We start from the raw sequence: 114675 nt of genomic DNA on the forward strand, positions 1-114675 counted from the left end.
ACAGATCATTGCGCAAAGTGGAGTAACTTTCACTTTCCCCTTCGCGCAGGCTGCTGCATCATTAGGATCGCGCCTGAGAGCCATCGCGATTGGGCTCCCGGCGTTGAAAGGCTGTAACAATTACAACAATTATCGTCGCGAATACTGGATTCTGTGCGCTACCTCACGCACAATAAGTGCACACTTTGCCCGTATAAGAGTAAAGGTCGCCACACCTGCAGGAGAAGAACATGCCATCACTGAGTAAAGAAGCCGCGCTCGTCCACGAGGCGCTGGTCGCACGCGGTCTGGAAACGCCGCTGCGTCCACCGGTTAATCTTGATAATGAGGCCCGCAAGCGCCTGATTGCCGGACACATGACGGAGATTATGCAGCTGCTTAATCTCGACCTCAGCGATGACAGTCTGATGGAAACGCCGCACCGCATCGCCAAAATGTATGTCGATGAGATCTTTTCCGGTCTCGACTACGCCAATTTCCCCAAAATTACCGTCATTGAAAATAAAATGAAGGTCGATGAGATGGTGACCGTCCGTGATATCACCCTCACCAGCACCTGCGAACACCATTTTGTCACTATCGACGGCAAGGCGACGGTGGCCTACATTCCGAAAGACTCGGTGATCGGGCTGTCGAAAATCAACCGCATCGTGCAGTTCTTCGCCCAGCGGCCGCAGGTGCAGGAGCGCCTTACTCAGCAGGTGCTCACCGCGCTGCAGACGCTGCTCGGCACCAACAACGTGGCGGTCTCCATTGACGCGGTGCACTACTGCGTGAAGGCGCGCGGCATTCGTGACGCCACCAGCGCCACCACCACCACTTCGCTCGGCGGCCTGTTCAAATCCAGCCAGAACACCCGCCAGGAGTTTCTGCGCGCGGTGCGCCACCACGGCTAGCGGTCCTGCAGGATGCGGCATGAAGCGTAACATCACGCTGGATTTTATTCGCGGCGTCGCCATTCTCGGCATCCTGCTCCTCAATATCACCGCCTTCGGTCTGCCGAAGGCGGCCTATCTTAATCCCGCCTGGTACGGCGACGTCACGCTTCGCGATGCCTGGACCTGGGCGCTGCTTGACCTGTTCGCGCAGGTGAAGTTCCTCACTCTCTTCGCGCTGCTGTTCGGCGCGGGGCTGCAGATGCTGCTGCCCCGCGGCAAGCGCTGGATCCAGTCGCGACTGACGCTGCTGGCGCTGCTCGGCATCTGCCATGCCTTACTGCTGTGGGACGGCGATATTCTGCTGGCTTACGCCCTGGTCGGGCTGGTGTGCTGGCGGATGGTGCGCGACGCCCACGGCGTGAAGTCGCTGTTTAATACCGGCGTCGTGCTCTACCTTATCGGCGTGGCGGTGCTGCTGCTGCTGGGGGTTATCTCAGGGGACGTCCACCGCGCCTGGGTGCCGGATGCCGCCAACCTGCAGTATGAACAGTACTGGAAGCTGCGGGGCGGCCTGGAGGCGGTAAGCAACCGCGCGAGCCTGCTGTCGGACAGTCTGCTGGCGCTGGGCGTACAGTATGGCTGGCAGCTGGCGGGCATGATGCTGATGGGCGCCGCGCTGATGCGCAGCGGCTGGCTGAAGGGCCGCTTTAGCCTCGGGCACTACCGGCGTGCCGGCGTGCTGCTGATTGCCGCTGGCCTGGCCATCAATCTGCCGGGGGTGATTGCCCAATGGCGGATGGGCTGGGATCCGCGCTGGTGCGCCTTTCTGCTGCAGGCCCCGCGCGAACTTTCCGCGCCGTTTCAGACTCTGGGCTACGCGGCGCTGGCGTGGGGCTACTGGCCGCAGCTTTGCCGCTTCCGGCTGGCGGGGGCCATCGCCTGCGTCGGGCGCATGGCGCTCAGCAACTACCTGCTGCAGACCGCTATCTGCACCACGCTTTTCTACCGCTTCGACCTGTTCATGAAATTCGACCGCCTGTCGCTGCTGGCCTTCGTACCGGCGGTGTGGCTGGTGAACCTGCTCTTCTCCGTACTCTGGCTGCGCTATTTCCGCCAGGGCCCGGCGGAGTGGCTGTGGCGCCAGCTGACCCTGCGGGCGGCGGGTAGCTCCAATGTAAGAACATCAAGATAACGATCTCGATCACAATCGTTAACATATGTGATGTAACCGTTACCATCTCTGTGACTTTCCTCACGCAGCTCGCCGTCGACCGCTGCCAGAATAGCGCACTTGCCAACCTCAGGGGACGACCGTGCGCCGCAGCAATCTTCAACAGGACGATGAATATGATCACTATTCGTGACGTGGCGCGCCACGCCGGGGTTTCGGTCGCCACCATCTCGCGGGTGCTCAATAACAGCCCGCTGGTGAGCCCGGACACCCGGGAGCGGGTGATGAGGGCGGTAGCCGAGCTGGGCTATCGCCCCAACGCCAACGCCCAGGCGCTGGCCTCGCAGGTGAGCGATACCATCGGCGTGGTGGTCATGGACGTCTCCGATCCCTTCTTCGGCGCGCTGGTCAAGGCGGTGGATACCGTCGCCCAGCAGTACCAAAAACACGTCCTGATCGGCAACAGCTATCACGAAGCCGAAAAGGAGCGCAGCGCCATCGAGGTGCTGATCCGCAAGCGCTGCAACGCGCTTATCGTCCACGCCAAGGCGCTCAGCGACGAGGAGCTCGGCGAATTTTTACGCCAGGTCTCCGGCATGGTGATCATCAACCGCATTGTGCCCGGCTATGAGCACCGCTGCGTCGGGCTGGACAACGTCAGCGGCGCGATAATGGCGACCCGCATGTTGCTCAATCAGGGGCACCGCAGCATCGGCTATCTCGGATCGGCCCACGGCATTGAGGATACCCGGCTGCGGCAGGCGGGCTGGCAGCAGGCGCTGACGGCAGCGGGGATCGCCGCCCCCGACGCCTGGGTCGGCGTCGGTTCGCCGGACATGCAGGGCGGCGAGGCGGCGATGGTCGAGCTGCTCGGGCGCAATCAGGGCATCAGCGCGGTGTTTGCTTACAACGACAGCATGGCCGCCGGGGCCCTGACGGCGCTGAAGGACAACGGTATTCAGGTGCCGCAGCAGCTGTCGCTGATCGGCTTCGACGATATTCCCATTGCCCGCTACACCGATCCGCAGCTGACCACCGTGCGCTATCCGATTATCTCAATGGCGAAGCTGGCGACCGAGCTGGCGCTGGCGGGGGCCGCAGGTCGCCTGGATCCGGCGGCGACCCACTGCTTTATGCCGACGCTGGTGCGCCGCCATTCCGTTGCCGCCAGGTAAACTGTAACCGCGATCACTAACTGAAGGTGTCGTCAGATGTAACCGCTTTCAATTTGTGAGTTGTTTCACAGTATATTAACAATTGCGTGACTATGATGTCATCGCTTGTCATTCTGAAACATAATGTAACGCTACCTGCCTGTTTTTTAAGCGCTAAATGGTTCGCCTGAGCGATTGATTCGCCGCAGCGGGCAGGTGCAGGCGTGATTAAAAATTATAAACATCGCTGGATGTAACAATGATTTAACGTTACCTCTGCCGATACCGCTACCCTGCATAAAAATACCGGAGATACCATGAATAAGAAGGCGTTAGCCCTGTCCGCCGTGATGTCCTGCATGTTATTTGGCGCCGCCGCCCACGCCGCGGACACCCGCATTGGCGTCACTATCTACAAATACGACGACAACTTTATGTCCGTGGTGCGCAAGGCGATTGAGAAAGACGCCAAAGCCGCGCCGGACGTGCAGCTGCTGATGAATGACTCGCAGAACGACCAGTCCAAGCAGAACGATCAGATTGACGTCCTGCTGGCGAAAGGCGTGAAGTCGCTGGCCATCAACCTGGTTGACCCGGCCGCCGCGGGCACGGTAATCGACAAGGCGCGCAGCCAGAACGTGCCGGTGGTGTTCTTTAACAAGGAGCCGTCCCGCAAGGCGCTGGACAGCTATGACAAGGCCTACTACGTCGGCACCGACTCGAAAGAGTCCGGCATTATCCAGGGCGACCTGATTGCCAAACACTGGGCGGCGAACCCGGCCTGGGATCTGAATAAAGACGGCCAGATCCAGTTCGTGCTGCTGAAGGGCGAGCCGGGCCACCCGGATGCCGAAGCGCGCACCACTTACGTTATCAAAGAGCTGAACACCAAGGGCATCAAGACCCAGCAGCTGGCGCTGGATACCGCCATGTGGGACACCGCGCAGGCGAAAGACAAAGTTGACGCCTGGCTCTCGGGCCCGAACGCCAACAAAATTGAGGTGATCATCGCTAACAACGATGCGATGGCGATGGGCGCGGTGGAAGCGCTGAAGGCCCACAATAAGTCCAGCATCCCGGTGTTCGGCGTTGACGCCCTGCCGGAAGCGCTGGCGCTGGTGAAATCCGGCGCGATGGCCGGTACCGTGCTGAACGATGCCAACAATCAGGCGAAAGCCACCTTCGATCTGGCGAAAAACCTCGCCGACGGCAAGGGCGCCACCGACGGCACCAGCTGGAAAATTGAAAACAAAGTCGTGCGTATCCCCTACGTCGGCGTTGATAAAGACAACCTGGCTGAATTTGCCGGTAAATAATCTTCTCTGCGATTTCCCGCGCCGGCGCTTCGGCGCGGGAGTCACCCGCGCAGCCAGGACAGACTATGGTCAGTAATAATCGCGAGTCGTCGGGCGAATTCTTGTTGGAAATGAGCCACATCAACAAGTCTTTTCCCGGCGTTAAAGCACTCGATAACGTTAACTTAAAAGTCCGCCCGCACTCGATTCATGCCCTGATGGGCGAGAACGGGGCCGGTAAATCGACGCTGTTAAAATGCCTGTTCGGTATTTATCAGAAAGACAGCGGCAGCATTCTTTTTCAGGGCCGCGAAATCGACTTTCACTCGGCGAAAGAGGCGCTGGAGAACGGGATTTCGATGGTTCACCAGGAGCTGAACCTGGTGCTGCAGCGCTCGGTGATGGACAACATGTGGCTGGGGCGCTATCCCACCAAAGGCGTGTTTGTCGATCAGGAAAAAATGTACGGCGACACGAAGGCGATCTTCGACGAGCTGGATATCGACATCGATCCCCGGGCCCGCGTCGGCACGCTCTCCGTTTCGCAGATGCAGATGATAGAGATAGCCAAGGCGTTCTCCTATGACGCCAAAATCGTCATCATGGACGAGCCGACCTCGTCGCTGACCGAGAAAGAGGTTAATCACCTGTTCAGCATCATCCGCAAGCTGAAGGATCGCGGCTGCGGCATCGTCTATATCTCCCACAAAATGGAAGAGATCTTCCAGCTGTGCGATGAGATAACCATTCTGCGCGACGGCCAGTGGATCGCCACCCAGCCGCTGGAAGGGCTGGACATGGACAAGATCATCGCCATGATGGTCGGCCGCTCCCTCAACCAGCGCTTCCCGGACAAAGAGAACGCGCCGGGCGAAACCATCCTCGAAGTGCGCAATCTGACCTCGCTGCGCCAGCCGTCGATCCGCGATGTCTCCTTCGACCTGCACAAGGGCGAGATCCTCGGCATTGCCGGCCTGGTCGGCGCCAAGCGTACCGATATTGTGGAAACCCTGTTCGGCATTCGCGAAAAGTCCGGCGGCACCATTACCCTGCACGGCAAAAAAATCAATAACCACAGCGCCAACGAAGCCATCAACAACGGCTTTGCGCTGGTGACCGAGGAGCGCCGCTCCACCGGCATCTACGCCTATCTGGACATCGGCTTTAACTCGCTCATCTCTAATATCAAAAAGTACCGCAGCAAGATTGGGCTGCTGGATAACGCCCGCATGAAGAGCGACACCCAGTGGGTGATTGATGCCATGCGGGTCAAGACGCCGGGCCACCGCACGCAGATTGGTTCGCTCTCCGGCGGCAATCAGCAGAAGGTGATTATCGGCCGCTGGCTGCTGACCCAGCCGGAGATCCTGATGCTCGATGAGCCGACGCGCGGCATTGACGTTGGCGCAAAATTCGAAATTTATCAGCTCATTGCTGAACTGGCGAAAAGGGAAAAGGGGATCATTATCATCTCCTCTGAGATGCCTGAGCTGCTGGGCATAACCGACCGTATTCTGGTGATGAGTAACGGGATGGTGGCCGGCATTGTGGATACTAAAACAACCACGCAGAACGAAATCTTACGTCTTGCGTCTTTGCACCTTTAAGATCAGGGGCTCCCCATGAGTGCGTTAAATAAAAAAAGCTTTTTCACCTACCTGAAAGAGGGCGGCATTTACGTCGTGCTGCTTGTGTTGCTGGCGATCATCATTTTTCAGGATCCGACCTTCCTGAGCTTGCTTAACCTCAGCAACATCCTGACCCAGTCTTCGGTGCGCATTATCATCGCGCTCGGCGTGGCCGGGCTTATCGTCACCCAGGGCACCGACCTGTCCGCCGGGCGCCAGGTCGGGCTGGCGGCGGTGATCGCCGCCACGCTGCTGCAGTCGATGGAAAACGCCAATAAAGTCTTCCCGGAAATGGCGACCATGCCGATTTTTGTGGTGGTGCTGATCGTCTGCGCCATCGGCGCGGTTATCGGCCTGATCAACGGTATCATCATCGCTTATCTCAACGTGACGCCGTTTATTACTACCCTCGGCACGATGATCATCGTCTACGGCATCAACTCCCTGTACTACGACTTCGTCGGCGCATCGCCGATTTCCGGCTTTGACTCCGGCTTCTCGACCTTTACCCAGGGCTTTATTGCCATGGGCAGCTTCCGCCTGTCCTATATTACCTTCTATGCCCTGATCGCCACCGTCTTCGTCTGGATCCTGTGGAACAAAACCCGCTTCGGCAAGAATATCTTCGCCATCGGCGGTAACCCGGAAGCGGCCAAGGTCTCCGGCGTCAACGTCGCCCTTAACCTGCTGATGATTTATGCCCTCTCCGGCGTGTTCTACGCCTTTGGCGGCATGCTGGAGGCGGGGCGCATCGGCTCGGCCACCAACAACCTCGGCTTTATGTACGAGCTGGACGCCATTGCCGCCTGCGTGGTCGGCGGCGTATCGTTCAGCGGCGGCGTGGGGACGGTGATAGGCGTGGTGACCGGGGTGATCATCTTTACGGTCATCAACTACGGTCTGACCTATATCGGCGTCAACCCGTACTGGCAGTACATCATTAAGGGCGGGATCATTATCTTTGCGGTTGCGCTGGATTCCCTGAAGTACGCCCGCAAGAAATAGGCCACCGCGCTTGACCCAACCCGCCGCACGGCGGGTTTTTTACTTCTGCAGCTCCAGCAGCTGCTCGGGGGTTACCGCCGGATAGCCCTGGGCATCGTCGGGCACCTGATGCTGCGAAGGGATAGGGATCAGCGGGCCGAGAAAGCGCGGCTCGCGCTTGAAGATATAGAGGTCGGCCAGGGCGCCGAAGCGGGCGCCGAACTCGCGGAGGCGCACGCTCCACATATCCTTCGGCGACGGCACCGCGTAGCACTGGGCCTGAATGCCCATGTGCAGGGCGATAAACAGCGCCCGCTCGCAGTGAAAGCGCTGGGTAATAATGATGAAGTCGTTGGTGTCGAACACCTTGCGGGTGCGGACGATCGAATCGAGGGTGCGGAAGCCGGCGTAATCCAGCACGATATCCGCTGGATCGACCCCGGCGGCGATCAGATCCCTGCGCATGGTCACCGGCTCGTTATAGCTCTGCAGCGCGTTGTCGCCGCTCAGCAGCAGGTAGTTGACCTTGCCGCTGTTGTAGGCGTTGATGGCGCCCTGAATGCGGTAGCGGTAGTACTGATTGATGACGCCGGTGCGGTAATATTTGGCGGTGCCGAGCACGACGCCCACCTGGCGGTAGGGCAGGTCCTGCAGTTCGTCGTAGATGTAGGGCGCGGTTTTCCAGCTCATCCAGCGGTCAAGCCCCAGCACAATAAACAGCAGTAAGCCGATAAGGACCAGCAGGCTGTATAATATGCGCTTTAACATGGGGTTGGCTCAGTAATCGCGGAATATGCACTCAGGCTACTGTACCCGCCGGGGAAGAGCAAGAAACCGCCGCTCAACTGTAGGGTTTTTCGACAGCGCGGGCGCCCGGCCCGCGCATGAGACTCAGTTCAGCTCGATACATTCGAGGCCTTCACAGCCCAGCGCCCGCAGGGTGGCGGCGGTGGCATCCAGCTGCGTCAGGCGGGCATCGCTGCGCTCGGCCAGCGCCGCGCGCTGAATATCTTCCCAGGCATAGCCGCTAAGGCACAGCAGATTGAGCGCGCCCTGCAGCGGCGGCAGGCTCGGGTTATAGGCGGCGTTTTCTGCGTAGCTGCCGCTGAAAATCGTGCCGTCGCTTACCTGCAGCGCCACGCCAGACGGCGACCGGCTGTAGGGCGCATGGCTTCTGTTGGCCGCCGCGATTGCCGCCTGCGCCAGCGCATCACCGCTCAGCGCGTAGCCGTGGTCTTCCTTATCCATCAGCAGCACCTGAATATCGAGATCGCGCGGACCGAAGGCGTCCGGCAGATAGTCTCCAAGCGTGTGCGGCGCTCTGCCCGGAAGATGCACTTCCAGCGCCAGGCCGCTGTTCAGCTCGTTCATAAACTGGCGGCAGTGGCCGCACGGCGTGTAGTTAACGGTTATGGCCTGCAGTGATTTTTCGCCCCGCAGCCAGGCGTGGCTGATGGCGCTCTGTTCGGCGTGAATGGTCTGCTGCATGGTGGTGCCGGGGAACTCCATATTGGCTCCGAAGTACCAGCTGCCGCTGACGCCGCGGGCAATGGCTCCGACGTTAAAGTGCGACAGTCCGGTTTGCGCGCAGGCCGCCGCCAGCGGCAGCAGGCTGAACGCCAGCGCGTCTTCGTCCAGCCCCGACGCCGCCTTCAGCGCAGAGACCTGCCCGGCGCTCAGTACGGCGGGGAAATGGTTATCGGCAATCATCGGAGCGAGGGCCGACAGCAGTTCCGCGCCGAGTTGCGCCAGGGCAGATTGAAAACGTGGGTGCATGAGATAGCCTCGTAACAGTGTAAGGGAAGACAGTGTAGGGACCGTCCGCGCCTTTATGTGTGATCTGCTTCTCATTAGTAATGCAATATATGTAATTAGCTTCCGTAAGTGTGTGACGTGTCTCAGGTCGGCTGCGCCAGCCCGCGCGCTGCGCTTATTTGAATGCGGCCATGATCAGCGGAAACAGGAGCGGCCCTATCAGCGAAGTAATAATGCCGCACAGCACCAGCGCCAGGGAGCCGAAGGCGCCCTCCTGGTAGTCCAGCTCCGAGCAGCGGGCGGTGCCGAGGGCGTGCGAGGCGGTGCCCATCGCCAGGCCGCGCGCCGACTTGGTGGTGATATGCATCAGGTTGAGCAGCGTATGGCCGAATACCGCCCCGAGGATCCCGACGAAAATCACGCACACCGCGCTGATGGCCGGAATACCGCCGATACTGCTGCTGACCGCCATGGCAATCGGCGTGGTCACCGATTTTGGCAGCACCGAGGCGGCAATCTCCGGCGTTGCCCCCATCAGAAGGGCGACGCCGGTCCCGGTGACCATCGCCACCAGGCTGCCCGCAAAGCAGATACTGATAATGGATTTCCAGCGGGCGCGGATCTGGTGCAGCTGTTCATACAGCGGAAACGCCAGCGCCACCACCGCCGGCTGCAGCAGGTCGTTGAGGATCTTGCTGCCGTGAAAATAGCGGGCGTAGGGAATACCGGTCAGGATCAGAAACGGGATCAGCACTACCATCGACACCAGCAGCGGGTTAAGCAGCGGACTGCGAAAACGCATCGCCAGGCGGCGGGCGGCGAAGAACACCACCAGCGTCAGCGGCAAAGACCACCAGATATCACTCATCATTTTTCGGTTCCTTACGACCAACGACTTTACGCTCGCCGTGGATAATGTGCGTCGTCCAGCCGACCACCAGGAAAGCGATAAAGGTACTGATAATGCAGGACACGACCACCGGACCAAACTGCGCGCGCAGCAGATCGAAATACTGCATTACGCCGACGCCGATGGGCACAAACAGCAGCGCCATGTAGCGGATAAGAATGTTACAGCCGGGATTCACCCAGTCTGCCGGGAGAATTTGCAGCGCCAGCAGTACGAAGAGGATAAGCATGCCGATGATGCTGCCCGGAATCGCGATCGGCAGCAGAGAAGAGAGATAAATCCCCGCGTATAAGCAGGCGTAAATCAGCACAAATGCCCGCAGGTACTGCCAGATAGTAATCAGTGATTTGCTCATGGTTGAGACCCTTGATGGAAGGCATTCATCATACAATTAAAGCCAGTTATGTGCTACAGATCACATCATGAATTGTGAGCATGCCTGACATAGACGAGCGGAACATCAGGTATCTGACTGAAGCGGATGCGATAAATGATAAAGAAATCGACTCAGCGCCTGCGATGGCTGATCGTTTCTTCTCCAAAATACGCCGACGCTTCCTTTTTGCTCAATCTTCGGCAGCTCCAGAATCGTAAGCTGCTCCTGTTGGGCGTAGCGTTCTGCTAGCCGTAAAGAAAGAATAGATATCATATCGCTGCTTTGCAGCAGGCTGACGCTGACGTTCATCGAGGCGGATTCAATGGTGTTTTCCGGCAGCATCACGCCGTTATCGACAAGGGCGTTATCGATACTTTGGCGAATAGGCGTGCCGGTGGGCCAGACTATCCAGCGCCACGGCTCCAGATCCTTCCAGCTCAATCGGTTGTAGACGGCGAGTGGGTGATCTGTTCGGGCGACAAAGCAAACGGGTTCGGTGTACAACACTTGATAATTGAGCGGCAACTCCAGTGCTCGTCCGCCGATACGCCCGATCACCACATCCACCACGCCTGACTGCAAATCCTGCAGCAGCGGAGTCATCACTTTTTCTTCAATGTTCAAATGCAAAGAAGGCATTTCTTTAAGCAGTGGCAAAATCGCCTTCGAGACACAATCGGTCGCTACAGGGGAGCAGCCGATTTTCAGACTGCCGACCAGGCCGCCCTGTTTGAAACGATCCATCTCAAACCGCGAACGTTCAAGATCGTTGATCAAGCGCTGAGCGTGCTGAATAAGTAGTTTCCCTCCTTCAGAGGGGCGTAGACCTTTGCTATGGCGTTCGAAGAGTGTGATCCCGACCTCTTCTTCGAACTGTGTTAACCATTTCGACAGCGCCGGCTGGGTGATATTCATCTTTTTCGCCACCTGAGTCAGATTGCATTGCTCTCCCAGCGCAACCAGTATTTGCAGGTGATGAAGCTTAAGTTTATGCGTCCAGTTTCCCATCAGCAATAACCTCCAGGTTATGACTCTGCATAGAAAGCCATTGTACAACTCATTTCAGTTGCCACAAAATCGCTACATACAAACAACAAATACAACATTTACCCTACACACCTGAGGCATTCCCCTATGACTCAACGACGTGAATTACAGGCTTTAATAGATACAGTTCCTATCGGCGCGCTCCAGTGGCGTGTCATTCTCTGTTGTTTCTTTGTTGTCATGATGGATGGATTTGATACGGCCGCGATTGGGTTTATTGCACCCGATATCCGCGCACACTGGCAACTGACGGCAGCAGGATTAGCCCCATTATTTGGCGCAGGCCTGATAGGGCTCACCGCAGGGGCGCTGCTTTGCGGCCCGCTCTCCGATCGCTTTGGCCGTAAACGCGTCATTGAGTGGTGTGTGGCGTTTTTCGGTATTCTCAGCCTGCTTTCTGCCTTTTCACCTGACCTGGAAACACTGGTGCTCCTGCGCTTCTTAACCGGGCTGGGATTAGGCGGCGCGATGCCGAACACCATCACCATGACCTCCGAATACCTGCCATCGCGTCGCCGCGGTGCGCTGGTCACCCTGATGTTCTGCGGCTTCACGCTCGGCTCCGCCTTTGGCGGGATCGTTAGCGCACAACTGGTGGGCATTATTGGCTGGGCGGGCATTCTGGTGCTCGGCGGCGTACTGCCGATGATCCTGTTCTTCTATTTACTGTTCGCGCTGCCGGAATCGCCGCGCTGGATGGTTCGCCGTCAGCGTCCCCAAGCACACATTGCGCGGCTGGTCAGTGAGATGACACAGCGGCGCCATGACAACACTACTTTTTGGCTCGATGAACCAACGTCGGAGCACAAAGGCAGCATTGGTCAGCTTTTTGCCAGACACCAGCTCGCTATCACGCTAATGCTGTGGGTGGTGTTCTTTATGAGCCTGCTGATTATCTATCTGCTCTCAAGCTGGATGCCGACGCTGCTTAACCATCGTGGCATCGACCTGCAACATGCGTCATGGGTGACGGCAGCGTTCCAGATTGGCGGCACTATGGGCGCTATTCTGCTCGGCGTATTAATGGATAAATTCAATCCCTTCCGGGTGTTAGCGGTGAGCTACGCGCTGGGTGCGGTGTGCATCATGATGATTGGCCTGAGCGAAAACGGGCTCTGGCTGATGGCGCTGGCGATATTCGGTACCGGGATTGGAGTCAGCGGCTCGCAGGTTGGGCTGAACGCCCTAACCGCCATGCTCTACCCGACCCAAAGCCGCGCGACAGGCGTGAGCTGGGCAAACGCCATTGGTCGCTGCGGCGCCATCGTCGGTTCGGTTTCCGGCGGGGTAATGATGGCGCTGAACTTCTCTTTTGACACTCTGTTTTATGTGATTGCCGTTCCGGCAGCCATCTGCGCCATCATGTTGACGCTACTTACCCTGGCTGTGCGCCGGACGACAACTGTACCCAACACGCTGCCTGCTGCGGGCGTGGCGAACAAATAAGGAGAATAACAATGAGCCAGATGAATCCGGACGTCAAAAATGAACGCCAACAATACTACCAACATATTGCCGGGCAGAACCTGACGCCGTTGTGGGAATCGCTACATCACCTGGTGCCGCAAACGCCAAATCCGACCTGTGCGCCTGCACACTGGAGCTACCAGGAAATTCGTCCGCTGTTGCTCGAGAGCGGTTCGCTGATTGGCGCGAAGGAGGCGGTGCGTCGCGTGCTAGTGCTGGAGAATCCGGCGCTGCGTGGGCAATCTTCTATAACGTCGTCACTGTATGCGGGTTTACAGCTGATTATGCCGGGTGAAGTGGCCCCAAGCCATCGCCATAACCAGTCAGCATTACGTTTTATTGTGGAGGGAAAAGGCGCGTTTACTGCCGTTGAGGGCGAGCGCACCCAGATGCATCCGGGGGATTTTATTCTGACGCCGCAGTGGCGCTGGCACGACCACGGCAACCCGGGCGATGAACCGGTGATTTGGATGGACGGCCTGGACCTGCCGCTGGTGAACTACCTGGGCTGTGGCTTTGCGGAAGATTACCCGGAAGATCAGCAGCCAGTCACACGCAAAGAGGGCGATTATCTGCCGCGCTATGCTGCCAATATGCTGCCGCTGCGCCATCAAACCGGCAACTCCTCGCCAATCTTTAACTATCGCTATGACCGTAGCCGCGAAGTGCTGCATGACCTGACTCGGCTGGGAGATGCTGATGAGTGGGATGGTTACAAAATGCGCTACGTGAATCCGATCACGGGCGGTTATCCAATGCCATCAATGGGCACATTTTTGCAGCTATTGCCGAAGGGTTTCCGATCCCGCCAGGCGCGTACCACTGACAGCACCATTTATCATGTGGTGGAAGGCTGCGGGCATGTCTCGGTGGGTAATCAGGTATTTAGCTTTAAAGAGAAAGATATTTTTGTCGTGCCAACCTGGCACAGCGTGTCCTTTGATGCGCAGAACGAAACTGTGTTGTTTAGTTTTTCGGACCGCCCCGTTCAGGAAGCGCTGGGCCTGTTCCGTGAAGCACGCTACTAATCAGGAGAAAATAATGAGCAAATACGTATTTGAACCCCAGGCCCTTATCGCAATTCCGGTTGTCGGCAGCGACGCGCAGTTCCCGGTCCGCCGAGTCTATTGTGTCGGACGTAACTATGCCGCGCATGCACGCGAAATGGGCTTTGACCCGGACCGCGAACCGCCATTTTTCTTCTGCAAACCCGCGGACGCGGTTGTTCCTGTTGCTGCAGGAGAAATATTAAATCTGGCCTATCCGGCGCAGACCGATAACTATCACTATGAAATCGAACTGGTGGTGGCGATTGGGAAAAAAGGTAGCAATATTCCGCAGGAAAATGCGCACGAGTATGTCTGGGGATACGCCACCGGCCTGGACATGACCCGTCGCGATCGCCAGTTGGAAATGCGTAAAATGGGCCGTCCATGGGAAATCGGTAAAGCCTTTGATCATTCCGCACCCATTTCACCACTGCATAAAGCCGCTGAGGTTTCCGGCATCGATAAGGCACCAATTTGGTTACAGGTAAACGGTGAAGATCACCAGCGCAGCGATATTAAACATTTGATCTGGTCAGTGAATGAAACCATCAGTTACCTGTCACGCTTCTTTGAACTGCAGCCGGGTGACCTGATTTTCACCGGTACGCCGGAAGGTGTTGGCGCCGTGGTGAAAGGCGACACCATCACTGGCAACGTCGATGGTTTAACGCCTATCGCAGTGAAGATTGTTTGAGGTGACTGATGAAACTATACAGTTTTTTCAATAGCTCGGCCTCTTATCGGGTGCGCATCGCAATGGCACTCAAGGGGATTGATTATGAGACCGTTGGCGTCAATATTCGCATTGGCCAGCAAAATGAGCTGAAGTACCGCCGGCTTAATCCCGTTGGTCTGGTACCTGCGCTGATAACAGATGATGGTGAATCGCTGGGGCAGTCGCTGGCAATTATTGACTGGCTGGACCGGCATTTTCCCCAAACTCCGCTGCTACCGAATAACGATCCGGCGCGGATGCGTATTCTGGAGATTGTTTACGCCATCAGTTGCGATATCCACCCAATCAATAACATGCGTGTCTTGCGTTACCTTACTGACGAACTGGGAGTGAGCGAAGAAGCTAAACAACGCTGGTACGCGCACTGGGTCCATCAGGGACTGAGTGCTGTTGAGCAACTTCTGCGCCAGAGTCCGGCGGGGCAATTCTGCGTGGGTGATGCGCCAACGCTAGCCGATTGTTGCTTAGTTCCTCAATGGGCTAATGCGTTACGTATGGGTTGCGATCTTAGCGGGTATCCCCGCTGTAAAGCCGTTTATGAATCATGTTCCGCGCTGCCTGCATTCGTCGCTGCCGCACCAGAGAACCAGCTGGATAAAATTCCGGCATAGTAAGGAGAATTATCATGGCAAAAGTGATGAGCGCAATTATTGTCGGTGGCGGGATTGGCGGTGCGGCGACCGCGCTGTCTTTGGCGCGTCAGGGCATCAAGGTGATGCTGCTGGAAAGGGCGCATGAAATAGGCGAAATCGGCGCAGGGATCCAGCTTGGCCCGAACGCATTTTCGGCGCTGGACAGTTTGGGCGTAGGCGATATAGCGCGCCAGCGCGCGGTCTTTACCGATCATATCACCATGATGGACGCGGTTAGCGGTGAGGAAGTCGTGCATATCGAAACCGGGAATACGTTCCGCGACCATTTTGGCGGCCCGTATGCGGTGATCCATCGTGTGGATATTCATGCGACGGTGTGGGAAGCGGCGATGAAGCACCCGGACGTAGAATATCGTACCTCGACGCACGTGGTGGATATCCGTCAGAGCGACCATGACATTACTGTATTCGATGACAAAGGCAACAGCTGGACGGCGGACATTCTTATTGGCTGCGATGGCGTAAAATCAGTGGTGCGTCAGAGCCTGCTTGGCGACGCGCCGCGCGTGACCGGGCACGTGGTCTATCGCGCGGTAATCGATTGTGACGATATGCCAGACGATCTTCGCATCAACGCGCCGGTGCTGTGGGCGGGTCCACATTGTCACCTAGTGCATTACCCGTTGCGCGGCGGCAAACAGTACAACCTGGTGGTCACTTTCCACAGCCGCGAGACGGAAGAATGGGGCGTAAAGGATGGCAGCAAAGAAGAGGTGCTCTCTTACTTTAAAGGCATTCACCCTCGGCCGCGTCAGATGCTTGATAAGCCAACGTCCTGGCGTCGGTGGTCCACCGCCGACCGTGAGCCGGTCGAAAAATGGGGTAACGATCGGGTTACTTTAGTGGGTGATGCGGCGCATCCGGTGGCACAGTATATGGCACAGGGGGCATGTATGGCGCTGGAGGATGCGGTTACCATCGGTAAAGCGCTGGCACAATGCGATGGTGACGCAGCGGAAGCGTTCGCGCTGTATGAGTCCGTGCGTATTCCGCGCACCGCGCGTATTGTCTGGTCGACCCGCGAGATGGGACGTATTTATCACGCCGCAGGCGTGGAACGCCACGTGCGTAATTTACTGTGGAAAGGCAAAACCCAGGCTGAGTTTTATCGCGCGATGGAGTGGCTCTACGGCTGGAAAGAAGAGAACTGCCTGGAACCCCGCTAACCGGCTTTTAACCGATGAAAAGAGGCGCTAACATAGCGCCTCTTTTTTTATCGGGTATCAATATGCGTGTTTTACTGGCGCCGATGGAAGGCGTGCTCGATTCTCTGGTGCGCGAGCTGCTGACTGGAGTGAATGATTACGACCTCTGCATCACCGAATTTCTGCGCGTGGTGGATAAACTCCTGCCGGTAAAATCGTTCCATAAATTGTGCCCGGAACTGAATAACCACAGCCGTACGGCGAGCGGCACGCGGGTGCGCATCCAGCTGCTGGGCCAGCATCCGCAGTGGCTGGCCGAAAACGCCGCCCGCGCGGTGGAGCTAGGCTCGTGGGGCGTTGACCTCAACTGCGGCTGTCCGTCGAAAGTGGTCAACGGCAGCGGCGGCGGCGCCACACTGCTTAAAGATCCGGACCTTATCTACCGCGCCGCGAAGGCGATGCGCGAGGCGGTGCCGGCCGCGCTGCCGGTCACCGTGAAAGTCCGCCTCGGCTGGGACAGCGGCGAGCGCCAGTTTGAAATCGCCGACGCGGTGCAGCAGGCGGGAGCCACGGAAATCACGGTCCACGGGCGCACCAAAGAGGACGGCTACCGGGCCGAGCGCATCAACTGGCAGGCGATCGGCGATATTCGCCGCCGGCTGACCATCCCGGTGATCGCCAACGGCGAGATCCGGGACTGGCAGAGCGCCAGGGAGTGCATGGCGGTGACCGGCTGCGATGCGGTAATGATCGGCCGCTGGGCGCTCAACGTGCCGAATCTCAGCCGGGTAGTGAAGGATAACGCGCCGCGCATGCCGTGGCCGGAGGTGATGCAGCTGCTTCTCAAGTACTGCGGCCTTGAGAAGCAGGGCGATACCGGCCTGTATCACGTGGCGCGCATCAAGCAGTGGCTGGGCTATCTGCGCAAGGAGTACAGCGAAGCGGAGGCGCTTTTCGTCACCATCCGCGCGCTTGCGGACTCGGCGGCCATCGCCCGGGCTATCGAGCAGGCGGCCAGCCGCCTCAGCCGGGCCGGCGGGCGCTGAGTAAAAACAGCATCGGGCGCGCCGTTTCCTCTTCCAGCGCCGGATTGGCGCGGACCTGAGCCTGGTCCGGGCCCCACTCATCGACGTGGACAATCTCAAATCCGGCGGCCAGCAGGGCGTTGATCCAACTGGCCAGTTTGCGGTGCTGCTTCTTCACGCCGTCGGCAAACCAGTTGCTGACGCGCTCGCCCTCCTGCTGATAGTGATTGACCGGCCATGATTTCTCACCGGCCTCATCCTGCACCCAGCCCTGCCTGAGCGGCGCGGTGTAGATGGGGTGCTCGGCGGAAAACACCAGCATACCGCCCGGCTTCAGGGCCTGAAACAGCGTCGCGAACAGGCCGTCGATATCGCGCAGGTAGTGCAGAGCCAGCGAACTGTAGGCCAGATCCGCGCTCTGCGCGCCGAGGCGCAGCGTCTCCAGATCCTCCCGGCGGTAGGTGATGCCCGGATCGCGGGTCATCTCCTGCGCTTTTGCCAGCATCTTCTCCGACACGTCCAGCCCCAGAACGGCGGCGGCGCCCTGTTCGCGCGCCCAGCGGCAGAACCAGCCGTAGCCGCAGCCTAAATCCACAATCTTTTTATCTGCAACAGCGGGCAGCATGCTGCGCAGCGCGGGCCATTCCGGCGCGCCGTCCAGGCCTTTAACCGAGCGGTCGAGCGTGGCATAGCCGGCAAAAAACTGCGGGTCGTCATACATATTTTGCGTCATTACATTTCCTCAGATATCGGCATTTCAGGGAGTATACGTAAAACCCGGTCTGAGGATAATTCCACACCTTCTATACTTATATTCCTCATCACCAGCAGGAGTGCGCTATGACCACGAAAGTTGCCGTTGTGACCGCTTCAGATTCCGGGATTGGTAAACAGTGCGCCCTGCAGCTGGCGCGCCGGGGCTATGCGCTGGGGATAACCTGGCACAGCGATGAAGAGGGCGCCAAGCGTACGGTGCGGGAAGTGACCGCCCTCGGCTGCGAGGCGAAGGCTATTCAGCTCGACCTCGGCCGTCTGCCGCAGGGCGTCAAGGCGCTGGAGACGCTGATTCAGCGGCTGGGGCGCATCGACGTGCTGGTCAATAACGCCGGGCGGATGACCAAAGCCCCGTTTCTCGACGTCACGCTCGACGACTGGCGGGCGACCTTTGCCGTGGACGTGGAGGGCGCGCTGCTCTGCTCGCAGATCGCCGCCAGGCACATGATTGCCCAGGGCGACGGCGGGCGCATTATCAATATCACCTCGGTTCATGAACACACGCCGCTGCCGCAGGCCTGCGCCTACACCGCGGCCAAGCACGCCCTCGGCGGCTTAACGAAGTCGATGGCGGTTGAGCTTGCCGGGCACAGTATTCTGGTTAACGCCGTGGCGCCGGGCGCGATTGCCACGGCGATGACCGGTCTGGGCGACGATGAGGTGGAGCCGGGATCGATGCCGGGCATTCCGCTGGCCCGCCCCGGGCGTACCGAAGAGATAGCCGGTCTCGTCGCCTGGCTCTGTTCCCCCGAGGCGGCGTACACCACCGGGCAGTCGCTGATCGTCGACGGCGGTTTTATGCTGGTGAATCCGCAGGTGAAAGCGGCCCTGTAGCGGCGGCGGAAATCAGCCGCTAGCCTGCCCTGGCTAGCCTATTGATTCAGGGCTGCCCGAGGTAACGGTCACCGGGGCCAGCGGCCTCGGCTACTCCTCTGCCGAGGCGTTTTTATCGCGGTGCTTCAGCCACAGGCGCACCGCGATGACCAGCACCACCACAATAATCAGCCACGCCCAGTGCTTAATGTGCCTATCGAGATCGTGCAGCCACGGCGCAATGGCCTCGCCGCCAAGATAGCCCAGGGTGGTAAACAGCAGGGCCCAGATCAGGGCACCCAGAATGTTGAGCGGCAGAAAAACCTTCGGCGGCAGGCGGCTGGCGCCGATGAGCAGCGGGCCAATAATGCGAAAGCCGTACATAAAGCGGGTGCCGATAACGAACAGCCACGGGCGCTTCTGAATATGACGCTGGGCCTTCTCTATCTTCTTTTGCTGGCGCTTAAAGCGCTTGAGAATGCGCGTTCCGAAGTGGCGGCCGAGCAAATAGAGCGCCTGATCGCCAATCATCCCTCCCAGCGCGACGGAGGCGACCACCAGCCAGAAGCGCAGCAGGCCCTGGTGGGCCGCGACGCCGCCGAGCAGGGTGACGGTTTCGCCCTCGGCAAGGGAACCCAGAAGCAGAGCGGCATAGCCGTAGTGGCTGATAAGGTTGTGAATATCCATCGTTGCGATGACATCTCCCTGAAAAGACAAGTTCCTTAAGCATACACCTCGCCATCACAATCGCCAGGCGGCACCCGCCCGAGCGCTGACGCTTTGTGCTGTTGTACAAAAAGTAATCACAACCTGAATTATACTTACTGGAGTCGTGTCCGGGCGTCACGACGAGGAGGATTTATGAATCACGTATGGGGACTGCTGTCCCGTCCCAACCGCGAAATGATCGATATTCAGCGCGAGGACGAAAGCCTCTCGCACCACTATATGCACCACGTTCTGGCCCTCGCGGCCGTGCCCGTTATCTGCGCGTTTATCGGTACCACGCAGATTGGCTGGGACTTTGGCGACGGCAACGTGGTCAGGCTGTCGCTGGCCACGGGCCTGATGCTGGGCGTGCTGTTTTACGCTCTGATGCTGGCGGGCGTGGCGGTGATGGGGCGGGTTATCTGGTGGCTGGCGCGCAGCGTGCCGCAGCGGCCGCCGCTCCGGCGCTGCATGGTGTTTGCCGGCTATGTTGCCACGCCGCTGTTTTTAAGCGGCATCGTCGCGCTTTATCCGCTGGTGTGGATGTGCGCGCTGGTGGGTACGGCCGCGCTCTGCTATACCGGCTATCTGCTCTATATTGGTATACCCGGTTTTCTCAATATCAACCGCGATGATGGGGCAAGCTTTGCCGGCTCGACGTTTGCGATCGGTGTGCTGGTGCTGGAAGTGCTGCTGGCGGCGACGGTTATCCTTTGGGGCTACGGCTACCGCCTGTTCTGAATGCCCGCATGGCCGCTGGCGCAACGCCGCGGCCATGCAGCATTTATTCACGATTCTCCTGTGGCGGGAGAAAACGCGGCCACGGTATGATGCTCCGCTTTTTAAATATTCATGAAAGTAATATTGTTTCGTGAATCATATATAAATAACCATCAGAACAGAGATCATGCACAAATTTCGCGTTTCCCTGCTCGGCATCGCGCTGATGCTGGCAGCTCCGTTTGCGCCGCAGGCTATTGCCAGAACCGCCTCCACTGCCGTCGCCGCCCAGCCGGACATTGCTTCCGGCAGCGCGATGATCGTCGACCTCAACACCAATAAAGTCATTTACGCCAGTCGTCCGGACCTGGTGCGGCCCATTGCGTCCATCACTAAGCTGATGACCGCCATGGTGGTGCTCGATGCGCACCTGCCGCTGGATGAGATGCTGAGCGTGGATATCAGCCACACGCCGGAGATGAAGGGTATCTATTCCCGGGTGCGGCTCAACAGCCAGATCAGCCGCAAAAACATGCTGCTGCTGGCGCTGATGTCGTCCGAGAACCGCGCGGCGGCAAGCCTTGCGCACCACTATCCCGGCGGCTACGACGCCTTTATCCGCGCCATGAACAACAAGGCCCGCGCGCTCGGCATGACTCACACCCGCTACGTGGAGCCCACCGGCCTGTCGATTCACAACGTCTCGACCGCCCGCGATCTGACGAAGCTGCTGATCGCCACCAAACAGTATCCGCTGATTGGCCAGCTCAGCACCACCAAAGAGGATGAGGCCACCTTCCGCAACCCGGCCTACACGCTGCCGTTTCGCAATACCAACCACCTGGTCTACCGCGACAACTGGAATATCCAGCTGACCAAGACCGGCTTCACCAACGCCGCCGGCCACTGCCTGGTGATGCGCACGGTGATGAACAACCGCCCGGTGGCGATGGTGGTGATGGACGCCTTCGGCAAATACACCCACTTCGCCGACGCCAGCCGCCTGCGGACCTGGATTGAAACCGGTAAGGTGATGCCGGTCCCGGCCGCCGCGCTGAGCTATAAAAAGCAGAAAGAGGCGCAGATGGCCCAGGCGCTGCTGAGCGAGTCGGCGGCGACGCAGGCGGATTAAGCGTACCGAACGCCGGGCAGAGGGGCATCTGCCCGGCAACAGAGCGCACCGCAGCACTCCTTGCCGACTTCTGCGGCATAACCTCCCGCTCGATCTTTGATAGTCACACGGCTCCTCTTGAGATTATAAGCTACAGCTTATAAACTCTTTCTATAAGCCACAGCTTATACAAGGAGAGTGACATGTGGACGGTGCTATTCAGCCAGCGCTTCGACGACTGGTTAAGCGAGCAGGAAGAGGCGTTGCAGGAAAAGGTATTGGCTGATTTGGGGAAGCTAAAAGCGTATGGCCCGAATTTGCCCCGGCCCCATGCCGACACGCTGAAAGGCTCGCGTTACAATAATATGAAAGAGCTGCGCATACAGTTTGCAGGCAGGCCCGTTCGCGCATTTTACGCATTCGATCCGGTTCGCCACGCCATCGTGCTGTGTGCTGGCGACAAGAGCAGTGACAAACAGTTTTACGACAGAATGATACGCATCGCTGACGACGAATTTTCAGCGCACCTCGCCAGGCAGGAGAAGGAGAAGATAAGATGAGAACCTTAGACGATGCCATCGCATCCCGTTCGGCGCAGAGCCAGGCGCGAATCAAAGAGATGACGGATGAAATGGTGCTGGAGGTTGGCCTGCAGCTGATGCGCGAAGAGCTGCAGCTTTCGCAAAAGGCGCTGGCGGAGGCCATGGGCGTTCGCCAGCCGGCCATTGCCCAGATAGAGCAGCGCGGAAACGATCTTAAAATTGCCACCCTTAAGCGCTACGTTGAGGCGATGGGTGGAAAGCTCAGCCTGGATGTTGAGCTTCCCGGCGGTAAAAAAGTGGCGTTTCAGATTTAAGCCTCGCCCCGGCCTGGCCGACGTTTCGTCCCGCCGGGCCGGAGAGGTGCGTCCCTCGCGTCCTACTCCGGCAGCGTCCAGTCGCCGTCATTGAGCGGGCGCTGCACAATCACCGTGTCCCGCCAGTCGCCGAGCTTATAGCCGACGCTGCGCAGGGTGCCCACCACCTCAAAGCCGTGCTTCAGGTGCAGCTTCAGCGAACCGGCGTTGTTATTGCCGTCGCCGACCACCGCCACCATCTGCCGCCACGGCCCCTGTTCGCAGAGGGCGATGAGCGCCGACATCAGCGCGCTGCCGATGCCGTGGCCGGTCATGCCGGTATCGACGTAAATAGACTCCTCAATAGTGAAGCGGTAGGCCGGGCGCGGGCGGTAGGGCGTGGCGTAGCAGTAGCCCACCACCACGCCGCGATAGAGCGCCACCAGCCACGGCAGGCCGTGGTCCGCCACCTTCTGCATCCGCGCCCGCATCTCTTCGATCGTCGGCGGCACCTCCTCGAAAGAGGCGCGGCCGTTGAGGACGTGCCAGGCGTAGATGCTGGTGATAGCGTGAACATCGTCAGGGAGGGCGGCGCGGATCTGCACGTCGCCTGCCGGTAATACCTCTGCTGCTGTCACCGCTTACTCCTCGCCCTGCGCGGCTTCGGCCCAGTGCTTGCGCTTGCTGGTTTTACCGATGCCGGGGTTCATGCTGTTGGTCGGATCGTTCTGCCGGTAGAACGTTTTCAGACTCTCTGGCGCTTCGTAAAGATGGCCGACGTTGTGCTCCGCCGGATACTGCGCGCCGCGCGCCTTGAGCAGCGCCAGCATCTGCTCTTTGAGCGCGTGGGCATCAACGCCTTTCTTCACGATGTAGTCTTGGTGGAAGACGTGGCACATAAAGTGGCCGTAGTAGAGCTTGTGCACCAGCTGGCCGTCAATCTCCGGCGGCAACTGCTCGAACCACTCGGTGTCGTTGCGGCGCAGGGCGATATCGAGGGCCAGAATATCCTCAACCTCATCGGCGTGTACCGCCTGATAGCGGATGGCCGCCCCGGCGGCGGCGAAGCGGTGCAGAAACGCCTTGCTGCCTTCTTCCGGGGTGCAGGCGAAAAAGTCGCCCTCAGCGGTCTTAAAGTACTCCGTCAGCCACGCCTGCGCCTCGTCGATGCCGTCGCCGGCCATTTTCAGCAGCAGGTGGTGCTCGTACTTATCGCGGTACTGCTTCATGCGCGCCGGCAGGTGCGCCGGGAAGGCGCCGCCGAGCTTCTGCATAAAGCGGTCGGTAAAGTGCGGTCTGAACAGCGGCACCTTCTCCAGCATCGCGTCGGTGCGGCCCTTGAGGGTAAAGAAGAAGGGCATCTTGTCGGTGCCGAGCTTGTCGATCATCAGGAAGGTATCTTTGCCGTACTTCTCGGCAATATCGTAAATATCGCGGTGCATATATTCGCCCGCTACCGGCAGGTGTTCGAATTCGGCGAGGATGTGGCGGCGGATGTCGGTCAGCACCTGCGGCTGGTTGGTGCCGATATAAAACACCTGCTGGCGCTTTTCGGCCTCGAAGGTGTCGAGGCGCACCGCAAACACCGCCAGCTTGCCGGCGCAGCCGGAGGATTCAAACAGGCGGTCGGGATCGGCGTTATAGCGGGCCGGGGTGTCGGCGTCGACGTCGCGCACCCGGGTAACGTAATCGTGGTCGTGGGCGTGGCGGCCGTCGTGGCGCACGTTCTCCGCCCGCAGGCGGTCGTCGTCCAGGCAGCTCAGGATCTGCTCCGGCGTCTCGCCAAGATCGATACCCAGATGGTTCACCAGCTGCAGCTTGCCCTCTTCATTGATGCGGGCGAACAGCGACATCTCGGTATAGGCCGGGCCGCGCTGCACCAGCGAGCCGCCGGAGTTGTTGCAGATCCCGCCGATCACCGACGCGCCGATGCAGGAGGAGCCGATCACCGAATGCGGCTCGCGGCCCAGCGGCTTGAGCGCTTTCTCCAGGGTATAAAGGGTGGTGCCGGGGAAGGCCAGCACCTGCTCGCCGCCGTCCAGCAGCTCCAGCTTATCGAGGCGCAGGGTGCTGATAATTACGATGTCGCGGTCATAGTCATTGCCGCTCGGCGTGGAGCCTTCGGTCAGGCCGGTATTCGCCGCCTGCATCAGAATGATTTTGTCGGCCTGCACGCAGGCGCCCAGCACGCGCCACAGTTCCAGCAGGGTGCCGGGAAAGACCACGGCGATGGCGTCGCCGTGGCCCGAGCGGAAGCCTTTACGATAGCGGGCGGTCTTGGCCGGGTCGGTCAGCAGGTGTGAGCCGCCGACGAGGCGGGCCAGCTCAGAGAGAAATACGCGATTGTCAGGTGTTGTCGCTGAAGACATCTTCCCACTCCTTGTGGTGAGTATGGATTTGTTAACGCATAAGTGACACAAGAATAGCGCTCTGTATGACAAATGGGAGCAGGAAATTGGCGAAAATTCAGAACCTCGCCCGGGTATTGCCATCGCCTACGCTTCCCGCTTGTGGCAAACTGCTGTTTTTGGCAGGTTTTTGCCCCTGCCCGGACACCTTGTGAGAGTACCCGACTATGAAATGGCTCTGTTCTGTAGGCGTCGCCGTGGCCCTCGCGCTGCAGCCCGCGCTGGCTGAGGATATTTTCGGCAACCATCCGATGAACCCGCAGGCGCGGGACGCCTTTGTCAGCGATCTGCTTAAAAAAATGACCGTCGATGAAAAAATCGGCCAGCTGCGGCTGATAAGCGTCGGGCCGGACAACCCGAAAGAAGCCATCCGCGAAATGATCAAAAACGGCCAGGTAGGGGCGATTTTCAATACCGTCACCCGCCACGATATTCGCGCCATGCAGGACCAGGTGATGCAGCTCAGCCGCCTGAAGATCCCGCTGTTTTTTGCCTATGACGTGGTGCACGGCCAGCGCACCGTGTTTCCGATAAGTCTCGGCCTTGCCTCCTCGTTTAATCTCGACGCGGTGCGCACCGTCGGGCGCATTTCCGCCTACGAGGCCGCCGACGACGGTCTCAACATGACCTGGGCGCCGATGGTGGACGTCTCCCGCGACCCGCGCTGGGGCCGTGTTTCAGAAGGCTTCGGTGAGGATACGTACCTGACCGCGATGATGGGCAAAACCATGGTTGAGGCGATGCAGGGCAAAAGCCCGGCGGACCGCTATTCGGTGATGACCAGCGTTAAGCACTTCGCCGCCTACGGCGCGGTGGAGGGCGGGAAAGAGTACAACACCGTTGATATGAGCCCCCAGCGGCTGTTTAACGATTACATGCCGCCCTACAAGGCCGGGCTGGACGCCGGCAGCGGCGGGGTGATGGTGGCGCTCAACTCGCTGAACGGCACGCCCGCCACCTCCGACGCCTGGCTGCTGAAAGAGGTGCTGCGCGACCAGTGGGGCTTTAAGGGCATTACCATTTCCGATCACGGCGCCATTAAAGAGCTGATTCGCCACGGCACCGCCGCCGATCCTGAGGACGCGGTGCGGGTGGCGCTGAAGTCCGGCGTCGATATGAGCATGAGCGATGAGTACTACAGCAAGTACCTGCCGGCGCTGGTCAAAAGCGGCAAGGTGACGATGGCGGAGCTGGACAACGCCGCGCGCCACGTGCTGAACGTCAAATACGACATGGGGCTGTTTAACGATCCCTACAGCCACCTCGGGCCAAAAGCGTCCGATCCGCAGGACACCAACGCCGAGAGCCGCCTGCACCGTAAGGAGGCGAGGGAGGTGGCCCGCGAAAGCCTGGTGCTGCTGAAAAACCGTCTTGAGACGCTGCCGCTGAAAAAATCCGGCACCATTGCGGTGGTCGGCCCGCTGGCCGACAGCCAGCGCGACGTGATGGGCAGCTGGTCCGCCGCCGGCGTTGCCGCCCAGGCGGTACCGGTGCTGGACGGCATTAAAGCGGCGGTAGGCGACAAGGCGAAGGTTCTCTACGCCAAAGGCGCCAACGTCACCGACGATAAGGGCATTGTCGACTTCCTCAACGGGTATGAGCAGGCGGTGAAGGTCGACCCGCGCGCGCCGCAGGCAATGCTTGATGAAGCGGTGGCGGCGGCGAAGCAGTCCGACGTGGTGGTGGCGGTGGTCGGCGAGGCGCAGGGGATGGCCCATGAAGCTTCCAGCCGCACCAGCATCGGCATTCCGCAGAGCCAGCGCGATCTGATTGCCGCGCTCAAAGCGACCGGCAAGCCGCTGGTGCTGGTGCTGATGAACGGCCGCCCGCTGACGCTGGTCAAAGAGGACCAGCAGGCGGACGCGATCCTCGAAACCTGGTTCGCCGGCACTGAGGGCGGCAACGCCATCGCCGACGTGCTGTTCGGCGACTACAACCCCTCCGGCAAGCTGCCGATGTCCTTCCCGCGCTCGGTGGGGCAAATTCCGACCTACTACAGCCACCTCAACACCGGCCGTCCATATAATCCGGAGAAGCCGGATAAATATACCTCCCGCTATTTCGACGAAGCCAACGGGCCGCTCTATCCGTTCGGCTACGGCCTGAGCTACACCACCTTCAGCGTCTCGCCGGTGAAGATGTCGGCGCCGACCCTGGCCCGCGGCGGGAAGGTCACCGCCAGCGTCGAGGTGACCAACACCGGCAAGCGCGAGGGGGCCACGGCTATCCAGATGTACATTCAGGACGTCACCGCCTCCATGAGCCGGCCGGTGAAGCAGCTGCGCGGCTTTGAGAAAATCACCCTCAGGCCGGGCGAAACCCGCACCGTCAGCTTCCCGATTGACGAGGGGGCGCTTAAGTTCTGGAACCAGCAGATGAAGTACGCCGCCGAGCCGGGCAAGTTCAACGTCTTTATCGGCGTTGATTCGGCCAGGGTGACGCAGGGCGAGTTTGTGCTGCAGTAGATAAATCGGGGCCGGGAAACCGGCCCTCTCTTTTTCTGGCGGCAGTCTGCGGCCTATTTCCGCTATTGAGATTTCGAAAACCCCGTTCCTCGTCTATCTTTTTAGGTTAACCCCCGGAAAAACAGCGACAATAAGAGGACTCATCATGCGAAGCACATCGGGAATCATTGCGGGGGCGCTGATGCTGGCCGCGTCCGCCCAGGCGGCAGAGCCGGTTAAAGTCGGATCCAAAATTGATACGGAAGGGGCCCTGCTGGGGAACATCATCTTACAGGTGCTGGACAGCCACGGCGTGCAGACCGTTAACAAGCTGCAGCTCGGCGCCACGCCGGTGGTGCGCGGGGCGATTACCGCCGGCGAACTGGACATCTATCCGGAGTACACCGGCAACGGCGCCTTCTTCTTTAAGGACGAGAACTCCCCGGCGTGGAAAAACGCCGACGCGGGCTACCAGAAGGTGAAAAAGCTCGATTTTGCGCAGAACAAGCTGGTGTGGCTGACGCCGGCCCCGGCCAACAACACCTGGACTATCGCCGTGCGCGGCGATCTGGCGCAGCAGAACAAGCTGGCCTCCCTCGACGATCTCAGCGCTTACCTGAAAAAGGGCGGCACCTTTAAGCTGGCGGCCTCCGCCGAGTTTATCGAGCGCCCCGACGCGCTGCCCGCCTTCGAAAAAGCCTATAACTTCAAGCTTGACCAGAGCCAGCTGCTGTCGCTGGCCGGCGGCGATACGGCGGTGACCATCAAAGCCGCCGCCCAGCAGACCTCCGGAGTGAATGCGGCGATGGCCTACGGCACCGACGGTCCGGTAGCGGCCCTGGGCCTGAAGACCCTGAGCGATCCGAAAGGCGTGCAGCCGATCTACGCTCCGACGCCGGTGGTGCGCGAAGCGGTACTCAAGGCGCACCCGGAAATTGCCGCGTGGCTGAAGCCGGTCTTTGAACAGCTGGATGCGAAGACCCTCCAGACCCTCAATGCCAGCATCGCGGTAGAGGGGCTGGATGCCAAAAAGGTGGCCGCCGACTGGCTGAAGCAGAAAGGGCTGGTGAAGTAGCCCGTGACCCTGCGCTGCCATAACCGCGTTTTGCTGCTGCTGGCGCTGATTGCGCTGGCGGCGGCGTTTCTGCCCTTCGTTAACTATGCCCCTAATCGCCTGGTCTCCGGCGAAAGCCGCCAGATCTGGCAGGTGTGGTCCTTTCCCGCCGCCGGGCTGCTGGCGCTGCTCCTGGTGCCGATCGCCCTGAGCATGGTGCCGGGCCGCGCGGCGCTGGCGGCAACCCTTGTGCTGTCGCAGTTGCTGTTTATCGCCCTCGCGTGGAGCTGCGGCGAGGCGGCCACCCGGCTTGCCGCCGCCGGTTCGCCGCTGGCCCGCACCTCGCCGGGCAGCGGGCTGTGGTTGTGGCTGCTGCTGGCGCTGCTCGCCTTCAGCGACGCCGCGCGGCGGCTCAACGTCGGTCCGCTCTGGCGCTGGCTGCTCAACGTACAGATCTGGATCGTGCCGCTGTTCCTGCTGTGGCGCGGCGCGTTCGGCGATCTGTCGCTGATGAAAGAGTACGCCAACCGCCAGGAGGTGTTTGACGGCGCCCTGCAGCAGCACCTGATCCTGCTGTTCGGCACGCTGCTGCCGGGGCTGGCTATCGGCGTTCCGATCGGGCTGTGGTGCTGGCGGCACGCCGCCCGCCAGGGGCGAGTCTTTACCGTGCTTAACGTTATCCAGACCGTGCCCTCGGTGGCGCTGTTTGGTCTGCTGATCGCCCCCCTGGCCGGGCTGGTGAAAACCTTCCCGTGGCTGGGAACCCTCGGCGTCAGCGGCACCGGCCTGGCCCCGGCGCTGATCGCCCTGGTGCTCTACGCGCTGCTGCCGCTGGTGCGCGGCGTGGTAGCCGGGTTGCAGCAGGTGCCCGCCGAGGTGCTGGAGAGCGCCACGGCGATGGGCATGAGCGGCAGCCAGCGGCTGTGGAAGGTCCAGCTGCCGCTGGCCCTGCCGGTGCTGCTGCGCAGCCTGCGGGTGGTGACCGTACAGACCATCGGCATGGCGGTGGTGGCGGCGCTGATTGGCGCCGGCGGCTTCGGGGCGCTGGTGTTTCAGGGCCTGCTCAGCAGCGCGCTGGATCTGGTGCTGCTCGGCGTGGTGCCAGTGGTAGCGCTGGCGGCCATCGCCGACGCGCTGTTCGCCCTGTGGATAGCGCTACTGAAAGGAGACGCGCATGATTGAGTTTCAGCAGGTGACAAAACGCTTCGGCGGCCGGGCGGCGGTCAAGGATCTTAATCTTACTCTGCGCGAAGGGGCCTTTTCGGTGCTGATCGGCACCTCAGGCTCGGGTAAATCCACCACCCTGAAGATGATTAATCGTCTGGAAGAGCATGACGAGGGCACCATCCGCTTCGCCGGCGAGGATATCCGCCGCCAGCCGGTGCTCGATCTGCGCCGCCGGATGGGCTACGCCATTCAGTCGATCGGCCTGTTTCCCCACTGGACGGTGGCGCAGAACATCGCCACCGTGCCGCAGCTGCAGAAGTGGCCCCGGCAGAAGATTAATGACCGTATTGACGAGCTGCTGGCGCTGCTCGGGCTGGAGCCCGCCATGCGCGGCCGCTATCCGCACCAGCTCTCCGGCGGCCAGCAGCAGCGGGTCGGCGTCGCCCGCGCGCTGGCCGCTAATCCGGAGGTGCTGCTGATGGATGAGCCCTTCGGCGCGCTCGACCCGGTGACCCGCGGCGCGCTGCAGCAGGAGATGCGGCGCATCCACCGTCTGCTGGGGCGGACTATCGTGCTGGTGACTCACGATATCGATGAGGCCCTGGGGCTTGCGGATCATCTGGTGCTGATGGACAACGGCGAAGTGGTGCAGCAGGGCACGCCGCTCTCAATGCTGGCGGCGCCGAAAAACGCCTTCGTCGAGGCCTTCTTCGGCCGCAGCGAGCTGGGCGTACGCCTGCTGTCGCTGCGCGGCGTCGCCGACGCCATGCGCCCCGGCGAACGCGCGGCGGGCGAACCGCTTCCGGTTACGCTGTCGCTGCGCGAGGCGCTGTCGCAGTTCGTGGCGCGGGGCTGCGACGTGCTGCCGGTGGCGGACGCCGATGGCAATAGCCTCGGCGCGCTGCACTTCGCCGATCTGCTGCGCGGAGAAGCGCGGTGAGGAGGCTTCGCGATCCGCTCTGCTGGCTGCTGGCGCTGTTTGCCGCGCTGCTTTTTCTGCTGCCCTACAGCGGCCCGCTGTTCAGCGCCCTGTTTCCCGAGCTGCCGCGCCCGGTCTATCAGCAGCAGAGCTTCTGGTCGCTGACCCTGGCGCACTTCTGGCTGGTGGGCGCCTCGAGCCTGGTGGCGATAGTCACAGGCATCGGCGCGGGCGTGGCGGTTACCCGTCCTGCCGGGCGGGAGTTTCGTCCGCTGGCGGAGACGCTGGCCGCGATGGGGCAGACCTTCCCGCCGGTGGCGGTGCTGGCCCTGGCGGTGCCGGTGATGGGCTTCGGCCAGCAGCCGGCGATCGTCGCCCTGACGCTGTACGGCATTCTGCCGGTGCTGCAGGGGACGCTGGCGGGGCTGGGCGCGGTGCCGCGTTCGGTGCTGGAGGTGGCGAAGGGGATGGGCATGAGCGGCGGCCAGCGCCTGTGGAAAGTGGAGCTGCCGCTGGCGGCGCCGGTGATGCTGGCGGGGATCCGCACCTCGGTTATCGTCAATATCGGTACGGCGACGATTGCCTCAACGGTGGGCGCCAACACGCTCGGCACGCCGATCATTATCGGCCTGAGCGGATTTAATACCGCCTACGTGATTCAGGGGGCGATACTGGTGGCGCTGGCGGCGATTATCGTCGACAGGCTGTTCGAGCGCCTGGCGGGACGATTCAGCCGACACCGCCGCGAACGATGAACGAATAGCCTGCGAGCATGACGCCGCTGATGCCGCCGATGGCCATCAGGGCGAAGAGGGTGATGACGGCAAGTTTGGCAGGTTTCATAGATGTGCTCCTTACGTTAATGGCGTGATTATAAGGTGAAGCCGGCGGGTTAATGAACCCCTGATTGCCTTTAATGCGCACATTTGGCCGCTTTTGCGCGCCCGGCGCGGGTGAAAAACGGCGATTGCCCGGCAACTTTCCCGATTTGCTCAGGATGTCAAAGAAACGTTTCGCTGGTCGGTGTATGTTACCGGCTTTGGGGAAAAGTGTGGTTCTGCGGTATGTATGAGTTCAACCTGGTGTTACTGCTGCTGCAGCAGATGTGCGTGTTTCTGGTTATCGCCTGGCTGATGAGCAAGACGCGACTGTTTATTCCCCTGATGCAGGTCACCGTCCGCCTGCCGCACAAATTTCTCTGCTACGTGGTGTTCTCCATCTTCTGCATTATGGGCACCTGGTTCGGCCTGCATATCGAAGACTCTATCGCCAACACCCGCGCCATCGGCGCGGTGATGGGCGGCCTGCTCGGCGGCCCAGTGGTGGGCGGCCTGGTGGGGCTTACCGGCGGCCTGCACCGCTATTCGCTCGGCGGCATGACGGCGCTGAGCTGCATGATCTCGACCATCGTCGAGGGCCTGCTGGGTGGGCTGGTACACAGCATTCTGCTGCGCCGGGGCCGCAGCGACAAAATCTTCAATCCCGTCACCGCCGGGGTGACGACCTTTATCGCCGAAGCGGTGCAGATGCTGATCATCATCCTGATTGCCCGGCCGGTAAACGACGCCGTACACCTGGTGCAGAGCATTGCCGCGCCGATGATGGTCACCAACACCGTCGGCGCGGCGCTGTTTATGCGCATCCTGCTCGACAAGCGGGCGATGTTTGAGAAGTACACCTCGGCGTTTTCCGCCACCGCCCTCAAGGTGGCCGCCTCCACCGAGGGGATCCTGCGCCAGGGCTTTAATGAAGAGAACAGCATGAAGGTGGCGCAGGTGCTGATTAAGGCGCTGGATATCGGCGCGGTGGCGATCACCGATCGCGAAAAGCTGCTCGCCTTTACCGGTATCGGCGACGATCACCACCTGCCGGGCAGGCCCATTTCGTCGCGCTACACCCGCCGGGCCATTGAGAGCGGGGAGGTGGTCTACGCCGATGGCAACGCCGTGCCGTACCGCTGCTCGATTCATCCCCACTGCCGGCTCGGCTCCACGCTGGTTATTCCCCTGCGCGGCGAAAACCAGCGGGTCATCGGCACCATTAAGCTGTACGAGGCGAAAAACCGCCTGTTCAGCTCCATCAACCGCACCCTCGGCGAGGGTATCGCCCAGCTGCTGTCGGCGCAGATCCTCGCCGGGCAGTACGAGCGCCAGCAGGCGCTGCTGACCCAGTCGGAGATCCGGCTCCTGCACGCTCAGGTCAATCCGCACTTCCTGTTCAACGCCCTCAACACGCTGAAGGCGGTGATCCGCCGCGACAGCGAGCAGGCCGGGCAGTTGGTGCAGTACCTTTCCACCTTCTTTCGTAAGAACCTTAAGCGGCCTTCCGAAGTCGTGACCCTGGCGGATGAGATAGAGCACGTCAACGCCTACCTGCAGATAGAGAAAGCGCGCTTCCAGACGCGTCTGCAGGTACAGCTCAGCGTGCCGCCGTCCCTGGCCCACTGCCAGCTGCCGGCCTTTACCCTGCAGCCGATCGTCGAGAACGCCATTAAGCACGGCACCTCCCAGCATCTGGGCGTCGGTGAAATTACCCTGCGGGCCAGCCGGGAAGACCGCTGGCTGCTGCTGGATATTGAGGACAACGCCGGGCTGTATTCGCCGAAAGCGGCCTCCGGCGGGCTGGGCATGACGCTGGTGGACAAGCGCCTGCGCGCCGGTTTCGGCGACGGCTGCGGCATTACCGTTACCTGCGAACCGGAGCAATTTACCCGTATTACCCTGCGCCTGCCGCTGGAGGAGAACGTATGATCCGCATTCTGATCGTTGACGACGAGCCGCTGGCGCGCGAAAACCTGCGCATTCTGCTCGAATCCCACGAGGATATCGAGGTCGTCGGCGAGTGCGACAATGCCGTCGAGGCCATCGGCGCCGTCCACCGCCTGCGTCCGGACGTGCTGTTTCTCGACATCCAGATGCCGCGCATCAGCGGCCTGGAGATGGTCGGGATGCTCGACCCTGAGCACCGGCCGTGGGTGGTGTTTCTCACCGCCTACGACGAATATGCGGTGAAGGCGTTTGAAGAGCACGCCTTTGACTATCTGCTCAAGCCGGTGGAGGCGGGGCGGCTGGCGAAAACCCTCGCCCGCCTGCAGCAGGAGCGCAGCCGCCGGCAGCAGGATCTGTCGCAGATAGCCGAGAGCCAGCAGCCGCTGAAGGTGATCCCCTGCACCGGCCACAGCCGCATCTGGCTGCTGCAGATGGCGGACGTGGCGTTCGTCAGCAGCCGGATGAGTGGTGTGTACGTGACCGACGGCGAAGGGCGCGAGGGCTTTACTGAACTGACGCTGCGCACCCTGGAGAGCCGCACGCCGCTGCTGCGCTGTCACCGCCAGCATCTGGTCAATATGCAGCACCTGCGGGAGATCCGTCTTGAGGAGAACGGCCAGGCCGAGCTGCTGCTGCGCAGCGGGCAGACGGTGCCGGTCAGCCGCCGCTATCTCAGGAGTCTCAAAGAGGCGTTGGGATTGTAGCGTTCAGTGGTAAACTAGCGGTTTGCGACAGATTCTGAAGGCCACATGCTGAACAACGACATCCTCCGTAGCCTGCGCTACATGCTGAAAACCAACAACCCCGACATGGTGCGCATCTTTGCCCTTGCCGGCACCGACATCACCGCAGAGCAGATCGTGCCGTGGCTGCGCAAAGAGGATGAAGAGGGCTTCGCGCGCTGCCCGGACGTGATCATGTCCGCCTTTCTCAACGGCCTGATCTACGATAAGCGCGGCAAGGATGAGAGCGCGCCGCCGCTGGCCATCGAGCGGCGGATCGATAACAACGTCATCCTCAAAAAGCTGCGCATCGCCTTTGCGCTCAAAACCGATGATATCCTTGCCATCCTGACCGAGCAGAAGTTCCGCGTTTCGATGCCGGAAATTACCGCCATGATGCGCAAGGCCGATCATAAAAATTACCGCGAGTGCGGCGATCAGTTTTTGCGCTACTTCCTGCGCGGGCTGACCGCCCGGCTGATGGCAAAACCCTAACGTACTTCGCCGCGGCAGGCTTGAGATCGTCGCGGCGCCCCGCCCGGCGAGGGCGGTGGCGTACAGGCCATCGGTAAAAAGGCGCGGGGCGATGGCGACGCGCTCCGCCTCACCGCTGCGGGCGCGGGCGAGCCGGCCCCGACGATGCGGATAAACGTTTGCAGCAGAACGATTCTGTCTATGCGTTCGATTCGCCTCATTTTTATCCTTCCTGTACGTATTACGTATAATTGTTTTACTACTGCACTATCGCCCGGCGGGTAAAAATAGCGCCATCTTTGCGATGCCGTTTAGGAAACTGCTCATGAACGCACACTCTCTGTCATCGTCCGCCGCCGGTCGGGTCGTCTTTGCCCTTGCCCTCGGCGCCGGCTTCAGCGTTGCCGCTATCTATTACGCGCAGCCGCTGCTGCCGCTGCTGGGCCGCGATTTGCACCTCTCCGTGAACCAGATGGGGCTGGTCCCGACCTTCACCCAGGTGGGCTACGCGCTGGGCATCCTGTTTCTGCTGCCGCTGGGCGACCGCTACGATCGCCGGCGGCTGATCCTGCTGAAAAGCGCGGCGCTGGCGCTGCTGCTGCTGGCCTGCAGTCTGACCGGACAGCTGACCTCGCTGCTGACCGTCAGCCTGCTGCTGGGGATGGCGGCCACCATGGCGCAGGACATCGTGCCGGCGGCGGCCATTCTCGCCCCCGACGGTAAGCAGGGGAAAATGGTCGGAACGGTGATGACCGGCCTGCTGCTCGGCATCCTGCTGTCGCGCACCGTCAGCGGCTTTGTCGGCGCGACGCTCGGCTGGCGAACGATGTACCAGCTGGCCGCGGCCAGTATTGTGCTGGTGGGGCTGCTGCTCTGGTCGGTGCTGCCGCGCTTTGCGACCCACTCGACCCTGAGCTACCCCGCGCTGATGGGCTCGATGGCGCGCCTCTGGCTGCGCTATCCCGCGCTGCGGCGGGCGGCGTTTGCCCAGGGGTTTCTGTCGGTGGCGTTTAGCGCCTTCTGGTCAACGCTGGCGCTGATGCTGCTGGCGAAGTATCAGCTCGGCAGCGCGGCGGCGGGGGCATTTGGTATCGCCGGCGCGGCCGGGGCGCTGGCGGCGCCGCTGGCCGGGGGACTGGCGGACAGAGTGGGGCCGCAGCGGGTCACCCTGCTGGGCGCCGCGCTGGTAACGCTCTCTTTCGGACTGATGCTCCTGCTGCCGCTGCTGTCGCCGCACGGACAGCTGGCGCTCATCGCCGCGGCGGCGGTCGGTTTCGATCTTGGCCTGCAGTCGAGCCTGGTGGCGCATCAGAATCTGGTGTACCGGCTGGAGCCGCAGGCGCGCGGGCGGCTGAATGCCCTGCTGTTTACCGGCGTATTTATCGGCATGGCGATGGGATCGGTGCTGGGCAGTAAGCTCTATGAGGTCGCTTCGTGGCAGGGCGTGGTGCTGCTGGCGATCGCCGCAGGCGGGGCGGCCGTGGCGGTGCGTCTCTATGATGCCCGCTGTCTGCGCAAGGGCGAGTGCAAAGCATAAAAAAAAGCGCCACCGCGTGCGTGCGGTGGCGCTGATGTATCAGGCGGTGACTTATTTCACTTCTTTGAAGCCCTGGGCTTCCAGCAGCGCCTGGGACTGCTTCATGCTGACGCCCTTGGAGACGTCGCCGGTAGACATAGCGCCCATCAGCTCTTTCAGCTTAGCGGTATCCGCTTTGGTGTAGTCGATTTTCACCGTTTCTTCAGCGTAGGTATCTTCGTAGTTGATCTTCTCTTCTACGCCATCAACGCCCTGGTATTTCTGGCCGATAGGCCCTAACACCGTCTGCGCTTCTTCTTTATTTTTTGCACCGATAGAAGAGTAGGCGATTTTGTTTTCAGCGGTCTGTTTGATGACTTTATCGCCGGAGTAGGTGTAGGTCAGCGACATTTCAACGCCGTTGATGTTCGCTTTAAACGTTTTGGTCTCTTCTTTATCGCCGCAGCCGGCCAGAGAGAATACGACAACGGAAGCGCACAGTGCGGTCAGCAGTTTCTTAAACATCTTCAGTAACTCCATGTAATGGGAATTGCCATGTCCATGCTGTGCCGACGCCAGATGCGTTAACATACGGCGTAAACTGTTAATAACAATGGACAGGAGTGGGAAGTATAGCCAGGAAAATGACGAAATGTGAAAGTTTGTAAAGAAAAGAGAATATTTAGGAGTATACCGAGTTCCGGGCAAAAAGACGGACCGGCGCAGGGGCCGGTCCGGGGATTGTGGCTTACTTAACCTGCTGACCAGGCTTCGCGCCGCTGTCGGGGCTGAGCAGGAAGATATCGCTGCCGCCGGGGCCTGCGGCCATCACCATGCCTTCAGAGACGCCGAAGCGCATTTTGCGCGGCGCCAGGTTGGCCACCATTACCGTCAGGCGGCCGATCAGCGGCTGCGGGTCCGGGTAGGCGGAACGGATGCCGGAGAAGACGTTGCGCTTCTCGCCGCCGAGATCCAGCGTCAGGCGCAGCAGCTTATCGGAGCCGTCAACAAATTCCGCATTTTCAATCAGTGCAATGCGCATATCGACTTTGGCGAAATCGTCAAAGGTGATGGTGTCCTGAATCGGGTCGTCCGCCAGCGGGCCGCTGACCGGCGCGGCGTTGAGCGCCTTAACCTCTTCTTTCGACGCTTCCACCAGGGCGTCAACCTGCTTCATATCGATGCGGTTGTACAGCGCCTTGAAGGCATTGACCTTATGGCCCAGCAGCGGCTGCGCAATCGCGTCCCAGCTCAGTTCGGTATTGAGGAAGGCTTCTGCCCGCGCGCTGAGGCCCGGCAGCACCGGCTTGAGCCAGGTCATCAGCACCCGGAACATATTGAGGCCCATGGTGCAGATAGCCTGCAGGTCGGCATCGCGGCCCTCCTGCTTCGCCACCACCCACGGCGCCTGCTCGTCAACGTAGCGGTTCGCCACGTCGGCGAGGGCCATGATTTCGCGAATGGCGCGGCCAAACTCGCGGCTGTCCCACGCCTCGCCGATGCTGGCGGCCGCGTCGGTGAAGGTTTTGTACAGCGCCGGATCCGCCAGCTCAGAGGCCAGCACGCCGTCGAAGCGCTTGCTGATAAAGCCGGCGTTGCGCGAGGCGAGGTTGACGACCTTGTTGACGATATCGCTGTTCACGCGCTGGACAAAATCTTCCAGGTTGAGGTCGATATCGTCAATGCGCGAGGAGAGCTTGGCGGTGTAGTAGTAGCGCAGGCTGTCGGCGTCGAAGTGGTTCAGCCAGGTGCTGGCCTTAATAAAGGTGCCGCGCGATTTCGACATCTTCGCGCCGTTCACCGTCACGTAGCCGTGGACGAACAGGTTGGTCGGCTTACGAAAGCCGCTGCCTTCGAGCATTGCCGGCCAGAACAGGCTGTGGAAGTAGACGATATCTTTGCCGATAAAGTGGTACAGCTCGGCGTCGGAGTCTTTCTTCCAGTATTCGTCGAAGCTGACGCTATCGCCGCGCTTGTCGCACAGGTTCTTGAAAGACCCCATGTAGCCGATCGGCGCGTCCAGCCAGACGTAGAAATATTTGCCCGGCGCGTCGGGAATTTCGAAGCCGAAGTAGGGGGCATCGCGGGAGATATCCCACTGCTGCAGGCCGGAATCAAACCACTCCTGCATCTTGTTCGCCACCTGCTCCTGCAGCGCGCCGCTGCGGGTCCACGCCTGCAGCATTTCGCTAAACGACGGCAGGTCGAAGAAGAAGTGTTCGGACTCGCGCATCACCGGCGTCGCGCCGGAGACAACGGATTTAGGCTCAATCAGCTCGGTCGGGCTGTAGGTTGCGCCGCACACTTCGCAGTTGTCGCCGTACTGATCGGGCGACTTACATTTCGGGCAGGTGCCTTTCACAAAGCGGTCAGGCAGGAACATGCCTTTTTCCGGATCGTAGAGCTGAGAGATGGTGCGGTTTTTAATAAAACCGTTCTCTTTCAGGCGACCGTAGATAAGGGCTGACAGCTCCCGGTTCTCATCGCTGTGCGTCGAGTGATAGTTGTCATAGCTGATGCTAAAGCCCGCAAAGTCGGTCTGATGCTCCTGACTCATGTCGGCAATCATCTGTTCCGGCGTGATGCCAAGCTGCTGAGCTTTCAGCATAATAGGCGTGCCGTGAGCGTCATCGGCGCAGATGAAGTTGACGTTGTGGCCGCGCATTCGCTGGTAACGGACCCAGACATCAGCCTGGATATGCTCCAGCATATGACCGAGGTGGATGGAGCCGTTGGCGTACGGCAGCGCGCACGTTACCAGAATTTTTTTCGCGACTTGAGTCATAGTGAACATTACTTCTTATCGTTGCTATAAGGGGCTTCGATGTTAACCGAAAGGGCCTGATGACGCCAAGTGATAAGGGCTTTTTCATCACTTTAGGCCGCAGACGAATAATAATTACCTCCGCGCGCTCATGAACGTTACAATTACCCCCTTCAGAACAACAAAATAAGGAGTCGGGATGAACGCACAGTCCCAGGCCAAATCGCCGGAGCGCCTGCGCGCGATGGTTGTCGGCACGCTGGCCAATTTTCAGCACCCAACCCTGAAGCACAATCTCACCGCCCTCAAGGCGCTGCACCACGTCGCCTGGCTGGACGACACGCTGCACGTTGAAATTCAGATGCCGTTTGCCTGGCATAGCGCTTTTGAAGCGCTGAAGGCCCAGTGTAGCGCCGAACTGCTGCGCATCACCGAGGCGAAGGCCATCGACTGGAAGCTGAGCCACAGCATCGCCACCCTCAAGCGGGTGAAGAACCAGCCGGGCATCAACGGCGTGAAAAATATCATCGCGGTCAGCTCCGGCAAAGGCGGCGTGGGGAAATCTTCCACGGCGGTAAACCTGGCCCTGGCGCTGGCGGCGGAAGGCGCGAAGGTCGGCATCCTGGATGCCGATATCTACGGGCCGTCGATCCCGATGATGCTCGGCGCCGAGGGTGAGCGCCCGACCTCGCCGGACGGCACCCACATGGCGCCGATCATCAAGTTTGGCCTTGCCACCAACTCCATTGGCTATCTGGTGACCGACGATAACGCCATGGTGTGGCGTGGGCCGATGGCCAGCAAAGCGCTGATGCAGATGCTGCAGGAGACCCTGTGGCCGGATCTTGATTACCTGGTGCTGGATATGCCGCCGGGCACCGGCGACATTCAGCTGACCCTGGCGCAGAACATTCCGGTCACCGGCGCGCTGGTGGTCACCACGCCGCAGGATATCGCTCTCACCGATGCCAAAAAGGGCATCGTGATGTTCGAGAAGGTCGAGGTCCCGGTGCTCGGCATCGTTGAAAACATGAGCGTCCACGTCTGCAGCAACTGCGGCCACGAGGAGCCGATTTTCGGCACCGGCGGCGCGCAGCGGCTCGCCGAGAAGTATCACACCGAAGTGCTGGGGCAGATGCCGCTGCATATCAGCCTGCGGGAAGATCTCGACGCCGGTACGCCAACCGTGGCGGCCCGCCCGGACAGCGAGTTTACCGCCCTCTACCGCCAGCTTGCCGGCCGCGTGGCTGCCCAGCTTTACTGGCAGGGCGAGGTTATCCCCGGCGAGATCGCCTTCCGCGCGGTGTAGATGAACCGGTTTTCTTCCCGGTAAAGAGGCCGCCTGCGGGCGGCCTTATCATTTGTATCGCTGGCGGCGTTCCGGTTATACGAGCTAATGCGGCCTGATGCGCAGGCATAAACGCCGCAGATCCGCGGCTCTTATACCAACGGCTGCACCCCTTCGGCCGTGCGCAGCCAGCGCGGCGCGGCGATGTGGTCGGTCAGCAGGCGGAGCAGGTCGCTGAGCAGGCCCTGCAGCGCCTCTTCGACGCTGACGGACATGCGGCCGCCCCCCAGCAGCTCGCTGAGGGCGAGGCAGTATTCGCACAGCAGATCGCTGTCGCAGTCAAGCATTGGCGAGGACGCCGGGAGGGTGTCGACGGTAAATGCCTCCCTGTCGGCGTCGGGGATGGGCTCGTTGAGCACCGGCAGCAGTTGGTTCAGGCCGCTGTTTAGCTGCTGGTACAGTTCGCGTTGTGTCGCCATGTTTTCCGTTTCCTGCGCCGTAACGGCGAGCCGTTCGCAGTGCGCTGCAGCGGTAACAAAGTCGGCTTCTACGTCAATAAAATCCGGCGGGACCGAAAGTTGCCAGACGGCAGTGGTTTCCATGCTTGCGTTCTCCCTCTATAAATAACTGTGTTTATATACAGGTATTGTACGCAGAGGCGGGCGGGCGACAAGGGCGATTCCCGGAATCAGGCTCACAAAACGCAGTGAAAATGGGCTGCATTCACGGCAAGCGGTAGTGCATCAGCCAGTACTCGCCTTCCGGCGAAAAGCCGCGGGCTTCCGTATGCCAGCCGTGGTGCTGGTAAAACGCCAGCGCCCGGGTATTCTGCACCAGGCACTTAAGCGAGCCGGTACTGGTGAAGGTGCGCTGCACGTGCGCCAGCAGCGCGCTACCGACGCCTTGTCCCTGCCAGCGGGGATCGACAAACAGATTGTGCAGAAAATTATCGTTATCCCATACGGAGGCAAAACCCGCCCGGTGGCCCTCGATCTCAGCGACCCACAGGGTTTCATCGCGCGTCGCGGCGTCAAAGTCCTCCAGGCGCCAGTCGGGGTCGGTAACCCAGGTCCAGCTGGCTTTGCGGGCATGAAGGTAAAGGGTGCGCAGAAAAGGGCGGTCGGATTCGTGTCCGGGGCGTATTTGCATCGTTGTCTCCGTAACGCATTATCCGGCTGCAGGCGCAATACGTGCCCGCAGCCGCAGCGGAATTAACGATGATAGAAGATTTCGCCGTCGTAGGCTTTGAGGATTTTCCCATCGGCGTCAGTAATCAGTACGTAGTTGCCGCCCATATAGGTCCAGTGGCTACCGGCATCCGGCGCCGGTAAATTACGCTGCTGCCACTGCTTGATATTGTACTCTTCGCTGCGATACATCGCCGGAACGGTATCGCCGATATTGAAGTGGGTAAAGTCAGCAATAAAGGTCTTCACCTCATATTTCTGTATACCCGTAGCGCCTTCTGTTGCCGGCGCCGCAGAAACGGCTCCCGCCGTCGCCAGCAGCGCACCCAGAAGCATCATTTTTGTTTTACGCATATATTCTCCACCTATCCTGGGCTTAAATTAGCTGCCCTGTATGATTCCTGATGCGAGGGCGTGATGGCAAGTCTTTGAACGCTAAAAAGTGTAAGCAAACCCCGGCGCGCCGAGCCCCGCAGGATGTTTTAAGATGATTCCGGTCCAGCGCAAAATAAAAAAATCCGCAAGCCGGGGCCTGCGGAGAATCACTGACAATAATAATGAGGAGGTTTTAGCAGGCCCGCCGCCGTGCGGCGAGCCGTGAAGGGGAGAGCCGCATCCCTGCGTCTGCCGCTTCTTTATTATCAGAAAGAACGGTGGAAGTTCACCAGCGGCAGTACCGGTACGGTGGCATCCATCGCGATGTTGATAACACCGATCTGCAGGCCTTCCAGATGTTTGGTGGCGTTGATCAGGCCAAACTGGAAGTTGGTGCTGTCGGCGTAGTTGATGGCGCCAAAGTCGCTGGAGCTGCTGCCGGAAGTCACGTTAATAGCACCGATGTTGGAGCCGGTGACGTTCTGCGAGGTGATGTTCACCGCACCCATGTTCAGACCAGTAACGTTACCGCCGTTATAGTTGACGGCACCCAGGTTCATACCGGTGGCGTTATTTGCCACGTTAAAACCGCCCAGGTTGAAACCGGTCATATCGTTAGTGCGGTTAACCGCGCCCACGTTGAAGCCGGTGGTGTTTTCAGACCAGTTGAAGGCAGTGATGTTGGCACCGACAGTATCTTTTGATTTGTTGAACGGCGCGATGTTCAGGCCGGTCACGTTTTCGGAGACGTTGACGGCGGCAACGTTCATGCCTTTAATGTCGCCTTCGCTCCAGTTGGCGATACCGCCGACGTTGAAGCCTTCTACGTTACGGCTGTGGCTGGCGATGCTGACGTTAGCACCGGTCACGTCTTTTTCAACCCAGCTGAACGGGCTGACGTTGAAGCCTTTCATTTCGCCGCCGATGTAGTTACCGATACCGGCAACGTTCATGCCTTTCACATCGCCGCCGATATCGTTACCGATACCCGCAACGTTCAGGCCTTTCATGCTGCCTTCGGTGTAGTTACCAAGGCCCGCGACGTTGAAGCCGTACATACGGCCTTTGTTGTAGTTGCCCAGCGCGCCGACGTTCATACCGTTGATGTCGCCGGTGCCGCTCAGGTTGCCGGCAGCGGTAAAGCCGCCGATGTTCAGGCCGTTCATCTGATCGGCGGCGCTGTAGACGCCGATGCTTGCGCCGTTCATGTTACCAACCTGGTTTGCCAGACTGATGTTTAAACCGTTATCTTCCCCGCCGTGCCAGTTGAACAGGCCGATGGCCGCACCGTTGACGCCGTTACGCACGTGGGAACCTGCGGCTGCACCGAGCTGCAGACCATTAACCTGATCCATTTCGGTGTAGCCCAGGATCGGGAGATCGAAACCGTTCACTGTTCCGGTGTTGCTGTAGAACAGGGAGCTCTGGAAGCCGTTAACTTCGGAATCCGCAGAGAGGTTTTTTACGGATGCTAATTGTACCGGCGTTGCAAAACTTGCAGTAGAAAACATCGCGCATGAAAGTAATAGAGCTAGAGTTGAACGTTTCATTTTTTATCCCAACTTGCATTTGGTTTAATATATTGCCTGTCTGGCAGATATTATATGTCCCAGGTGATATCCGCTTAGCTCGCCACGTAAATATTCCCAATTAGTGCTATTGGATATACAAATAGTGCTATCAGGTCGGTGGCTGCAAAATAAACTCTGGGGGTGCCAGTGATTTTGCTTTTTTAAAATTTACGTTATTCCGGCCATTTATCTTTGCAAAAAATGCGGGCTTAAATACCCCGTAATATACATTTTCTTACATTCAATAACATTATACTGGCGGCCGCTGAGAGCCAGCGGCAGCGGTTGACGGAGGCAGCGCCATCCGCTTTCGCTGACGTCGTCATGGGTGTGAGAAGGTGCGGAAGCTAACTGGCTGGTGCTGCGGGATTTTCTGTGATGCAGCGTTCAATAAACAAATAGACGAATGATCGCATCGGCTATAAAGAAGCATTTTTTTTGAGCGCTTTTATTCTCTCGGGATAATTTTATTGTTTATTCTGCAGGCAATAATCTATTAATGTTTTCTAACACTGGGTTACATTATGATATTGCTGCTATGAGGCTCATTAGCGCTAATTTTGGCGTTCCATTATGGTTATTTTTAGGGGGCGAATAGTCACTATGGAAAACCAGTTCACATCTTGCGAATATGGCGAAAATAAAGCACAAATAGTGAATCTTATAATCTCTGGCTGTTTGAATCGCTAATCGCAGCCGCCGAAAAAATCCGCAGCTGCGCCGGGCGCTCAACGCGTCACGTTGATAATTTCGGCGGTGGCGCCCACCGGGAAATTGCTCAGCGTGGAGAAGTCGCTCTCCTGATAGCCCATAATTTTGCCGTCGGTGCGCATCTGCTGCAGATCGATCAGGATCACCCCCAGCGTCGGGACAATTTTTTCACGCCACACGAAAAGGTAGAGATCGTCGGCGACGCTCACATAGTGGCAGCGGTCCACGTCCGCCAGGCCTTTCTCCACGCCTTCCAGACAGTGCCAGGCGTAGAAGTTGTCGTTGAGATAAATATGCTCGTAGCGTTCGGTTGGGCTGTAGGTATAACGGTTGCGCATGCCCAGCAGCGCGTCGGTAAAGGCGGGCAGCGGGCCGGGTTCGGCGTTCATGCGCGCAAAGCTGAAGTCGACCTCAACGGCGGTCAGCGGCAGATTCTGCTCCACGCGGCTGAAGGCGTCGAGGCGGACGGCGGCCTCGTCCGGCAGACTGCCCGCCACCAGGGTCGCATTCTGCGCCGTAAGATTGCAGATGATGCTCAGGCTGGCGTTCGCCCGCTGCGGGTGCGGGAAGTCAATAAACAGAATATCGGGGCGCAGCGCGGTGGCGCGCCACGGCAGCCGCTGTCCGTTCCAGCTCAGGGTGGCTTCATCTTCAATGCGCAGGCGCTGGACGCCCGCTTGTGTATAGAAATCATAGGCGCTGCCCGCCGGCAGGGCGCAGGCGGGAAGAGTATTGGCGTTCGGGGCAAAGCCGTCGGCAAGGGCGCCGACCTGGATAAAAAGCGTATCTGCTGTCATAACGACTCCTGTTCACAGTGAAAAGGCGAGGGTAGGGACGTCTACGGCGCTGGCGCCGCCGTCGGCGGTCAGTACCGCCCCGCTGACGATGGAGGCCTGGGCGGAGCAGAGAAACTGGCAGACCCGGGCAATCTCCAGCGGGCTCGCCGGGCGCCGAAGAGGCACATCGCGACAGACGAGGCGGTAGGCCTCGTCGAGGCTCAGATTTTGCGCCTGCATCAGCGGCTGCATCTCCTCATCCGCCATCGGCGTCGTCACCCAGCCGGGGCAGATAGCGTTCGCCCGCACGCCCTGCGGGCCGTAATCGCGGGCAACGGAGCGCATCAGCCCGAGCAGGGCGTGTTTAGTGGTGACGTAGCCGCAGGCCTCCGGCCCGGCGGCAAGCGATGCGATAGAGGCGACAAACAGCACGCTGCCCCTGCTGGCGACAAGCTGCGGCAGCACGGCCCTGACGCTGGCGAAGGCGCTGGTCAGGTTACTGTCGATAGCCGCCTGCCAGGCGCTATTGTCTGTCTCGCCCGCCGCGCCGAAGCCCATCCCGCCCGCGCTGCAAATCAGCGTATCAATGTCGCCGGCCCGCTGGCGGATCGCCGGAAGCAGGCGCTCCCGCCAGTCGGCGTCGCTGGCGGCGTTGCCGATGAGCGGTATCGCGCCGGTTTCTCTGGCGGTGGCGTGAAGGGGCTCAACCCGGCGGCCAACAATAAAGACTTTGCTGCCGGCGGCGACCATCAGCTGCGCGCAGGCTGCGCCAATGCCGGTTCCGCCACCGGTAATTACCACTACTTTGCTCATTTAACGCCTCCGGATATAGGTCTTCCCACTCTGGCGGCTTTTTTTGGCCACCGCTATCGTTCTTTCGGCCGATAAGGGCGCGGTTATCCGCAGATAAATAGGTGAAGCCGGTGATAAACAATAGTTTTTGTTGTGCGTAAATAATTTTTATTTATAACTTAACAGAATGCGAGGGTGAGTATTTGTCTTGCTGTAATAAGCCTTATTTATCAACGCGATGAAATATAATATGTAATCAGTATCACACTGTTAATATGTTAATGGTTGTGTTAGTTTTTTGTTGTTATTATGCTAAATCTCACTATTTCAGCCCCGAAGCCGTCCGTTTAAAACAACCGGAGGAGTGCCTATGTCAGCATCAGTGTCTCACGGCCGCAGTCAGCAGGTGGCGAACCGCTGTTTACAGACAATTGCGCAGCTTATCCCTCTGTCATCGGCGGTATTTTATCGGGTTGACGCCCGCCAGATGCCGCAAAATTATGTCCTGCACAACGTGGCGGAAAATACCCACCGGCAATATCTGGAGCATTTTCAGTCTCACGATCCGCTTTTGCCGGTGCACTTTCATCATCAGCGCGCGTCCGTGGTGACCATGACCCCCGTGCGGGTCGCCCGCTGTCGCCACTATTACCACGACTTTATGTTGCCCAATAACATGCGCGACATGACCGAGATCTTCATCCGCCGTCGCCAGGGCATCGTCGCCGGCATCTCCCTGATGCGGGATACGCCCTTCAGTGAAGAGGAGCGTCAGCGGGTGGGCGCGATCCTGCCGCTGGTCGATCTGGTGATAGGCGACGCGCTGCAGGATGAAGAGGCTTTCTCCGGTCTGCTTACCCTCAAAGAGCGCGAAATCCTCGACCTGGTAAAGGAGGGGGCCAGCAATAAGATCATCGCCCGCGAACTTAATATCTCGCTCTCCACGGTTAAAACGCATCTGCGGCATATTTTCAGCAAAACCGAGGTGGTTAACCGCACGGAGCTGGTTTCCCGCAGCCGGGCAGGGGCTTAGCCGCTCGCAGGACGCAGGGTTTCATCCATTGCAGGAGAGCCGTAACGATGTCCGATACGCAAAATGCAGCATCCGGGATTTCTCCGTTTTCCTCTGCGCTTCACGCCAGGCGACTGCTGTGCGCTATTGTCGTTTTTGCCGCGCTGGCGCCCGGTATCTTAATGACGGCCCCCGCCGTCGCGGCGCAGCTGGCCAGCGAATGGCAGCTGAGCCCGGCGCGCATCGGCTATCTCTTTTCCACCGAGCTGGGGGGAATGAGCCTGGCCACCGTTCCGGCCTGGTGGTGGATGCGGCGCATCAGCTGGCGCAAAGTGGCTCTGGGCGCCGTCGGCGTTTTTCTGCTGGCTAACCTGCTTTCGGCGGCGGTTACCCGCTATGAACCTCTGCTCCTGGTCCGCTTCGTCGCCTCTCTGGCCGGGGGGACGCTGATGATTCTGTGCATCAGCTGCGCTGCCGCCACGGCAAACCCTTCGCGCACCTACGCCTTCTGGGTGCTTGGCCAGCTGCTGCTGGGGATCGCTGGCCTGCTGGCGCTGCCGCCGCTGTTTGCTGTCGTGGGGCTGAAGGCCGCCTATCTGGGGCTCGCGGCGATCGCCGCCCTGGCGCTGCCGCTGGTCGGCGCGTTTCCGGCGCGCTTTAAGGCTGCTGAACGCGGCGCAGCCGGGAAGCGAGTCTCCCTTGCCCGCCGGCTGCAGGCGGTCCTGGCGGTGCTGCTGTTTTATATCAGCCTGAGCGCTATCTGGACCTTTATCGGCGGCATTGGCCATGACGCGGGCCTGACGCCGGTGCGCAGCGGGCAGGTGCTGGCCGCCGCCACGCTCTTCGGCATTATCGGCGCGGGCGCGGCGGCGCTGCGCGGAACCGGACGCCGGGACAGCGTACCGGTGCTGCTGGGCTATACCCTGCTGGCGCTGAGCATCATTCTGCTGGCGGATAGCCCTCAGCTGGGGCGTTTTGCGCTGGCCGCGCTCCTTTTCAAATTCACCTGGACCTTTGTCCTGCCCTTTATTCTCGCCCGCGTGGCGCGGCTGGACCGCGACGGGCGGCTGATGAACAGCATTAATCTGGTGATTGGCGGCGGGATGGCGCTGGGTCCGGCCATTGCCGGGGCGTTGCTGCAGCACTTTCCCGGCACGACGGCGCTGTTAGCGGGCGCCGGCCTGTGCGCGGTAGCCTCTTTTATCCTGATTGCGGCCGCCTCGGCTGGCCGCCAGTAATCAACATCTGTGGAGATGGCAATGAGTACAAGAAAGACCGGTTTTTTCTTTGATGAGCGCTGCCTGTGGCACAACACCGGCCTGCACGCGGGAATTTTGCCCGTCGGCGGCTGGGTGCAGCCGCCGACGGGCGGCGGCCATGCCGAATCGCCGGAGAGCAAGCGGCGGCTGAAAAACCTGATGGATGTCGCCGGGCTCACGCCGCAGCTGCAGCTGCGCAGCGCGCCGCTGGCAACGCGGGAAGATCTGCTGCGTATTCATCCCGACAGCTACCTGGATCGCTTTAAGGCGATGAGTGACAGCGGCGGCGGCCTGCTCGGGGAAGAGGCGCCGCTGGGGCAGGGAAGCTATGAGATAGCCAGCCTCTCCGCCGGGCTGGCGAGCGCTGCCGTCGAGGCGGTACTGCTGGGCGAGCTGGATAACGCCTACTCCCTCTCCCGCCCGCCGGGGCACCACTGCCTGCCGGACCAGCCGATGGGCTTCTGCTTTCTCGCCAATATCGCCATCGCCATCGAGCGGGCGAAAGCAAAATTCGGCCTCGGCAAGGTGGCGGTGATCGACTGGGACGTCCACCACGGCAACGGTACGCAGCATATCTACTGGCAGCGGGACGACGTACTGACCATTTCCCTGCACCAGGAGAACTGCTTTCCGCCGGGCTATCGCGGGGAGAACGATCGCGGGGAAGGCGCGGGCCGGGGCTATAACATCAATATTCCCCTGCTCGCGGGAGCCGGAGACGAAAGCTGGCGCTATGCGCTGGAGACCATTGTGCTGCCCGCCCTGGCGCGCTTTAAACCGGAGATGATCGTTGTCGCCTGCGGCTACGACGCTAACGCCATGGATCCGCTGGCGCGCATGCAGCTGCATAGCGACAGCTTCCGGGCGATGACCGACAGCGTGCAGGCGGCGGCGGACAAACTCTGCGGCGGCAAGCTGGTGATGGTCCACGAGGGCGGCTATGCCGAATCCTACGTGCCGTTCTGCGGCCTGGCGGTGATGGAGGCCCTGAGCGGGATCCGCACCGAGGTCGTCGATCCGCTGCTGGAATTCATTCGCCTGCAGCAGCCGCGCGCGGAGTTTATCGCCTTTCAGCGGCAGGCCATCGACGATCTGGCGCGGGACCTGAATCTGCGCTGATTCTGAGGTGATTGACGGGCCGGTGGCGCAGAGCGCCCCCGGCCCGTTATTTATTGACCAGCAGAGGCTTTCTCAAACCGCGCGATGGCCGCCGCAATCATACTCAGGGCGCTGAGCAGCAGCATGCGCTGGTGGGTTTCCAGCCGAATATAGCGCCGCAGCGGCGGCAGGCGACACACCACCAGGCTGGCGCCCCACGGCTCCAGCGTACAGCGCCATCCCTCTTCATTAACGATCAGCTGAAAGCGGCGATAGTCCAGCTCGCTGAGGGTTTGCCGCAGGCTGGGGAAGCCGTTGAGATAGCGGGCCAGCGGCGCCAGCGCATCGCCGCGCCGGGCGCGGAAGACCGCCGGCTGACGGCGGAACCAGCCGGGCTGCCGGGCCTCTATCCGGCCGGATGCGGGCAGCGGCGGACCGCCGGCGATGGCAAATTCGCAGCGCTCGATGTGGGCCATAAACAGCCGCTGGCGGCACACGTCCAGGGTGACGCTGGCAGTGTCGGAGAGCCGCAGCCGCAGCTGGCCGGCGCCGGTCGGCTCCGTCGGCCAGCCGCCGAGATCCCGGCGGACCAGCGCCAGCAGCGGCGCGGGCTCACAGGGTGCGCAGGGCATCGGGCACCTCCCGGGGCGCATCGAGGCTGTCGCCAACGGCAATGGCCCTGTCCACTACGGCTTCCACCTCCAGCGGGGTAAAGGCGTTGGCCTTCTGCACGAAGCGGCTCCAGAGCAGAGCGTAGGCCGCCGTCAGGCCCAGCATGATGCAGAACGGCACCAGCACCTCCCGCCTGTCCATGCCCGGCGGCGTGATGTTGATAATGGCGATAACGATGCCGGCGCTGGAGAGGATCTGCGGCAGCGGAAACAGCGGCGATTTGTAGGCGCGGGGCAGATCCGGGCGGCGCAGGCGCAGCAGCACCACCGAGAGCGTGACCAGCAGGTAGGCCACGCCCCAGGCGCAGACGGCGGCGAGGATCAGAGGCACGATGCGGTCAACGTCGCCCTGCAGATACCAGGCGTGCAGACAGGGGATCGCCACCGCTATCGCGATAGCCACCACCGGCGTTTTAAAGCGCGGATGCAGCCAGGTGAGTATCCTGGGAAGGGCGCCGTCCAGCGCCATGCCGTAAAGAATGCGCGGCACCGCCGCCATCAGGGTGTTGATGGTGGCGCAGCCCGCCAGCAGCAGCCCGGCGCCGAGCCAGTACTGGCCGAATTTGCCCATCACCCGTTCGGCGAAGGCCGGGATCGCCATCGGCGTATCCAGCAGGTGAACGCCGTGGGCGGCATCCACCACCGCGTTGACGACCTGGCGATTGATCGCCGCGCCGTAGAGAAACATGCAGCAGGCGACGCCGGTCAGCCCGAGGGCCATCGCCCGCGGAATGGTGCGCTGCGCCCGGCGTATTTCCGGCGTCATCGGCGTGACCAGCTCGCAGCCGACAAACATAAACATCGCCATGCCGACGTAGCTGAACAGGTCGGAGAGGTTAGCGGTATTCAGCGCGCCGCCGAACCAGCCGGGCAGGTGGGTCAGCGGCGCCATCAATACGCCGCACAGGCCAAATACCGTCAGCGTAAACCACATCCCGAAGGTCAGAAACACTTCGGCCTTGCCAAAGATCTCCACGCCGATGGCGTTGAGCAGTCCGAACAGGATCACCATGCCCACGCCCACCATCCAGGAGCTCTGCTGAGCGGCAAGATGGGCGTTGAGCGATTCAAAATTCACCAGCGCCATGATCCCGGCGAGGATGGTCTCCGCCGTGCCGGCAAAGATATGCACGATCAGATAGGCGCAGAGCGCGCCGGTGATGGCGAAAAAGCGCCCCATGCCGCAGGCGATGTAGTCATACACCGACCCGGAGGTGGGGATAAGCGTCGCGGCCTCGGCGAAGGTGGTCACCTGCGCCTGCATCATAATAAAGGCCAGCAGTACCGCCAGGGCAAAGGTATCGCCCCCCATGCCGAAACCGCTGGTGACCGTCAGGATCACCGGACTGGCCATAATCACCCCGACCGAGCTGGCGAGGGTGGTGGGAAAACCAATAACGCCGCGTTCCAGGTGGCGGGTGAGTCTGCTGCTGAACATAATCAACCTCGGCGCAGTGGGGTGCCGGGCAGGCGCGCCCGCCCGGCGGCGGTTATTCGACGTTAGCCAGATAGTGCTTCACGAAGCGCGGGGAGAGGATGCGCCACTGCACTTCCGTGCCTTGCTTAACAAACCAGCTGTCGCCGGGCGCGAAGCGCTGGGGCTCGCCGCCGGCCACGGTCAGCTCCACTTCGCCCTCCAGCACCGTGGCGTGCTCGGTGAAGGGATAGGTCATGGCGAAGCCGCCCCGGGTAGCGGAGAAAATCCCGCAGGTAAAGGCATCTCCGGGCGCGCCGTAGACCATGCGGGCGGCGACCTGCGGATCGCCCTCGGTGGGTGTGGCCCCCAGCAGGCTGACGCTGCCGATGGCCTCCAGCTCGGGAAGGGGCTGACTAAGTTTAAATACGTGCATGGTGATTCTCCTGATTAGCTGCGGCCTTTCCAGAAGCCGCTGGTTTGATGCATTAATTTTCCGGCGGTAACCAGCAGCGGGCGCAGGCTGTCGCGGCCGCGAATGGTGGCGTGAGGAATGCTGCTCAGCAGCCGGTAGCGCTCGGAGCCGCCGAGAATGCCCTCGGCGAGGATCTTGCAGACGATATGCGACGGCGTGACGCCGAAGCCGGAGTAACCCTGCACATAAAAGACGTTGCTGCGTTCGCGCAGGGTGCCGATTTGCGGAAAGAGGTTGGCGCTGCAGGCCATCGGCCCGCCCCAGGCGAAGTCGATTTTCACCTCTTTCAGATAGGGGAATACCTGGCCCATCAGCGTCCGGTTCCAGTTGGCGAAGTCGCTGGGGGTATACTCCACGAAGCGGGTGGCGCTGCCGAACAGCAGGCGATTTTCGCGGGTGATGCGGTAGTAGTTGATCACCGGGCGAATGTCGCTGAAGGCGCCGCGCAGCGGGCTGATGCGCTCGATAACCTCGTCCGGCAGCGGCGCGGTGGCAATCTGGTACGAGTAGGTCACCAGCGTCTTGCGGTAGATCTCCGGCTCCAGGCCGTTGAGGAAGCTGTCGCAGGCCCAGAGCAGCTTCGCCGCCCGCACGCTGCCCATGGCGGTGCGCACGCGTACGGTTTTCCCGTACTCCACCTCGACCACCGGCGAGGATTCAAAAATTTTCACCCCCAGCGAGGCGGCCGCCTTCGCCGAGCCGAGCAGCATATTCAGGGAGTGGATCTGCCCGCCGCCCATGTGCTTAAGCGCGCCGCAGTAGACCGGGGAGCCGACCACCTGCTGCACCTCGCTGCCGGTGTAGAGCGCAATATCCTCATCTGGCGTCGCCTGTTTGAACTCTTTCTCCCACTGCTGCAGGGTTTTCAGCTGCCGCGCGTTGTAGGCCAGATAGCCGTAGCCCGGCACGAAGTCGGCGTCAATCTGGTACTTTTTGATCCGCTCGCGGATGATCCCGGCCCCGAGATTGGCGATGGTAAACAGCGACTGCAGCCCCTGCGGCCCGACGTGCTTTTTCACCGCCTCGATATCGTGGCCGATCCCGGCCATCACCTGGCCGCCGTTGCGCCCGGTGCCGCCGTAGCCCAGGTGACGCGCCTCCAGCACCACCACGTTGGTGACGCCCTGTTCGGCCAGCTCCAGCGCGGTATTGATCCCGGAAAAGCCGCCGCCGATGATAACCACGTCGGCCTCAATATCCTCCTGCAGCGGCGGAAAGTGTAAGTGATACTTTTTGGTGGCGCCGTAGTAGTTCAGCGCATCAATCTTGATGTTCATTGCGTCATCCCCTGTAGCCTTGACAATGGCCTATCTCAGCACGGGGCGTGAAAGGGCGGTATCGTTCGAAAGGTGGATGGGAAAGGGGGGGACGGCAATGCGACATTTCGCCCGCTGACGAAGTATGAGGGCTTCAACGCCGCTACTCTGGGCTGCATCCACTACGGGAGAAACCCATGATTGCCGTCCTTTTTGAAGCAGAATTAAAACCCGGCGCGCAGGATCGCTATCTGGCGCTGGCGGCGGAGCTGAAGCCGCGTCTGGCGCAGCTGAGCGGATTTATTGATATCGAGCGTTTTCAGAGCCTGAGCGCGGAGGGCAAAGTGCTGTCGCTCTCGTGGTGGCGCGACGAGGCGGCGGTGCTGGCGTGGAAGCAGGATCTGCAGCACCGGGCGGCGCAGGAGGAGGGTAAGGCCAGCCTGTTCGCCAGCTACCGGATCCGCATTGTCGCCCTGCAGCGGGAGTATGCCCATCATGTATGACGTTCATCTAATACTGCGCAACGTTCCCGGCGAGCTGGCCCTGATGGGCAAAACCCTCTGTGACAGCGGCATCGGGCTGGAAGGCGGCGGCGTCTTCAGCGACGGCCCGCGGGCCCACGCCCACTTTCTGGTCGAAGAGGGCGAGCGCGCCCGGGAGGTGCTGATGCGGGCAGGCATTGAGGTCGTTGCCGTTCGTCAACCGCTGATCCGCCGCCTGCGCCAGGAGCGCCTCGGCGAGCTGGGGGCGATTGCCGGCGCGCTGGCGCGAAAGGGTGTTAATATCCTGATCCAGTACAGCGATCACGCCGGGCGCTTAATTCTGGTGACGGATAACGATGCCCTGGCGCGGGACGCCACCCTTGTCTGGGCAGATGCGGAAGCAGCATGAACCTCAAATCAGAAGCAAAGCAGCTTGAGAGCGGCCCGGAAGCGGACGTCACCGCTCTGGCGGCGGCCATCGCCGACGCCTCGCGGGTGAAAATGCTCTGCGCGCTGATGGACGGCCGGGCGTGGACGGCGACCGAGCTGGCGGCCGCGGCCGATATTGCCGCCTCTACCGCCAGCGCCCACCTGCAGAAGCTGGTGCAGGGACGTCTGCTGATGACGGTTGCTCAGGGGCGGCACCGCTATTTCCGGCTTGCCGGGCCGGAGGTGGCGCAACTGCTGGAGAGTATGATGGGCCTGTCGCAGACCCTTGCCGGGCCGCTGCGGACCCGGACCCCTGCCGCCCTGCGCGAGGCGCGAACCTGCTACGACCACCTGGCGGGGACGCTGGCGGTGGGGCTCTATCAGGCGATGATCGATAAAGGCTGGCTCGCGCCGGACGGCAACGCACTGACGGAGGAGGGGCTGGCGCTGTTTGCCCGGCTGGGCATCGAACTTAATCCGGCTACCCGCCGGGCAGCCTGCTGCCCGTGTCTCGACTGGAGCGAGAGGCGCTTTCACCTCGGCGGCGCGGCGGGAGCCGCCCTGCTGCTCTATTTTGAGCGCCAGGGCTGGCTGACCCGCACGCCGGGCTATCGGGAGGTAGCCGTCACGGCGGCGGGCAGGCGGGCGATGAAAAGTCTGTTCAGTGTCTGACCAGAGTGGCGAAGTAGTAAACCAGCGGCACGGCGATGATCCATAGCCCCGCCGGCACCTCGCGCCACTTTCCGGCCACGGTTTTAATCATGATGTAGAACAGCAGCCCGCCGGCGATGCCGGTGCCGAAGCTGTTGGCGATCAGGGTTACCATCACCATCATCAGCACCGGCAGGCCGTCGGTGAAGTTCGCCAGATCCACCTTGCGCAGCCCGCTGAACATATTCAGGCCGATCAGGATCAGCGCCGGGGCGGTGGCCGCTTTCGGGATGGTCAGCGCCAGCGGGGTAAACAGCAGCATCAGCAGGAACATCGCCGCCGCCGCCAGTGCGGTGAGCCCGGTTTTGCCGCCCGCTTCTGCTGCCGCCGAGGATTCAATCAGCGCGGTGGCCGCCGGGATCCCGAGCCACGGACCGACTGCGGCGGCAATGGAGTCCACCATAAAGGGGCGGTTGATCTGCGGCATATTGCCCTCTTTATCCAGCAGCCCCGCTTCGCCGCCCACCGCGAGGGTGGTGCCCATGGTGGAGAAAAACTCCGAGGCGAAGAAGATAAACAGGAACGGCAGAAAGGCGATATTCAGCGCCCCCAGCAGGTCAATTTTGCCAAGCACCGGCGTCAGCGGATGCGGAAAATCAATCACGTGGTCGGGCAGGCGGGTGACGCCCGCCGGAATACCGACCAGGGTAGCGAGCAGAATGGCCCACAGGATCGCGCCGGGCACGCGCCGCGCCTGCAGGGCGATAGCCACGAACAGGCCGCACAGCGCCACCAGCGCGCCGGGCGAGAGGAAGTCGCCGAGCATCAGCGCGCTGGTTTTGGCGTTTGCCATCACCAGACCGGCGTTGCGAAAGCCGAGCAGGGCGACGAACAGCCCGATGGAAGCGGTCAGCCCCAGTTTGATCGACTGCGGCACCGAGCGGGTAACCACTTCCCGCAGGCCGAACTTCGTCAGCAGAAAAAACAGAATGCCCGACCAGCAGGCGATGCCCAGGCCGATGGGCCAGCCGATGCCCTCGCTGCCGGCGAGGGTGATGCCGACCAGCACCGAGCCGCCGATCCCCGGACCGACGATAAACGGCAGGTTGGCGTAAAAGGCCATCAGCAGGGAGCCGGCCACAAACACCAGAATGGTGCCGGTGGTGACCGCGCCTTTATCCATGCCGCCCGCCGCCAGCAGGCCGGGGATCACCACCAGCAGATAGGCGGCGGCAAGAAAGCCGGTAATGCCGGCGAGGCACTCGGTGCGCACGGTGGTGCCGCGCGCGCGTAGAGCGAAGCGCCGCTCCAGCCAGCTCTCCCGGCGGGCGGTTGGGATCGTGTTGTCAGTCATGCCTGCGCTCCTCGTCGGCATTTTCCGGGGCCGCCGTCTCCCGGCATGAGATCAGCGGATCGACAATCTGGCGGGTGCCGCCGTCGGTGAGGCCCAGATCGGTCAGGTGCGGGCCGGCGTTGCAGGCGAGGCAGGTGCCTTCGATCGCTTTAAACACCCGGTAGGGCGGCTCCCAGTCGGCGATTTTCGCGCTGAGATCCCGCAGCGTGCGGAACTGCTGCGCCAGCTCGGCGGCGGGCAGGTCCGAGAGCATACCGGCAATCGGCATCGCCACGTGGGCGAGGATCTCACCCGCCTGCGCCAGCGCCATGCCGCCGCCGGAGGCGATCAGCCGGTTGGCCGCCAGCGCCATATCCTCAGGGCTGCGCCCGAGCACCACCAGGTTGTGCGAATCGTGGGAGTAGCTGGTGGCGATCGCGCCGCGCAGCTCGCCCCAGCCCTCCAGCAGGGCAATCTGCGGCGTCGCCCGATGGCGGCCGTGGCGGTGCTTGACCCAGATCAGGCTGAAGCCTGCGGGGAGCTGCACCCGGCCGTCGCGAATGTCAACGTCCACTTCGCCCCACTCGGTGAAGCGCGCGCCGCGAATGTGGCGCAGGCGGGCGCTGCCGTGGCGGATGCCGCCGATTTTCATCATAAAGTCGTCCGCACTCAGGGCGGCAAGCTGCAGCGTGTTGCGCGGTGCCGCCTCTCCTGAATCGGCGATCGGCGCCAGCAGGCGGCCGCCGCGGGCCAGCAGACGACCGGCAACGTACACTTCTTGCGCGCAAAGCCGCTGCAGGGAGTCAAAGACCACCAGATCGGCGCGGCGTCCGGCGGCGATCAGCCCCAGATCGCTGCGCTGCAGGCGAAGGGCGGCGTTGAGGGTGGCGAAGCGCAGGGCGTCCGTCGCCGGCAGCCCGTGGGCGATCAGCTGGTTCAGCAGATTAATGATCCCGCCGTGCTCCAGCAGCATGTCCGGCGGTACGTCGTCGGTGCAGACGGTAATTTGCGAGGAGAGGTGCGGCAGGGTCATCAGGGCCCGGACAATCTCCGGCAGCAGATAGGGGTGCGAGCCGCGAATTTGCAGGGTCAGCCCGGCGCGCAGCTTCTCCAGCGCGTCGTCGGCGGAGGTCAGCTCATGATCGGAGGTGACCCCGGCGGCGAGATAGGCCTGCAGATCGGCGCCGCGCAGGCCGCGGGCGTGGCCCTCAATCAGCTTGCCGCTGCTGAGCCCCGCCTGGACTATCTCCTGCATCCGTTCGCTGCCGTGCAGCACGCCGTACATGTCCATCACCTCGGCGACGCCGCGCACTTCCGGCCACGCCAGCATGGTCTCCATCTCTTTTCCGGCAAAATCGGCCCCGGACATCTCCAGCCCCGGCGTGGAGGGCACGCTCGACGGCGCGGCGACCATCACCTGCAGCGGCAGGTCGCGGCTGGCCGCCACCGCGTAGCGCACGCCGTCGACCCCCAGCACGTTGGCCAGTTCGTGCGGATCCCAGAATACCGCCGTGGTGCCCTGGGCCAGCACGATTTCGGCGTAGCGCGCGGGCGGCAGGTGGGAGCTTTCCAGATGCACGTGGGTATCAATCAGACCCGGCGACAGATAGCGGCCCGCCAGCGAGCGGCACTCGCGGGCGTCGCGGCGGCTGCCGCGCGGGTGCACGCTGGCAATCATTTCGCCGACGATGCCGACATCGGCTTCGCGCACTTCGCCGGTGACCATATCGACGATCTGCGCGTCGGTGAGGAGTAAATCAAAAGGGGCTTCTCCGCGGGCGGCCTCAACGGCGCGGCGGCGAGCTTCAGCACTGCTGGACATAACAACTCCGGCACAAGGATAATGGGGCTACTCTAGAGGCATGGCAAACGATTGCCCAGATGAATAAATTTATCGGCCGATAAGGCCGGGTTATTTTGCCCCATCACCAGGAACAAAGATGATTGAACCCTGGCAGCGCCTGCCCGCGCTCTCGCTTAAGCAGATCCAGTACTTCGTGACCCTGGCGGAGCTGCGCCATTTTACCGATACCGCTAACCGGCTGGCGATAAGCCAGCCCGCGCTCAGCAGCGCTCTGCGCCAGATTGAAAGCGTGCTCGGCGGTAAGCTGGTCAACCGCACCGCCCCGGCGGTGACGCTCACCGATCTCGGCGTGGCGATTTTGCCGCACGCCCGGCGTCTGCTGAGCGTGGCGCAGAACGCCTTTCTGGATATGCAGCAGGCCGTCGATGCCGGCGGCGACGGCACGGTGCGCATTGGCATGGTGCCTTCGGTCAGCGCGCTGCTCTTTCCGCTGCTGCCGCAGGTGCTGGCCGAAGCGTTTCCGCGCCTGCGGGTCGAATTTCACGACCGCACCAACGATACGCTGCTGCAGGAACTGCAGCGCGGCGGCATCGACTTCGGCATCGGCGCCGTCGACCGTTCGCTGCCGGAGGGCGTCCAGGTCTTTCCCCTGCGCGAAGATCCGTTCGTCGCCGTGCTGCACCGCGACGATCCCCTGGCGGGCCAGGCGCACCTGCCCTGGAAGCAGCTGCTGGAGCGCGATATCGCCGTCTTCTCAAGGGGGAATATCCTGCGGCTGGTCGGCGCTCTGGCCGAGAGCCACCGGCTGAGCCTGAATATGCGCTACCAGGTGGACTACATTGAGACGCTGTACGGCCTGGTACGCTCCCGGCTGGCGGTGGCGATTTTGCCGCAGCTGTATACCACGCATCTGCGGGATCCCGTCCTGACGGTGTCCCGTCTGCAGCAGCCCGATATGTCGCGCACCGTGGCGCTGATGCGCGGTTCTCAGCCGCTGCCGCCACGGATTGAAACATGTTTTTCACTACTTTTAGAAAAATTGCGATAGCGTCGAGATTTTTTACACGATAAGAATTAGTGATGGATAACATTCCGCTAAGATAACTCTTAGTGATTCCCTTCCGAAAAGCGTTATCGCTGACAGGAGCAATGTATGAGTCGTGAAGAATATACATTACTGCATTCCGGGTTTAATCAACACGATCTGCACATCCTCAAACAGAACATCGTCGCACCTGACGGCACGCTGGACGGCGTGGTCGCCGGGTTTGCCAAGCGCTTCATGGTCTATACCTCCCTGTTCCTGACCTGTCTGCTGGGCCTTTTGGTGCTGGCTATTGTCACGCCGGTTAAAGACCTGATTCTGGTCGCAGCGGGTATAGGCGCGGTATTTTTAACGCTTCGCTTAATGCGTTCGCCGATCGTTTCGTTGAAGTGCTGGTTTTATTGTAGCCATCAATGGAGATAGGCCCGGAATAAATACGGTCGTTTTAAATAATAGCCGTTCCGCTACAAGAGTTATCTTTCCATTAAAGATAACTCTTGTTTTTTAATGATAATACGTAATTTAATTTAGCGAAACACATAACTGTCGTTATATATTAAAGCGACAATTGTGAGTCTCTTCGCAATTTTATTTTTTTATTGTTTACGCGGGGATTTAGCGTCGAATAAAGTGCTTGCGTTCAATTTAGTGAATATTTCCTTACGATGTATTTATATTAATGTAACGCCTAACAGGTGCGTGGAATAACATGGAAAACAGACTGGAAATACTGCATAAGGCAAAGATTATTGATGCCGATATTTATCATGGAATGCTTAACGTCATTACCTGTCTTGAAAAGAAACGTCGGCTCGATATTCGTCACGTACAGGGTGATATGCTGCTTACCCATATGGCGAATGCCCTGATGCGCGCCCGCAGAGGGGAAGCGATCTCCGCCATTGATGCTGACGTGCTCTCAGAGGTGACGGACTCTGCGCGCTATCCGGAGATTGCAGAACTCCACCACGAACTTCTGCAGTTTTTCCCCGTATCGGTACCGGAGTGCGAACAGGGTTATTTGCTGGCTAACCTGTACGGCCTGCTGCTGAATCAGGCGCAGAACGTCCCGGGCGCGACGGTGTAAATACCGTCGTGGCGCAGAGAATTCAGCAATGAAAAGGACATTTATCAAAAAAGAGGGCGTGCTGCTCAACGCCTTAGCCCGCTACCTGCTCGGTGAACGGCAGGGCAATCGCCTCATGACCATTGAGGCGCTGGCGGTTGCCTGCGGCACCTCGGTTGGCCTGACTCAGGCGGGGCTGAAGTCGCTGGAAGCCTCGGGCGCGGTCTGCATCGAACGGCGGGGGCGCAACGGCAGCTACCTGTTGGCAGTGGATCACACAGCGCTGCTCGCCAATATTGATATCAGCAACGTAGTGTGCGCCATGCCGCTGCCCTATACGCGTATGTATGAAGGGCTGGCGAGCGGCCTGAAGGCGCTGTTTGAGGGAGTCCCGTTCTACTACGCGCATATGCGCGGCGCCGACAGCCGCGTTGAGTGCCTGCTCGGCGGCGTGTATGACATGGCGGTGGTCTCCCGGCTGGCGGCCAGCAGCTATCTGGCAGAGGGCCATCTCAGCGCGGTACTCGAGTTCGGCCCGCATACCTACGTGGGCGAGCACCGGCTTATCTGCCGCAGCGGACGGGCGAATGCTATTCGTCGGGTAGGCATCGACGGCCGCTCTGCGGATCAGAAAATGCTGACCCGGGCCTGCTTCGAGCGGCGGAACGTCGAGTACGTCGCGCTCTCGTATCACGAAAGCCTGGCCCGCGTGGCGCGTGGCGATATTGACGCCGTTGTCTGGAACGTGGTGGACGAACAGGTGCTTAACGGTCTCGGACTGGAGGCGAGGCCGCTGCCCCAGGACCCGCGCCTTTTGGCGGCGACGGAGGCCGTGGTGCTGATCCGCGCCGATGATTATCCGATTAAGACATTATTTAACGCACTCGTCGATAAGGAACGATTACTCGACCACCAGCGTCGGGTTATTCGCGGAGAGCTGGAACCTCACTATTAATAGCGGGCGTTAGCAACAATATTTTCTCACTAAGGGGAATTTGGCGGTTTTAAATCTTCAGTAATCTGAATAAATCATATGGATATATTTAAAGAGGTAATGGATGTTTATAAATGCGCTGCAGCGGCAGAATCCTGCGCTGATTACTGCTGCTCTTAATTTCTGGCGTCAGGGCAAAATAGCGCCGGACAGCTATATTATCGATGTCGATCGGGTGATTGAAAATGCGGGTAAAATCCTCACCGTCGCCCGCGAGCTGAATATTACTCTGTATGTCATGACCAAGCAGTTGGGGCGTAATCCGTGGCTTGCCGAAAAGCTGTTGCGCCTGGGCTTTGAGGGCGTCGTGGCCGTTGATGATAAAGAGGCCCGCATTATGCGCCGGGCGGGAATAAAGGTGGCGCATCAGGGGCACCTGGTGCAGATCCCCTCGGGGCAGGTCCGCGAAGCGGTTGAGCAGGGTACCGACATTATCACCGTTTTCTCGGTAGAAAAGGCGCGCGAGATCTCCGCGGCGGCCCTCAGCGCCGGCCGGGTGCAGGCCATCATGCTTAAGGTGTACGGCGAAAACGACCTCTTCTATCCCGGCCAGGAGAGCGGATTTTCTCTTACGGCGTTAACCGCAGCCGTTGACGAGATACGCACCCTGCCGGGGGTCGCTATCGCTGGCCTGACGCACTTCCCCTGCCTGCTGTGGGACGAGCAGCACTCCGCCGTGGTGCCGACGGAAAACCTGCGCTCGCTGCTGGCGGCTAAAGCCCGGCTGGAGCAGTGCGGTGTCCGCGTTGGGCAGCTTAACGCGCCCTCGGCGACCAGCTGCACTTCACTGCCTCTGCTTGCACAGTTCAACGTGACGCACGCCGAGCCGGGCCACGCGCTCACCGGCACCATTCCGGCCAACAGGCGGGGCGATCAGCCGGAGACGGTAGCGATGCTGTGGCTCAGCGAAATCTCTCACCAGTTTAAGGGGCGCAGCTACTGCTACGGCGGCGGCTACTACCGGCGCGGAAACGCAAAGAATGCCCTGATCTACGCGCCCGGTGAAAACGTTCCCCGTCGGGTGGCCCTCGGCGCCGTCGACGATGCCAGCATTGACTACTTCCTGCCGCTTGAGGGCGAGTTTGCGCCCGGCAGCGCCGCCATTTTCTGCTTTCGCACGCAAATCTTCGTCACCCGCAGCGAGGTGGTGCTGATTGCCGGACTCGCGCGCGGAACGCCTGAAATCGTTGCCCGCTACGGCAGTCAGGGAAATCGCCTGGAGGACCTATGGCGCGATGCATAGTGCTGGTGATCGACAGCTTCGGCGTCGGCGCGATGGACGACGTTCCCGAGGTCAGGCCGCAGGACCGCGGGGCCAATACCTGCGGACATATTCTGCAGTCCTGCCCGCAGCTGTGCCTGCCGACGCTGGAAAGGCTCGGTCTGATCAACGCCCTGGGCTTTGCGCCCGGCGTTATGCAGCCTTCAGAAACCGCAATATGGGGCACAGCCGAACTGCTGCACGAAGGCGGCGATACCTTTCAGGGCCATCAAGAAATTTTAGGTACTCGCCCGAAACCGCCGCGGGTCATGGCCTTCAGCGAGGTTATCGACAGCGTTGAGGCCAGTCTGCAGGCGGCGGGCTATGGCGCGGTGCGCCAGGGCGCGGGCCCGTACTGGCTGCTGGTGAACGGCTGCGTGGCGATAGGCGACAACCTGGAGGCCGATCCGGGGCAGGTCTACAACATCACCGCCAACCTTAGCGAAATCGCCTTTTCTGAGGTGAAGGCCATTGGCGGTATCGTGCGCGCGCAGGCCACCGTCGGGCGGGTCATCGCCTGCGGCGGCGAGCTGGAGAGCAGCCGGCAGCTTATCGACGCCGTCGAGCAAAGGGCGGGAGGCTATATCGGCCTCAACACGCCCCGCAGCGGCGTATACCGGCGCGGTTTCCAGGTCGAGCATATGGGCTACGGCGTGGACGCGTCGGTACAGGTCCCGCAGCGGCTCCATGCGGCGGGCGTGCCGACGGTGCTGGTCGGCAAAGTGGCCGATATTGTCGACAACCGATGCGGCATCAGCTGGAAGAATATCGTCGATAGCGGCCAGATCATGGACATCACCCGCCGCGAGTTTCTGCGGCGCGATCCGGTCTTTATCTGCAGCAATATCCAGGAGACCGACCTGGCGGGACACGCCGAAGACGTTGAGCGCTATATCGACAGGCTGCGGCTGGTGGATGACGCCCTGGCGGCGCTGCTGCCGGAGATGGCGGCAGGCGACTGCCTTATCGTCATGGCGGATCACGGCAACGATCCCACTATCGGCCACGGCAGGCACACCCGGGAGAAGGTGCCGCTGCTGGTTTACGCCCCCGGCGCGCGGCCCGCGCGGCTTGGGCTGAGAAGCACGCTCTCCGACGTCGGGGCGACGGTGTGCGACTTCTTCATGGCCGGGCCGCCGGAGAATGGCCGCTCGTTTTTATCGTTAATTACCAGGGAGCAGGAACATGATTGACGCTTCAGGCTATACCTACGCGCACGAGCATTTGCATATCGATCTCTCGGCGTTCAAGGGCGACATTGACTGCCGCCACGACCAGTACGCGCTTATCCGCGACGAAATGAAGGCGCTGTTTGCCCTCGGGGTGCGCAACATTGTTGACGTGACCAGTCGCTATATGGGCCGCGATGCCCGCGTGCTGCTCAGTTTGATGCAGGAGACGGGCATCAATGTTATCGCCGCCACCGGCTACTACCAGCACGCTTTTTATCCCCACTGCGTGGCGGAAAGCAGCGCCCGGGCGCTGGCGGACGAGATGATCGCGGAGATTGAAAACGGCATTGACGGTACGTTACTCAAGGCCGGCGTCATCGCCGAAATAGGCTCCAGCGAGGGCGGCATTACCGACCAGGAGGCGAAAGTCTTTACCGCTGCCGCCATTGCCCAGCAGGAGACCGGGCGGCCGATATCCACCCACACCTCGTTCAGCACCATGGGCGTTGAGCAAACCCGCCTTCTGCGCCGGCAGGGCGCCGATCTTTCGCGGGTGGTGATCGGGCACTGCGATCTGCGCGATAACCTCGACGACATCATGAAGATCATCGACGCCGGGGCCTACGTGCAGTTCGACACCATCGGCAAGAACGGCTATTACCCGGATGAAAAGCGAATTGCCATGCTGCAGGCGCTGCGCCAGCGCGGCCTGCTGGCGCGGGTGATGCTCTCCATGGATATCACCCGCCGCTCTCACCTGCGGGCGAACGGCGGCATCGGCTACGGCTATCTGCTGACCACTTTTGCTCCCCGGCTGCTGGCGTCAGGATTCAGCCCGGCGGATCTCAACACCCTACTTATCGAAAACCCATCGCGCTTTTTTAAATAAGGATATGACCCATGAAGAAAATCGGCGTTGCCGGACTGCAGCGTGAGCTTATCAAACAGATGATTGAGAGCTCCGCGCCAGGCTGTTTTGAAACCTTTATTTGCAACGATTTAGAGGCGGCCAGCAAAGTGAAAAGCGGCCAGCTGGATTACTACATCGGCGCCTGCAACACCGGCGCGGGGGCGGCGCTCTCTATCGCCATTGCCATTATCGGCTTTAACAAATGCTGCACTATCGCCCGGCCGGGGGCGCGCGCCAGGGAGGAGGAGATCGTCAGGGCGGTCGGCGCAGGGAAGGTCGCCTTTGGCCTGTCGGTGGAGAACATTGAACATGCCGTTCCGCTGCTCGTTAACTACCTGAAGTGAGGGAACCACCGTGGCATCTTATCTTGAGATTTTTATCGTTGCCTGCCTGACCGGCATGACGGCGCTGCTATCGCACCGCTCGGCCGCGGTATTTCACGACGGCATTCGCCCGATACTGCCGCAGCTGGTGGAGGGCACGATGAAGCGGCGCGAAGCGGGCAGCATCGCCTTCGGCCTGAGCATTGGCTTTGTCGCCTCGGTGGGTATCTCCTTTACCCTGAAAACCGGGCTGCTTAACGCGTGGCTGCTCTTTTTGCCCACGGATATTATTGGTGTACTGGCCGTTAACAGCCTGCTGGCGGTCGGCCTGGGCGCAGTATGGGGCGTGCTGGTGCTGACCTGCCTGCTGCCGGTCAATCAGCTGCTGACCGCACTGCCCGTCGACGTGCTGGGCGCGCTGGGGGAGCTGAGTTCGCCGGTGGTCTCCGCCTTTGCGCTGTTTCCGCTGGTGGCTATCTTCTACCAGTTCGGCTGGAAGAGCAGCCTGCTGGCCGCCGCCGCGGTGCTGATGACCCGAATAGTGACCGTGCGCTTCTTTCCTCAGCTGATGCCGGAGTCGATTCAGATCTTCACCGGCATGGTGCTGCTGCTCGGTATCGCTATCGTTCACGATCTGCGCAGCCGGGCGGGGGCGCCGGAGGGGAGCGACGGCGTCTCGGTATTTGAGGAGCGCACCTCGAGGATCGTCAAAAATCTGCCGTATATCGCCGCCGCCGGGGCGCTGATCTCCGCTGTTGCCAGCATGAAGCTGTTTGCCGGTAGCGAAGTGTCAATTTTTACCCTTGAGAGGGCCTACTCCGCGGCGGTGACGCCCGCAGAGTCGCAGGCGCTGGTTCACCAGGCGGCGCTGGCGGAGTTTATGCGCGGCCTCGGCTTTGTGCCGATGATCGCCACCACCGCGCTGGCGACCGGCGTCTATGCGGTGGCCGGATTTACCTTCGTCTTCACCGTCGGCTATCTGGCGCCCAATCCGTGGATTGCCGCCCTGCTCGGCGCGGCGGTGATTTCCGCCGAAGTGCTGCTGCTGCGCACCATCGGCAAGTGGCTTGGCCGCTATCCCTCGGTGCGCAACGCGTCGGACAATATTCGCAATGCGATGAATATGCTGATGGAGTACGCCCTGCTGATTGGCTCAATTTTTGCGGCGATTAAGATGGCGGGATATACCGGATTCTCGATCGCCACGGCCCTTTATTTTATTAATGAAGCATCAGGTCGTCCGGTGCAGAAGATAGCGGCACCGGTGGTGGCGGTCATGGTCACCGGCGTTATTCTCAATCTACTTTACTGGGTTGGATTATTTCAAACGATCCGCTAGCCGTTTTTTTATCAATCGAAATATATATAAGGATATACAATGAAACTTGCAGCGTTATGCCTTCCGTTATTTTTATCGTTCGCCGGTTTTTCCGCTGCGGCGGAGAATCACTGCAGTCCGGCCGTCGGGAATATGCCCGCCAGCTGCCTGACGGAGCAATATACCATGTCGGTGCTCTGGTATCAGAATGCCGCCGAGGCGCGGGCCGCATTTTATCAGGGCTACCAGCTGGGACGGCTCCGGCTGGAGCAGGCGCTGAATAAAAAATCCGTAAAGCCGCTGGCTATTGTCCTCGATCTGGATGAGACCGTGCTGGACGACAGCCCGCATCAGGCGTGGCTGCTTAAAAACCAGCAGTTTTTACTTGCCGGCTGGGATGAGTGGGTAGAGATGGCTGCCGCAGAGCCGGTGCCCGGCGCTCTCGATTTCCTGCGCTTTGCCGATGAGCACGGCGTCAAAATCTTTTACCTCAGCGACAGAAAGCAGTCGCAGTTTGATGTCACGCTCAGCAACCTCCAGCGAATTAATTTACCGCAGGCCAGGCGGGAAAATTTGCTACTAAAAACGCCGGAGATGCATGGAAAACAGAGCCGTCGTGATGCGCTCGAAAGCAAATATAATGTCGTGCTCTATTTTGGCGATAATCTTGCCGATTTTATCGATTCAAAAGGGAAAACGCAGGAGGAGCGCAACAGTATGATGGAGGCGCATCGCCAGGAGTTTGGCGACCGTTTTATTATCTTCCCCAACCCGATGTACGGCGATTGGTATGGCGGGGTGATTGGCGATAAATTCAACGCTGATTACAATAAAATTTATAAACTGAGACGCTCGAGGTTAACCAGTTTTAAATAACCCCGTGTTTTACTCCTGAAATCTGATTGTAGGGATGCGGTCATCCTGACGGGATGTTCTTTATTATTACAGTGAGTATTGATATGCCTTTATTCTGATGAAAGAGGTGTTTATGTATCGTTGTGTGTTTTTTATTTGCACGCTATTAATAAGTATTGGCTCCCGGGCGGTAATGATCGATTACCGGCATGAAATTATGGACAACACAGGAAATACGCATAAAGACAGATTGCTGGTATCGCATCGCTTTAGCAGCGGCTTTGGCCTTTCTTTAGAGGGAAAGTGGAAAGGCTCGAAAAATAAGGATAAGGCCTACCATGAGACGGTCAGCAATGGCACTGAGGTCGTGGCCAGCTATGTGCACAAAGTGAATAACCGGCTGCAGATGGAGCCTGGGTTCTCGCTGGACAGCGGTTCTTCATCGAACAACTATCGGCCCTATCTGCGCGGTAAGCTGTTGATTCAGGATGGCCTGACGGCTTCTCTGCGCTTTCGTCCTTATTATAAGCGCTATTCCGGCAATATTGGTTCAGAGCACAAAACTTCTGAAAAGGGTTTTAACCTTACCGGCGTTATTTCACTGGTAGAGCTGAGTAATAGCCAGATTGACTATGAACTGGACTATAAGAAGACCAGTACCGGCGGTGTAGTATTAGCCAACAATAAAAACCATGAGTGGGCGCATGACATTAAGCTGACTTATAAAATCAACAGCAGCTGGTCGCCGCATATTGCGGTGGGTAACGTATCGGGAAGCCGCCACACCAGCGAAAGGCAGACGCGCTATCGCGTTGGCGTGAGCTATCTTTTCTAACCGGGCGAGGTGACAAACTGAAATCTTACATGCTAATTAAATTAGCATGTAAGATTCTGCATCCGGCGCTGTTATGGATGCCCGATCCCGCTACCTAACGATGTGTCGAACGGGGTTTCATAGCCGCCAAAGTTATATACATAGAGCAGAATGGACGTCCCATTTTCATCGGCGCGATTTTCGCCTTTCGTCAGTAATGCGGTAATGCCTTCGGCACCGCGTAAATGCGCCCCGCCGAGAAGGCCTGATAGCGTTATCTCAACGGCGTCGGGAACGTTCTGCGGAGGCGTCAGCACTGGGTGACATTCAGACCAGCGCAGGATTTTGCCGAGATAATCAGCAGGTGTTTTACCGTATTCGGCTAATCCGCTGACGATACCGCGGTATTTATCGCTGAAATGATCTTTTGCGATGCAGTCCTGCTTCTCCGGCTCAAGAAGATCGGCAAAAGAAAAGATGTCGTTTTTGCCGCTAAATGTGCCTTGCCATGTGTTCACATCGGTAACGTGGACGAGGCCAGCATTGGGTAAGGTCATTATTTTATCGCGAATACCGTTGGCCCAGTTTGCTATCGGGATATCGGAATAGTACATCGGCAGGTGATTTTCATCATAATGCGTGTAATAGCCCAGGTCCCACAAATCCTGCTCGCTGAACTGATAGCCGATAAAGCCCAGATAATTCATGGTGGCATACTGCATCCGTCTGAACATCTGCGGATCGGACGCGTTTTTATCGTAATACTTGTCGATACCCAGTCTTTCAAAATAGCCCTTAATGGTGGTACTGCTGACCGTTGCCTCTCCGCGCTCGTTGCGGATAACGCGGCCGGGATATTCGACGTTCTGATAGCCGACAATATCCGGCATTTCATAATTATCTGCGTAAAAGCTGGCCTGGTCAGGGTCAATCGTCGTTTCAAAAATACGAATCGTATTTAAGAAATCGTCATAACTACCTTTAGCGTTGCTACATTCTTTCATCTTTAATCCTCCTTGGTAGTCAGTAATTCTGGCCGGTAAAGAGTACGCTCATTAATTAATAATTGTAGTGAGGGAGAGACGGTTATTAAGCGCGGTTTTTTGCTATGATTAAGGAGATTGTATATTTCGCATCGGTGAATTTCTGTCTTTAATATGCTATGTCAGCCAGCGTGCTTAATTTAACGCCTGATTAAATATGCAGTAATTATTTACAACCTCTTTCCGGAGGGCTACTATCGCCATCAGGTAACACTGAATATCGGTTTTAACCTGTTTTTGCAGTACATGACTCGGGGTGCCCTTCCACGCGAAGGCTGAGAAATACCCGTACCACCTGATCTGGATAATGCCAGCGTAGGGAAGTCAGTGACCCTCGCGGGTTATCGCTTCTGACCGCGCATGGCAGGAGTGAAACGTGCAACCTGACCTGCTGAACCACGCGCACATCGCGCAACTCTCCCGACTTTTTCGCCGCCATTCGCCGCTGGTGCACTGCATGACCAACGACGTGGTGCAGACCTTTACCGCCAACGTCCTGCTGGCCGCGGGCGCATCTCCGGCGATGGTGATTGACGTTGAAGAGGCGCCGCAGTTTGCCGCCCTGGCGGATGCGCTACTGATCAACGTCGGCACTCTGACGCGGCCTCGGGCCGCCGCCATGCGCGCGGCGGTGGCGAGCGCGAACGCCGCCGGCACGCCGTGGGCGCTGGATCCGGTGGCGGTCGGCGCGCTGACCCTGCGCAGCGACTTCTGCCGGGAGCTGGTGGCCCTGAAGCCGGCGGCAATTCGCGGCAACGCCTCTGAAATTCTCGCCCTGGCGGGTATGAGCGCGGGCGGACGCGGGGTCGATACCACCGACAGCGCCGCCGCCGCGCTGCCTGCGGCCAGGGCGCTGGCGCAGCAGCTGGCGACCGTGGTGGCGGTGACCGGCGAGGTGGACTACATCACCGACGGCCAGCGGACCCTCGCCGCCGCCGGCGGTTCGCCGCTGATGACGAAAGTTGTCGGCACCGGCTGTTCGCTGTCGGCGCTGGTGGCGGGCGCCTGCGCGCTGCCCGGCGACCGGCTGCTTAACGTTGCGGCCACCTGCGGGCTGGTGAAGTACGCCGGCGGCGCGGCGGCGGCGGACAGCCGGGGGCCGGGCAGCTTCGTTGCCGCCTTCCTCGATATGCTGTATCAGGAGGTGAAGGCATGAAGCGCATCAACGCCCTCACCATCGCCGGCACCGATCCCAGCGGCGGCGCCGGCATTCAGGCGGATCTGAAAACCTTCTCGGCGCTCGGGGCCTACGGCTGTTCGGTCATTACCGCTCTGGTGGCGCAGAATACCCGCGGCGTGCAGTCGGTGTACCGCATTGAGCCGGACTTCGTCGCCGCCCAGCTTGATTCGGTGTTCAGCGATGTGCGTATTGATACTACCAAGATAGGAATGCTGGCGGAGACCGACATCGTCGAGGCGGTGGCCGAGCGGCTGGCGCGCTACCGCATCGGGAACGTGGTCCTCGACACCGTGATGCTGGCGAAGAGCGGCGATCCGCTGCTGTCGGCCTCTGCGGTGGCCACGCTGCGCCAGCGCCTGCTGCCGCAGGTTTCTCTCATTACCCCCAATCTGCCCGAGGCGGCGGCGCTGCTGGACGCGCCGCACGCTGCCAGCGAACGCGAGATGCTGGAGCAGGGCAGGGCGCTGCTGGCGATGGGCTGCGGCGCGGTGCTGATGAAGGGCGGCCATCTCGACGACGCCGAGAGCCCGGACTGGCTGTTTACCCCCGAGGGCGAATACCGCTTCACCGCCCCGCGCGTGATGACCAAAAACACCCACGGCACCGGCTGCACGCTCTCTGCCGCGCTGGCGGCCCTGCGCCCCCGCCGCGCGAACTGGCAGGAGACGGTGCCGGAGGCCAAGGCCTGGCTGTCGGCGGCGCTGGCGCAGGCGGACAGCCTGGAGGTGGGGCACGGTATCGGGCCCGTCCACCATTTTCACGCCTGGTGGTAGGCCCGGCGGCGCGAATCGTGTCAGCAGAATGTCCTGAAAAAGGCACGTTTGACCTGGAAAGAATTCGCCGGGAGTACCAGGCTTAATGTTGCCTTTTTTTTCAGGCACAGAGGACATTCATGGCCAGCCCAGGCTGGCATTTACGGGAGTTATTGCTATGACTGATATTGCGCAGTTGCTAGGCAAAGATGCCGACGGCCTTCTTCAGCACCGTTGTATGACCATTCCTTCTGACCAACTTTATCTGCCGGGTTCCGACTACGTTGACCGGGTGATGATCGATAATAATCGCCCCCCTGCGGTGCTGCGTAATATGCAGACCCTGTATAATACCGGGCGCCTGGCGGGCACCGGCTATCTGTCGATTCTGCCGGTTGACCAGGGCGTTGAGCACTCCGCCGGGGCATCGTTCGCGGCGAACCCGCTCTATTTCGATCCGAAAAACATCGTCGAGCTGGCGATTGAAGCGGGCTGCAACTGCGTGGCCTCCACCTACGGCGTTCTGGCCTCCGTGGCCCGGCGCTACGCCCACCGCATCCCGTTCCTGGTGAAGCTCAACCATAATGAAACCCTGAGCTATCCGACCACCTACGACCAGACGCCGTACGCCAGCGTCGAGCAGGCCTTTAATATGGGCGCGGTGGCGGTCGGGGCGACGATCTACTTCGGCTCGCCGGAGTCGCGCCGCCAGATTGAAGAGATCTCTGCCGCCTTTGAGCGCGCCCACGAGCTGGGCATGGTTACCGTGCTGTGGGCCTACCTGCGCAACTCCGCGTTTAAGAAAGACGGCAAGGACTACCACGTATCTGCCGACCTGACCGGCCAGGCAAACCACCTGGCGGCCACTATCGGCGCCGATATCGTGAAGCAGAAGATGGCCGAGAACAACGGCGGCTATAAGGCGGTCAATTTCGGCTATACCGACGAGCGCGTCTACAGCAAGCTGACCACCGAGAACCCGATCGATTTGGTGCGCTACCAGCTGGCGAACTGCTATATGGGGCGCGCGGGCCTGATCAACTCCGGCGGCGCGGCCGGTGAAAACGATATGGTGGACGCGGTGCGCACGGCGGTCATCAACAAGCGCGCGGGCGGTATGGGCCTGATCCTCGGCCGCAAGGCGTTTAAGAAATCGATGGCCGACGGCGTGAAGCTTATCAACGCCGTGCAGGACGTTTACCTCGATGGCAAAGTGACCATTGCCTGATGCCCTTCACCTCTCCCCGGTCGGGGAGAGGTTCTCATCTTAGCTAAGCAGCGGACATCCCGGCGGCAGGCGCAGGCGCAGCGCGCCCGGCAGGATCTCCATGCGAAACCTGCGCCCGCTCTCCGGCTCGCCGTCCAGATTGAAGGTCATGTCGTGCGGGGCAGTCACTTCAAACCATGACGACACGCCGTCGACGATATTGGTTTTCTCTTCCGGGCGGGTAAGCGTATTGATCAACGCCGGCAGCAGTTCGTCGGCGGTAAAGATGCGCAGCTGGAGCAGGCCGTCGTCGATCAGCGCCTCAGGGCAGAGCTGCTGCCCGCCGCCGGCCTGGCGGCCGTTGCCGATGCCGATGACCAGCGCGTCGCCCTGCCAGTGGAAGTTCTCGCCGCGAATTTCGCAGCGGTCGGCCTTAAGCGTGTTCGGGCGCATCAGGCCGTGGACCAGATAGGAGACGCCGCCCAGCGCCGCCTTCAGTTTTTCCGGGGTTTCGCTGGTAATACGGGTGCCGAAACCGCCGGTGGCCATATTCATAAAGCAGGTCCGATCATTGACCCGCGCGATATCCACGGCGGTGGTATTGCCGGCGATCGCCAGCAGCAGCGCCTTGCCCATCTCTTCCGGAATACCGGCGCTGGTGGCAAAGTCGTTGGCGGTGCCGAGAGGCAAAATGCCCAGCGCCGGCAGCTCGCTGCCGTCGTCGGCGTTAATCAGCGCGGTTGCCACTTCATTGATGGTGCCGTCGCCGCCGCCGGCAACGATGGTTTGCACGCCGAGGCGCCTGCCCTCGTCCAGATAGCGGGCCGCGTCGCCTTTTTCCCACGTCACGCGAACGTGGATCTCAACGCCCTGCGCGCGCAGGTCATTGATCGCGCTGCGCAAATCGGGATTTCCGGCGCCCTTGCCGTTCAGAATCAATAAGCTGGGAGATAGCGTATCCATTTTTCTTCACCTTTAGATGCATCTGTTCCTTAGTGTATCTCAGGATAGCGTAATTAGGGTCAGAACAGCCTGAAATCAATAACGTGCGGAGAGTAAAAAAATGGCTCGCGCGAGGGAGATCGCGCGAGCCAAGGAGGTGGTTTCTGTTACTACTAGCATTTATGGGTTATGTTTTTCAGCGTCGTGGATGATATCCTGTTTGGTTGCCCAGGTATGTGATCCGATTCTAAGAATCCCCGATGCAGAAAAATAATGCTAATTAACTACTTACCGTGCGGGTTGCGGGTGCTCTGACCCGTAAAATTACGCATCAGCAGTGCATAATCCAGCGCCATCTCCTGCGGGACGGGGATCCACACCGTATGGCCATCGCCCGGCGCGACCTCAACCTCGACCGCTTTGCCGTTCTCCATATATTCGAGCGTGAAGTTGACGTTGCCCTGCGGCGTCATCAGCTCCAGGCTGTCGCCGCGGGTGAATTTGTTTTTCACCGCCACTGCCGCCAGCCCGCCCCGGCGCTCGCCGGTAAATTCGCCGACGAACTGCTGGCGCTCGGAAACGGAGTAGCCGTATTCGTAGTTCTGATAGCTGTCGTGGGTGTGGCGGCGCAGGAAGCCTTCGGTGTAGCCGCGGTGGGCCAGGCCTTCGAGAGTTTCCAGCAGTGAGGTATCGAACGGCCTGCCGGCGGCGGCATCGTCGATGGCCTTGCGGTAGACCTGGGCGGTACGGGCGCAGTAGTAGAAGGACTTGGTGCGGCCCTCAATTTTCAGCGAATGGACGCCCATCTGCGTCAGACGCTCGACGTGGGCGATGGCGCGCAGATCTTTTGAGTTCATGATGTAGGTGCCGTGCTCGTCCTCAAAGGCGGTCATGTACTCGCCCGGACGCTGGGCTTCCTCAAGCATAAATACGCTGTCGGTCGGCGCGCCTTCGCCCAGGGTTGGCTCAACGTTGCGCACCGGGATCGGCTCGTGCTTGTGGACGATGTTGCCGATCTCATCCTCTTTGCCTTCCTGAACGTTGTATTCCCAGCGGCAGGCGTTGGTGCAGGTGCCCTGGTTGGGGTCGCGCTTGTTGATGTAGCCGGAAAGCAAGCAGCGGCCGGAGTAGGCCATGCACAGCGCGCCGTGGACGAAGATCTCAATCTCCATCTCCGGCACCTGGGCGCGAATTTCTTCAATCTCTTCCAGCGACAGCTCGCGCGACAGGATAACGCGGGTCAGCCCCATCTGCTGCCAGAACTTCACCGTCGCCCAGTTGACGGCGTTGGCCTGCACCGAGAGGTGAATAGCCATCGCCGGGAAGTGCTCGCGCACCAGCATAATCAGGCCCGGATCGGACATGATCAGCGCGTCCGGCCCCATATCAACCACCGGCTTGAGGTCGCGGATAAAGGTTTTCAGCTTGGCGTTGTGCGGGGCAATGTTGACCACCACGTAGAATTTTTTCCCCAGCGCGTGGGCTTCATTGATGCCCTGCTGCAGGTTCTCGTGGTTGAATTCGTTATTGCGCACCCGCAGGGAGTAGCGCGGCTGGCCGGCGTAGACCGCATCGGCACCATAGGCGAAGGCGTAACGCATATTTTTCAGCGTTCCCGCCGGAGAGAGAAGTTCCGGTTTAAACATGATGTTCTCGTTCTGATGACAGGTCAGACCCGCTTCACCCGGTGAAGCGGCAGGGGAGTCCCCTTACTTTAAGGGCGGGCATTGTAGCGCCGGGGGCGTGGCCGGTAAACACCCCGGGCCTTTTTTCAGCCAATCACAGCAGGCGGAAGTGCTTATCCGGGCGCATTTTCTCCGGCAGCTCAGCGTCCTGCATCATTTCGCGCAGATCTATCTCAATGGTGTTGCAGATTGCCCCCAGCGGCAGGTCGTTATCCTCATGGCCGAAAGGATCCTCAAGCTCGGTGGCGATCGCATCCAGCGCCAGCAGCGCATAGGTGGTAAATAGCGAAAAGAGCAGGGTCAGGACGCCAAAATTACTGATCAGCAGCAGGGGATAGATGGCGCAGAAGATAGCCACGGTGCGGTGCAGCAGCAGAGAGTAGGCGAACGGAATGGGCGTATTGCTGATGCGCTCGCAGCCGCCCTGAATCATGCCTATCTGATTCAGATAGTGATTGTAGTTCTGGTACACCCGAGTATCCGGCCGGTTATGGTACAGATAGAGGCCTATTTCCTGCAGCAGCGCGTTGCACGGGGTCATCACGCCGGCGCCGGCGACAAGGCGATCTTCGCACATCGCCGCCGCTGCCGGTTCGTGGCGCAGGGTGTCTTTCAGCACCGTGGCGTAGGCGATAAGCAGATCGACCACGGCCTTTTTCTCCTCGTAGCTGGCGAGGCTGGTATTGATAAACTCGCGCATCAGGGAGCGGGTCACGATCAGCAGCTCGCCCCACAGCTTTCTGGCCTCGCTGTAGCGTCCCCAGGCGACGTTATTGCGAAAGCCGAGAAAGATAGAGATAGACACGCCGATAAAATAGACCGGGCTCTCTTTGGCGACGATACCGTGCAGATGCAGGATCGGCAAAATAAACAGGTAGGCAATATTCAGGCCGACAAAGAACAGCATCTGCAGCGATATCTTGCGCATGATTGAGCCGTGCCAGGAGAAGAGTTTCCGCAGCCAGTTTTGCTCGGGTCTGACTATCATGCCCGGGCGTCCCCCAGCGACAGCATCAGCATGCGATCGTAAATCGGCTCTATTTTCTTCAGATAGTGGCTGAAAACGTCTTCCCGACAGGCCAGCGGCACCGAGGCGTCGAGCATGCCCTCGCTGTCGATGTGCGCGGGGGCAATCGCGATATCGCTAAACGCCTCGGAGGTGAGGCGATAGTCGAGGCGAATTTTGCCAAACGATTCGCTGCGGGTAATATCGAGGCCAATTTTGCCGAAAAAGTTAATCATCAGGTGCCCCCGCTGATGGGGAACGATTTGATGATGGTACAGGCGCTCGGTGGCGGTGATGCTTTTCAGCAGGTCCATCGTATACACGTTCCACAGCTTATCCATCTTGTTTTTACAGTCGTGAATAAGGGCGGCTTTTTTTTCTAAAGGAAGTATCTCAGTCATATTTCTAAACAGGTTATAGGCGAATGGAGTATGCTGGTTTAAAGGTGGCTGTTCTTCTTTCGATTAAATAATCGTGTCAAGGATGTTATATTTAATAACAAAGTTAATATATTCGCGGAGAATTGCTGGATTATTTATTTTACTCTGGTAGATCATCCATAGTTCAATTTTCTGAACCTGCCAGTCGGCTAATACAATCTGCAGCTGACGGCTGGCGAGATACGGTTTTACGATATATTCCGGGAGAATAGCAAGGCCGGTGCCGATCAGCGCCTGATGCATAATATAGGTCAGGTTGTCGCTGGTGTGGCGCAGGGGCATTACGACTTCGTAGTGCGCATCGCCCCGGTAAAGTCCGATGCTTTTCCAGGTGCGGTGGGTAATCAGTTCGCAGCGTAAAATCTCATCAGGATGCGTGAGCCGGTGCGCGCTGGCGTAGGCCGGCGAGGCAACAATAAAGCGCTTAAAAGAGCCGAGAAAGCGCCCGATATAGCCGTCATCGGAGGGCTTGCCAATGCGATAGGCGACGTCGAAGCTATCGCCTACCGTACCGTAGAACGAGTCCGCGGTTTCCAGCTGCAGCGCGACCTCAGGGTATTTCAGCAGAAAATCGCGGTGTACCGCCGGCAGCATACTGGACATAAAGCCGGGCGGGGAGATGATTGTAAGCGTGCCGGCGACCGCATTATGTAAATTCTGCATGATCTCATCGCCCTTCATGCAGGCATCGAGCAGTTCCCGGCACGAGGCCAGATAGGTTTCACCGGCGCCGGTGAGCGAAAATTTGCGGGTCGTGCGATTAAGCAGGCGCAAACCGAGACTCTCTTCGAGATCGCTTATTCTCTGGCTAATTCGCGCTTTCGTCATGCCTAACTCTGACGCAGTGCGGGTGTATGATCCATTTTTCACCAGTAAGGCAAAGATAACCATATCCTGTATGTGCTTGAGCATGAATTAACCCTGAGTAACGAAGAGCCGGAATTGTACAGAGCGCTATTAAATATGTATAGACGGGATTGTTTAATTTGGCAACGAGGATTGTTAAGTCAGGAACGTTAACGTTTTTTGCCGTTTTTATAAAACTGCTCTTGATAATAATTGAAGTGATTCAAAAGAATAAGTTTCCGCCGCGCGCAGTTACTCCCTCCGGATTAATTATGCGTAACTTGTTATTGCAGGCGGTAAATAAAACGGCGGCTTTCATTCTTTATTGCGGGAGAAACGCACTGCCGGGCACCCCGGAGGCTGAGGCGCGACCGGGAGCCCGTTGGCGGGCTTCAGTTCAGCCGCCCCGCATCCGCTTCCCAGCGGTAGCCCACGCCGTACACCGCGCGGATAAACGACTGCTCGGCGTCCAGCGCCTCCAGCTTGCGGCGCAGGTTTTTAATGTGGCTATCGATCGTGCGGTCGGTAACTACGCGGTAGTCGTCGTAGAGGTTATTCAGCAGCTGCTCGCGGGAGAAGACCTTGCCCGGCTCCTGGGAGAGGGTTTTCAGCAGGCGAAATTCCGCCGGCGTCAGGTCCAGCGCCTTGCCGGACCAGCTGGCCTGGAAGCGGCCTTCGTCGATAATCAGCGGGCTTGCGGCATCAAGCGCCTGCAGATCGCGGCGCGGGCGGCAGCGGCGCAGAATGGTTTTCACGCGCGCCACCACCTCGCGCGGGCTGTAGGGCTTGCAGATGTAGTCGTCGGCGCCGATCTCCAGCCCCAGCAGGCGGTCTATCTCTTCAATTTTGGCGGTGACCATCACGATGGGCACTTCCGAGAAGCGGCGGATCTCCCGGCACAGGGTCAGGCCATCGGTGCCGGGCAGCATCAGGTCGAGCAGAATCAGGTCCGGCGGCGTCTGGCGGACGTAGGGCAGCACTTTATCGCCGTGATTAATCAGCGTCGGGGCGTAGTTGGCCGCCAGCAGGTAGTCGATCAGCAGCTGGCCAAGCTTGGGCTCATCCTCCACGATCAGGATGCGCGGGGTGTTTTCATCAATCGGTAATTCGGTCATGCGGTTCCCGGTAAATCTCGGTCAAGCGGTAGCTCTACTGTAATGCTAACCCCGCCAAAAGGCGAATGGGCGGCGCTGAGCCTGCCGCCGTGGGCAGCAGCGATATTGACGCAGATGGCAAGCCCCAGGCCGGAGCCGCCGCTGGCCCGGTTGCGCGAGCTTTCCGCGCGATAGAAGCGTTCGCAGAGCATTTCGAGCTGTTCGTCGGTGACGCCGGGACCGCTGTCGGCAAAGGTCAGCGTGACGTGCTGCGCGGTCTTGCGGGCCTCGATCAGCAGCTGCCCGCCGGCGTCGGTGTAGCGCAGGCTGTTTTCCAGCAGATTGTTGAACAGCTGCAGCAGCCGGTCGCGGTCGCCAAAGACGGTGGCGCTTTCCGGCAGGCTGAGGTTGAGCGCCAGGCCGCGCCCGGCGAAGCGTTCGCGAAACGCGCCGCCGGCCATCTCCAGCAGGGAGACAATGTCCACCGGCGCTTTCTGGTAGGCCAGCGCCCCTTCATCGGACATCGACAGCTGGTGCAGGTCGTCCACCAGCTTGGTCAGGGTGCCGACCTCCGCCTGCAGGGAGGAGACCGACTCCGGCGTAAACTTGCGCACGCCGTCCTGAATCGCCTCCAGCTCGCCGCGCAGCACCGCCAGCGGCGTGCGCAGCTCGTGGGAGATATCGGCCATAAAGTCGCGGCGCATCTGCTGGTTTCGCTCCAGCGTGCTCGCCAGCTGATTAAAGTCCTGGGCCAGCTTGCCCAGCTCGTCGCTGCCGGTGGCCGTGACGCGGGTAGTGAAGTCCCCGGCCGCCAGCCGGTGGGTGCCTTCTACCAGCCTTTTTACCGGCGCCAGCAGGCCGCGCGCCAGCGGGAAGGTGGCCAGCGCCGCCAGCAGCGTCGCCAGGCCGACGATCAGCCAGCTGGTGCGCCGCTGCTGGCGGTCAAAGTTGATATCGGTGTTGCGCGTCAGGCGTTCGACCGGGGAGGCGATCACCGCACCCACCTCCATGCCGTTGACCATAATGCCGCGCCGGGTGCCGTCGGGCGGCACCGGCGCCCGCGGTCCTACCAGCACGCGGGCGTTCTGATCCACCACCCAGAACTGGGTGCGCCAGCCGTGGGGCGGCATCTGCGGCGGCCCTTTGCCGTCGTCGGGGGTATCGTGCTCGAGGGTGCGCAGGATCTGAAAGATAAAGCGGTCGTTGCCGCGCAGAAAGCGCCAGCTGCCGTGGGATTCGTACTGCTCCGACAGGGCTTCACTCAGCAACTGCAGCCGCTGCTCGTTGCCGCGCTTGATATAGTCGATAAAGCCGTGTTCAAAGCTGAGGCGCACCGCCCAGTGCATGGTGATCAGCAGCAGAATACAGGTGGCGAAAATGGCGAGAAAGAGTTTCGCCGTAATGTTGGGTCGCCAGAGTTTCACGGCTCGCTCCTTTTACGCCGGGCTGCGGCGCGGTTATCGTGCATGTCGTCGGGAACGCGGGCAAAAATCAGCGCCGGTAGCGCGATGATGACCGCCATACTGAGGTAGGTCCAGAAGAAGACCGGATGTGACGCCGCGCCGCCGGCGTCGGGAGTTTGCCGGGCAAAGAACCCGAGCAGCAGGCCCGCCACCGTCACGCCGATGCTCATCGACAGCTGCATGATCATCGACAGCAGGCTGTTGCCGCTGCTGGCAAGCGCGTCGGAGAGGCTTTTCAGCGTCAGGGTATTCATTGAAGAGAAGCGGCTGGAGTTAACCATGCCCTGCAGGAACAGCACCGGCGGCAGCAGCCACCAGAAGCCCGCAAGGGCGACAGCCATAAACAGCAGCGTGACCAGCGCCAGCCCGAGAGTCGAGCCCACCAGCACCCGCCGGTAGCCCAAATGGCCGACCATCTGCACCACGATGCGCTTCATCGCCATGCTGCCGAGCACCATCGGAATCATCATCAGCCCGGCGTGAAAGGGCGAAAAGCCGAGGCCTATCTGCAGGAATACCGGCGTCATAAACGGCAGCATACCGCTGCCGATGCGCCCGGCAAAGCTGCCCGCCAGTCCAAGGGAAAAGGTGCGGTTGCGAAACAGCGCGAGGCTGAACAGGCTGCGGTCGTTGCCCCTGGCGTGCCAGAGATAGCCGAGTATCGCCGCCGCGCCGATGGCGATAAGCAGCAGCAGTGCGGCCGTGGAGATACCGAGACCGCGGCTGCCGTCGAGCGCCAGCGTCAGGGTCGCCATGCCCAGCGCCAGCAGCAGAAAGCCGCCGACGTCAAACCGGCGGGTGGGCATCGTGTAGTTCGGCATCAGGCGCAGGGTGGCAACAGCGCCGATGACGCCCACCGGAATATTAATTAAAAAGATCCAGTGCCACGACGCGTACTCCACCAGGATACCGCCCAGCGCCGGGCCGACCAGCGGCCCAATCTGTCCCGGCAGGGTGACGAAGGTCATCGCCGCCATGTAGCGCTCGCGGGGCACGATTTTCAGCACCGTCAGCCTGCCCACCGGCACCATCATCGCGCCGCCGATGCCCTGCAGGACGCGGGCCAGCAGCAGCTGGTCCAGCGTGACGGCCCGCGCGCAGCACAGGGATCCGAGGGTAAACAGCACGATGGCGGTAAAAAAGACGTTGCGCACGCCCACCCGATCCGCCAGCCAGCCGCTGGCGGGGAGCATCACCGCCACCGTCAGCACGTAGGAGACGACCACCATATGCATATGCAGCGGGCTCTCCCCGAGGCTTGCGGCCATCGAGGGGAGGGCGGTGTTGACGATGGTAGTATCCAGCGTCTGCATAAAGAAGCCGAAGGCCACGATCCACAGCTGCCAGCGTACGGCGGAAGGTAAGTCGTCCATCGCTACTCCGCAAGCCGGGTCAGCTTTCTGCCGGTAAAGCGCTGGCGCAGCCGGTCGAAGAACAGATAGACCACCGGCGTGGTATAGAGCGTCAGCAGCTGGCTGACCACCAGGCCGCCGGCGATGGTGATGCCGAGCGGCTGGCGCAGCTCGGCGCCGTCGCCGCCGGAGATAACCAGCGGCAGGGCGCCGAACAGCCCGGCGAGCGTGGTCATCATGATCGGCCGGAAGCGCAGTAGACAGGCCTGGAAGATGGCTTCGTCCGCCGTCAGGCTGCCGTTGCGCTGGGCCTCGAGGGCGAAGTCCACCATCATGATGGCGTTCTTCTTGACGATGCCGATCAGCAGCATGATGCCGATCAGCGCAATCAGGCTGAAGGGCGCGCCGAACAGCTCCAGCGCCAGCAGCGCGCCGACGCCCGCCGAGGGCAGCGTCGAGAGAATGGTCAGCGGATGGACGTAGCTCTCGTACAGCATCCCCAGCACGATATAGACCGTCGCCAGCGCGGCGAGGATCAGGATCAGCTGCGAGTTCATCGTCTGCTGGAACACCTGCGCCGTGCCGGCAAACTGGCCGCGCACGCTCGGCGGTACGCCGAGGCGGGTCATGGTGCGCTCAATAGCCGCGCTGGCGTCCGACAGCGACTTGCCCGCCGGCAGGTTAAAGGACAGGGTTGACGCCGCAGAGAGCCCCTGATGGTTAACCGACAGCGGGGCGTTGGCCGGGCGCCAGTGGGCGAAGCTGGCGAGCGGGATCGCCTTATCCTCGTCGTTAATCACGAACATCTTGTCCAGCGCGCTGACGTCCTGGGTATAGGCCGGGTCAACCTCCATCACCACCTTGTACTGGTTGAGCGGCTGATAGATGGTCGAAATCTGCCGCTGGCCGAAGGCGTTGTTCAGCAGGCCGTTGGCGGTCTGCACGCTGATGCCGAGCCGCGACATGGTCTCCCGGTCATACACCAGATTCATCTCCGCGCCGTTGTCCTGCTGATCGGAGTTGACGTCCGCCAGCTCCGGCAGGGCGGCCAGCGCCTTGCGGATTTTCGGCTCCCACTCGCGCAGGGCCGCCAGGTCGTCCGACATCAGGGTGTACTGGTAGCTGGCGTTAGACTGGCGGCCGCCGACGCGGATATCCTGCACCGCCATCAGAAACAGACTGGCGCCCGGCTCCTTCGCCAGCTGCTTGCGCAGCTGGTCGATGACCTGCTGCGCGCTGTTGTGGCGCTCGCCGCGCGGCTTGAGGGTGATAAACATAAAGCCGCTGTTGACCCGCGAGCCGCCGGTAAAGCCGACCACGTTATCGACATCGGGATGGCTGCGGACGATCTTCATAAAGTCTTCCAGCTTGCCGCGCATTGCCGGAAAAGAGATGCTCTGGTCCGCCTGAATGCCGCCCATCAGCACGCCGGTGTCCTGCTCCGGGAAGAAGGTCTTCGGAATGGTGATATAGAGCCAGATATTCAGCGCGATGGTGGCCAGCAGCACCAGCCCCACCAGCCGGGCGTGGCGCAGTACCCAGGTCAGCGAGCGGCCGTAGCCCTGCTGCATCGCCACCAGCAGGCGGCCGAAGCCGCGCGCGCGCGCCGGCGTATGCGGGCGGGAGGACTTCAGCATCCAGCCGCACATCATCGGCGTCAGGGTGAGGGACACCAGCAGCGAAATACCGATCGCCACCGACAGCGTCACCGCAAACTCGCGCAGCAGCCGTCCCGGCAGGCCGCCCATCAGCAGCAGCGGCAGGAATACCGCCACCAGCGACAGGCTCATGGAGAGCACGGTAAAGCCCACTTCCCGACTGCCCTGCAGCGCCGCCTGCAGGGGCTTGACGCCCGCCTCAAGGTGGCGGGAGATGTTCTCCAGCACCACGATGGCGTCGTCCACCACGAAGCCGGTGGCGATGGTCAGCGCCATCAGCGACAGGTTATTGAGGCTGAAGCCGCACAGGTACATGGCGGCGAAGGTGCCGATCAGCGATACCGGCACCGCCACCGCCGGAATAAACGTGGCCCGTCCGGAGCGCAGGAACAGAAATACCACCAGGATCACCAGCGCCACCGAAATCACCAGCGTCTGCTCAACCTCTTCGAGCGAGGCGCGGATGGTTGGCGAGCGGTCGTTGGCGATCTGCAGATTAATGGCCGCCGGAATGGTCTTCTTGAGGGTCGGGATCTCCGCGCGGATGGCCTCCACCGTCTGAATGATGTTGGCCTCCGGCAGCTTGCGGATCATCAGCAGGATCGCCGGCCTGGCGTTGGCCATCCCGGCGTTGCGCACGTCCTGCACCGAGTCGCTGACGCTGGCCACGTCGCCGAGGCGCACCGGCGCGCCGTTATTGTAGTGAATGATCAGCGGCCGGTATTCGGCGGCGGTTTTCAGCTCGTCGTTGGTGGCCACCTGCCAGCGGTTGACGCTGCCGTCGATAGCTCCCTGCGGGATGCGGACATTGGATTTGCTGATGGCGCCGCGCACGTCGTCCAACGACACGCCCTGGTTGAACAGCGCCTGCGGATTGAGGTCCACCCGCACGGCGGGCAGGGAGCTGCCGCCGACGTCCACGTCGCCGACGCCGTTAATCTGCGAAATGCTCTGCGCCAGCTGGGTCGAGGCGTAGTCGTACAGCTCTCCCTGCGAGTAGGTATCCGAGGTCAGCGTCAGGATCATGATCGGCGCGTCCGACGGATTGGCCTTGCGGTAGGTCGGGCGGCTCGGCATCCCCGTCGGCAGCAGATTTTGCGCGGCGTTGATCGCCGCCTGCACGTCGCGGGCGGCGCCGTTGATATCGCGGCTGAACTCAAACTGCATAATGATCCGCGTGCTGCCGAGCGAGTTGGTGGAGGTCATCTCGTTGACCCCGGCAATGCTGCCGAGCGACCGCTCCAGCGGCGTCGCCACCGACGATGCCATGGTTTCCGGCGAGGCCCCCGGCAGGGAGGCGCTGACCATAATCACCGGATAGTCCACCTGCGGCAGCGGGGCTACCGGCAGCAGCCGGAAGCCGAGTACGCCGCAGAGGGTGATGGCGATAGCCAGCAGGATGGTCGCCACCGGGCGGTAGATAAAGAGCGCGTAAAATTTCACTTACGCCTCCTCTTCCCGGGCCGGCATTTTGCTTTTCACGAACAGCGACAGGCGGTCAAACAGCAGGTAGATAACCGGCGTGGTAAACAGCGTCAGCACCTGGCTGACCAGCAGGCCGCCGACCATGCCGATGCCCAGCGGGCGGCGCAACTCGGCGCCGACGCCGGTGCTGAGCATCAGCGGCAGCGCGCCGAGCAGGGCGGCAAGCGTGGTCATCAGAATCGGCCGGAAGCGCAGCAGGCAGGCCTGATAAATCGCCTCGCGCGGCGCCATGCCCTGATCGCGCTCGGCGGCGAGGGCGAAGTCGATCATCATGATGGCGTTCTTCTTGACGATGCCGATCAGCAAAATGATGCCGATGATGGCGATCACGTCCAGCTCGCTGCCCGCCAGCCACAGCGCCAGCAGCGCGCCGACGCCCGCGGTGGGCAGCGTCGAGAGAATGGTGATCGGATGAATAAAGCTCTCATAGAGGATGCCGAGCACGATATACATCGCCACCACCGCCGCCAGCACCAGCCAGACGGTGCTGCGGATGGCGGCCTGGAAGGCGAGGGTGCTGCCCTGAAACTCGGTGCGGATATTGACCGGCAGATTGAGCGTCTTCTCGGCATCAAGAATCGACTGCACCGCCTCGCCCAGCGAGGCGCCGTGCGCGACGTTAAACGAGATGGTGGTCACCGGGAACTGGTCAAGGTGGTTGATGGAGAGCGGGGCGAAGCGCTGCTCAATTTTAGCAATGGCGGTGAGCGGTACGATACCGCCGTCGCTGCCGGTCAGGCGAATGCTCTCCAGCGCCGCCAGCCCCGGCGTTTCGCTGATATCGTGTCCCAGCACGACGCGGTACTGGTTCGACTGGGTATAGATAGTCGAGATCAGCCGCTGGCCGAAGGCGTTATAGAGGGCGTTATCGACGTCCTGCATGGTAATGCCCAGCCGGCTGGCGCTGTCGCGATCGACGTTGATGTAGGCCGCCAGGCCTTTGTCCTGCCAGTCGCTGCTGACGTCCGCCAGCTGGGGCAGCGTCTTCAGCTTCGCCATCAGCGGCGGCACCCACTCGCTCAGCGCGTCCAGCGAGTTCGCCTGCAGGGTAAACTGATACTGGGTGCGGCTGACGGTGGTGTCGATGGTCAGATCCTGCGTCGGCTGCAGATAGAGCTCGGCGCCGGGCACCTTCGCCACCGCCTGCTGCAGACGGGCGATCACGCCCTGCACCCGATCGTCGCGGTCCTCAAGCGGCTTGAGGTTAATCTGCAGCCGGGCGCTGTTGAGCGCCGGATTCGTGCCGTCGACGCCGACGAAGGCGGTCAGGCTCTCGACCGCCGGGTCTTTGAGAATAATGTCGGAGACCGCCGCCTGGCGCTGGCGCATGCTGGCGAACGACGCCGACTGCGGCGCCTGCAGGGTGCCCTGGATAATGCCGTTATCCTGCACCGGGAAGAAGCCCTTCGGAATAAACACCCACAGCATAATCGACAGCGCCAGGGTGCTCAGCGCCACGCCGAGGGTCAGCCACGGATGATTGAGCACCTTCGCCAGCAGGCGGCCGTAGGCGGCAATCACCCGTTCGAAGAAGCGCTCGCTGGCGCGGGAGAAGCGGTTCTGCTTGCGCAGCGACTCGTGGCTCAACATGCGGGCGCACATCATCGGCGTCAGCGTCAGGGAGACCACGGCGGAGATCAGGATGGCGATCGCCAGGGTAATGGCAAACTCGCGGAACAGCCGGCCGACGATATCGCCCATAAACAGCAGCGGGATCAGCACGGCGATCAGCGAAAAGGTCAGCGAGATAATGGTAAAGCCGATCTCGCCCGCGCCCTTCAGCGCCGCGGCCATCGGCTTTTCGCCCTTTTCGATGTAGCGCGAGATGTTCTCGATAACCACGATAGCGTCATCGACCACGAAGCCGGTGGCGATGGTCAGCGCCATCAGGGTCAGGTTATTGATCGAAAAGTCGAGGAACACCATCACCGCGAAGGTGCCGATAAGCGACAGCGGCACCGCGACACCGGGAATAATGGTGGCGGGTACGTTGCGCAGGAACAGATAGATGATCATCACCACCAGCGCGATGGCCATCATCAGCTCTACCTGAGTATCGCTCACCGAAGCGCGGATATTGTTGGTGCGGTCCGACAGGACCTGAACCTTGACCGACTTCGGCAGGCTCTCCGTCAGCTGGGGCAGCATCTGGCGAATGCTGTCGGCGGTGGCGATGATATTGGCCCCCGGCTGGCGCTGGACGTTCATTACAATTGCCTGCTGCTTATTGGCCCACGCCCCGAGCCAGCGGTTCTCCGCGCCCTGCTCAACGGTGGCCACGTCGCCGAGGCGCACCGGCGCGCCGTTCTTATAGGCGATGATCAGGCTGCGGTACTCCTGCGCCGACTCCATCTGGTCGTTGGCGGAGAGCGTCACCGCCCGGGTCGGGCCGTCGAGGCTGCCCTTAGCGGAGTTGACGTTGGCGCTGGCGATCGCCGTGCGCACGTCCTCGTTGGTCAGCCCCAGCGCGGCAATGGCCTGGGCGTTAAGGTTCACCCGCACCGCCGGGCGCTGGCCGCCGGCTATCGCCACCAGCCCGACGCCGGAGACCTGGGAGATCTTCTGCGCTACGCGGGTTTCGACGATATCCTCGACCTGGGTCATCGGCATCGCGGAGGAGGTGACGGCGAGCGTCATGATCGGCGGATCCGCCGGGTTCACTTTGCTGTAGACCGGCGGATTGGGCAGATCGTCCGGCAGCAGGTTGGTGGCGGCGTTGATCGCGGCCTGCACCTCCTGCTCGGCAACGTCCAGCGGCAGCTCCAGCTGGAACTGCAGGGTGACCACCGACGTGCCGCCCGCGCTTTGGGAGGACATTTGCTTGAGGCCGGACATCTGGCCGAACTGGCGCTCCAGCGGTGCGGTGATCGCCGAGGTGACCACGTCCGGGCTGGCGCCGGGATAGAGCGTCGTCACCTGAATGGTCGGGTAGTCCACCTCCGGCAGGGCGGAGACGGGCAGGAAGCGGTAGCCGATGATCCCCGCCAGCAGAATGGCGACCATCATCAGCGTGGTGGCTACCGGGCGCAGGATAAACAGGCGGGAGGGCCCGCCGGTGGTGCCGGAAGGTAATACGTGCATCAGGCGCCGGCTCCCGCTTTGCCGCTGGCCTGCGTTACCGGCTTATCGTCGGCGGCGTCGTGAGCCTCCACGACCTCAACGCTGGCGCCTTCCGTCAGGCGGTCAATGCCGTCGGTCACTACGCGATCGCCGGCGGAGAGCCCGGCGCTAATCACCACCTGCTGGCTGTTCTGGATCCCGGGCACCACGGTATGCTTGCTGACTTTATTCTGCTCATTGAGCACCCAGACGAAGTTGCCCTCTTTGCCCATCTGCAGCGCGGCGGCGGGGATCACCACCGCATTCTGCTGGGTATCCACCAGCAGGCGGGCGTTAACGAACTGGTTCGGGAACAGGGCATCGTCCTGATTCGCGAAGCGGGCCTTCAGCTTGATGGTGCCGGTGGTGGTATCAATCTGGTTGTCGAGGCTCAGCAGTTGGCCGACGCTGAGCTTCTGCTTATTGGTGCGGTCCCAGGCTTCGACGGTCAGCGGCTGCCCGGCCTTCTGCGCCCTGACCACGGTGGCGATGTCGCTTTCCGGCAGGGTGAAGACCAGATCGATAGGATGGGTCTGGGTCAGCACTACGATGCCGGTGGTATCGCTGGTGGAAATCTGGTTGCCGATATCGACCTGCTTAAGGCCGACTCGGCCGTCAATCGGCGCGGTGATGCGGGTCCAGTCGAGCTGCAGCTGGGCGCTGGCGACGCTGGCCTCGTCGGCCTTCACGGTACCTGCCGTCTGGGTCACCAGTGACTGCTGGGTGTCCAGCTCCTGGCGTGAGGCGACGTTGGTTTTTATCAGCTGCTGATAGCGGGCGAGATCGCGGCGGGCGTTGGCGAGCGTGGCGTTATCTTTCGCCAGCTGGCCCTGGGCTTCGGCCAGCGCAACCTTAAACTGGCTGGGATCGATTTCGGCCAGCAGATCGTCCGCCTTCACCTGCTGTCCTTCCTGAAAGTGGATCGCCAGCAGCTGGCCGTTGACGCGGCTGCGCACAGTCACGGTGTTGGCCGCGGTAACGGTACCGAGACCGGTCAGATAGCGCGGCACCGCCTGCTCAACGGCGGTGGCGGCCTGCACCGGCGCCAGCGGCGCGCCCATTTTCCCGCCGCCGCGGTGGCGGCCGCCCGCTGATGACTGAGCCTGCGCCGTCGCCGACGCCGCCTGCGAATCGCCGCGATCGTGCCAGTACCAGAGCCCCGCGCCGGCCACAATCGCTATTCCCAGCGCCGCTAACCAGCGCGATTTATTGCTGCCTTTCATTATTACCTGCTTCTCATCCTGAAACCTTTCGCCGAATGATACTAGTTTAGTAACCGCTACCGCCGGAAAAATGGAGGAAATATGAAATGCGTGTCCGGAAACGTCCGGATTATCAAAGATTGTCGAGCCTGCTCGCAGCGTTGATGGCGAAGTGTACGGCAAACGGGCGTAGGGCGGTAAAGTCGCCGTGGCCGCATTCGTAATGGAGTGTGGCTGATTTAGCAGGACGCTAAAAACGGGAAAGCCCCTCCCGAAGAAGGGGCCTTAAGAAGGAAAAGGGATATGATGAAGCTCGTCATCATACTGGTGATACTCTTAGTGATAAGTTTCGCAGCTTACTAAGACACCAGGGGGAGGAGCAATCCTCCCTTACCCTTTGCCCTTCAAAGTAGAGCGAAAAAGCAGCAAAGTCAATCGGCGTTCTTCGACCCGGATCGCGTAATCAGGCAAAGATCACCTGCGCCCAGCGGGCCAGCCCGGCCGTGACGGAGCCGAAGTCGTCGCCGCCGGCAATTTCCGTTCCCGGCAGCTGCTGCGCCAGCGCCCGGCGGATCAGCGGCGAGCGGGCGCTGCCGCCGGTGAGGTAAACCACGTCGGGCTTCTCATTACCGTTATCGAGCGCCAGCTGGACCTGCTCGAGAATGCGGTGCAGCGGCTGGTCAAGGGCGCTCTCCAGCCCCTGCTGGCTGATATCGGCCGCCAGCGAATCGCTTAAAAACGGCAGCGGGGTGGTCACGTCGGCGCCGGCGGAGAGGGCGATTTTGCTCTCTTCGGCACTGCGCACCAGCCGGTAGCTCAGGCGCTGGCGCCAGGTCTTGAGCAGCAGGGCGACTTTATCGGCATCGCGGGCGTCGCGCAGCAGATCGTCCAGCAGCCGCTTCGTCGCGCTGCTGTAGAACTCGGTTTGCGCCGGAACGTCATTGATGGCGACGGCGTTCCACCACGGCAGCACCGGCAGGGCGATGCCTTTTTCGGTGTCGCCGCCCATGCCCAGCAGCGGCATCAGGCATTTAAACGCCAGGGCGATGTCGAGATCGTTACCGCCCACGCGGCAGCCGCTGTGCCCGAGCAGGCTCTGCTGGCGATCGGCGCGATGGCGCCACCGGGGGCCCATCAGCAGTAAAGAGCAGTTGTGATAGTATGTTCACTCCACTAACTGACGAGATGAAGAAATGAAAGTACCAGTATGGTCATACGCAAGGGTGTCAACCGTAACGCAGGTTGACGGCTTTGGTATACAGCGACAAATCAACACAATTAACCAGTTTTTACAGTACCTTACGTTAGATCACCGTCTGCCATTCACCATTGATACTGATAACATAACTCAGATGGTGGCAGAAGGTCGATCGGCCTTTAAGGGGAAGAACTGGAACGATAAGACTAAGCTTGGACAGTACCGAAAGATGGTCATGGATGGGGTGTTACCCGACTCTGTTTTGATTGTGGAAAACGTGGATCGCCTGGTAAGGATTGATCCCTATAAAGCAGTAGAGATTATTTCTGGAATGATTAACAGGGGTACTACTATCCTGGAGATTGAAACGGGTATGACCTATTCCCGATACATTCCAGAAAGCATTACAGTACTGACGATGCAGATTAACCGTGCTAACGGAGAATCTAAACGAAAAAGTATTATGATGAAAAAATCCCATGAAAACCGATATGGGAATGTTTCAAGGGTTCGCCCTCGTTGGTTTGATGTTGTAGAAATTGATGGGATTAAACAGTACCGCATTAATGAAACTGCCAAGGCCATTCAACGTATGTTTGGTGACTATGTTAATGGTATTGGTGCGGCACAGATAGTACGTACATATGGAAAAACTGATAATGGTAAAGGATGGACACTTGTAACAGTACTACGCACACTGAGTGATAAGCGGGTGGCAGATGATCCCCGTTATCCCCCAATCATTGATAAAGTACTATATGAGAGAGTACAAGCAATGAAACTGGCAACTAATAAAAGCGGTAATACTCATCAGAGAAATATGCTCAATATCTTTTCTGGTATGTCACGTTGTCCAGTATGTAATAAGGCTATTATAGTGAAGCGTAACAGCCACGGTGGACTCTTTACTGTGTGCCTGGGGAAACGTACTGATAAAGTCTGTAAAGCCAAGGCAATGGCATACAATGCGATTGAGAGGCCATTACTTGAAGCTATTCGCGGCTTAGACTTTTCTGAAGTATATAATCATGAAGAATCTACAGTACTGACATTGCGTGATCAGTGGATTCAGAATGAAAGGGATATTACGGCATTTCGTGAGAGATTAGCTAAGGCAAGTCGTCATGAGAAGTTTGCTATTCTGGATGAACTGGAAACTATCAGCAAAGAACAGGAAGAACTAAGCATTCGATTAAAGTCCATGGATGCTCCGAAGGATGTTCAGATATCTTATAATGATGATAAGTTAGATCTGGATGTTGAATACCGTATTGAATTGAACAACCGAATGAAGAAGTTGATTCAAGAAATTAATATTGGTCGTGTTGATACTAGTAAAAGTGCTTACACCATTTACTGTACGATTAAGTACTGGACAGATAAAGTTAAGCATTTAGTTATTATCGACACAGAGAGTACACGGATTGGTAAAGGTGGTGCGAATACCTTAACTACCTCTCTACGCTCTGTAAGTAGCATAAACGCTGATGGTACTTTCTATGGCAATCCAGATGAAGAGGCTGTACGGTACTGGCAGCAGGCCATAAACAAGGTATTTGTAGAGGCTGGGGAACCAGCACCATTTAAGTGATTGAAAATGATCATTTTCCTTGCGTACCCCGTCGGATTGTGTTAAATTGTCAATCGGGGAGCTTGTCTCCCCTTTACCCTGCTTTTTTCTCCATCTTTGATAAATAAGAGAGAGGTAAAAGCTATGAAACTATTAATCGAACTATTTTTATTCCCCGTATTTCTTGCTATGTGTGTTTTGTTCATGGCACTTACAGTACTGGCAATACCCCTTAAAATTCCATTTATTAAAACCTACATTTCTTCAAGAATTGATAAATAAAACGTGATGGAAAATAAATGAAACGACATTTTTTTATCTGCTATAATGTAGGTAAAATCAACAATCTTAAAGTTGATGGTGTCGGGTCGAAACGCACACCTCTAGCTATCAGAGACTAAATAGATAGTAACATTATAATTCTCCTATTAATAAAGTTACCCCTTAGCTTAGGGGTACTTTTATACTCAAAATAAAGGGAATTTTGTAACACAAAAGGTAAATATTATGAAAAAGAAAAATAAGGATATTCCAGTATCTATTCGTATAACTGAAGAACAAGATCAGGCAATTCAAAAGTTATTAGTTGACACTGGTAAAGCTAAAAATCGTTCTGCGGGTATTCAGTATTTGATTAACCTACTGATGATCCAGGGATAAATTATATTATGGTTATCTACTAACCACACAATGAGTAGAAACGCGGTTACAGGACGTAACGCGAAATGACAATAGGAAAAATTATTCATGGAAGAAGAACTATTATTACCACGTTTGGTGGATAGAGAAGCACTAAGACAAGAAGCAAATAAATTACGTGAAGCCGTACTAAACGGTACTGTAGTTGATAGGGTACTAACAAATGCCATTAGAAAAGAACTAAACAAGGGTTCAATTTATAATGGTGAATGGACGTTAGAACAAAACCAGTACATAAGCAGTATCTTTGATAAGATGGATCTAACAAGTGGTGTAAACCTTGTAAATTCATCGGTTGGTACTGGTAAAACCACACAGTTTATACAAGAGGCTAATCCAGAGACTAACCAGAAAGCGAGAGCTAAACCAGGTTACATAGTATTAGTACCACTAACATCTATACGTTTATCCTTTGAGGGTGATAATGATGTATTCAGTACCGGTATTTGTACTTGGAACCAAATCGAAACAATTCTAAAGCACAGCAATAAAGAATACTTTGCTGATAAAACTTTAGTAATAGACGAGGTTCACGGATTCTTTCTAGATTATGGTTATAAAGCAAATGTGATAAACCGCCTTATTGCTTCATTCCCACTATTCAAAAGTGTCATTATGATGTCAGGTACTGCTACCCCTGATGACTTCTCAGGGATTGAATTCAACAACGTATACAGAATCTATAAACCATCTGAAGCACGTAAAGTAATTAGTACCGTAGTTTCAACAAGGGTACAGGATCTTGTACTAAACCAATTGAATTCAAGTAAACGCAAAACCATTGTATTACTAAATGACAAAGCACAGTGTGAAGCATTGAATCAAATGTGTACTCGTACTGGATTAGTAGTGAATGCTGATAAGAAAAATAATGATGATGTTGTAGATCTATATGTAAGTGGTCAAATGAAGGTTGATGTACTTTTTGGTACTTATAGTATCGTTGAAGGTCTATCAATCGAAAACCAGTTAGAAGAAGTTGATATAGTCATTGTTGGTGATGAACATCCAGCACGTATTGAACAATTCACAAACCGTTTCCGTAAGGTATCAAAGCTAAAGAATGTTACGTACTATGTGAACCGTAGGGAAGTTGTTGATGTTGGTATCTTCAATCGTACTGAAGTAGTTGCTGATGCTAAATTGATGAAGGAAGTATTACAAACTACTTATGAAGCACTTCAAACTGATGAAGCAAAATATTCATTTACTAGTCAGTACCGTAAAGATATAGCTGGTAGTATGGTGTACTTCCATGAAGGTAAATTTGAAGTATCTTTTACTGGAATTGATTACACATACTCTGAACATAAAACACGTGAATACGCTAATGATTTTTCATTACTTTCAAGTGAACTAAAAAACTATGGTTTCATCGTTCAACCGTTACGATTTGAAGATGGTGATGGTGAAAATAACGCAGTGATTACCGATACTGCCAAAAGGCTAAAAGAAGAGGCTGTAGAGGTAGAGAACGCGATAATTGAGGAATATCTATCTGATGCCCTAACTGGTGCGGTGAAGCCCGTAGAAGAGGCTACAGAGCTTTATACAGCAGTTGATCAGAGTGTAGAGAAACTTCTATCACGTGGACTACATAAGGATGATTTTGAATCACTCGTGAAAGGGTTCATTGATGATCGTAGTTTCTTCTATCGTGCTCACATGGACGCAGATTATTTCCCAACGGGTAATACAATCCGTGAAATGATTGTGAACATGGTAGCGGGTAGAACTAAGCTAGACGCTTTCGCGATCCGTGATATAGCAGATGCTATTATCCAGAAGGTACTTAAAGAGTACTTTACGGGTAACACTGATCTAATGTTGAAACATCCGATGTGGTCAAAATGTGTAACGATGGGAAGTACGGGGTTAGTTAGCAATTCATCTAAGGGTGCTAAATCCATTGTAGAGCGTTACATCACACTAGGTAAGGGTAAGAACGCTAAAGTGAATGGAAGCGTTATAAAAGTGTGTGAAGTAATTCACCTATCACTAACAGGCTTGCGTTTCACCAAACCAGCATTCACGCCAAACACTACTGTAGCGGATCACGTGGAGTCAAGGCAGTCTCTAGAAGGGATCAAAGCGAAACTAAGTCAGTTACGTATGTAATTACTAAAAAGGTAGCGGTTAGTAAATTAATATTCTATATAATAGATATCCTAACCGCTACCTACTACTAAAAAAGCAATACTAAAAAAACGACAGGCGATAAAAAAGGCAGCCCGAAGGCCGCCCCCCCCGAGGGGACGTCAAACCCGATTTTGTCACAGACAGGACATATAATATATTAATAATTATACTTCTCTCTGTGACAAATCTATCTTACTTCTTGATCTAGTCGCGGGTGTGACAGCCCCCATAGCGAACTAAAATAACAAACCAACGGCAATAAAAAAAAGGCAGCCCGAAGGCCGCCCCATGTTTTGACGAACTATTTATTGCCTCTTCAATGAGGATAAATCATGAATGAACAATTCCTATATATGACACTAGCCCGTAATATTCACACTGGCTTATGTCTAATCAAACTTGGATTCACTACTAATCCAGAAAGAAGGCTAAATGAACTAAGAAGCCGTAATTCACATTTTGAGTACTCAGAAATGATGTTATTCAAACACAAAAACAAACTAATACACTATGAAAAAGATGAAAAGATAATTCATATCAAATACAGGTACTACCGTACTAACATAAGTAAAAATACACTTCCAGAAGGTAATAGTGAACATTATGAATCGGTTATCACTAATGAGCTATACGAACAACTAATTAATATGGATTACATCTTAATTGAAGAACCAGAATCCGTACAAGAATCAGCAATGTTTGAATGGGTGTAATCTAAATCAATCACAGGTGGCGAATGTTTCGTTTTTTATATAGATAAAATACACGATTATTTGCCACCTAACCATAGAACTGGCGTTTTTATATAGACAAAAACAGCCCATAAAAACAAAACCTCAAGTACTAACACACCTGATAAACCCATTCTTAGCTAAATAACCATATATACTAAGAAGGATGTTATATGGACGTTGAAAAAATAAAATATGAATGGGGTACGGAATTCAGATGTTATGTAGATGAAGCACTGACAGTAGTAGTATTACAATCTGGTGGTACTCTATACTATTGGAATGATGAATTCTCTAGGATCATGAATAAGGAACAGGATATAGATATGATCTACTCGCCTGTATTTGGTCTCAGATTTTACACTGAAGAAACAGAAGATAGTAAAAAGATACTAAGGGATATGTTCCTACCAGGATTGAAAGCACAACCAACAATTGAAGATTACCCACTACTTGATAGTGAATATCATCATTTAATGTATTGTAGGGATTTAATTCAATGAAGTACGAAATCATAAACAATAACCCACTAAATCTAAAGATAAAGTACTGGATTGAAGGTACTGAGTACTATCTACACTCTACTAAAGATGAACGTTATGTACTCATTGACAATCAAAAGTACAGAGTAGCTAACAACAGGGTCATACCTAAAAGAAATCTCGATGAAGTAACTATGAGATTACTAACCTTAGAAGTACTAACAAGTACTGATTTCGAGATGATAGCTAATCCAACGCAAGAAAAAAAGCCAAGTAAAACAAGGCGATCCCCAAAAACCTGATAAAAATAGCTATTTGTGCTTGCTGAGGATAGCTATTCTGATCAATACTTACCTCGTCACAAAGAAGCGGGGTAACGTCATGAGTGAAAAAGTCAGCATTACTAATAAAACGCATCTTTTTGCTAACCAGCTAAACCTGGTACTTGATGAAGTTCAGGTACAAGGTATGGATGTTGTTTTAGTTTGCCGTAGCTATAAAGAACCATTATTCGCATTGTTTCATGGTCTGAATGGCTCTTTCTCATGGAAAGAAAACGTTTGTTTACCACAAGCGATTAAGGAAGAACTACCAGCATTTTATGTTGATGAAGAATCACTACGTATCATGCTGGGTTATGTTGCTAAAGAACTCAAATATGAACTGGATAACATATGAGGCTAAATGTTATCGGTGACATTATTGAAGTTTATGATGATCACCAAAAGAAAGTAGGGGCAGTAGTTCTAAGTCGACATCCTCGCCATCGCAATAAACCATATAGTGATGGTAAATCGTGGTTTGCTAGTAAAGAAGAGGCATTACTAGCATTACTTAAACGTAAACGCATTAATATAAAACTTTAAGGTAACACCATGAATACTTCAGTACCGTTATATGTACCAGCTATCAATGTTCGCCATGTTAGCTATAAAGGTTATCCTATCTCAATCATCATGCTTTCTGGTGATACCTTCATGTATGAACTTCACGATAACATTCGTGTTATTGAATGTGCTTCATCTAATCAGGTAATGTACATTGACAAGAATGGTTGTTCGGCAGTGATCACACGTGATTCAGTTGTCTATAAAGAACTGTTACACCGTATCATGAATGGGGATGTACTTGAGGACGGGAAATATGAGTATCAACCCGTAACCATCCAGTGAACGGCGATAGGGTGTATATAGAAGAGGTACACCAATTAAACGAAATGTACATACATTGCGTACTTACTCTTCCCATTGATTTTTTAATTGAACGATTTAATTTAACCTATACAATGATTTCAGCAATTAGGGAGATTCCCCCAGGGAATCTTTCTAAGCTAACAACTTCAAACCAACTTTTAATACAGGTGAACGAATGCGAACTATCAAAACTGTTACAGCATCAATGATCCGTACTATCCTGGCTGATGATTTCAATGTTGGCCTACTCATGGCAGATAGTGATCGTCGCCGTGAATTCATTCAGATTGATGTTAGTGATCTTGATACTCTCGTTGAACGTATTGGTGAAGTCCGTTCACAAGTTCTGGTAGAGCAAGAAGAACGCCAAAAGGAAGCTAACGAAGCGTTGAAAGCTCTCAAATCGAATGACGCTGTACGTCAGTTACTTGGTGACTTTAACAGCCTTGAAGAACTTCTAGAAGCTGCGGGTGGTGTTGTCAAACCACAGCAAGAAACTATAAAGAATACTCCACCATCAAGTAACAGTAATAACAAAACCTTTACTATTGAACTCTATGATACGGTAAGTGGTAAGACGATTACTGGTAAGGCAGTAAACAAGAAGTTAACAGCCGATATTGAAAACAGTGAAGCATATAAAACTTTAATTGAGAAAGATCCTTCAATGGCTGATTTTGATACCTTCATGAGAAAGTATTCCGAAGAGTATCGTAACGAGTACCCACTTAACGCTAAGTATAATGGTAAAGAATTCCATATCAACGCACGTGGTAAATTGAATCAATACGCAATGGTTCACTTTGAAGCATTTAAGAAGAAAGATAAAACGGGTGCTGATGATAAAGAACTGCTACAGAAATTTAAAGAAACCGTACTCATTCAAAATAGCTAAACCCCCAGGAAATGGTAGTAGCTATTCTTACTGTATCGTAGTACTATATCTTCAGACCAGAAATCTACTAAAAGCCCTAGCGATGGGGCTTTTGTTGGGTGATTGGCTACAATCAATGTATACTTATAAGGAATAATAAAATGAAACTCAAATCTATGATTTTTGCTGCGATGGTAGCACTTACTGGCTGTACCTCTACGCATTATGATTTTATGGATAAAGCCTATGTTGGTTATGTGAATAACCATGCTGTAGTACTCTTTGATGCTGGCTATTCAAACGGGGTGAAAGTCTATCGCCCACAATTCGCAAGTGATTGCGGTAAAGTCTATGACAAGTACTATCAGATGGATAATACCAGTACTACTTGTTTAGTACGTGAATCACGTATTGCCGATCTTCATCCCTATAATGAGCATATCGGCAAGGTTGTAAAAACCCGAACTGATACTATTCATGAAAGTCTGGAAGGTGTTAACTCACCATCAATTATCCCCGATAACCTATAGGTGTTAAGATGAAGATCATCATTGCCGTATTGCTAGTACTCGCTATCATTTACGCATTATCACCAGATGTACAGCATATGTTAAAATTCAATTGAGGAAGTAAAATGTTATATCCAAAGTCAACTAACACATTCACTGATGAAGTTACACTAGTTAATGAACATGGTGAATACTTTACCTACGATCCAAAGTACTTAACTTTATGTAATTCTGATGGTGTGATAATCCCACATGAGAAGTGGACGCCAGAGGAAATTGAAGTACTTGAAGAACTGGATGAGGATTACAACAATCCAGCAGAAGAAGATGAAGATGAATAAGCCCCGTTTGGGGCTTTTTTTTTATTCAAAAATCCCTCTCCCTAAATACCCATATAACAATCATGGGGGTATTTTATGGAAATCTTCAAACACTACAAACACGGAACATCACACATAGATAGTACTGGTGAATACCACGGCTATTACCCTTCACGAAATGAAACAATCCTATCAGTACACATACTGATTGATGATTATCAGATCCACATTTACCCAAATGGGATATCAGTACTGTACAAATACACCCGTGTAAATCCTGAGTACTTCACTATAGGTCGCTGGCGTTATCCCGTGAACGCCTTACACGCTTCCACATTCAATGAGAAGAAGAGAGTACTACACATGTACAACATGCTAGATGAGATGCTCTTAGAACAGCGTATAGGCGGCGTACCAATCAATGACTGGTCAGTGATCAAAGTCATCCAATCCCACGCAGACGAGACTAAATAGACTAGATGGCGAGTAGTTCGCATTTCTTTAAATAAAAATGTAAATGATATTCATTATCATTATGTAAATGAGAATGGTTCCTCCCACGCCGCCCTAACAATGCGGAGTTTCGGCACCGTTTTATTTTAATTGTATGTGAACTAATTATCACGCCCCGAAACGATAATTATTATCAATAAAGGATTTGAAACATGATTAGCATGAATGAACTAGCTAAACAGTACGGCTACGATGAATCTACAGTTCGTCAATGGAAAGCCCAGGGTATGCCAATTGGTAAAGATGCCGATGAGAGAGATACGCGAGCATGGATAGTACAGAATGTTATTAAACCATTACGTGAAACTGATACGAAAGAACAAATTGAATTAGAAAGGTTGAAGAAACTTAAAGCAGAAGCCGCATTATCAGAATTAGAACTACAGGAAAAATCTGGACAAGTTGTCAGTACTGACTATGTAGAACAAGTATTAACTGAATATCTATTTCACATTAAAACCGTAATGAGGGCAATCCCAAGTAAGACATACCTTGAGCTATTTGCTCAAACCGAAGCGAAAGATTTACGCGATGTACTGAAACAACATATTGATAGTGCTTTATTCCAGCTAGGAAGCATGGAATTTGAACTACCCACGGATGAAGAAATATTAGATGGAAACGAACAAGAAGAAATTAACACAAGTACTGATGAAAGTGCTGCCGACAATACAACCTCCGAAGATTCAGAAAACGAGTGAATGGATAAGTAATGGCGTAGTGAAGTTTGTGGACGGGCCGAATATGGGTCTTGATTGGGTTCCGTTTTCCTTTCAACGGGAACCAATGGATATCGCACAATTAAGATCAACAAAAAAGATTGTTCTTCAGTCATGTAGTCAACTTTTAAAAACCACTGTTTTACAATCAATTTCTTTCGGACTAATGGCAAACGATCCATGTAATTTTGCTTTTGGTAGTAGCTCTGAATCTGAAGTGAAGAAATTTAAGGATGGTAAATTCCTACCAGCAATTGAAACCAGTGAAGTACTAAGCCCACTAGTAACAGATAAGAACGACAAGAAAGCCGCGAATAACGCGAAGCAAACACAATTAGTAAATGGTACTTTCATTTATTGGCTAAACCTCAATACACCAGGAAACCTACGCGGTATTACTTGCCGTGTAGTTCTACTTGATGAAGTATCAAACGTTGGTATTACTGAAGAAGGTAATCCAATTAAATTGGCAGAAGCTCGTACAAGTACTTTCGGTGATGATGCCCTAGTAGTTATTTCAAGTACACCATTATATAAAGATGATTTGATTAACAGTGAATATAACCTCTCTGATAAACGCCGATGGTTTGTTACTCATAAATGCGGTCATGAATATACTTTTGAATGGGAACAAGTAGCTTTTGAATTTAAGCAATTAGAAAATGGTCGTTCAATACCAGATAGTACTACTACCCGTTTAATTTGTCCTCATTGTCAGGAAGAAATAGACGAACATACCCGGCACCAAATGATTGATAACGGTCGATGGATTGCTACAAGTACTGATGGTGATCCGGGTGTAGTTGGCTATCAGATCTCACGTATGTATTCACCATTAAACACTATTTCTGAGATGGTAAGTAAGTTTGCCGATGCTCTTTATAATTTTAACCTACAAACGTTCTATAACAACGAACTAGGCTTACCGTATGAAGATGAATATGCGAAAGAACTAGATATACTTCAATTAGAATCTCTGCGTGAAGATGAATTTAATCTACATAAAATACCAGAAAGTACTTTAGGTATATGTATTGGGATTGACCAGCAATTAGACCGACTTGAGGCAACTATTTTAGGCTTTGATGAGAAGAACATTTACGTGCTTTCTCATGAATTCTTCTATGGTCACGATTGTACAAAGATTGAATCTCAAGCATGGAAGGACTTAGATCAGTTTTGTCGTCAAGATTTCCGTACTGTTGAAGGTCGCATAGTACCAACACTTGCCGCATTCGTGGACAGCTCGAACGGTAACGCCACCGATACAGTTAAGAAGTTTACCGCACGTTGGGCTAAGTACCATCCTATCAAGGGTTCCAGTAGTACTACAGGTGATTTGTTCAAGCGTAGTACGCAAGCTGGCTATGAACTACAGATCCTTAACGTACATGATCAGAAGAATACGATACGTAAACTTCTAAACTTGATGCTCAGTACTGAAGTAGATAACGCACCAGTTAAATTAAGGTTCAGTAGCTCATTACCAACTGACTATTTTGAGCAACTTTCTGCCGAGGAATTAAAACCTGCTGGCGGTAAATTAGTCTGGAGACTCAAAAGAGGCCAGAAGCGAAATGAAGCCCTCGATTGTCTTGTTTATTCAATGATCGCAATCGTATATTCGCAATCTCAATTAGGTAATCAACCATTTAGAAAACTACGCGAACATAAAGCCAAATCATTACCACAAAAGATAAATAAACCAGAACAATCACAAACAAAACCTAATCAAAGTACTAGACGTTCTAGGCGTTCTGGTATGGGTTCAAACTGGTTTGGGAAAACGTAAAATGATAAGGATATCCAATGGCAATTTTACCAGAAAAGATTTATATGGTTTCAAATCCATATGCTTACTCTGTAACAATTCCTGCTAAAACACTTTTCGTTATTTCATATGTCAGTACTGGTAATTCAATTACATTAGATAACAGCAATAGTGATAGTGAACAAGCATTTACTATCACTTTCGAAACTAACGTTGCTTCAGAAAAAGTATTCTGTACAGCTATTACTAATGGTATTGCCAGTACTTCTCAATGTGAAGTAATTGATCCAACAAAACATACTGAAGAATACGCACGTATTCGTAAGATGATTGATGAGATTGAAGCAGTAATTGAAGCGAAAATACAAGGTGGTGCTAACTACAGCATTACAATTAATAATAAAACTTTAGTTAGTGAATCATTAGCAAACTTAGAAACAATGCGTGCTCGTTATATCGAACGTGCTAATGCTCTATGGGCTAAAATGAATGGTCAAGCTACATCTGGTTCAAGTAAACCATTTAAGAGTATGACTGTATTCCGCGATCCTAACTATCCAAACCGTTGGGGTACTCGCTAATGTGGTTTAAGAAAAAACAAACTGAACAACCAAAACCAGTACAGAAAAAGAATGAAGTTCGTGAACATGTTGGTAAAACATTACAACGTGATCTGAACCAGATTCGTACAACTAGTAATGGTGTGAATGCTTTTGGCTTTGGTGTCGGTACTAACTCAGTAAGTATTAATAACATCATTAAATGGCATCTCTCCGAATGGCGTAACCAATCAAGAGACGCAACACTAGTAAACCCAATCGCACGTAAGTACATGATGCTTTCTGTAGATGGTGTAGTTGGTAGTAATGGTATCTATGTAAAACCATCTGTAGATATTGATGTTGATGAAGAAACCAAACATAACATTAACCAACAACTAGAAAAACTATTCGATCGTTGGGCATATGATGCTAATAATTTCTCTCTTGATGGTTCAATGACTTTTGATCTATTCGCACAAGTACTGGAAAAACATCGTTGTCGTGATGGTGAAGCGTTTGTACGTATTCATAATTTCAACCGTTCTATCAAGATTGAAATTATTGATTCTGCTCGCTTAACTCAATTAAATAACGCAGTACTGGCGAATGGATATATTAGCAACGGGATTGAATATAATAAATACCGTCAACCAGTAAATTACTATTTCGCTAAATATAATCCAGTAACATATACATATGATGCGACTAGTTATGAAGTTGTCCCAGCAAGTGAAATCCTACATTTCTTTGTTATGGACGATGCTACACAGGAACGTGGTATACCGGATCTAATTGCCAGTACTAAAGTATTAGCAGATCTAAAGAACTTCCAGGAAGCGGCACTACTTGCTAAACGAATCTCAGCAAGTGTTACAACTTTCATTACTAATAATGGAAGTAACAACGAATTAGCACTAACTGAAGGTGAACAAGATACAGCGATTTATAATGAGTACTTGGAACCTGGAGCAATTTTCGAATTGAATGCTAATCAAGATGTTAAATCGGTTGATCCTCGTAATGGTGTTGACGGCATAGCAGAATTCACAGATGTACTATTTGATAATATCTCAATGGGGTTAAACGTAACTAAACAATCCCTAATGGGTAATACTTCAGATGCTTCATTTAGTGCTGCTAAATTGGCAGAACGTCTACAAGCTACAACATTCAGTACCCGTACTAATGTACTCATAAATAAAGTACTTAAACCAATATATACAGCTTGGTTGAAGAATGAAATGCTAAATAATAGTAAGTTGAAATTAAGTTTCTCTGATTTCGATGATCTTGTATGTGCTCGCTATATCCCAACTAAACCTATCTCACTTGATCCATTGAAGGATATTCAATGTGAAGTAGCTGCTATTGATGCTGGGTTGAAATCACGTACTCAAGTAATTAGCGAAATGGGCGGTGATCCACGTGTCGTACTACAAGAAATAGAGAATGAGAAAAATATGAACAAGGAAGTTCTAGATGAAAATCAAAAACCAGACGAGGGAATTAACCCTACCAGCGGCGATTAATTCTGATAATCGTACCGTTGAAGTTGCTTTTTGTTCCGAAACTCCCGTAGCACGTGAAATAGAAGGAAAGTTATATAACGAAGTACTTCTATGTAATCCAGAAAATGTAGACCTATCACGTTTGAACAATTCAGGGGCAGTACTTTTTAATCATGATCGCGATCATTTGATTGGAAAAGTACTATCAGCACGTATTGATTCAGACAAGGTAGGCCGTGCTGTATTACAGATTTCCAATGCCTCGGAAAAAGAATGGGAACAAATCAATGAAGGTGTATTAACACATATTAGTTTCGGTTACACAGTTAATGATTACCGTATCGAAGGAAACATTATCTATGTTACTCACTTCACCCCATATGAAGTATCACTAGTAACTGTACCTGCTGATGTATCTGCTGGTGTTGGTCGTTCATTGATAAATAACAATGATGACAACCAGAAGGATATGATCATGGAAGATGAAAACGAAATTGAAAGTACTGAACAAGATGAATCTGAACAAGAAAGTACTGAAGTAGAAAGTACTGAACAAGATGAATCAGAAGAAGTAAGTATTAGCGATGAAGAACTATTAGCACTAATGGCTAATCGTCCAGACTTGCTCGAAAAAATGATAAATAAAAGCGAAGTTGAAGAACAACGCGAAGAAGTACAAGAAAGTACTGATGATTCTGAAGTAGAAGATTCTACCGAAGAAGTGGAACGTAAACGTGAATTGGAATCAATCGGCGTAGTTCTAAATATTGATGTGTCTGAAGCAATTGAAAAAGGAATTTCAGTTCAGGACTTCAAACGCACACTAAATACAAAAACAAATCCTAATCATGATAAGGAAATCAAAATGGAAAAATCCGTATTAAATGGCCTAATTCGTTCACTAAGTGAAGGTAATTTTGCTGGTAAAACTGAAATCCCTGCGGGTGATTTCGTTCGTACTTCTACTACTGTTGGCGGTGCTGCTCTAGTTAAAGAAGTATACGCAGATTCTTATATTGATGTGCTACGTGCTCAATCAGTATTTGCTACTCTACCTGTACAAGTATTCGCAAATCTAGAAGGTGAAGGTAATCTAGTTCTACCTAAACTATCTGCTGATTTCACTGATAACTTTGGTTATGTTACTGAAGGTGCTCCATCACCATCTTATAACGCTGCTTTTGAAAAAGTTACTCTAAAGCCAGAAATCTTTACTGGTTCTGTTGAACTAACTCGTACTCTAATCAAATCTGCTAGTACTGCTGAACAGTATATTCAAGATGCGATGGTTAAGGGTGCTGCTCTAAAACTAGAACGCCTAATTCTTGCTGATGTTGTTGATAAAGCTCCAGAAGTAACTCTAACTGCTGCTCTAACTAAAACCGATATTATCAATGCTCTAGCACAACTAGCGGCTGCTAATGTTCGTGTTGAGAATGTAGTTGCTATTGTACATCCTACTACTGCTGCTGTATTGCGTACTACTCTTGATGGTTCTAACACCTCTGCTAAGTACTTGCTACAAGGCTATATGGGTGATGGTATTCTAGCTGATTCAGTACGTGTTATTGAATCTACTCAAGTTGCCGCTGGTTCTATTGTGTTTGGTGATTGGTCAAATATCATCATGGCTCAATGGGGTTCTGTAACTATGGATCGTGATGACACAACCCAACGTAACTCTATGGGTATTGTTCTACGTACCTTTAGTTTCCAGGCTCATGCTTTAGCACATGAAGAAGCATTCCTAGTACTAAACCTAGCTTAATAGGGATATAACATGAGAGCATTTTTAAACGGTCAACAAGATACGTTTTTAAATGCTTTCGGTCAATCTATCCAAACTTCTACGGGAAGTACTTTTACTGGAATTGTAGAAGTACTTCCCGTTTCTATTGAAGCTGCGGGTGGTTTTATCGAAAGCATAGAAACATTTGTTACTATGAAAAAAGAAGATTTAAGTACAGCAAGCGTATCTATCGGTACAGTACTAATTATTGATGGTGTGAATCATACAATTTATAACATTGAAGACGATCTATCAGGCATGGTTAATTGCTATTTCCGTAATACTGCTAGTGCTTCATTCGCAGAGGATTACTAATATGATGATAGTACAGAAAGTACGCGGAGCAATGAAACAGCTTATTAATGCTAGTAAAAATCTTACTGTATCACGTGATGTTGATGTATTTGAACAAATCGCATTTGATTACAGTATGAGTAGTGTTAATTTTGGTAATCAACGTCAAGCGGCAAGTTTTGCCATTCAATATCTAATCTCACCAAAACCAGAAAGTACTAATACGGCACCTTCAATAACCTATGATCAGATTATTGGTTATTTCGATGCTAATAAAACGATTGTTTTTAAAGAAGCTGGTTTGATTATCCTTAGTTATTCATATGAGCAATCCGATATTGTGACAGATCCTATAACTGGCTCTGTTTCCTTGTCATTTACTATAAATATTCAAGTTACGGAAAAGACAAGATAACTATAAGGACATTTTTCAATGGCAGACATAATCACAGGTAAGGGGTTAACCTTACAATATAACACTGATACGGGCAACCGTTCGCCACAGGGAGTAGGTAACATTACTGTAAATGAAGTGAATACCTTCCCAATCCTTACTATTCATTCTGAAACTAATACATTTGACACATATGATAGTGAATACAATTCAGTACTCCTATCAGATAAAACCGTTGAACCATTCCAAATTGTAGTTAACTATTTGCCTGATGATTCTACACATATGTTTCTTGATGAAATGGCAGAATCACAAGGAATTTTTCAATGTATTATTCAATATGAGTTGAATAGTGATAACAGTACTATCACATATGCGATTGTGAATGGTTACATTACAAGTACAGAACTAACAGGCGATAAAGATACTGTAGTCAGTAAATCCTATACATTCACGCCTGAAGATGTGATAGCACGTATGAGTACTTCACAAGCTTTCCTACCTCTTCTACAGGGTGATTATGGGGTTGGGTCAAATGGTGTAGACATTCCTCAGTATGAACCAGACGTACCTGAAGGTAATGGTTTTATCAAAGTACCTTCTTCACAGCCGGGTAATCCTGCTGGATCGGATATGTTGGGTATTGGCCTTGTGGATGGTACTAGTGTTGCTGAATTCGCAATCACAAAAACAGGCACACTAAGCCTATTCGCAAAGAACGGATCAACGGCATGGACACGTATCTATACTGCTACTCAGATGGACGCACGTTATGTACCTTTGACACGTACAATCAATGGTCATGATTTGAGTACTAATGTGACTGTTACTAAATCTGATGTAGGTCTAGGAACAGTAATTGATGCTCCACAATTGACAGTGGCGAACAACCTAAGTGATCTGGCAAATAAAACAACGGCACGTAGTAATTTAGGTGTTTATAGTACTGGTCAGGTTGATACACGTATTGATAATTTAAATACTGCTTTAAGTGCTGATATTTCAGATTTGAATACAGATATTACAAACTTGAATACAAGTCTTAGTACTGATATTTCTGATGTGAATACTAGGGTTGATAATCTTTCAACTGATGTAAGTACTAATTATGTACCGAAAACTACTACTGTAAATGGTCATGCTCTAACTGGTAATGTAACCGTATCTAAAGCTGATGTAGGTCTAGGTAATGTAACTAATGATGTACAACTAAAAAAAGCAAGTAATCTATCTGATGTGGCAGATATGAATGCTACTCGCTCAAATCTCGGAATCAATACAATTGATCGTGATACTGTAGGTGGATATTCATTCTTATATAGCCCTAGCTTTGGTTATCGTTTGATTGTTGGTAATAATGGCGATTGGTCGATGCAGAATGCTACTAATGGTACTCGCGTTGCGTTAGGTATTAACAGTGGCGGTACTGGAGCAACGAATGCTTCTGGTGTTCGCACTAACCTTGAGTTATTTCGTGAGGCTCGCACTCCACTAGCTTCAGGTGTTAACTTAAATACCTTAACTGGTTCGGCTTCTGGCGTTTATAATCAGAATCTGAATGCTAATATTCAAGACGGTATGAACTATCCTGAAAAAGTAGCAGGTTCATTACTAGTACTATCGACAGGTGCTGGTGAATCATGTACTCAGATTTATACTGTATTCAATGTTAACAAGGCATATCGTCGTGCTTATAACTCGGAAAACAGTACATGGTCAAACTGGTCATCATTCGTTATGTCTGCGGATGTTATTCCGGTTAGTAATGGCGGTACTGGTGCTACTACTGTTTCTGGTGCTCGTTCGGCACTTGATGTTAACAGTATTCGTACTAATGGTGGTTATACAATCGTTAATAGCCCTAGTTCTGTGACAAACTTAGTACTTGGTAATGATGGTAGTGTTGTATTTCAGAATCAGAATGGTAGTACTCTAGCATTCCCTGTTTCGTCTGGTGGTACTGGTGCTACTACTGCTTCTGCTGCTCTTGCTAACCTTGGTGGATTTCCAACTACTGGCGGTACTATTACTGGTAATGTTGGGGTAACTGGTAATTTAACTTCGAATAACTTTACTTCAAATACAAGTACAGCACGAAATGATTTAACATCATGGCCTGGTGCTGGTAATACAATTTTAGGTGGGTATCTACGTTCACAAATTACCGTAAATGGTGAAGAACGTGCTTCTACTAACCTTCGAGTTATTAAAAGTACTGATTCATCAACAACTATTTCAAGGTTATCTGTATATCAAGTTGCGGCTGGATCAGTTACTTCTCAAACTTCAGTTTTTGATTTTTCTTCTGAGGGTAACATTTATACAAATGGTCGTTTATCACTTGGTAATCCTCGACCAAATGAATGGTGGGCATCAGTACAACAAGACTGGTCTGGTATTAGATTAGCAGATAGTTACGATACTCCCGGTAATAACGCAATAAGTGCTATCACATGGGGGTATCAACACTCAAATGGTTATAACTTAAGAACGTTATTAGGTAATGTTGGTAATGGTACTAACAATTGGGCACATACTGCTTTAACTCAATTTGGTGATGCTGGCGGTGCTGGTGTGCGTTATTGGTATTTTGTACCAACTACCGGGGATCTATTGTGTAATGGTGGTGGTGCGTTTGGTGGTAGTTATACATTCCAGAAAGCCGCTACATCTGATGCTAATTTAAAACATGATATTGAATATAATGATGGTCTTGAATCATACGAGAATATCAAGAAGTTCAAACCATGTACATTCGTATATAACTTTGATGAATCTGAACGTGTACGTCGTGGTGTTATTGCTCAAGATGTAATGACTATTGATGATGAATATACAAAGTTCATACCTGATGCACCAACGTTTGATGAAGATGGTAATCGTATTGAAAGTGATGGCGGATCTTATGCTCTTGATAATAACGTTATCATGATGGATACAGCTCTAGCATTACGTTATTCAATCGAAAAAATAGAAAAACAAGAAAGTACTATTGATGATTTACAATCACAAATCAATGAATTGAAATCATTAGTACAATCACTACTCGATAATAAATAAATACAATCGGGGTAAATCCATTACCCCGTATAACTCTCTTATAAGGACATATAATATGGCTATGGATATTTTTTCTGGTGCTAATCTTAAAGTTGAAGTAGGTACTAGTGCTGGTACTACAGTTGCTACTGATTTTCAAGAAGTACCCGAAGTAAACACTTTCACTACTTCTGGTTTTGAAAGTACTGTTATTAGTGTTAAAACTTTTAACTCTGCTTATGATCGTAAACTATTAGGTACTAAATCAATCCCTGATATTTCACTTGCGGTTAACTATCTTGCTGATAACGCAGTACATCAGAAACTTGAACAATTGGCAGATGAGCAAAAACGCTGTCAGATTAAACTAAGTTATTTTGAAGATTCTTCTGAAGAAACTGGCTTCTATGTAATTTATACCTGTTTCGTTTCCAGTACTACTATCGGCGGTGACAAAGATGAAGTTGTTACTAAAACCTTTACCCTAGCGGTAGATGGCGGTGCTATCGATTCTGGTCTAATTACTGTAACCCCATAATCTTAAACAAACTTGAATAAATAAAGGGAAGGTGAATATCTTCCCTTTTCTATTAATGAGGTAAAATAAATGAACTTACAAGCACTATTAAAAAAACTACAACCTGAACTACATCCATTTGTGATTGAAGGTGAAACTATCTATATTCATCGTCCAAATGGTCGTGATTTTCAGAAATGTACTGATATTTCAAGTACTCTAATTCTATGCGTTAAAGATGAAAATGGTGATCCAATCTTTGCTGATGAAGATATTGATGGTCGCATTAACGTACAATCCGTAGATTACATTCTACAGAATAAAATCTATGCTGCTATCCTTCAATTGATTCAAGATTCTAATCCAACGGACGAAGTTGAAAAAAAGTAAGGTGTGATACTGAATTAAAGTACTTTTGTAAGATGGTTAACAAAAGAGGGCTATCACCAAACGAGTATTTTGAATTAGAACCAGAAGTACTACACATGTTAATGATTTACGACACTTTCATAGAACCATCAGGTACACATATTGAAATGATGAAACATGCCTATCAGTGTTATTACACTACTTTGAGTAATAGTAATTTAACACCAGAGGCTAAAAAATCAATCAAAGTTAGTGATTTTGATTTTCTTGATTTACTTAATGACAGTACTAAAACTTCATTTGAGAAATCAGAAGAACGAAAAGAGAAATCAAAAGAAAAACAATCTAATGATATTGCGTCATTAGGTGAAGCTATTAAGAAACAGGTTTTAGGGAAAAAACGAAATGGCAAATAACAGGGATATTAGAGTAGATATTGATGGTGATAGTTCTGGCTTAAGTCGTGCTTTGCGTCAAGCAACTGATTCACTTGATGAGTTTGGCGGTCATGCTGGCGGTCTAGTTGGTGATGTTGCCGAACGCCTTAGTGGTGGTTTCGGTCGTGCTGGTTTGGCTATGACTGGTGTTGCTGGGGCAATTGGTGTGGCAGGTGCGGCAATTGCCATAACACTTGCTAAGGTATCAGAACAGGCAGAAAAAGCTTTTGAAGTATTCAAGGCTGCTAACTTATCACAGATGGGTATTGCTCAAATCCAACAAATGGCAAATATGTATGCTCAGGTTGGATTAAACATGGAAAACATCGCCGACCAACAAAAAGATATCAAAGACAAACTAGGCGATGCTTTTAATAATTTGGGTGGTTCAATGTACACTGATGTTATTCAGCCTCTAGGGTTGAATCTCATTGAACTAAAGAAAATGGCTGATGAAGGTCAGGACGTATATGCTAAGATTTACTTTGCGGCAAAAGCACAGGGTTATAGTGCTTCACAAATGACATTCATGATGGAAACATTAGGGAATGATGCGGTATTACGTCTATCAGTACTCAAACAGTTTAACAGTGAACAAGATTACCAAAATTCATTATCACAGCAAACAATACAATTAACACAAGAACAATCTGATCAATTCGCAGAATACAGAAAAGCAACTACAGAACTATCAAACGCTTGGGAACAATGGGAAAACAGTACATTAGCACCTATTGCTTCACGTCTTGCTGAAATTCTCAATCTAATGACACGTATTATGAATTCTAAACCTGTTTCATCTGCGGCTGCGGCTACTGGTGAAGAGGGGATTAATGCGGTTAAGCAGTACCAGCAAGGTTATCAGGATGATCTACTAAAGAATTCATCCATCTATGGTGCTCAGATTGTTGAACAAAACAAGAAAGATACTGAATTACTTGATAAGAACTTATCTTATGTAGTTAGTTTAGCTCAAGCCAATATGAAGGATCTTAAAGCTACTATTGATGAAGCTAATAAAGGCGTATCTAAAAGTACTATTGATGGTGGTATGAAAGCCTTTGAAACTACCAAACAGGCAGCACAAGGGAAAATTGATCAATTAGACCAACAATATAAATTCCAGAAAGAAGCAATTCAGAAATCATTACTTAGTGCTTATGGTGATGATTTTAAGGCTCAGAAGAAAGCACTTGATAGCCTTGAATCTTCATATAAAGAAAAACGTGGTGAATTGGTCAAGGCGATGAATGCCAGTGATGAAGCTGCGAAGAAAGCACTTGAAAGTAAGTTAAAAGCAGAACAGCGACTACAAGAGCAAGCAAATGCTAAACGATTAGCGGCACAAAAGGCACTTGATAAAGCAATCTCCGATTCTACTGCCAATGCGAATCTACGACAAATAGCCGAATATGATCGCCAACAAAAAGAGCTAATGAAAGTAATTGCCGATAACGCTAAAGTACTTGGTATTGATCCATCACAGTTATTAAAAACTGCTGCCAAGACTGGAGCACAAAACCGTAATAATATGCTTAATCAAATGATTGGTTATCAAGATCCTAATCAGGGATTGAAAGATACTAATACATTAATTGGCTCGGGTAATCTCAATGAACAACAAAAAGGCTTCTTAGCAAATCAACAAAATCAACGTATCAATGGTAATAATCCATTTGCTTATGATAATACTGATCAGCGTTTGAAAGAAAATGAAGATGCTATGAATGCTGAATTGGCACAGAATGATTTACTTCTTAAAGGTCATGAGGATTACGAAAAGCGTAAGGCACAAATCACTGCGAAATATAACTCTCAGGCGATTGAGATTAGTAATCAGAACGCACAAGACCAATTATCAATATTTGGTAATACTGCCGATCAGTTGGCAAATGGTATGGTTGCTGCTTTTGGTAAATCTTCTGGTGCTGCTCAGGCTGCGTTTGCTCTAAGTCGTGGTATCAGTATTGCTCAAACAGTACTTTCAATCCAGTCAGCTCTTGCTCAGGCACTGGCAACGCCTTTCCCTGCGTCACTTGCTAACTATGCTCAAGTACTATCACTTGGTATGAGCATTATCAGTACTGCTAAAGGTGCTGCCTCCGGTCAGTTCCACGGTGGTGTAGATGAATTACCAGCAGGTTATGATAATAAATCATTCGTACTTAAAGCGGGTGAACGTGTTGTTCAGGCTCCCGCGAACCAGAAACTGATTAAGTTTCTAGATAAGCAAGAAGGTGGAAGTACTTCAGGTGATGTTACTATAAACGCACCATTGATCATCCAAGGTGATGTAGCTGGGGATGATAAGAAATTCAATGAAATGTTGAAGAAACATCAGAATAGCGTAGCACAAGCTTATAGAAGCTCAATTAAACGTAATACTTAATCATCAGGGGCTATATGCCCCTTTTGTCATAAATACTGGAAACTACTTAAGAGGTTTCCACATGGCAAGTTTTACTAATAATGTGAAAGTTACGAACTTTCAAATCAAAAGTACTGAACCAATCTATTCAAATCAAACATGGACAGGTCAACGTATCATGAGATCTACGGGGATTCAGTACTATCAAATTCAATTTACACTTAATTTTAATGCCCCAGCACTAGCAGAGGTTAATAACTTTCTGGCTCAATACTCACAAGGAAAGCCATTTACTCTAACTCTTGGTGTTGCTGGAAAATATCATGGTACACAAACTGGATCAGTTACGAGTACGGCAAATATCAGTAAAGGTAGTATGTTAATCCCTACCAGTACTAATACATTAGCAATTGGTGAATGGATACAATTCAGTAATCATAATAAACTTTATAGAATAGTTGATAGTACTTCAACGAGTATTACTATTTTCCCAGCACTCCAGAATACAGTACAGGCATCTGAAGTAATTAATTATGAAAACCTTATTATTGAAGCCGTATTAGATCCAGATAATGATTATACAATGCCAGTTGGTAATATCATGAATATTACACTAAAGGCGACGGAGAACATTCAATAATGAACGCAAGCACATATACGAACGCTAATCTTTTAAAGTACTGGAAACTGATAAGAGGAACTACAAAAACACAATTATCATTGATGGAAATTATGAGTCTTGGAGTTTTCGTAACCTGCTTTGATGTACTTCCAAAAGGTACTAATGGTTTTCACTGGACAGATTCACTAATTGATATTTCTCTTGATGGTTATCAGTACATTAGCTTTCCAGACATTATAAGTGGTTCACTACCTACTTATTCAGAACAGAAGGGTATCAATAATGATGCCATTAATTTCAAAGTAAGTAACGTTAATGCTTCAGTACGTGCTCTTGCTCTTGGTGGTTTCTTTAAAGATGCTCAGATGAATATCAAACTAGTAATCTTGAATCCATATGATAGTACTGTAATTGATTCAATGCTTATGTTTTCGGGATTCATTGACTATGTACAGGCAGTAGCTGATCCAAATCAGAAAACTAATGAAATGACGATTTATGTTAACTCAGTATATAAGAAACTTGATAGACAACCTGCCTTGATTGCGGCTAACTCAGTTTATCAATCAATCTATAAAGGTGATGAATACTTTTCATTACTCGGTCAAGTTAATCAAAACCAAAATTGGAAGTACAAATAATGAAGAATCTACATAATGAAATCATGGCAATTATCCAGTACTCACTTGATAACCCATATAAGTATGGGGATAACGATTGTAACATGATAGTACTCAGGATAATTGATCTAATCAATGGCACAACGTCATTAGCAGATCGTGAATATTCGAGCATTAAAGAAGGTATAGCGGGTTTAAACAAGGAAGGATGGAACCATACAGGGGAAATTGTTGAAGCGTATTGTAAGCCAGTAGAGGCTGTTATAGATGGTGATATATGGCTAGATCCAGATAACCCATTAATCATGGCAGTAGTGGCATCAGATCGGGTACTTGGTGTTAACCAGGAACACGACGGTTTTGAACTTCAACCGAAACCAGCACAAGGGACATATTACAGAGTAAGGAAACATATAGATGGGTAAGAGTTTAGGCGGCTTCTTTGGAGCCATTATTACGGCGGTGGTTGTTGCTGCTGCTGTTTATTTCAGTGGCGGTACTGCTCTAGCTGCTATCGGTTGGGGTGCTGCGGCAGGGGCAGTATCTCTAGTTGCTACTTCAATGTTAGCTCAAGTGGGGGTAACGGGATATGGGGACGTTAGCGATTCTCTATCACGTTCGACAAGCCCTACGACTGGATTACCAGTTATATACGGTGGACAGTACCCACATAAGAACGGTGTATCGGGTGGTTCATTTGTGCTTACTGGTAGTATCGTAACCTGGTATAACGTACCGAATTCAAATTCTCAATATCTCTTTAGTGAACAAGCAGTAGCATATGCTGGTACTGAAAAATATATTGAACAAATTTATATTGATAATGAACCTGTATTATCTTCCCCAATTACTGAAGATGGGATAGTACCGAATAGTTCAATTGCTGGTAAGTATAAACCATTCCTACAACTTGAAGTACGCTTTGGGGGTGATTATACCAGTACTAAATCCCTTGCGGCACAATATGCGGGGCCGAAATGGACTAATAAATTCTTGGGTAAAGGTGTAGTTAGTATCAGTACTGTAATCAAGAAAACACAATCATCATTAGAAAATAACATCCTTGTTAATGATCAGTTTTCTTTGACTTGCGAGATGAAAGGTCAAAGAATTTTTGATTTCGTTGATGGTCAAATCCGTGCCACAAGTAATCCACCTTCCATAATTTACGATTATCTAACTAATACAACTTATGGAATGGGTATTGATCCTGGTTTAATTAATCAGCAAACATTTGCCGAAACTGCGGCATATTGTGATGCTTTTGAATTATACGCAAATGGTGCTATCAGTTATCAAAGTACTTTCATGGATAACATTGAAAATATCTGTCAGAGTTTTGGCGGTATCATGTATGTTCATGCTGGTCAAATCTGTATTACTACTGATCGTAAAACTGTTTCCGTCGCATCATTCAATGAAAATAACATGTTTGGGGCAGTACAGATCAGTACTTCAGGTGGTACTGATTACTTCAATACAGTCGACTGTAAGTATACAAATCCAGAATCAATGTATGCCACTGATGTATTACGTATTCCTTCTGATATCTCAATTGATGAAGCAATACAGCATGATGGGCAAGTAATCGCCCTTAGTCGCGATTATTCATGGTCATATGATCAGGATGTTATTGCTAAGATGGCGAATGTTGATGTACTTAAGGCAAAATATTCTTTACGCACAATCAGCTTTACTACTTCTGAAGGTTGGGATCTTAAGATTTGGGATGCTATTAATGTATCTAATGATGAATTTGGTATCTCAGGTAAATTCAAAGTACTAAACAAGGATATTAGTACTGATCAAGAGAATATCGGTTATGTGACAATCACAGCCGTAGAAGCTCCAGATGCGATGTATGATGGTGTTGATCCTGGTGTTTGGTCTCCGGGTGGTGTAATTCAGTTTCCAGAACTATCAGTACTTCCACCTTCTAATCTACAGGCAGTTAAAAAGGGTAATACTACTTCCGGTTCAATTGTTGATTTAACATGGGACGCATCTGAAGATCCATATCTACGCGGATATTATGTTTATTATCGTTTGAATGGTTCCAGTACATGGACATATGCGGGGCAAACTGGCGTACAGAAAACAAGTTATGAATTATTTGGTTTATCTGATTCTGGTAGCTATGATTTTGCTGTAGAGGCATTTAATAATCTCGGTCTTAAATCAAGTAAGCTTTC

The 114675-nt window shown here is 55.4% G+C and carries 112 protein-coding genes, 1 pseudogene and 1 riboswitch (1 of these 114 only partly in view); of the genes and pseudogenes, 76 read left to right on the forward strand and 37 right to left on the reverse strand.

All coding sequences use genetic code 11. From position 1 onward, the window contains the following. Positions 1–230 precede the first annotated feature (230 nt). The 6 genes from folE (at position 231) to mglC (ending at position 7131) form a co-directional block, all read left to right on the forward strand. Positions 231–896, forward strand: coding sequence for a GTP cyclohydrolase I FolE (gene folE / locus ENGE1_RS01065; protein ID WP_043082848.1), 666 nt, complete (start codon positions 231–233; stop codon positions 894–896). 19 nt (positions 897–915) lie between these two features. After that, positions 916–2070, forward strand: coding sequence for a DUF418 domain-containing protein YeiB (gene yeiB / locus ENGE1_RS01070; RefSeq protein ID WP_048253914.1), 1155 nt, complete (start codon positions 916–918; stop codon positions 2068–2070). A gap of 155 nt (positions 2071–2225) precedes the next feature. Beyond that, entirely contained in the window at positions 2226–3224 is a 999-nt protein-coding gene (gene galS, locus ENGE1_RS01075; RefSeq protein ID WP_048253915.1) for an HTH-type transcriptional regulator GalS, read from the forward strand. Positions 3225–3520: 296 nt separating this feature from the next. Next, on the forward strand, positions 3521–4519 hold the full coding sequence (gene mglB / locus ENGE1_RS01080) for a galactose/glucose ABC transporter substrate-binding protein MglB (RefSeq protein WP_043082851.1): 999 nt from the start codon (positions 3521–3523) through the stop codon (positions 4517–4519). Between the two features lie 65 nt (positions 4520–4584). Further along, positions 4585–6105, forward strand: a complete 1521-nt coding sequence (gene mglA / locus ENGE1_RS01085) for a galactose/methyl galactoside ABC transporter ATP-binding protein MglA (RefSeq protein ID WP_045289927.1) — start codon at positions 4585–4587, stop codon at positions 6103–6105. A gap of 15 nt (positions 6106–6120) precedes the next feature. Beyond that, complete coding sequence (gene mglC / locus ENGE1_RS01090) at positions 6121–7131, forward strand: galactose/methyl galactoside ABC transporter permease MglC (RefSeq protein ID WP_043082853.1); 1011 nt, start codon at positions 6121–6123, stop codon at positions 7129–7131. A gap of 39 nt (positions 7132–7170) precedes the next feature. On the opposite strand, the gene sanA is transcribed toward mglC, so the two are convergent. From sanA to ENGE1_RS01115, 5 genes are all read right to left on the reverse strand, one after another. Further along, complete coding sequence (sanA, locus tag ENGE1_RS01095) at positions 7171–7878, reverse strand: outer membrane permeability protein SanA (protein ID WP_043082854.1); 708 nt, start codon at positions 7876–7878, stop codon at positions 7171–7173. Positions 7879–8001: 123 nt separating this feature from the next. Continuing rightward, positions 8002–8886 carry a cytidine deaminase gene (gene cdd / locus ENGE1_RS01100; protein ID WP_048253916.1) on the reverse strand — a complete coding sequence of 295 codons (885 nt, stop codon included), beginning with the start codon at positions 8884–8886 and terminating at the stop codon, positions 8002–8004. A 154-nt stretch (positions 8887–9040) separates the two neighbouring features. Further along, entirely contained in the window at positions 9041–9736 is a 696-nt protein-coding gene (locus tag ENGE1_RS01105) for a CidB/LrgB family autolysis modulator (RefSeq protein ID WP_043082858.1), read from the reverse strand. Beyond that, positions 9726–10130 (reverse strand): CidA/LrgA family protein, encoded by a 405-nt coding sequence (locus tag ENGE1_RS01110; RefSeq protein WP_043082859.1) that lies wholly within the window; start codon positions 10128–10130, stop codon positions 9726–9728. Before ENGE1_RS01110 ends, ENGE1_RS01105 begins: the two co-directional genes overlap by 11 nt. Positions 10131–10235: 105 nt before the next feature. After that, positions 10236–11159 carry a LysR family transcriptional regulator gene (locus tag ENGE1_RS01115; protein WP_048253917.1) on the reverse strand — a complete coding sequence of 308 codons (924 nt, stop codon included), beginning with the start codon at positions 11157–11159 and terminating at the stop codon, positions 10236–10238. Between the two features lie 126 nt (positions 11160–11285). Here ENGE1_RS01115 and mhbT point away from each other — a divergent pair, with 126 nt between their 5' ends. The 6 genes from mhbT (at position 11286) to dusC (ending at position 17294) form a co-directional block, all read left to right on the forward strand. Further along, positions 11286–12644 carry a 3-hydroxybenzoate transporter MhbT gene (gene mhbT, locus ENGE1_RS01120; RefSeq protein ID WP_048253918.1) on the forward strand — a complete coding sequence of 453 codons (1359 nt, stop codon included), beginning with the start codon at positions 11286–11288 and terminating at the stop codon, positions 12642–12644. 11 nt (positions 12645–12655) lie between these two features. After that, positions 12656–13693: a gentisate 1,2-dioxygenase gene (gene gtdA / locus ENGE1_RS01125; RefSeq protein WP_043082862.1), complete on the forward strand. Its 1038-nt coding sequence runs from the start codon at positions 12656–12658 to the stop codon at positions 13691–13693. Positions 13694–13706: 13 nt separating this feature from the next. Continuing rightward, positions 13707–14408 (forward strand): fumarylacetoacetate hydrolase family protein, encoded by a 702-nt coding sequence (locus ENGE1_RS01130; RefSeq protein ID WP_043082863.1) that lies wholly within the window; start codon positions 13707–13709, stop codon positions 14406–14408. Positions 14409–14416: 8 nt separating this feature from the next. Next, positions 14417–15061, forward strand: coding sequence for a maleylacetoacetate isomerase (maiA, locus tag ENGE1_RS01135; RefSeq protein ID WP_043082864.1), 645 nt, complete (start codon positions 14417–14419; stop codon positions 15059–15061). 14 nt (positions 15062–15075) lie between these two features. Next, complete coding sequence (locus ENGE1_RS01140) at positions 15076–16269, forward strand: 3-hydroxybenzoate 6-monooxygenase (protein ID WP_043082865.1); 1194 nt, start codon at positions 15076–15078, stop codon at positions 16267–16269. Positions 16270–16331: 62 nt separating this feature from the next. After that, the gene (gene dusC / locus ENGE1_RS01145) at positions 16332–17294 is read left to right on the forward strand and encodes a tRNA dihydrouridine(16) synthase DusC (RefSeq protein WP_048253919.1); all 963 of its coding nucleotides are present in this window, start codon (positions 16332–16334) and stop codon (positions 17292–17294) included. Here dusC and ENGE1_RS01150 read toward each other — a convergent pair. Further along, on the reverse strand, positions 17272–18006 hold the full coding sequence (locus ENGE1_RS01150; protein ID WP_043082867.1) for a class I SAM-dependent methyltransferase: 735 nt from the start codon (positions 18004–18006) through the stop codon (positions 17272–17274). The two genes, dusC and ENGE1_RS01150, sit on opposite strands and share 23 nt — an antisense overlap. A gap of 107 nt (positions 18007–18113) precedes the next feature. Between ENGE1_RS01150 and ENGE1_RS01155 the strand changes: the two genes are divergently transcribed. Beyond that, positions 18114–18881, forward strand: coding sequence for an SDR family oxidoreductase (locus ENGE1_RS01155; protein WP_048253920.1), 768 nt, complete (start codon positions 18114–18116; stop codon positions 18879–18881). A gap of 90 nt (positions 18882–18971) precedes the next feature. Here the strand turns inward: ENGE1_RS01155 and ENGE1_RS01160 are convergent, their stop codons facing one another. Continuing rightward, complete coding sequence (locus tag ENGE1_RS01160) at positions 18972–19547, reverse strand: DedA family protein (RefSeq protein ID WP_048253921.1); 576 nt, start codon at positions 19545–19547, stop codon at positions 18972–18974. A 174-nt stretch (positions 19548–19721) separates the two neighbouring features. On the opposite strand from ENGE1_RS01160, the gene ENGE1_RS01165 reads away from it, so the two are divergent. From ENGE1_RS01165 to ENGE1_RS01180, 4 genes are all read left to right on the forward strand, one after another. Beyond that, positions 19722–20309: a Yip1 family protein gene (locus ENGE1_RS01165; RefSeq protein ID WP_048253922.1), complete on the forward strand. Its 588-nt coding sequence runs from the start codon at positions 19722–19724 to the stop codon at positions 20307–20309. Positions 20310–20475: 166 nt separating this feature from the next. Then, positions 20476–21420, forward strand: coding sequence for a D-alanyl-D-alanine endopeptidase (gene pbpG / locus ENGE1_RS01170; protein ID WP_048253923.1), 945 nt, complete (start codon positions 20476–20478; stop codon positions 21418–21420). Positions 21421–21602: 182 nt separating this feature from the next. Further along, on the forward strand, positions 21603–21959 hold the full coding sequence (locus tag ENGE1_RS01175; protein ID WP_045289934.1) for a type II toxin-antitoxin system RelE/ParE family toxin: 357 nt from the start codon (positions 21603–21605) through the stop codon (positions 21957–21959). Then, positions 21956–22255, forward strand: a complete 300-nt coding sequence (locus ENGE1_RS01180) for a helix-turn-helix domain-containing protein (RefSeq protein WP_043082872.1) — start codon at positions 21956–21958, stop codon at positions 22253–22255. The genes ENGE1_RS01175 and ENGE1_RS01180 overlap by 4 nt, the downstream gene beginning before the upstream one ends. A gap of 62 nt (positions 22256–22317) precedes the next feature. Here the strand turns inward: ENGE1_RS01180 and ENGE1_RS01185 are convergent, their stop codons facing one another. Together ENGE1_RS01185 and dld are read right to left on the reverse strand one after the other, a co-directional pair. Next, positions 22318–22872 (reverse strand): GNAT family N-acetyltransferase, encoded by a 555-nt coding sequence (locus ENGE1_RS01185; RefSeq protein WP_043082873.1) that lies wholly within the window; start codon positions 22870–22872, stop codon positions 22318–22320. A 3-nt stretch (positions 22873–22875) separates the two neighbouring features. Beyond that, on the reverse strand, positions 22876–24603 hold the full coding sequence (dld, locus tag ENGE1_RS01190) for a D-lactate dehydrogenase (protein WP_048253924.1): 1728 nt from the start codon (positions 24601–24603) through the stop codon (positions 22876–22878). A gap of 206 nt (positions 24604–24809) precedes the next feature. Here dld and bglX point away from each other — a divergent pair, with 206 nt between their 5' ends. From bglX to ENGE1_RS01215, 5 genes are all read left to right on the forward strand, one after another. Then, a complete protein-coding gene (gene bglX / locus ENGE1_RS01195) occupies positions 24810–27107 on the forward strand; it encodes a beta-glucosidase BglX (protein WP_048253925.1) in 2298 nt (765 codons plus the stop codon). Positions 27108–27252: 145 nt separating this feature from the next. Further along, positions 27253–28161, forward strand: coding sequence for a glycine betaine ABC transporter substrate-binding protein OsmF (gene osmF / locus ENGE1_RS01200; protein WP_043082879.1), 909 nt, complete (start codon positions 27253–27255; stop codon positions 28159–28161). 3 nt (positions 28162–28164) lie between these two features. Next, a complete protein-coding gene (locus tag ENGE1_RS01205) occupies positions 28165–29322 on the forward strand; it encodes an ABC transporter permease (protein WP_048253926.1) in 1158 nt (385 codons plus the stop codon). Then, a complete protein-coding gene (locus ENGE1_RS01210; RefSeq protein ID WP_043082881.1) occupies positions 29315–30247 on the forward strand; it encodes an ABC transporter ATP-binding protein in 933 nt (310 codons plus the stop codon). The genes ENGE1_RS01205 and ENGE1_RS01210 overlap by 8 nt, the downstream gene beginning before the upstream one ends. Next, a complete protein-coding gene (locus ENGE1_RS01215) occupies positions 30244–30981 on the forward strand; it encodes an ABC transporter permease (protein WP_048253927.1) in 738 nt (245 codons plus the stop codon). The genes ENGE1_RS01210 and ENGE1_RS01215 overlap by 4 nt, the downstream gene beginning before the upstream one ends. Here ENGE1_RS01215 and ENGE1_RS26365 read toward each other — a convergent pair. After that, positions 30956–31069 carry a protein YohO gene (locus ENGE1_RS26365; protein ID WP_071883356.1) on the reverse strand — a complete coding sequence of 38 codons (114 nt, stop codon included), beginning with the start codon at positions 31067–31069 and terminating at the stop codon, positions 30956–30958. The genes ENGE1_RS01215 and ENGE1_RS26365 overlap by 26 nt on opposite strands. A 221-nt stretch (positions 31070–31290) precedes the next feature. Between ENGE1_RS26365 and ENGE1_RS01220 the strand changes: the two genes are divergently transcribed. From ENGE1_RS01220 to ENGE1_RS01235, 4 genes are all read left to right on the forward strand, one after another. Further along, the gene (locus ENGE1_RS01220; protein ID WP_048253928.1) at positions 31291–32976 is read left to right on the forward strand and encodes a sensor histidine kinase; all 1686 of its coding nucleotides are present in this window, start codon (positions 31291–31293) and stop codon (positions 32974–32976) included. Next, positions 32973–33698, forward strand: coding sequence for a two-component system response regulator BtsR (btsR, locus tag ENGE1_RS01225; protein ID WP_043082886.1), 726 nt, complete (start codon positions 32973–32975; stop codon positions 33696–33698). The genes ENGE1_RS01220 and btsR overlap by 4 nt, the downstream gene beginning before the upstream one ends. A gap of 45 nt (positions 33699–33743) precedes the next feature. After that, on the forward strand, positions 33744–34211 hold the full coding sequence (locus ENGE1_RS01230; RefSeq protein WP_045289940.1) for a YehS family protein: 468 nt from the start codon (positions 33744–33746) through the stop codon (positions 34209–34211). A 304-nt stretch (positions 34212–34515) separates the two neighbouring features. Further along, positions 34516–35727, forward strand: coding sequence for an MFS transporter (locus ENGE1_RS01235; protein ID WP_043082889.1), 1212 nt, complete (start codon positions 34516–34518; stop codon positions 35725–35727). 51 nt (positions 35728–35778) lie between these two features. Here ENGE1_RS01235 and ENGE1_RS01240 read toward each other — a convergent pair whose 3' ends face one another. Together ENGE1_RS01240 and metG are read right to left on the reverse strand one after the other, a co-directional pair. Next, a complete protein-coding gene (locus tag ENGE1_RS01240; RefSeq protein WP_043086470.1) occupies positions 35779–36237 on the reverse strand; it encodes a YehR family lipoprotein in 459 nt (152 codons plus the stop codon). Between the two features lie 217 nt (positions 36238–36454). After that, positions 36455–38491 carry a methionine--tRNA ligase gene (gene metG / locus ENGE1_RS01245; RefSeq protein ID WP_045291218.1) on the reverse strand — a complete coding sequence of 679 codons (2037 nt, stop codon included), beginning with the start codon at positions 38489–38491 and terminating at the stop codon, positions 36455–36457. Between the two features lie 178 nt (positions 38492–38669). Between metG and apbC the strand changes: the two genes are divergently transcribed. After that, on the forward strand, positions 38670–39779 hold the full coding sequence (gene apbC / locus ENGE1_RS01250) for an iron-sulfur cluster carrier protein ApbC (protein ID WP_043082893.1): 1110 nt from the start codon (positions 38670–38672) through the stop codon (positions 39777–39779). 131 nt (positions 39780–39910) lie between these two features. On the opposite strand, the gene ENGE1_RS01255 is transcribed toward apbC, so the two are convergent. The 6 genes from ENGE1_RS01255 to ENGE1_RS29000 all read right to left on the reverse strand — a co-directional run bounded on the left by ENGE1_RS01255 (position 39911) and on the right by ENGE1_RS29000 (position 45191). Then, the gene (locus ENGE1_RS01255) at positions 39911–40360 is read right to left on the reverse strand and encodes a hypothetical protein (RefSeq protein ID WP_043082894.1); all 450 of its coding nucleotides are present in this window, start codon (positions 40358–40360) and stop codon (positions 39911–39913) included. Positions 40361–40481: 121 nt separating this feature from the next. Continuing rightward, the gene (locus tag ENGE1_RS01260; RefSeq protein WP_043082896.1) at positions 40482–40907 is read right to left on the reverse strand and encodes a GNAT family N-acetyltransferase; all 426 of its coding nucleotides are present in this window, start codon (positions 40905–40907) and stop codon (positions 40482–40484) included. Between the two features lie 62 nt (positions 40908–40969). Next, entirely contained in the window at positions 40970–41299 is a 330-nt protein-coding gene (locus tag ENGE1_RS01265) for an RcnB family protein (protein ID WP_043082898.1), read from the reverse strand. Positions 41300–41586: 287 nt separating this feature from the next. Continuing rightward, positions 41587–42714 carry an LA_2272 family surface repeat-containing protein gene (locus ENGE1_RS01270; RefSeq protein ID WP_225823420.1) on the reverse strand — a complete coding sequence of 376 codons (1128 nt, stop codon included), beginning with the start codon at positions 42712–42714 and terminating at the stop codon, positions 41587–41589. Positions 42715–43619: 905 nt separating this feature from the next. After that, the gene (locus ENGE1_RS28995) at positions 43620–44399 is read right to left on the reverse strand and encodes a MoaF C-terminal domain-containing protein (RefSeq protein WP_048253929.1); all 780 of its coding nucleotides are present in this window, start codon (positions 44397–44399) and stop codon (positions 43620–43622) included. A gap of 12 nt (positions 44400–44411) precedes the next feature. Next, positions 44412–45191 (reverse strand): SDR family NAD(P)-dependent oxidoreductase, encoded by a 780-nt coding sequence (locus tag ENGE1_RS29000; RefSeq protein WP_048253930.1) that lies wholly within the window; start codon positions 45189–45191, stop codon positions 44412–44414. Between the two features lie 349 nt (positions 45192–45540). On the opposite strand from ENGE1_RS29000, the gene ENGE1_RS01285 reads away from it, so the two are divergent. From ENGE1_RS01285 to ENGE1_RS01295, 3 genes are read left to right on the forward strand one after another with little or no spacing between them, the layout of a single operon-like run. Then, complete coding sequence (locus tag ENGE1_RS01285) at positions 45541–46203, forward strand: helix-turn-helix transcriptional regulator (RefSeq protein ID WP_048253931.1); 663 nt, start codon at positions 45541–45543, stop codon at positions 46201–46203. A gap of 47 nt (positions 46204–46250) precedes the next feature. Next, positions 46251–47420, forward strand: a complete 1170-nt coding sequence (locus ENGE1_RS01290; protein WP_048253932.1) for an MFS transporter — start codon at positions 46251–46253, stop codon at positions 47418–47420. Positions 47421–47441: 21 nt separating this feature from the next. Further along, a complete protein-coding gene (locus ENGE1_RS01295; protein ID WP_048253933.1) occupies positions 47442–48560 on the forward strand; it encodes a class II histone deacetylase in 1119 nt (372 codons plus the stop codon). A gap of 50 nt (positions 48561–48610) precedes the next feature. On the opposite strand, the gene ENGE1_RS01300 is transcribed toward ENGE1_RS01295, so the two are convergent. The 4 genes from ENGE1_RS01300 to ENGE1_RS01315 are packed head-to-tail and all read right to left on the reverse strand — an operon-like array spanning position 48611 to position 52376. After that, complete coding sequence (locus tag ENGE1_RS01300; RefSeq protein ID WP_043082907.1) at positions 48611–49171, reverse strand: DUF3156 family protein; 561 nt, start codon at positions 49169–49171, stop codon at positions 48611–48613. After that, positions 49152–50648, reverse strand: a complete 1497-nt coding sequence (locus ENGE1_RS01305) for an APC family permease (RefSeq protein ID WP_045291195.1) — start codon at positions 50646–50648, stop codon at positions 49152–49154. Before ENGE1_RS01305 ends, ENGE1_RS01300 begins: the two co-directional genes overlap by 20 nt. Positions 50649–50700: 52 nt before the next feature. After that, entirely contained in the window at positions 50701–51060 is a 360-nt protein-coding gene (locus ENGE1_RS01310) for a cupin domain-containing protein (protein WP_048253934.1), read from the reverse strand. A gap of 14 nt (positions 51061–51074) precedes the next feature. Next, entirely contained in the window at positions 51075–52376 is a 1302-nt protein-coding gene (locus ENGE1_RS01315) for an NAD(P)/FAD-dependent oxidoreductase (protein ID WP_048253935.1), read from the reverse strand. A gap of 176 nt (positions 52377–52552) precedes the next feature. Here ENGE1_RS01315 and ENGE1_RS01320 point away from each other — a divergent pair, with 176 nt between their 5' ends. The 3 genes from ENGE1_RS01320 to ENGE1_RS01330 are packed head-to-tail and all read left to right on the forward strand — an operon-like array spanning position 52553 to position 53938. Then, a complete protein-coding gene (locus ENGE1_RS01320; RefSeq protein WP_045291191.1) occupies positions 52553–52858 on the forward strand; it encodes an antibiotic biosynthesis monooxygenase family protein in 306 nt (101 codons plus the stop codon). Then, positions 52851–53246 carry an amino acid-binding protein gene (locus ENGE1_RS01325; RefSeq protein ID WP_048253936.1) on the forward strand — a complete coding sequence of 132 codons (396 nt, stop codon included), beginning with the start codon at positions 52851–52853 and terminating at the stop codon, positions 53244–53246. Before ENGE1_RS01320 ends, ENGE1_RS01325 begins: the two co-directional genes overlap by 8 nt. Continuing rightward, on the forward strand, positions 53243–53938 hold the full coding sequence (locus ENGE1_RS01330) for an ArsR/SmtB family transcription factor (RefSeq protein ID WP_048253937.1): 696 nt from the start codon (positions 53243–53245) through the stop codon (positions 53936–53938). Before ENGE1_RS01325 ends, ENGE1_RS01330 begins: the two co-directional genes overlap by 4 nt. Here the strand turns inward: ENGE1_RS01330 and ENGE1_RS01335 are convergent. Beyond that, entirely contained in the window at positions 53928–55271 is a 1344-nt protein-coding gene (locus tag ENGE1_RS01335) for an NCS2 family permease (RefSeq protein ID WP_048253938.1), read from the reverse strand. The two genes, ENGE1_RS01330 and ENGE1_RS01335, sit on opposite strands and share 11 nt — an antisense overlap. Beyond that, a complete protein-coding gene (locus ENGE1_RS01340) occupies positions 55264–57072 on the reverse strand; it encodes an adenine deaminase (RefSeq protein WP_048273218.1) in 1809 nt (602 codons plus the stop codon). Before ENGE1_RS01340 ends, ENGE1_RS01335 begins: the two co-directional genes overlap by 8 nt. Positions 57073–57190: 118 nt before the next feature. On the opposite strand from ENGE1_RS01340, the gene ENGE1_RS01345 reads away from it, so the two are divergent. The 11 genes from ENGE1_RS01345 to ENGE1_RS01395 all read left to right on the forward strand — a co-directional run bounded on the left by ENGE1_RS01345 (position 57191) and on the right by ENGE1_RS01395 (position 66833). Then, a complete protein-coding gene (locus tag ENGE1_RS01345; protein WP_048253940.1) occupies positions 57191–58102 on the forward strand; it encodes a LysR family transcriptional regulator in 912 nt (303 codons plus the stop codon). A 105-nt stretch (positions 58103–58207) separates the two neighbouring features. Continuing rightward, a complete protein-coding gene (locus tag ENGE1_RS01350; protein WP_048253941.1) occupies positions 58208–58522 on the forward strand; it encodes a hypothetical protein in 315 nt (104 codons plus the stop codon). 286 nt (positions 58523–58808) lie between these two features. After that, positions 58809–59186 (forward strand): hypothetical protein, encoded by a 378-nt coding sequence (locus tag ENGE1_RS01355; protein WP_048253942.1) that lies wholly within the window; start codon positions 58809–58811, stop codon positions 59184–59186. A gap of 28 nt (positions 59187–59214) precedes the next feature. Then, on the forward strand, positions 59215–60120 hold the full coding sequence (gene yhfZ, locus ENGE1_RS01360) for a GntR family transcriptional regulator YhfZ (protein WP_048253943.1): 906 nt from the start codon (positions 59215–59217) through the stop codon (positions 60118–60120). Between the two features lie 103 nt (positions 60121–60223). Further along, positions 60224–61402, forward strand: a complete 1179-nt coding sequence (locus ENGE1_RS01365) for a YhfX family PLP-dependent enzyme (RefSeq protein ID WP_064360430.1) — start codon at positions 60224–60226, stop codon at positions 61400–61402. Continuing rightward, the gene (locus tag ENGE1_RS01370) at positions 61387–62613 is read left to right on the forward strand and encodes a phosphopentomutase (protein WP_064360431.1); all 1227 of its coding nucleotides are present in this window, start codon (positions 61387–61389) and stop codon (positions 62611–62613) included. Before ENGE1_RS01365 ends, ENGE1_RS01370 begins: the two co-directional genes overlap by 16 nt. Next, positions 62606–63481: a phosphotriesterase-related protein gene (locus ENGE1_RS01375; RefSeq protein ID WP_045291174.1), complete on the forward strand. Its 876-nt coding sequence runs from the start codon at positions 62606–62608 to the stop codon at positions 63479–63481. The genes ENGE1_RS01370 and ENGE1_RS01375 overlap by 8 nt, the downstream gene beginning before the upstream one ends. A gap of 11 nt (positions 63482–63492) precedes the next feature. Then, a complete protein-coding gene (locus ENGE1_RS01380; protein WP_064360432.1) occupies positions 63493–63846 on the forward strand; it encodes a DUF2620 domain-containing protein in 354 nt (117 codons plus the stop codon). Positions 63847–63856: 10 nt separating this feature from the next. After that, positions 63857–65164, forward strand: a complete 1308-nt coding sequence (locus tag ENGE1_RS01385) for a YhfT family protein (protein ID WP_073971270.1) — start codon at positions 63857–63859, stop codon at positions 65162–65164. 39 nt (positions 65165–65203) lie between these two features. Continuing rightward, positions 65204–66019 carry a 5'-nucleotidase, lipoprotein e(P4) family gene (locus tag ENGE1_RS01390; protein WP_073971271.1) on the forward strand — a complete coding sequence of 272 codons (816 nt, stop codon included), beginning with the start codon at positions 65204–65206 and terminating at the stop codon, positions 66017–66019. 112 nt (positions 66020–66131) lie between these two features. Further along, positions 66132–66833 (forward strand): oligogalacturonate-specific porin KdgM family protein, encoded by a 702-nt coding sequence (locus tag ENGE1_RS01395; RefSeq protein WP_064360530.1) that lies wholly within the window; start codon positions 66132–66134, stop codon positions 66831–66833. Between the two features lie 71 nt (positions 66834–66904). Here ENGE1_RS01395 and ENGE1_RS01400 read toward each other — a convergent pair whose 3' ends face one another. Then, complete coding sequence (locus tag ENGE1_RS01400) at positions 66905–67816, reverse strand: hypothetical protein (RefSeq protein WP_064360434.1); 912 nt, start codon at positions 67814–67816, stop codon at positions 66905–66907. A 281-nt stretch (positions 67817–68097) separates the two neighbouring features. Next, a riboswitch (TPP riboswitch) is annotated at positions 68098–68194 on the forward strand. 37 nt (positions 68195–68231) lie between these two features. Between ENGE1_RS01400 and thiM the strand changes: the two genes are divergently transcribed. The 3 genes from thiM to fbaB all read left to right on the forward strand — a co-directional run bounded on the left by thiM (position 68232) and on the right by fbaB (position 71015). Continuing rightward, positions 68232–69011, forward strand: a complete 780-nt coding sequence (gene thiM, locus ENGE1_RS01405; RefSeq protein ID WP_064360435.1) for a hydroxyethylthiazole kinase — start codon at positions 68232–68234, stop codon at positions 69009–69011. Further along, on the forward strand, positions 69008–69808 hold the full coding sequence (gene thiD / locus ENGE1_RS01410; RefSeq protein ID WP_043082933.1) for a bifunctional hydroxymethylpyrimidine kinase/phosphomethylpyrimidine kinase: 801 nt from the start codon (positions 69008–69010) through the stop codon (positions 69806–69808). The genes thiM and thiD overlap by 4 nt, the downstream gene beginning before the upstream one ends. Positions 69809–69965: 157 nt before the next feature. Next, entirely contained in the window at positions 69966–71015 is a 1050-nt protein-coding gene (fbaB, locus tag ENGE1_RS01415; protein WP_043082934.1) for a class I fructose-bisphosphate aldolase, read from the forward strand. Between the two features lie 39 nt (positions 71016–71054). Here the strand turns inward: fbaB and yegS are convergent, their stop codons facing one another. From yegS to ENGE1_RS01470, 11 genes are all read right to left on the reverse strand, one after another. After that, positions 71055–71957: a lipid kinase YegS gene (gene yegS, locus ENGE1_RS01420; RefSeq protein ID WP_045287802.1), complete on the reverse strand. Its 903-nt coding sequence runs from the start codon at positions 71955–71957 to the stop codon at positions 71055–71057. Between the two features lie 263 nt (positions 71958–72220). Beyond that, on the reverse strand, positions 72221–73582 hold the full coding sequence (gene trhP / locus ENGE1_RS01425) for a prephenate-dependent tRNA uridine(34) hydroxylase TrhP (protein ID WP_064360436.1): 1362 nt from the start codon (positions 73580–73582) through the stop codon (positions 72221–72223). Between the two features lie 133 nt (positions 73583–73715). Further along, complete coding sequence (locus ENGE1_RS01430) at positions 73716–74609, reverse strand: bestrophin family protein (protein ID WP_045287804.1); 894 nt, start codon at positions 74607–74609, stop codon at positions 73716–73718. Next, complete coding sequence (locus ENGE1_RS01435; RefSeq protein ID WP_048278114.1) at positions 74606–75028, reverse strand: hypothetical protein; 423 nt, start codon at positions 75026–75028, stop codon at positions 74606–74608. Before ENGE1_RS01435 ends, ENGE1_RS01430 begins: the two co-directional genes overlap by 4 nt. Positions 75029–75091: 63 nt before the next feature. Further along, positions 75092–75979 carry a LysR family transcriptional regulator gene (locus ENGE1_RS01440; RefSeq protein ID WP_064360437.1) on the reverse strand — a complete coding sequence of 296 codons (888 nt, stop codon included), beginning with the start codon at positions 75977–75979 and terminating at the stop codon, positions 75092–75094. A 326-nt stretch (positions 75980–76305) separates the two neighbouring features. Beyond that, the gene (baeR, locus tag ENGE1_RS01445; RefSeq protein WP_048255087.1) at positions 76306–77028 is read right to left on the reverse strand and encodes an envelope stress response regulator BaeR; all 723 of its coding nucleotides are present in this window, start codon (positions 77026–77028) and stop codon (positions 76306–76308) included. After that, positions 77025–78431 carry an envelope stress sensor histidine kinase BaeS gene (gene baeS, locus ENGE1_RS01450; protein WP_048255085.1) on the reverse strand — a complete coding sequence of 469 codons (1407 nt, stop codon included), beginning with the start codon at positions 78429–78431 and terminating at the stop codon, positions 77025–77027. Before baeS ends, baeR begins: the two co-directional genes overlap by 4 nt. Continuing rightward, on the reverse strand, positions 78428–79843 hold the full coding sequence (gene mdtD / locus ENGE1_RS01455) for an MFS transporter (RefSeq protein ID WP_064360438.1): 1416 nt from the start codon (positions 79841–79843) through the stop codon (positions 78428–78430). The genes baeS and mdtD overlap by 4 nt, the downstream gene beginning before the upstream one ends. Positions 79844–79845: 2 nt before the next feature. Next, entirely contained in the window at positions 79846–82923 is a 3078-nt protein-coding gene (gene mdtC / locus ENGE1_RS01460) for a multidrug efflux RND transporter permease subunit MdtC (protein ID WP_064360439.1), read from the reverse strand. Next, positions 82924–86046, reverse strand: a complete 3123-nt coding sequence (locus ENGE1_RS01465; protein ID WP_064360440.1) for an MdtB/MuxB family multidrug efflux RND transporter permease subunit — start codon at positions 86044–86046, stop codon at positions 82924–82926. Then, positions 86046–87287 carry an MdtA/MuxA family multidrug efflux RND transporter periplasmic adaptor subunit gene (locus ENGE1_RS01470; protein WP_064360441.1) on the reverse strand — a complete coding sequence of 414 codons (1242 nt, stop codon included), beginning with the start codon at positions 87285–87287 and terminating at the stop codon, positions 86046–86048. The genes ENGE1_RS01465 and ENGE1_RS01470 overlap by 1 nt, the downstream gene beginning before the upstream one ends. Before the next feature lie 282 nt (positions 87288–87569). On the opposite strand from ENGE1_RS01470, the gene ENGE1_RS28230 reads away from it, so the two are divergent. Then, positions 87570–87629: a type I toxin-antitoxin system Ibs family toxin gene (locus tag ENGE1_RS28230; RefSeq protein WP_072062224.1), complete on the forward strand. Its 60-nt coding sequence runs from the start codon at positions 87570–87572 to the stop codon at positions 87627–87629. 100 nt (positions 87630–87729) lie between these two features. Here the strand turns inward: ENGE1_RS28230 and yegD are convergent. Continuing rightward, positions 87730–88419, reverse strand: a pseudogene (gene yegD / locus ENGE1_RS01475) (molecular chaperone); the annotation flags it as partial. Between the two features lie 40 nt (positions 88420–88459). Here yegD and ENGE1_RS01480 point away from each other — a divergent pair. From ENGE1_RS01480 to ENGE1_RS01540, 28 genes are all read left to right on the forward strand, one after another. Further along, positions 88460–90055, forward strand: a complete 1596-nt coding sequence (locus tag ENGE1_RS01480) for a recombinase family protein (RefSeq protein ID WP_081214687.1) — start codon at positions 88460–88462, stop codon at positions 90053–90055. Positions 90056–90541: 486 nt separating this feature from the next. Further along, positions 90542–90694 (forward strand): hypothetical protein, encoded by a 153-nt coding sequence (locus tag ENGE1_RS28915; RefSeq protein WP_169804714.1) that lies wholly within the window; start codon positions 90542–90544, stop codon positions 90692–90694. Between the two features lie 87 nt (positions 90695–90781). After that, a complete protein-coding gene (locus ENGE1_RS28235) occupies positions 90782–92851 on the forward strand; it encodes a DEAD/DEAH box helicase family protein (RefSeq protein WP_151206485.1) in 2070 nt (689 codons plus the stop codon). A 353-nt stretch (positions 92852–93204) separates the two neighbouring features. Next, positions 93205–93585 (forward strand): GIY-YIG nuclease family protein, encoded by a 381-nt coding sequence (locus ENGE1_RS26375; RefSeq protein ID WP_073971272.1) that lies wholly within the window; start codon positions 93205–93207, stop codon positions 93583–93585. 191 nt (positions 93586–93776) lie between these two features. Beyond that, complete coding sequence (locus ENGE1_RS28240; protein ID WP_151206487.1) at positions 93777–94106, forward strand: hypothetical protein; 330 nt, start codon at positions 93777–93779, stop codon at positions 94104–94106. Then, a complete protein-coding gene (locus tag ENGE1_RS28245; RefSeq protein WP_151206489.1) occupies positions 94103–94387 on the forward strand; it encodes a hypothetical protein in 285 nt (94 codons plus the stop codon). The genes ENGE1_RS28240 and ENGE1_RS28245 overlap by 4 nt, the downstream gene beginning before the upstream one ends. A gap of 79 nt (positions 94388–94466) precedes the next feature. Further along, on the forward strand, positions 94467–94763 hold the full coding sequence (locus ENGE1_RS26380; protein WP_073971296.1) for a hypothetical protein: 297 nt from the start codon (positions 94467–94469) through the stop codon (positions 94761–94763). Next, on the forward strand, positions 94760–94951 hold the full coding sequence (locus ENGE1_RS26385) for a hypothetical protein (protein WP_073971273.1): 192 nt from the start codon (positions 94760–94762) through the stop codon (positions 94949–94951). Before ENGE1_RS26380 ends, ENGE1_RS26385 begins: the two co-directional genes overlap by 4 nt. A 9-nt stretch (positions 94952–94960) precedes the next feature. Beyond that, positions 94961–95257 (forward strand): hypothetical protein, encoded by a 297-nt coding sequence (locus tag ENGE1_RS28250; RefSeq protein ID WP_151206491.1) that lies wholly within the window; start codon positions 94961–94963, stop codon positions 95255–95257. A gap of 196 nt (positions 95258–95453) precedes the next feature. Further along, complete coding sequence (locus ENGE1_RS01500; protein WP_064360445.1) at positions 95454–96173, forward strand: hypothetical protein; 720 nt, start codon at positions 95454–95456, stop codon at positions 96171–96173. 140 nt (positions 96174–96313) lie between these two features. After that, complete coding sequence (locus ENGE1_RS28255) at positions 96314–96682, forward strand: hypothetical protein (RefSeq protein WP_151206493.1); 369 nt, start codon at positions 96314–96316, stop codon at positions 96680–96682. Positions 96683–96786: 104 nt separating this feature from the next. Then, positions 96787–97002: a hypothetical protein gene (locus ENGE1_RS28260; RefSeq protein WP_151206495.1), complete on the forward strand. Its 216-nt coding sequence runs from the start codon at positions 96787–96789 to the stop codon at positions 97000–97002. Between the two features lie 644 nt (positions 97003–97646). Continuing rightward, positions 97647–98195 carry a terminase small subunit gene (locus ENGE1_RS01510; RefSeq protein ID WP_255265508.1) on the forward strand — a complete coding sequence of 183 codons (549 nt, stop codon included), beginning with the start codon at positions 97647–97649 and terminating at the stop codon, positions 98193–98195. After that, a complete protein-coding gene (locus ENGE1_RS01515; protein WP_081214689.1) occupies positions 98110–100005 on the forward strand; it encodes a terminase gpA endonuclease subunit in 1896 nt (631 codons plus the stop codon). The genes ENGE1_RS01510 and ENGE1_RS01515 overlap by 86 nt, the downstream gene beginning before the upstream one ends. A gap of 17 nt (positions 100006–100022) precedes the next feature. Beyond that, positions 100023–100565, forward strand: coding sequence for a M55 family metallopeptidase (locus tag ENGE1_RS28265; protein WP_151206497.1), 543 nt, complete (start codon positions 100023–100025; stop codon positions 100563–100565). Beyond that, positions 100565–102055, forward strand: coding sequence for a phage portal protein (locus ENGE1_RS01520; RefSeq protein WP_064360447.1), 1491 nt, complete (start codon positions 100565–100567; stop codon positions 102053–102055). The genes ENGE1_RS28265 and ENGE1_RS01520 overlap by 1 nt, the downstream gene beginning before the upstream one ends. Next, a complete protein-coding gene (locus tag ENGE1_RS26390) occupies positions 102006–103802 on the forward strand; it encodes a phage major capsid family protein (RefSeq protein ID WP_081214690.1) in 1797 nt (598 codons plus the stop codon). Before ENGE1_RS01520 ends, ENGE1_RS26390 begins: the two co-directional genes overlap by 50 nt. Before the next feature lie 12 nt (positions 103803–103814). Next, positions 103815–104138 carry a hypothetical protein gene (locus ENGE1_RS26395; RefSeq protein ID WP_073971274.1) on the forward strand — a complete coding sequence of 108 codons (324 nt, stop codon included), beginning with the start codon at positions 103815–103817 and terminating at the stop codon, positions 104136–104138. 1 nt (position 104139) lies between these two features. Next, a complete protein-coding gene (locus ENGE1_RS01525) occupies positions 104140–104532 on the forward strand; it encodes a hypothetical protein (RefSeq protein WP_064360448.1) in 393 nt (130 codons plus the stop codon). Between the two features lie 18 nt (positions 104533–104550). Then, positions 104551–107571 carry a pyocin knob domain-containing S74 family peptidase gene (locus ENGE1_RS27830; protein WP_081214695.1) on the forward strand — a complete coding sequence of 1007 codons (3021 nt, stop codon included), beginning with the start codon at positions 104551–104553 and terminating at the stop codon, positions 107569–107571. 55 nt (positions 107572–107626) lie between these two features. Further along, positions 107627–108088, forward strand: a complete 462-nt coding sequence (locus tag ENGE1_RS26405; RefSeq protein ID WP_073971276.1) for a phage tail tube protein — start codon at positions 107627–107629, stop codon at positions 108086–108088. Between the two features lie 69 nt (positions 108089–108157). Next, positions 108158–108457, forward strand: coding sequence for a hypothetical protein (locus ENGE1_RS26410; protein ID WP_073971277.1), 300 nt, complete (start codon positions 108158–108160; stop codon positions 108455–108457). A gap of 95 nt (positions 108458–108552) precedes the next feature. Further along, positions 108553–108852: a hypothetical protein gene (locus ENGE1_RS26415; protein WP_234464991.1), complete on the forward strand. Its 300-nt coding sequence runs from the start codon at positions 108553–108555 to the stop codon at positions 108850–108852. Next, entirely contained in the window at positions 108842–111262 is a 2421-nt protein-coding gene (locus tag ENGE1_RS29100; RefSeq protein WP_255265509.1) for a hypothetical protein, read from the forward strand. Before ENGE1_RS26415 ends, ENGE1_RS29100 begins: the two co-directional genes overlap by 11 nt. Before the next feature lie 61 nt (positions 111263–111323). Continuing rightward, a complete protein-coding gene (locus ENGE1_RS26420; protein WP_073971279.1) occupies positions 111324–111881 on the forward strand; it encodes a hypothetical protein in 558 nt (185 codons plus the stop codon). Then, positions 111881–112504 (forward strand): DUF2163 domain-containing protein, encoded by a 624-nt coding sequence (locus tag ENGE1_RS26425; protein ID WP_073971280.1) that lies wholly within the window; start codon positions 111881–111883, stop codon positions 112502–112504. The genes ENGE1_RS26420 and ENGE1_RS26425 overlap by 1 nt, the downstream gene beginning before the upstream one ends. Further along, complete coding sequence (locus ENGE1_RS26430) at positions 112504–112908, forward strand: DUF6950 family protein (protein WP_073971281.1); 405 nt, start codon at positions 112504–112506, stop codon at positions 112906–112908. Before ENGE1_RS26425 ends, ENGE1_RS26430 begins: the two co-directional genes overlap by 1 nt. Next, on the forward strand, positions 112901–114675 hold the 5' portion of the coding sequence (locus ENGE1_RS01540; protein ID WP_064360451.1) for a phage tail tip fiber protein. It continues 1429 nt past the right edge of the window; the window shows 1775 of its 3204 coding nt (coding positions 1–1775); the start codon lies at positions 112901–112903; the stop codon falls past the right edge of the window. The genes ENGE1_RS26430 and ENGE1_RS01540 overlap by 8 nt, the downstream gene beginning before the upstream one ends.

Source organism: Pluralibacter gergoviae ATCC 33028 = NBRC 105706, assembly GCF_001598855.1.
Taxonomy (GTDB): Bacteria; Pseudomonadota; Gammaproteobacteria; order Enterobacterales; family Enterobacteriaceae; genus Pluralibacter; species Pluralibacter gergoviae.

Bases quoted from the DNA above. Each gene is read 5' to 3' on its own strand.
- ENGE1_RS01165 (WP_048253922.1), top strand. From the start codon at position 19,722: ATGAATCACGTATGGGGACTGCTGTCCCGTCCCAACCGCGAAATGATC.
- ENGE1_RS01105 (WP_043082858.1), bottom strand. From the start codon at position 9,736: ATGATGAGTGATATCTGGTGGTCTTTGCCGCTGACGCTGGTGGTGTTC.
- ENGE1_RS01140 (WP_043082865.1), top strand. From the start codon at position 15,076: ATGGCAAAAGTGATGAGCGCAATTATTGTCGGTGGCGGGATTGGCGGT.
- ENGE1_RS01115 (WP_048253917.1), bottom strand. From the start codon at position 11,159: ATGGGAAACTGGACGCATAAACTTAAGCTTCATCACCTGCAAATACTG.
- ENGE1_RS01155 (WP_048253920.1), top strand. From the start codon at position 18,114: ATGACCACGAAAGTTGCCGTTGTGACCGCTTCAGATTCCGGGATTGGT.
- ENGE1_RS26410 (WP_073971277.1), top strand. From the start codon at position 108,158: ATGAACTTACAAGCACTATTAAAAAAACTACAACCTGAACTACATCCA.
- ENGE1_RS01520 (WP_064360447.1), top strand. From the start codon at position 100,565: ATGTGGTTTAAGAAAAAACAAACTGAACAACCAAAACCAGTACAGAAA.
- ENGE1_RS01330 (WP_048253937.1), top strand. From the start codon at position 53,243: ATGAACCTCAAATCAGAAGCAAAGCAGCTTGAGAGCGGCCCGGAAGCG.
- ENGE1_RS26405 (WP_073971276.1), top strand. From the start codon at position 107,627: ATGGCTATGGATATTTTTTCTGGTGCTAATCTTAAAGTTGAAGTAGGT.
- ENGE1_RS01500 (WP_064360445.1), top strand. From the start codon at position 95,454: ATGCGAACTATCAAAACTGTTACAGCATCAATGATCCGTACTATCCTG.
- ENGE1_RS26430 (WP_073971281.1), top strand. From the start codon at position 112,504: ATGAAGAATCTACATAATGAAATCATGGCAATTATCCAGTACTCACTT.
- pbpG (WP_048253923.1), top strand. From the start codon at position 20,476: ATGCACAAATTTCGCGTTTCCCTGCTCGGCATCGCGCTGATGCTGGCA.
- ENGE1_RS01465 (WP_064360440.1), bottom strand. From the start codon at position 86,046: ATGCACGTATTACCTTCCGGCACCACCGGCGGGCCCTCCCGCCTGTTT.
- ENGE1_RS26365 (WP_071883356.1), bottom strand. From the start codon at position 31,069: ATGAAACCTGCCAAACTTGCCGTCATCACCCTCTTCGCCCTGATGGCC.
- ENGE1_RS26375 (WP_073971272.1), top strand. From the start codon at position 93,205: ATGAATGAACAATTCCTATATATGACACTAGCCCGTAATATTCACACT.
- ENGE1_RS01435 (WP_048278114.1), bottom strand. From the start codon at position 75,028: ATGACTGAGATACTTCCTTTAGAAAAAAAAGCCGCCCTTATTCACGAC.
- maiA (WP_043082864.1), top strand. From the start codon at position 14,417: ATGAAACTATACAGTTTTTTCAATAGCTCGGCCTCTTATCGGGTGCGC.
- ENGE1_RS01235 (WP_043082889.1), top strand. From the start codon at position 34,516: ATGAACGCACACTCTCTGTCATCGTCCGCCGCCGGTCGGGTCGTCTTT.
- ENGE1_RS01230 (WP_045289940.1), top strand. From the start codon at position 33,744: ATGCTGAACAACGACATCCTCCGTAGCCTGCGCTACATGCTGAAAACC.
- trhP (WP_064360436.1), bottom strand. From the start codon at position 73,582: ATGTTTAAACCGGAACTTCTCTCTCCGGCGGGAACGCTGAAAAATATG.
- ENGE1_RS27830 (WP_081214695.1), top strand. From the start codon at position 104,551: ATGGCAGACATAATCACAGGTAAGGGGTTAACCTTACAATATAACACT.
- ENGE1_RS26395 (WP_073971274.1), top strand. From the start codon at position 103,815: ATGAGAGCATTTTTAAACGGTCAACAAGATACGTTTTTAAATGCTTTC.
- ENGE1_RS28235 (WP_151206485.1), top strand. From the start codon at position 90,782: ATGGAAGAAGAACTATTATTACCACGTTTGGTGGATAGAGAAGCACTA.
- yhfZ (WP_048253943.1), top strand. From the start codon at position 59,215: ATGAAAAGGACATTTATCAAAAAAGAGGGCGTGCTGCTCAACGCCTTA.
- mglC (WP_043082853.1), top strand. From the start codon at position 6,121: ATGAGTGCGTTAAATAAAAAAAGCTTTTTCACCTACCTGAAAGAGGGC.
- ENGE1_RS01290 (WP_048253932.1), top strand. From the start codon at position 46,251: ATGTCCGATACGCAAAATGCAGCATCCGGGATTTCTCCGTTTTCCTCT.
- ENGE1_RS26415 (WP_234464991.1), top strand. From the start codon at position 108,553: ATGTTAATGATTTACGACACTTTCATAGAACCATCAGGTACACATATT.
- ENGE1_RS26390 (WP_081214690.1), top strand. From the start codon at position 102,006: ATGAAAATCAAAAACCAGACGAGGGAATTAACCCTACCAGCGGCGATT.
- dld (WP_048253924.1), bottom strand. From the start codon at position 24,603: ATGTCTTCAGCGACAACACCTGACAATCGCGTATTTCTCTCTGAGCTG.
- sanA (WP_043082854.1), bottom strand. From the start codon at position 7,878: ATGTTAAAGCGCATATTATACAGCCTGCTGGTCCTTATCGGCTTACTG.
- ENGE1_RS01375 (WP_045291174.1), top strand. From the start codon at position 62,606: ATGATTGACGCTTCAGGCTATACCTACGCGCACGAGCATTTGCATATC.
- ENGE1_RS28250 (WP_151206491.1), top strand. From the start codon at position 94,961: ATGAATACTTCAGTACCGTTATATGTACCAGCTATCAATGTTCGCCAT.
- ENGE1_RS01515 (WP_081214689.1), top strand. From the start codon at position 98,110: ATGGAAACGAACAAGAAGAAATTAACACAAGTACTGATGAAAGTGCTG.
- ENGE1_RS01380 (WP_064360432.1), top strand. From the start codon at position 63,493: ATGAAGAAAATCGGCGTTGCCGGACTGCAGCGTGAGCTTATCAAACAG.
- ENGE1_RS01305 (WP_045291195.1), bottom strand. From the start codon at position 50,648: ATGTTCAGCAGCAGACTCACCCGCCACCTGGAACGCGGCGTTATTGGT.
- ENGE1_RS28265 (WP_151206497.1), top strand. From the start codon at position 100,023: ATGGCAATTTTACCAGAAAAGATTTATATGGTTTCAAATCCATATGCT.
- fbaB (WP_043082934.1), top strand. From the start codon at position 69,966: ATGACTGATATTGCGCAGTTGCTAGGCAAAGATGCCGACGGCCTTCTT.
- yeiB (WP_048253914.1), top strand. From the start codon at position 916: ATGAAGCGTAACATCACGCTGGATTTTATTCGCGGCGTCGCCATTCTC.
- ENGE1_RS01390 (WP_073971271.1), top strand. From the start codon at position 65,204: ATGAAACTTGCAGCGTTATGCCTTCCGTTATTTTTATCGTTCGCCGGT.
- ENGE1_RS01285 (WP_048253931.1), top strand. From the start codon at position 45,541: ATGTCAGCATCAGTGTCTCACGGCCGCAGTCAGCAGGTGGCGAACCGC.
- metG (WP_045291218.1), bottom strand. From the start codon at position 38,491: ATGACTCAAGTCGCGAAAAAAATTCTGGTAACGTGCGCGCTGCCGTAC.
- mdtD (WP_064360438.1), bottom strand. From the start codon at position 79,843: ATGGACGACTTACCTTCCGCCGTACGCTGGCAGCTGTGGATCGTGGCC.
- ENGE1_RS01350 (WP_048253941.1), top strand. From the start codon at position 58,208: ATGAGTCGTGAAGAATATACATTACTGCATTCCGGGTTTAATCAACAC.
- dusC (WP_048253919.1), top strand. From the start codon at position 16,332: ATGCGTGTTTTACTGGCGCCGATGGAAGGCGTGCTCGATTCTCTGGTG.
- ENGE1_RS01220 (WP_048253928.1), top strand. From the start codon at position 31,291: ATGTATGAGTTCAACCTGGTGTTACTGCTGCTGCAGCAGATGTGCGTG.
- ENGE1_RS01470 (WP_064360441.1), bottom strand. From the start codon at position 87,287: ATGAAAGGCAGCAATAAATCGCGCTGGTTAGCGGCGCTGGGAATAGCG.
- ENGE1_RS01335 (WP_048253938.1), bottom strand. From the start codon at position 55,271: ATGACTGACAACACGATCCCAACCGCCCGCCGGGAGAGCTGGCTGGAG.
- yegS (WP_045287802.1), bottom strand. From the start codon at position 71,957: ATGGATACGCTATCTCCCAGCTTATTGATTCTGAACGGCAAGGGCGCC.
- ENGE1_RS01180 (WP_043082872.1), top strand. From the start codon at position 21,956: ATGAGAACCTTAGACGATGCCATCGCATCCCGTTCGGCGCAGAGCCAG.
- ENGE1_RS01300 (WP_043082907.1), bottom strand. From the start codon at position 49,171: ATGCCCTGCGCACCCTGTGAGCCCGCGCCGCTGCTGGCGCTGGTCCGC.
- folE (WP_043082848.1), top strand. From the start codon at position 231: ATGCCATCACTGAGTAAAGAAGCCGCGCTCGTCCACGAGGCGCTGGTC.
- ENGE1_RS01440 (WP_064360437.1), bottom strand. From the start codon at position 75,979: ATGCTCAAGCACATACAGGATATGGTTATCTTTGCCTTACTGGTGAAA.
- ENGE1_RS26425 (WP_073971280.1), top strand. From the start codon at position 111,881: ATGAACGCAAGCACATATACGAACGCTAATCTTTTAAAGTACTGGAAA.
- ENGE1_RS01525 (WP_064360448.1), top strand. From the start codon at position 104,140: ATGATGATAGTACAGAAAGTACGCGGAGCAATGAAACAGCTTATTAAT.
- ENGE1_RS26385 (WP_073971273.1), top strand. From the start codon at position 94,760: ATGAGGCTAAATGTTATCGGTGACATTATTGAAGTTTATGATGATCAC.
- ENGE1_RS01130 (WP_043082863.1), top strand. From the start codon at position 13,707: ATGAGCAAATACGTATTTGAACCCCAGGCCCTTATCGCAATTCCGGTT.
- ENGE1_RS28260 (WP_151206495.1), top strand. From the start codon at position 96,787: ATGTTATATCCAAAGTCAACTAACACATTCACTGATGAAGTTACACTA.
- ENGE1_RS28915 (WP_169804714.1), top strand. From the start codon at position 90,542: ATGAAAAAGAAAAATAAGGATATTCCAGTATCTATTCGTATAACTGAA.
- ENGE1_RS01150 (WP_043082867.1), bottom strand. From the start codon at position 18,006: ATGACGCAAAATATGTATGACGACCCGCAGTTTTTTGCCGGCTATGCC.
- ENGE1_RS01320 (WP_045291191.1), top strand. From the start codon at position 52,553: ATGATTGCCGTCCTTTTTGAAGCAGAATTAAAACCCGGCGCGCAGGAT.
- apbC (WP_043082893.1), top strand. From the start codon at position 38,670: ATGAACGCACAGTCCCAGGCCAAATCGCCGGAGCGCCTGCGCGCGATG.
- ENGE1_RS01480 (WP_081214687.1), top strand. From the start codon at position 88,460: ATGAAAGTACCAGTATGGTCATACGCAAGGGTGTCAACCGTAACGCAG.
- ENGE1_RS01355 (WP_048253942.1), top strand. From the start codon at position 58,809: ATGGAAAACAGACTGGAAATACTGCATAAGGCAAAGATTATTGATGCC.
- cdd (WP_048253916.1), bottom strand. From the start codon at position 8,886: ATGCACCCACGTTTTCAATCTGCCCTGGCGCAACTCGGCGCGGAACTG.
- ENGE1_RS01510 (WP_255265508.1), top strand. From the start codon at position 97,647: ATGATTAGCATGAATGAACTAGCTAAACAGTACGGCTACGATGAATCT.
- ENGE1_RS26420 (WP_073971279.1), top strand. From the start codon at position 111,324: ATGGCAAGTTTTACTAATAATGTGAAAGTTACGAACTTTCAAATCAAA.
- mglB (WP_043082851.1), top strand. From the start codon at position 3,521: ATGAATAAGAAGGCGTTAGCCCTGTCCGCCGTGATGTCCTGCATGTTA.
- ENGE1_RS01295 (WP_048253933.1), top strand. From the start codon at position 47,442: ATGAGTACAAGAAAGACCGGTTTTTTCTTTGATGAGCGCTGCCTGTGG.
- thiD (WP_043082933.1), top strand. From the start codon at position 69,008: ATGAAGCGCATCAACGCCCTCACCATCGCCGGCACCGATCCCAGCGGC.
- ENGE1_RS01210 (WP_043082881.1), top strand. From the start codon at position 29,315: ATGATTGAGTTTCAGCAGGTGACAAAACGCTTCGGCGGCCGGGCGGCG.
- ENGE1_RS01255 (WP_043082894.1), bottom strand. From the start codon at position 40,360: ATGGAAACCACTGCCGTCTGGCAACTTTCGGTCCCGCCGGATTTTATT.
- btsR (WP_043082886.1), top strand. From the start codon at position 32,973: ATGATCCGCATTCTGATCGTTGACGACGAGCCGCTGGCGCGCGAAAAC.
- ENGE1_RS28255 (WP_151206493.1), top strand. From the start codon at position 96,314: ATGAAACTCAAATCTATGATTTTTGCTGCGATGGTAGCACTTACTGGC.
- ENGE1_RS01310 (WP_048253934.1), bottom strand. From the start codon at position 51,060: ATGCACGTATTTAAACTTAGTCAGCCCCTTCCCGAGCTGGAGGCCATC.
- gtdA (WP_043082862.1), top strand. From the start codon at position 12,656: ATGAGCCAGATGAATCCGGACGTCAAAAATGAACGCCAACAATACTAC.
- ENGE1_RS01265 (WP_043082898.1), bottom strand. From the start codon at position 41,299: ATGCGTAAAACAAAAATGATGCTTCTGGGTGCGCTGCTGGCGACGGCG.
- ENGE1_RS28245 (WP_151206489.1), top strand. From the start codon at position 94,103: ATGAAGTACGAAATCATAAACAATAACCCACTAAATCTAAAGATAAAG.
- ENGE1_RS01340 (WP_048273218.1), bottom strand. From the start codon at position 57,072: ATGTCCAGCAGTGCTGAAGCTCGCCGCCGCGCCGTTGAGGCCGCCCGC.
- ENGE1_RS01365 (WP_064360430.1), top strand. From the start codon at position 60,224: ATGTTTATAAATGCGCTGCAGCGGCAGAATCCTGCGCTGATTACTGCT.
- ENGE1_RS28240 (WP_151206487.1), top strand. From the start codon at position 93,777: ATGGACGTTGAAAAAATAAAATATGAATGGGGTACGGAATTCAGATGT.
- ENGE1_RS01395 (WP_064360530.1), top strand. From the start codon at position 66,132: ATGTATCGTTGTGTGTTTTTTATTTGCACGCTATTAATAAGTATTGGC.
- ENGE1_RS28995 (WP_048253929.1), bottom strand. From the start codon at position 44,399: ATGACAGCAGATACGCTTTTTATCCAGGTCGGCGCCCTTGCCGACGGC.
- ENGE1_RS01370 (WP_064360431.1), top strand. From the start codon at position 61,387: ATGGCGCGATGCATAGTGCTGGTGATCGACAGCTTCGGCGTCGGCGCG.
- ENGE1_RS01315 (WP_048253935.1), bottom strand. From the start codon at position 52,376: ATGAACATCAAGATTGATGCGCTGAACTACTACGGCGCCACCAAAAAG.
- ENGE1_RS01110 (WP_043082859.1), bottom strand. From the start codon at position 10,130: ATGAGCAAATCACTGATTACTATCTGGCAGTACCTGCGGGCATTTGTG.
- ENGE1_RS01160 (WP_048253921.1), bottom strand. From the start codon at position 19,547: ATGGATATTCACAACCTTATCAGCCACTACGGCTATGCCGCTCTGCTT.
- ENGE1_RS29100 (WP_255265509.1), top strand. From the start codon at position 108,842: ATGGCAAATAACAGGGATATTAGAGTAGATATTGATGGTGATAGTTCT.
- ENGE1_RS01400 (WP_064360434.1), bottom strand. From the start codon at position 67,816: ATGAAAGAATGTAGCAACGCTAAAGGTAGTTATGACGATTTCTTAAAT.
- bglX (WP_048253925.1), top strand. From the start codon at position 24,810: ATGAAATGGCTCTGTTCTGTAGGCGTCGCCGTGGCCCTCGCGCTGCAG.
- baeR (WP_048255087.1), bottom strand. From the start codon at position 77,028: ATGACCGAATTACCGATTGATGAAAACACCCCGCGCATCCTGATCGTG.
- mhbT (WP_048253918.1), top strand. From the start codon at position 11,286: ATGACTCAACGACGTGAATTACAGGCTTTAATAGATACAGTTCCTATC.
- ENGE1_RS26380 (WP_073971296.1), top strand. From the start codon at position 94,467: ATGAGTGAAAAAGTCAGCATTACTAATAAAACGCATCTTTTTGCTAAC.
- ENGE1_RS01430 (WP_045287804.1), bottom strand. From the start codon at position 74,609: ATGATAGTCAGACCCGAGCAAAACTGGCTGCGGAAACTCTTCTCCTGG.
- mglA (WP_045289927.1), top strand. From the start codon at position 4,585: ATGGTCAGTAATAATCGCGAGTCGTCGGGCGAATTCTTGTTGGAAATG.
- ENGE1_RS01260 (WP_043082896.1), bottom strand. From the start codon at position 40,907: ATGCAAATACGCCCCGGACACGAATCCGACCGCCCTTTTCTGCGCACC.
- osmF (WP_043082879.1), top strand. From the start codon at position 27,253: ATGCGAAGCACATCGGGAATCATTGCGGGGGCGCTGATGCTGGCCGCG.
- ENGE1_RS29000 (WP_048253930.1), bottom strand. From the start codon at position 45,191: ATGAGCAAAGTAGTGGTAATTACCGGTGGCGGAACCGGCATTGGCGCA.
- ENGE1_RS01175 (WP_045289934.1), top strand. From the start codon at position 21,603: ATGTGGACGGTGCTATTCAGCCAGCGCTTCGACGACTGGTTAAGCGAG.
- ENGE1_RS01325 (WP_048253936.1), top strand. From the start codon at position 52,851: ATGTATGACGTTCATCTAATACTGCGCAACGTTCCCGGCGAGCTGGCC.
- galS (WP_048253915.1), top strand. From the start codon at position 2,226: ATGATCACTATTCGTGACGTGGCGCGCCACGCCGGGGTTTCGGTCGCC.
- ENGE1_RS01345 (WP_048253940.1), top strand. From the start codon at position 57,191: ATGATTGAACCCTGGCAGCGCCTGCCCGCGCTCTCGCTTAAGCAGATC.